98 protein-coding genes and 1 riboswitch (2 of these 99 cut by a window edge) are annotated in these 115,343 nt (G+C 44.7%); of the genes, 33 read left to right on the top strand and 65 right to left on the bottom strand.

All coding sequences use genetic code 11. The features are described from left to right. The 3 genes from GLW00_RS01055 to GLW00_RS01045 form a co-directional block, all read right to left on the bottom strand. Window positions 1-466, bottom strand: partial view of a carboxylate--amine ligase gene (locus GLW00_RS01055; protein WP_160910626.1) — the 5' portion only. The gene continues 725 nt to the left of window position 1, outside the view; the window shows 466 of its 1,191 coding nt (coding positions 1-466); it begins with the start codon at window positions 464-466; its stop codon lies beyond the left edge, outside the window. Window positions 467-898: 432 nt separating this feature from the next. Beyond that, window positions 899-1,063, bottom strand: a complete 165-nt coding sequence (locus GLW00_RS01050) for a hypothetical protein (protein ID WP_160910625.1) — start codon at window positions 1,061-1,063, stop codon at window positions 899-901. Between the two features lie 272 nt (window positions 1,064-1,335). Beyond that, a complete protein-coding gene (locus GLW00_RS01045; RefSeq protein WP_160910624.1) occupies window positions 1,336-2,130 on the bottom strand; it encodes an RDD family protein in 795 nt (264 codons plus the stop codon). Between the two features lie 92 nt (window positions 2,131-2,222). Here GLW00_RS01045 and GLW00_RS01040 point away from each other — a divergent pair, with 92 nt between their 5' ends. Then, on the top strand, window positions 2,223-3,197 hold the full coding sequence (locus GLW00_RS01040) for a stage II sporulation protein M (RefSeq protein ID WP_160910623.1): 975 nt from the start codon (window positions 2,223-2,225) through the stop codon (window positions 3,195-3,197). On the opposite strand, the gene GLW00_RS01035 is transcribed toward GLW00_RS01040, so the two are convergent. From GLW00_RS01035 to GLW00_RS01015, 5 genes are read right to left on the bottom strand one after another with little or no spacing between them, the layout of a single operon-like run. Continuing rightward, a complete protein-coding gene (locus GLW00_RS01035) occupies window positions 3,175-4,533 on the bottom strand; it encodes a DUF58 domain-containing protein (protein ID WP_160910622.1) in 1,359 nt (452 codons plus the stop codon). The two genes, GLW00_RS01040 and GLW00_RS01035, sit on opposite strands and share 23 nt — an antisense overlap. Then, on the bottom strand, window positions 4,484-5,410 hold the full coding sequence (locus GLW00_RS01030) for an AAA family ATPase (protein WP_160910621.1): 927 nt from the start codon (window positions 5,408-5,410) through the stop codon (window positions 4,484-4,486). The genes GLW00_RS01035 and GLW00_RS01030 overlap by 50 nt, the downstream gene beginning before the upstream one ends. Further along, entirely contained in the window at window positions 5,407-6,531 is a 1,125-nt protein-coding gene (locus GLW00_RS01025) for a DUF4350 domain-containing protein (protein ID WP_160910620.1), read from the bottom strand. The genes GLW00_RS01030 and GLW00_RS01025 overlap by 4 nt, the downstream gene beginning before the upstream one ends. Next, a complete protein-coding gene (locus GLW00_RS01020; RefSeq protein ID WP_160910619.1) occupies window positions 6,531-7,169 on the bottom strand; it encodes a hypothetical protein in 639 nt (212 codons plus the stop codon). The genes GLW00_RS01025 and GLW00_RS01020 overlap by 1 nt, the downstream gene beginning before the upstream one ends. Window positions 7,170-7,184: 15 nt before the next feature. Then, complete coding sequence (locus GLW00_RS01015; protein ID WP_160910618.1) at window positions 7,185-8,111, bottom strand: M48 family metalloprotease; 927 nt, start codon at window positions 8,109-8,111, stop codon at window positions 7,185-7,187. A 108-nt stretch (window positions 8,112-8,219) separates the two neighbouring features. Here GLW00_RS01015 and GLW00_RS01010 point away from each other — a divergent pair, with 108 nt between their 5' ends. Then, window positions 8,220-8,855: a GrpB family protein gene (locus GLW00_RS01010; protein WP_160910617.1), complete on the top strand. Its 636-nt coding sequence runs from the start codon at window positions 8,220-8,222 to the stop codon at window positions 8,853-8,855. 23 nt (window positions 8,856-8,878) lie between these two features. Here GLW00_RS01010 and GLW00_RS01005 read toward each other — a convergent pair whose 3' ends face one another. From GLW00_RS01005 to gltB, 4 genes are all read right to left on the bottom strand, one after another. Then, the gene (locus GLW00_RS01005; RefSeq protein ID WP_160910616.1) at window positions 8,879-10,228 is read right to left on the bottom strand and encodes a dipeptidase; all 1,350 of its coding nucleotides are present in this window, start codon (window positions 10,226-10,228) and stop codon (window positions 8,879-8,881) included. 954 nt (window positions 10,229-11,182) lie between these two features. After that, a complete protein-coding gene (locus GLW00_RS01000; RefSeq protein WP_160910615.1) occupies window positions 11,183-13,219 on the bottom strand; it encodes a catalase in 2,037 nt (678 codons plus the stop codon). 271 nt (window positions 13,220-13,490) lie between these two features. Further along, the gene (locus GLW00_RS00995) at window positions 13,491-14,978 is read right to left on the bottom strand and encodes a glutamate synthase subunit beta (protein WP_160910614.1); all 1,488 of its coding nucleotides are present in this window, start codon (window positions 14,976-14,978) and stop codon (window positions 13,491-13,493) included. Window positions 14,979-14,997: 19 nt separating this feature from the next. Continuing rightward, entirely contained in the window at window positions 14,998-19,578 is a 4,581-nt protein-coding gene (gene gltB, locus GLW00_RS00990) for a glutamate synthase large subunit (RefSeq protein WP_160910613.1), read from the bottom strand. A gap of 365 nt (window positions 19,579-19,943) precedes the next feature. Here gltB and GLW00_RS00985 point away from each other — a divergent pair, with 365 nt between their 5' ends. Then, window positions 19,944-20,996: a DmpA family aminopeptidase gene (locus GLW00_RS00985; protein ID WP_160910612.1), complete on the top strand. Its 1,053-nt coding sequence runs from the start codon at window positions 19,944-19,946 to the stop codon at window positions 20,994-20,996. A gap of 78 nt (window positions 20,997-21,074) precedes the next feature. Here GLW00_RS00985 and GLW00_RS00980 read toward each other — a convergent pair whose 3' ends face one another. The 9 genes from GLW00_RS00980 to glgB all read right to left on the bottom strand — a co-directional run bounded on the left by GLW00_RS00980 (window position 21,075) and on the right by glgB (window position 34,734). Continuing rightward, a complete protein-coding gene (locus GLW00_RS00980) occupies window positions 21,075-21,899 on the bottom strand; it encodes a YihY/virulence factor BrkB family protein (protein ID WP_160910611.1) in 825 nt (274 codons plus the stop codon). 59 nt (window positions 21,900-21,958) lie between these two features. After that, a complete protein-coding gene (gene rpoN / locus GLW00_RS00975) occupies window positions 21,959-23,275 on the bottom strand; it encodes an RNA polymerase factor sigma-54 (protein WP_160910610.1) in 1,317 nt (438 codons plus the stop codon). Window positions 23,276-24,197: 922 nt separating this feature from the next. Further along, entirely contained in the window at window positions 24,198-24,572 is a 375-nt protein-coding gene (locus GLW00_RS00970; protein WP_160910609.1) for a PH domain-containing protein, read from the bottom strand. Between the two features lie 11 nt (window positions 24,573-24,583). Next, window positions 24,584-26,503, bottom strand: coding sequence for a glycoside hydrolase family 13 protein (locus GLW00_RS00965; protein WP_160910608.1), 1,920 nt, complete (start codon window positions 26,501-26,503; stop codon window positions 24,584-24,586). Window positions 26,504-26,527: 24 nt separating this feature from the next. Then, window positions 26,528-28,966, bottom strand: a complete 2,439-nt coding sequence (locus GLW00_RS00960) for a glycogen/starch/alpha-glucan phosphorylase (protein WP_160911795.1) — start codon at window positions 28,964-28,966, stop codon at window positions 26,528-26,530. A gap of 29 nt (window positions 28,967-28,995) precedes the next feature. Beyond that, window positions 28,996-30,426: a glycogen synthase GlgA gene (gene glgA / locus GLW00_RS00955; RefSeq protein WP_160910607.1), complete on the bottom strand. Its 1,431-nt coding sequence runs from the start codon at window positions 30,424-30,426 to the stop codon at window positions 28,996-28,998. A gap of 119 nt (window positions 30,427-30,545) precedes the next feature. Continuing rightward, window positions 30,546-31,652 carry a glucose-1-phosphate adenylyltransferase subunit GlgD gene (gene glgD, locus GLW00_RS00950; RefSeq protein WP_160910606.1) on the bottom strand — a complete coding sequence of 369 codons (1,107 nt, stop codon included), beginning with the start codon at window positions 31,650-31,652 and terminating at the stop codon, window positions 30,546-30,548. A 12-nt stretch (window positions 31,653-31,664) separates the two neighbouring features. Beyond that, window positions 31,665-32,825 (bottom strand): glucose-1-phosphate adenylyltransferase, encoded by a 1,161-nt coding sequence (locus GLW00_RS00945; RefSeq protein WP_160910605.1) that lies wholly within the window; start codon window positions 32,823-32,825, stop codon window positions 31,665-31,667. Continuing rightward, window positions 32,815-34,734 carry a 1,4-alpha-glucan branching protein GlgB gene (gene glgB, locus GLW00_RS00940; RefSeq protein ID WP_160910604.1) on the bottom strand — a complete coding sequence of 640 codons (1,920 nt, stop codon included), beginning with the start codon at window positions 34,732-34,734 and terminating at the stop codon, window positions 32,815-32,817. Before glgB ends, GLW00_RS00945 begins: the two co-directional genes overlap by 11 nt. Window positions 34,735-35,468: 734 nt before the next feature. Here glgB and GLW00_RS00935 point away from each other — a divergent pair. The 4 genes from GLW00_RS00935 to GLW00_RS00925 are packed head-to-tail and all read left to right on the top strand — an operon-like array spanning window position 35,469 to window position 37,080. After that, the gene (locus GLW00_RS00935; protein WP_160910603.1) at window positions 35,469-35,882 is read left to right on the top strand and encodes a DUF948 domain-containing protein; all 414 of its coding nucleotides are present in this window, start codon (window positions 35,469-35,471) and stop codon (window positions 35,880-35,882) included. Between the two features lie 18 nt (window positions 35,883-35,900). After that, window positions 35,901-36,350, top strand: a complete 450-nt coding sequence (locus GLW00_RS00930) for a DUF948 domain-containing protein (protein WP_160910602.1) — start codon at window positions 35,901-35,903, stop codon at window positions 36,348-36,350. Next, on the top strand, window positions 36,347-36,571 hold the full coding sequence (locus GLW00_RS20595; RefSeq protein ID WP_237417389.1) for a hypothetical protein: 225 nt from the start codon (window positions 36,347-36,349) through the stop codon (window positions 36,569-36,571). Before GLW00_RS00930 ends, GLW00_RS20595 begins: the two co-directional genes overlap by 4 nt. After that, entirely contained in the window at window positions 36,571-37,080 is a 510-nt protein-coding gene (locus GLW00_RS00925; protein ID WP_237417388.1) for a hypothetical protein, read from the top strand. The genes GLW00_RS20595 and GLW00_RS00925 overlap by 1 nt, the downstream gene beginning before the upstream one ends. Before the next feature lie 94 nt (window positions 37,081-37,174). On the opposite strand, the gene GLW00_RS00920 is transcribed toward GLW00_RS00925, so the two are convergent. From GLW00_RS00920 to GLW00_RS00915, 3 genes are all read right to left on the bottom strand, one after another. Beyond that, the gene (locus GLW00_RS00920) at window positions 37,175-38,458 is read right to left on the bottom strand and encodes a globin-coupled sensor protein (protein ID WP_160910601.1); all 1,284 of its coding nucleotides are present in this window, start codon (window positions 38,456-38,458) and stop codon (window positions 37,175-37,177) included. 863 nt (window positions 38,459-39,321) lie between these two features. Next, complete coding sequence (locus tag GLW00_RS20430; protein ID WP_202412326.1) at window positions 39,322-39,489, bottom strand: hypothetical protein; 168 nt, start codon at window positions 39,487-39,489, stop codon at window positions 39,322-39,324. 61 nt (window positions 39,490-39,550) lie between these two features. Further along, window positions 39,551-40,969: an NAD(P)H-binding protein gene (locus GLW00_RS00915; protein ID WP_160910600.1), complete on the bottom strand. Its 1,419-nt coding sequence runs from the start codon at window positions 40,967-40,969 to the stop codon at window positions 39,551-39,553. A 355-nt stretch (window positions 40,970-41,324) separates the two neighbouring features. On the opposite strand from GLW00_RS00915, the gene GLW00_RS00910 reads away from it, so the two are divergent. The 3 genes from GLW00_RS00910 to GLW00_RS00900 all read left to right on the top strand — a co-directional run bounded on the left by GLW00_RS00910 (window position 41,325) and on the right by GLW00_RS00900 (window position 45,872). Beyond that, entirely contained in the window at window positions 41,325-42,539 is a 1,215-nt protein-coding gene (locus tag GLW00_RS00910) for a dicarboxylate/amino acid:cation symporter (RefSeq protein ID WP_160910599.1), read from the top strand. A gap of 380 nt (window positions 42,540-42,919) precedes the next feature. Beyond that, window positions 42,920-44,314, top strand: a complete 1,395-nt coding sequence (locus GLW00_RS00905; RefSeq protein WP_160910598.1) for a sodium/glutamate symporter — start codon at window positions 42,920-42,922, stop codon at window positions 44,312-44,314. Window positions 44,315-44,477: 163 nt separating this feature from the next. After that, on the top strand, window positions 44,478-45,872 hold the full coding sequence (locus tag GLW00_RS00900) for a DHA2 family efflux MFS transporter permease subunit (protein WP_160910597.1): 1,395 nt from the start codon (window positions 44,478-44,480) through the stop codon (window positions 45,870-45,872). A gap of 64 nt (window positions 45,873-45,936) precedes the next feature. Here GLW00_RS00900 and GLW00_RS00895 read toward each other — a convergent pair whose 3' ends face one another. Continuing rightward, entirely contained in the window at window positions 45,937-46,287 is a 351-nt protein-coding gene (locus tag GLW00_RS00895) for a YidH family protein (protein ID WP_160910596.1), read from the bottom strand. A gap of 199 nt (window positions 46,288-46,486) precedes the next feature. On the opposite strand from GLW00_RS00895, the gene GLW00_RS00890 reads away from it, so the two are divergent. Further along, on the top strand, window positions 46,487-48,136 hold the full coding sequence (locus GLW00_RS00890) for an FAD-dependent oxidoreductase (protein WP_160910595.1): 1,650 nt from the start codon (window positions 46,487-46,489) through the stop codon (window positions 48,134-48,136). 120 nt (window positions 48,137-48,256) lie between these two features. Here GLW00_RS00890 and GLW00_RS00885 read toward each other — a convergent pair whose 3' ends face one another. The 3 genes from GLW00_RS00885 to GLW00_RS00875 all read right to left on the bottom strand — a co-directional run bounded on the left by GLW00_RS00885 (window position 48,257) and on the right by GLW00_RS00875 (window position 52,223). Continuing rightward, window positions 48,257-49,564, bottom strand: coding sequence for a PucR family transcriptional regulator (locus GLW00_RS00885; RefSeq protein WP_160910594.1), 1,308 nt, complete (start codon window positions 49,562-49,564; stop codon window positions 48,257-48,259). Between the two features lie 161 nt (window positions 49,565-49,725). Then, window positions 49,726-51,273, bottom strand: coding sequence for an L-glutamate gamma-semialdehyde dehydrogenase (gene pruA, locus GLW00_RS00880; protein ID WP_160910593.1), 1,548 nt, complete (start codon window positions 51,271-51,273; stop codon window positions 49,726-49,728). Window positions 51,274-51,305: 32 nt separating this feature from the next. Further along, window positions 51,306-52,223, bottom strand: coding sequence for a proline dehydrogenase family protein (locus GLW00_RS00875; protein ID WP_160910592.1), 918 nt, complete (start codon window positions 52,221-52,223; stop codon window positions 51,306-51,308). Window positions 52,224-52,564: 341 nt separating this feature from the next. On the opposite strand from GLW00_RS00875, the gene GLW00_RS00870 reads away from it, so the two are divergent. Continuing rightward, a complete protein-coding gene (locus GLW00_RS00870; protein WP_160910591.1) occupies window positions 52,565-53,263 on the top strand; it encodes a bacteriorhodopsin in 699 nt (232 codons plus the stop codon). Window positions 53,264-53,398: 135 nt separating this feature from the next. On the opposite strand, the gene GLW00_RS00865 is transcribed toward GLW00_RS00870, so the two are convergent. Then, the gene (locus GLW00_RS00865; RefSeq protein ID WP_160910590.1) at window positions 53,399-53,833 is read right to left on the bottom strand and encodes a universal stress protein; all 435 of its coding nucleotides are present in this window, start codon (window positions 53,831-53,833) and stop codon (window positions 53,399-53,401) included. Window positions 53,834-54,087: 254 nt separating this feature from the next. Between GLW00_RS00865 and desA the strand changes: the two genes are divergently transcribed. The 3 genes from desA to GLW00_RS00850 all read left to right on the top strand — a co-directional run bounded on the left by desA (window position 54,088) and on the right by GLW00_RS00850 (window position 56,949). After that, window positions 54,088-55,137, top strand: a complete 1,050-nt coding sequence (gene desA / locus GLW00_RS00860; RefSeq protein WP_160910589.1) for a Delta(5) desaturase DesA — start codon at window positions 54,088-54,090, stop codon at window positions 55,135-55,137. A 67-nt stretch (window positions 55,138-55,204) separates the two neighbouring features. Then, window positions 55,205-56,335: a sensor histidine kinase gene (locus GLW00_RS00855; RefSeq protein ID WP_160910588.1), complete on the top strand. Its 1,131-nt coding sequence runs from the start codon at window positions 55,205-55,207 to the stop codon at window positions 56,333-56,335. Window positions 56,336-56,337: 2 nt separating this feature from the next. Next, the gene (locus GLW00_RS00850) at window positions 56,338-56,949 is read left to right on the top strand and encodes a response regulator transcription factor (protein ID WP_160910587.1); all 612 of its coding nucleotides are present in this window, start codon (window positions 56,338-56,340) and stop codon (window positions 56,947-56,949) included. Between the two features lie 285 nt (window positions 56,950-57,234). On the opposite strand, the gene GLW00_RS00845 is transcribed toward GLW00_RS00850, so the two are convergent. Both GLW00_RS00845 and GLW00_RS00840 read right to left on the bottom strand, forming a co-directional pair. Continuing rightward, window positions 57,235-58,494 carry an MFS transporter gene (locus GLW00_RS00845; protein WP_160910586.1) on the bottom strand — a complete coding sequence of 420 codons (1,260 nt, stop codon included), beginning with the start codon at window positions 58,492-58,494 and terminating at the stop codon, window positions 57,235-57,237. A 154-nt stretch (window positions 58,495-58,648) separates the two neighbouring features. Beyond that, on the bottom strand, window positions 58,649-59,056 hold the full coding sequence (locus GLW00_RS00840) for a hypothetical protein (RefSeq protein WP_160910585.1): 408 nt from the start codon (window positions 59,054-59,056) through the stop codon (window positions 58,649-58,651). Window positions 59,057-59,741: 685 nt separating this feature from the next. Next, a riboswitch (Lysine riboswitch) is annotated at window positions 59,742-59,920 on the top strand. Between the two features lie 120 nt (window positions 59,921-60,040). Here GLW00_RS00840 and dapA point away from each other — a divergent pair. Continuing rightward, window positions 60,041-60,937 (top strand): 4-hydroxy-tetrahydrodipicolinate synthase, encoded by an 897-nt coding sequence (dapA, locus tag GLW00_RS00830; RefSeq protein ID WP_160910583.1) that lies wholly within the window; start codon window positions 60,041-60,043, stop codon window positions 60,935-60,937. Window positions 60,938-60,965: 28 nt separating this feature from the next. On the opposite strand, the gene clpP is transcribed toward dapA, so the two are convergent. Together clpP and GLW00_RS00820 are read right to left on the bottom strand one after the other, a co-directional pair. Then, the gene (gene clpP / locus GLW00_RS00825) at window positions 60,966-61,547 is read right to left on the bottom strand and encodes an ATP-dependent Clp endopeptidase proteolytic subunit ClpP (RefSeq protein WP_160910582.1); all 582 of its coding nucleotides are present in this window, start codon (window positions 61,545-61,547) and stop codon (window positions 60,966-60,968) included. Between the two features lie 15 nt (window positions 61,548-61,562). Beyond that, window positions 61,563-62,219: a sigma factor-like helix-turn-helix DNA-binding protein gene (locus tag GLW00_RS00820; protein WP_160910581.1), complete on the bottom strand. Its 657-nt coding sequence runs from the start codon at window positions 62,217-62,219 to the stop codon at window positions 61,563-61,565. Between the two features lie 161 nt (window positions 62,220-62,380). Between GLW00_RS00820 and GLW00_RS00815 the strand changes: the two genes are divergently transcribed. Next, window positions 62,381-62,566 (top strand): hypothetical protein, encoded by a 186-nt coding sequence (locus GLW00_RS00815; RefSeq protein ID WP_160910580.1) that lies wholly within the window; start codon window positions 62,381-62,383, stop codon window positions 62,564-62,566. Between the two features lie 37 nt (window positions 62,567-62,603). Here the strand turns inward: GLW00_RS00815 and GLW00_RS00810 are convergent, their stop codons facing one another. Beyond that, window positions 62,604-63,671 carry a branched-chain amino acid aminotransferase gene (locus tag GLW00_RS00810; protein WP_439108880.1) on the bottom strand — a complete coding sequence of 356 codons (1,068 nt, stop codon included), beginning with the start codon at window positions 63,669-63,671 and terminating at the stop codon, window positions 62,604-62,606. 190 nt (window positions 63,672-63,861) lie between these two features. Here GLW00_RS00810 and GLW00_RS00805 point away from each other — a divergent pair, with 190 nt between their 5' ends. From GLW00_RS00805 to GLW00_RS00785, 5 genes are all read left to right on the top strand, one after another. Further along, on the top strand, window positions 63,862-64,545 hold the full coding sequence (locus GLW00_RS00805; RefSeq protein WP_160910578.1) for a response regulator transcription factor: 684 nt from the start codon (window positions 63,862-63,864) through the stop codon (window positions 64,543-64,545). Next, window positions 64,542-65,546 (top strand): sensor histidine kinase, encoded by a 1,005-nt coding sequence (locus GLW00_RS00800; protein WP_160910577.1) that lies wholly within the window; start codon window positions 64,542-64,544, stop codon window positions 65,544-65,546. Before GLW00_RS00805 ends, GLW00_RS00800 begins: the two co-directional genes overlap by 4 nt. Window positions 65,547-65,645: 99 nt before the next feature. Then, a complete protein-coding gene (locus tag GLW00_RS00795; protein ID WP_160910576.1) occupies window positions 65,646-66,407 on the top strand; it encodes an ABC transporter ATP-binding protein in 762 nt (253 codons plus the stop codon). After that, the gene (locus GLW00_RS00790; RefSeq protein ID WP_160910575.1) at window positions 66,397-68,340 is read left to right on the top strand and encodes an ABC transporter permease; all 1,944 of its coding nucleotides are present in this window, start codon (window positions 66,397-66,399) and stop codon (window positions 68,338-68,340) included. Before GLW00_RS00795 ends, GLW00_RS00790 begins: the two co-directional genes overlap by 11 nt. A gap of 61 nt (window positions 68,341-68,401) precedes the next feature. After that, the gene (locus GLW00_RS00785) at window positions 68,402-69,022 is read left to right on the top strand and encodes an NUDIX hydrolase (protein WP_160910574.1); all 621 of its coding nucleotides are present in this window, start codon (window positions 68,402-68,404) and stop codon (window positions 69,020-69,022) included. 73 nt (window positions 69,023-69,095) lie between these two features. On the opposite strand, the gene GLW00_RS00780 is transcribed toward GLW00_RS00785, so the two are convergent. Then, the gene (locus GLW00_RS00780; protein ID WP_160910573.1) at window positions 69,096-70,004 is read right to left on the bottom strand and encodes a hypothetical protein; all 909 of its coding nucleotides are present in this window, start codon (window positions 70,002-70,004) and stop codon (window positions 69,096-69,098) included. 313 nt (window positions 70,005-70,317) lie between these two features. Between GLW00_RS00780 and GLW00_RS00775 the strand changes: the two genes are divergently transcribed. Continuing rightward, entirely contained in the window at window positions 70,318-71,778 is a 1,461-nt protein-coding gene (locus GLW00_RS00775; protein ID WP_160910572.1) for a DASH family cryptochrome, read from the top strand. 17 nt (window positions 71,779-71,795) lie between these two features. Here the strand turns inward: GLW00_RS00775 and GLW00_RS00770 are convergent, their stop codons facing one another. Beyond that, window positions 71,796-72,488, bottom strand: coding sequence for an LppM family (lipo)protein (locus GLW00_RS00770; RefSeq protein WP_160910571.1), 693 nt, complete (start codon window positions 72,486-72,488; stop codon window positions 71,796-71,798). Window positions 72,489-72,727: 239 nt separating this feature from the next. Here GLW00_RS00770 and ymzB point away from each other — a divergent pair, with 239 nt between their 5' ends. Beyond that, entirely contained in the window at window positions 72,728-73,069 is a 342-nt protein-coding gene (ymzB, locus tag GLW00_RS00765; RefSeq protein ID WP_160910570.1) for a protein YmzB, read from the top strand. Window positions 73,070-73,123: 54 nt separating this feature from the next. On the opposite strand, the gene GLW00_RS00760 is transcribed toward ymzB, so the two are convergent. Next, window positions 73,124-73,492 carry a hypothetical protein gene (locus GLW00_RS00760; RefSeq protein ID WP_160910569.1) on the bottom strand — a complete coding sequence of 123 codons (369 nt, stop codon included), beginning with the start codon at window positions 73,490-73,492 and terminating at the stop codon, window positions 73,124-73,126. Window positions 73,493-73,688: 196 nt separating this feature from the next. Between GLW00_RS00760 and GLW00_RS00755 the strand changes: the two genes are divergently transcribed. Further along, on the top strand, window positions 73,689-75,188 hold the full coding sequence (locus tag GLW00_RS00755) for an esterase/lipase family protein (RefSeq protein ID WP_160910568.1): 1,500 nt from the start codon (window positions 73,689-73,691) through the stop codon (window positions 75,186-75,188). A 77-nt stretch (window positions 75,189-75,265) separates the two neighbouring features. Here the strand turns inward: GLW00_RS00755 and GLW00_RS00750 are convergent, their stop codons facing one another. From GLW00_RS00750 to GLW00_RS00730, 5 genes are all read right to left on the bottom strand, one after another. After that, window positions 75,266-76,717, bottom strand: coding sequence for a glycoside hydrolase family 32 protein (locus GLW00_RS00750; RefSeq protein WP_160910567.1), 1,452 nt, complete (start codon window positions 76,715-76,717; stop codon window positions 75,266-75,268). A 3-nt stretch (window positions 76,718-76,720) separates the two neighbouring features. Further along, window positions 76,721-77,677, bottom strand: coding sequence for a carbohydrate kinase family protein (locus GLW00_RS00745; RefSeq protein WP_160910566.1), 957 nt, complete (start codon window positions 77,675-77,677; stop codon window positions 76,721-76,723). Between the two features lie 101 nt (window positions 77,678-77,778). Then, window positions 77,779-79,152, bottom strand: a complete 1,374-nt coding sequence (locus tag GLW00_RS00740) for a sucrose-specific PTS transporter subunit IIBC (protein ID WP_160910565.1) — start codon at window positions 79,150-79,152, stop codon at window positions 77,779-77,781. A gap of 205 nt (window positions 79,153-79,357) precedes the next feature. Next, on the bottom strand, window positions 79,358-80,188 hold the full coding sequence (locus GLW00_RS00735) for a PRD domain-containing protein (protein ID WP_160910564.1): 831 nt from the start codon (window positions 80,186-80,188) through the stop codon (window positions 79,358-79,360). 86 nt (window positions 80,189-80,274) lie between these two features. Further along, window positions 80,275-81,018 (bottom strand): hypothetical protein, encoded by a 744-nt coding sequence (locus GLW00_RS00730; RefSeq protein WP_160910563.1) that lies wholly within the window; start codon window positions 81,016-81,018, stop codon window positions 80,275-80,277. A gap of 387 nt (window positions 81,019-81,405) precedes the next feature. Here GLW00_RS00730 and ahpC point away from each other — a divergent pair, with 387 nt between their 5' ends. The 3 genes from ahpC (at window position 81,406) to GLW00_RS00715 (ending at window position 85,668) form a co-directional block, all read left to right on the top strand. Beyond that, complete coding sequence (gene ahpC / locus GLW00_RS00725; protein WP_146814671.1) at window positions 81,406-81,969, top strand: alkyl hydroperoxide reductase subunit C; 564 nt, start codon at window positions 81,406-81,408, stop codon at window positions 81,967-81,969. A gap of 14 nt (window positions 81,970-81,983) precedes the next feature. Next, entirely contained in the window at window positions 81,984-83,519 is a 1,536-nt protein-coding gene (gene ahpF, locus GLW00_RS00720; RefSeq protein WP_160910562.1) for an alkyl hydroperoxide reductase subunit F, read from the top strand. Between the two features lie 271 nt (window positions 83,520-83,790). Further along, window positions 83,791-85,668 (top strand): LTA synthase family protein, encoded by a 1,878-nt coding sequence (locus GLW00_RS00715; RefSeq protein ID WP_160910561.1) that lies wholly within the window; start codon window positions 83,791-83,793, stop codon window positions 85,666-85,668. Between the two features lie 200 nt (window positions 85,669-85,868). On the opposite strand, the gene GLW00_RS00710 is transcribed toward GLW00_RS00715, so the two are convergent. The 8 genes from GLW00_RS00710 to GLW00_RS00675 form a co-directional block, all read right to left on the bottom strand. Further along, entirely contained in the window at window positions 85,869-87,866 is a 1,998-nt protein-coding gene (locus tag GLW00_RS00710) for an acyltransferase family protein (RefSeq protein WP_160910560.1), read from the bottom strand. Between the two features lie 198 nt (window positions 87,867-88,064). Beyond that, on the bottom strand, window positions 88,065-89,903 hold the full coding sequence (locus GLW00_RS00705) for a cell wall-binding repeat-containing protein (protein WP_160910559.1): 1,839 nt from the start codon (window positions 89,901-89,903) through the stop codon (window positions 88,065-88,067). Window positions 89,904-90,272: 369 nt separating this feature from the next. Then, window positions 90,273-91,259 (bottom strand): aldo/keto reductase, encoded by a 987-nt coding sequence (locus GLW00_RS00700; protein ID WP_160910558.1) that lies wholly within the window; start codon window positions 91,257-91,259, stop codon window positions 90,273-90,275. A 101-nt stretch (window positions 91,260-91,360) separates the two neighbouring features. After that, complete coding sequence (locus GLW00_RS00695; RefSeq protein WP_160910557.1) at window positions 91,361-91,984, bottom strand: TetR/AcrR family transcriptional regulator; 624 nt, start codon at window positions 91,982-91,984, stop codon at window positions 91,361-91,363. After that, entirely contained in the window at window positions 91,938-93,206 is a 1,269-nt protein-coding gene (locus GLW00_RS00690; RefSeq protein ID WP_160910556.1) for an MFS transporter, read from the bottom strand. Before GLW00_RS00690 ends, GLW00_RS00695 begins: the two co-directional genes overlap by 47 nt. A 161-nt stretch (window positions 93,207-93,367) precedes the next feature. Beyond that, window positions 93,368-93,571 carry a hypothetical protein gene (locus GLW00_RS00685; RefSeq protein ID WP_160910555.1) on the bottom strand — a complete coding sequence of 68 codons (204 nt, stop codon included), beginning with the start codon at window positions 93,569-93,571 and terminating at the stop codon, window positions 93,368-93,370. A gap of 130 nt (window positions 93,572-93,701) precedes the next feature. Then, a complete protein-coding gene (locus GLW00_RS00680) occupies window positions 93,702-94,106 on the bottom strand; it encodes a VOC family protein (RefSeq protein WP_160910554.1) in 405 nt (134 codons plus the stop codon). 212 nt (window positions 94,107-94,318) lie between these two features. Then, window positions 94,319-95,830, bottom strand: coding sequence for a malate:quinone oxidoreductase (locus GLW00_RS00675; protein ID WP_160910553.1), 1,512 nt, complete (start codon window positions 95,828-95,830; stop codon window positions 94,319-94,321). A gap of 308 nt (window positions 95,831-96,138) precedes the next feature. On the opposite strand from GLW00_RS00675, the gene GLW00_RS00670 reads away from it, so the two are divergent. Continuing rightward, window positions 96,139-97,212, top strand: a complete 1,074-nt coding sequence (locus tag GLW00_RS00670) for a serine hydrolase (protein ID WP_160910552.1) — start codon at window positions 96,139-96,141, stop codon at window positions 97,210-97,212. 85 nt (window positions 97,213-97,297) lie between these two features. Next, window positions 97,298-97,777 carry a hypothetical protein gene (locus GLW00_RS00665; protein WP_335808422.1) on the top strand — a complete coding sequence of 160 codons (480 nt, stop codon included), beginning with the start codon at window positions 97,298-97,300 and terminating at the stop codon, window positions 97,775-97,777. Between the two features lie 41 nt (window positions 97,778-97,818). Here GLW00_RS00665 and GLW00_RS00660 read toward each other — a convergent pair whose 3' ends face one another. Together GLW00_RS00660 and GLW00_RS00655 are read right to left on the bottom strand one after the other, a co-directional pair. Next, on the bottom strand, window positions 97,819-98,508 hold the full coding sequence (locus tag GLW00_RS00660) for an LrgB family protein (protein WP_160910551.1): 690 nt from the start codon (window positions 98,506-98,508) through the stop codon (window positions 97,819-97,821). Continuing rightward, window positions 98,501-98,872, bottom strand: coding sequence for a CidA/LrgA family protein (locus GLW00_RS00655; RefSeq protein WP_160910550.1), 372 nt, complete (start codon window positions 98,870-98,872; stop codon window positions 98,501-98,503). Before GLW00_RS00655 ends, GLW00_RS00660 begins: the two co-directional genes overlap by 8 nt. Window positions 98,873-99,235: 363 nt before the next feature. Between GLW00_RS00655 and GLW00_RS00650 the strand changes: the two genes are divergently transcribed. Further along, the gene (locus GLW00_RS00650; RefSeq protein ID WP_160910549.1) at window positions 99,236-100,309 is read left to right on the top strand and encodes a hypothetical protein; all 1,074 of its coding nucleotides are present in this window, start codon (window positions 99,236-99,238) and stop codon (window positions 100,307-100,309) included. A gap of 39 nt (window positions 100,310-100,348) precedes the next feature. On the opposite strand, the gene GLW00_RS00645 is transcribed toward GLW00_RS00650, so the two are convergent. Both GLW00_RS00645 and GLW00_RS00640 read right to left on the bottom strand, forming a co-directional pair. Further along, on the bottom strand, window positions 100,349-101,617 hold the full coding sequence (locus GLW00_RS00645; protein ID WP_160910548.1) for a COG3650 family protein: 1,269 nt from the start codon (window positions 101,615-101,617) through the stop codon (window positions 100,349-100,351). Between the two features lie 216 nt (window positions 101,618-101,833). Next, on the bottom strand, window positions 101,834-102,775 hold the full coding sequence (locus GLW00_RS00640) for an aldo/keto reductase (protein ID WP_202412325.1): 942 nt from the start codon (window positions 102,773-102,775) through the stop codon (window positions 101,834-101,836). 200 nt (window positions 102,776-102,975) lie between these two features. On the opposite strand from GLW00_RS00640, the gene GLW00_RS00635 reads away from it, so the two are divergent. Further along, a complete protein-coding gene (locus GLW00_RS00635) occupies window positions 102,976-103,881 on the top strand; it encodes a Gfo/Idh/MocA family protein (protein WP_160910546.1) in 906 nt (301 codons plus the stop codon). 210 nt (window positions 103,882-104,091) lie between these two features. Here GLW00_RS00635 and rlmH read toward each other — a convergent pair whose 3' ends face one another. Next, complete coding sequence (rlmH, locus tag GLW00_RS00630; protein WP_160910545.1) at window positions 104,092-104,571, bottom strand: 23S rRNA (pseudouridine(1915)-N(3))-methyltransferase RlmH; 480 nt, start codon at window positions 104,569-104,571, stop codon at window positions 104,092-104,094. Between the two features lie 164 nt (window positions 104,572-104,735). On the opposite strand from rlmH, the gene GLW00_RS00625 reads away from it, so the two are divergent. Continuing rightward, on the top strand, window positions 104,736-105,041 hold the full coding sequence (locus GLW00_RS00625; RefSeq protein ID WP_160910544.1) for a hypothetical protein: 306 nt from the start codon (window positions 104,736-104,738) through the stop codon (window positions 105,039-105,041). Window positions 105,042-105,166: 125 nt separating this feature from the next. Here GLW00_RS00625 and GLW00_RS00620 read toward each other — a convergent pair whose 3' ends face one another. The 10 genes from GLW00_RS00620 to GLW00_RS00575 form a co-directional block, all read right to left on the bottom strand. After that, window positions 105,167-106,390, bottom strand: coding sequence for a M28 family metallopeptidase (locus tag GLW00_RS00620; RefSeq protein ID WP_160910543.1), 1,224 nt, complete (start codon window positions 106,388-106,390; stop codon window positions 105,167-105,169). Between the two features lie 148 nt (window positions 106,391-106,538). Continuing rightward, window positions 106,539-107,822, bottom strand: a complete 1,284-nt coding sequence (locus tag GLW00_RS00615) for a GntP family permease (protein ID WP_160910542.1) — start codon at window positions 107,820-107,822, stop codon at window positions 106,539-106,541. An 18-nt stretch (window positions 107,823-107,840) separates the two neighbouring features. Next, window positions 107,841-109,019 carry a thiolase family protein gene (locus tag GLW00_RS00610; protein WP_160910541.1) on the bottom strand — a complete coding sequence of 393 codons (1,179 nt, stop codon included), beginning with the start codon at window positions 109,017-109,019 and terminating at the stop codon, window positions 107,841-107,843. Window positions 109,020-109,037: 18 nt separating this feature from the next. Beyond that, complete coding sequence (locus GLW00_RS00605; RefSeq protein ID WP_160910540.1) at window positions 109,038-109,814, bottom strand: 3-hydroxybutyrate dehydrogenase; 777 nt, start codon at window positions 109,812-109,814, stop codon at window positions 109,038-109,040. Window positions 109,815-109,826: 12 nt separating this feature from the next. Continuing rightward, window positions 109,827-110,507 (bottom strand): 3-oxoacid CoA-transferase subunit B, encoded by a 681-nt coding sequence (locus GLW00_RS00600; protein WP_160910539.1) that lies wholly within the window; start codon window positions 110,505-110,507, stop codon window positions 109,827-109,829. Window positions 110,508-110,525: 18 nt separating this feature from the next. Next, window positions 110,526-111,221, bottom strand: a complete 696-nt coding sequence (locus tag GLW00_RS00595; protein WP_115823022.1) for a CoA transferase subunit A — start codon at window positions 111,219-111,221, stop codon at window positions 110,526-110,528. Window positions 111,222-111,425: 204 nt separating this feature from the next. Beyond that, window positions 111,426-112,790 carry a sigma-54 interaction domain-containing protein gene (locus GLW00_RS00590; RefSeq protein ID WP_202412324.1) on the bottom strand — a complete coding sequence of 455 codons (1,365 nt, stop codon included), beginning with the start codon at window positions 112,788-112,790 and terminating at the stop codon, window positions 111,426-111,428. A gap of 164 nt (window positions 112,791-112,954) precedes the next feature. Next, entirely contained in the window at window positions 112,955-114,229 is a 1,275-nt protein-coding gene (locus tag GLW00_RS00585) for a M48 family metallopeptidase (RefSeq protein WP_326315705.1), read from the bottom strand. A 65-nt stretch (window positions 114,230-114,294) separates the two neighbouring features. Continuing rightward, entirely contained in the window at window positions 114,295-114,762 is a 468-nt protein-coding gene (locus GLW00_RS00580; RefSeq protein WP_160910537.1) for an NUDIX hydrolase, read from the bottom strand. 173 nt (window positions 114,763-114,935) lie between these two features. Then, on the bottom strand, window positions 114,936-115,343 hold the end of the coding sequence (locus GLW00_RS00575) for an endonuclease (RefSeq protein ID WP_160911791.1). 696 nt of this gene lie beyond the right edge of the window; 408 of the gene's 1,104 nt are visible here — the last part of the coding sequence; the start codon falls outside the window, past its right edge; the stop codon is at window positions 114,936-114,938.

Raw genomic sequence — 115,343 nt, 5'->3', positions numbered from 1 at the left:
GGCAAGGGTATTGGATTTCCTCTTCCACTCTTTGCACAAGATTCTCATCATCTACTTGAACCGTTTCCGGAACAGCCACTCCATGCTGCGAAGCCAGTGTGTGAAGAGTGCCTTTGTCCATTATTTTAGTATATAACCCTTGTTCCGTTTGAGGAATAAGGAAATATTCCCTTAATTCCGGCAGATATTCATCCACGAATTCCACATATGGATCGGCTGTCGGAATCAGCACAGGGGCAGCATCCTGCTTTTTGGCATATTCGATCAAGAAAGTCTTCAAACCTTCCGGATCTTGCTTATAGTGGGGCCCGATCAATGCTTCTGAACAATATTTGGACTCAAGCCCATAGGCACCTTCCCAGTCATAGTCCACTGCTGCAACATGGACATCATGAATACCCAAACATCTAATCGTACTCAGCCCAATATAATAGTTCGCTCCTAGAACAACCGCTTTATTCGCCATGAGATATCCCCTTTTCCATCTGTTGAATTGTACTGAAAAATATATAGAAAACGTATTTGTTTTAGTTGGTAGCTTTCTTTATGTAAACATATCTATTTTACCACAAACAGGTACCTAACAAAACGTAAACCCCTCTACCAAAGACAACCCTTGCCTCAGCAACACTTTAAGTTGATAAAGTATATGGCAGGATTGTGGAAGACTCAGTTTCGAGATGTTTTCAGGGTCGTTGCCCGGTTAAGAGTCAGGGATGGCTGGGAAGCTACTCGCTCTCCCGCGGAAAGCGAGCTATTCCCCGCAGCCCCCATCCCCAGCAAAAGTCTCGAAACTGAGCTTTCAACTAAAGAGAGCTTATCTGTCATGTGGTTTTAGTTCTGTCCAAAAAAGAAAGTGGCTCCTTTTTATCCAGGGGGCCACTTTTTGTTAAAGCACTTATTTGAATGTCTGGTGGCTGAAATCAACATCAGCTGGAACTTGATCTTGCTGGATTGTAGGGTTCTGGATTTTCTTAAAGCGCCGGGCAACTTTATCGATAGCATATAATATAAGGAACGTAAGCAGAACGGTTAGAGACAACACATAAAGAGATGTAAGCATAAGCTGTAATCCCCTTTCCCTTTTATATTTTCAGGTAGGAACAAACATAACCTCCCATATGGTTCAGCCCGTTTATTCGCCTTTATTTTATTAAATCCTAGTATATAATACCAAATTCTACACTGAAGTAAATATATATTTAGTAATCCTTGTATATTCCCTTAAATACTTACAAATACAAACGCATACATACAGGCGAGCAACGAATAATCTTTTTTTTACATACAAAAACACAGCCGCACCCTGCCCGGAAAGTCGGCTGTGTTTTACAGTTATAAATGAAATTCCCATTCTTCTCTTAGCTCTATATAAGCAGCATAAAGTCGAGTAGCTAACTCATCTTCACTTTTCGTTTCATCCTCTAACTCGAGTTTGGGAAGAAGAATCTCAGCAACCTCCCTGGTCATGTTGTTTTTTTCTTCAGGTTTCAAAGTCGGATAACGATAAACATAAGTTTTCAATAAGTCCCAATCTTTTTTCGTAACGTTTTGTTTCTCCCAGTCTCCAATGACTAGTTGACCCGATTCCAGATCACGTTTTTCGATTTCTTTTTCCACGAGGGTCTGTTTCTTTTTCAAACGTTGTTTTTTCCGTTCGTGGATAACGATCGTCCCGCCGACAAGATCGCCAAGTCTTTTATGCTGGGGATGGAAGAAAACCATTACCATTCCGATCAGATAATAAAAAGGAAGCATATCTATGATTCGTAACAAATTTCGAATGAATATGGATAAGACGGTTGCTTTTCCTCCATCCTCTTTGACGACTCGGAGGCCGAGCATCATTTTACCAAGGGTTTTCCCACCGCTGAACCATTCGAATAAGAAGAAATAGCCCCATTGGATGCCAAATAAGACAAGGATAACAAAAGCAATCACCCACCCGCGGCCTTCCAACATGAAGTCCATTTGGTTTTCTGTGAAAACGAGCAGCGCAATCATTCCGCTATATAATAAGGCTAAAAGAATAGAGTCGACGATTTGAGCCGCTCCCCTGCTTCCTAAACCCGCCAACTGGAAATTCAAAGTCACATGTTCGGGGGTTTTCACCTTCCATCTTTCCTCCATTTTCTTCCTCCCTCCTTATGGGTTCCCATATGTCTCTTGTTTTTCTATAATAGAAATAGAATGTTAAAAATTACCGTATTGCAGGTGAAGCCATGAATTATCGATCTTTTGTCCAACTCCATCGTAAAGAGTGGAAGCGTTTAGAAGAATTGATTCAGTTGTTACATAAGAACAAACGTCATTGGGCCCCTAAACATATAGAAGAGTTTCAGCGCCTGTACCAAAAAGTCACGCAGCACCTTGCCTACAGTCAAACATACTTTGCAGAAGAAGAAACAACCGATTACTTAAATGACCTCGTAACAAAGGCCCATAATATGCTTTACCAGGAAAGCACGTCGAATTGGAAACAAGTGAAGCGCATGTTCGGAAGTTCATTCATTACACTCATCAGCGAACAATGGAAGTTTGTTGTCATCAGCATGTTCTTGTTCCTTTTAGGTGGTTTGGCTGCTTTTTTGGCTGTCTACCAGGATCCGATGAGCCTTTACACGATTTTGCCTGATTCCATCGCACAAGCGGTAGATCCAAGCCGGCTGGGAAGCGAAGATGGCGGGGTGAATTCTCCTGTCATGTCAGCAGAAATTATGACCAATAATATTCAAGTTGCTTTTCTAGCTTTTGCCGGGGGCGTCACCTTTGGGTTACTGACGGTTTATCTCCTCATCTACAACGGAATCATCGTCGGTGCCTTGGCCGCTTTGTTCATGGTCCATGGCAGAGCCTATGACTTTTGGGCCTATATCGTCCCCCATGGAATTATCGAGCTTACAGCCATTTTCATCGCAGGCGGTGCGGGTCTTTTAATGGGCTACAAGCTATGGGTTCCCGGCAAACGAACACGGAGCTATCAATTAAAAACCTATGCCTACCAATCCGTTCTGCTGCTGATTGGAACACTTCCGCTTTTCATCATCGCAGGAATTGTAGAAGGCTACATCACGCCATCCAGCTTATCCCTTGAAGCGAAGTACGCATTTGCATTCATTACTCTCCTTGGGCTTTTGGCATACGTCATCATTGGAAAGATCCATGCTGGAAGAACTAGAGAAGTCCGCGGTTCATAATGTTGATATAGTGGGAAACGGCTGCTGTCGCCAGTTCTTCTTCCGGCGCCTCAATCATTTGGAGACCCTGTCGCTCCCACTTTTTCAACTCCTGCTTTTTATCCAACACATGCTTTTGGGCCATCGTCTTCACTAATGTGGTTTGTACATCCTCAGGCTTTCTTCTTATCTGGGAATCGATGACTCTATCTTCAATTCCAATCATTAAGAACAAATGCGAACGCCGCAACCGTTGTAAATAATGCAACGCAGCTTCTTCGTATAGAAAAGTGCTCACATCACTAAACAACAACAGAAGACTCCTTCTGTTTTGTACTTTCTGCAAGTGTTGGAAGACAGCTGTATAGTTCGATTCGTATCCTTCAACTTTCAAATGATAAATTTCTTTCAGAATGGTTTGCATATGCGCCATCCCTTTCACTGGAGGAACATACACATGAACGTGTTTTGAAAAAGCGAGAACCGCCACGTAATCGCCACGCTTTAAAGCAGCGGTCGCCACAGTCACCGCAGCCTCGAGCGACTTCTCCAATCGGTTATTCTCCTCAAGCTCCACGCCCATCATCCGCCCACAGTCAATCAATAAGGTAATAAACTTTCCATGCTCTGGTTCATATTCGTTGGTCATCAGATTTTGAACTTTAGCGGTTTGTCTCCAATTGATTTTCCTAATATCATCTCCCACGACATACGATCGGATTTTACTGAACTCTCCGGTGCCCACCTGACGCTTCTTCAATCGTGTCCCTTCGTAAAGCAGGAACCGTTGCGCATCCTCCAGGAAGTTTCTGCTCTCGGTAAGATCCGGAATGACCCGCACGTTTTTGATTTGATCCACCCTCATCTGCTTTTCCCATAAACCAATACGAGAACGATAGCGGATATGAAGGTGAGGAAGCGTGTAGTCTCCGCGTTGAGCGGCTTGAAAAGTATAGGTGATCCGTGCCTCTTCATGTCCAAGGATCTCTTTCTTCAAAGGAAAAGGCTGGCTGAACGATTGAGGAAAGTGGTCGATAACTCTTATTTTCACCCCTTTTTCAGAAGCATTTCTAATCACCAGTGAGGCTTCATTTTCAATCCCCCGCTCCATCTCTTCATCCATCACTCGGTGAACTTGAAGCTCTTTTCGTTTAGGTGAAAAAGTAAGGTCAACCAAACTTAATAATAAAATGGCCCCATTCGTCGCAATGATTAATGGCCAGGAAAGCCCTGTCCATGTTAGTAAAATCATTACGCAAGATAAGGCGAGTATAAGTACAAGCAGGCGCTTGGTTGGAACAATCCCTTTATCGCGGAACAGGAACTGATCCCACAAGTTCTTGAATGATTTGGTCATGGGTCACTCCCTCCAGTTCCATATGCGGTGCTAAAATCACCCGGTGTCTCAAGGAGGCGACCGCCACCTTTTTGACATCGTCCGGCGTGACATAGTCCCGCGATTCCAGATAAGCCCATGCTTTCGCTGCCTTTGCAATCGCGATGCCTGCCCGCGTACTTGCTCCATGGCGAATCGCTTCTGTTTCACGCGTCTTCCGAACGACCGACATGATATATCCGTACATTTCGTCGGTCATCGTAATGGATGATATTTCCTGACTGATTCTTTTGAACTCTTCCACCGTCAATAGTGAGTGAATAGATTCTTCTTGTTGTGGTCGTATCACCTGCTTAAGTACAGCTACTTCTTCTTCCATGGACGGAAAATCGATATGTAATTTGAACAAGAAGCGATCCTGCTGCGCTTCAGGTAGTGGGTATGTCCCTTCAAACTCCACCGGGTTCTGAGTAGCAACAACGAAAAAAGGAGCCGGAAGTGTGTACGTCTCCCCCTGAATGGTCATTTGTTTTTCTTCCATCGCTTCGAGCAGGGCCGCTTGTGTTTTCGCCGGGGTCCGGTTAATCTCATCAGCAAGCAGAACGTTTGTAAAGACAGGTCCTTTCATCGTCTCAAACTCACCGGTTTTCATGTTATAGATCATGCTTCCTGTTATATCGCTCGGTAAGAGGTCCGGCGTAAACTGAATCCGCTTGAAGTCGCCTCCAAGAAGGTTCGCTAATGTTCGGACCATTTTTGTTTTGCCGGTACCAGGAACACCTTCCAATAACACATGTCCACCAACCAGAATGGATGCGATCATCAAGCGAACATTTTCCGACTGCCCATAAACCCTTTGTTCATAGGCCTGTATCAACTCTATTAATTTTTCATTCATGACCCTTGCACCTCTTTCCTCATTTGATCGAACGTATGCGACCAATCTACAAATGTCTTTTTATCTACGTCGGTCACGTTTTCCAATGGCTCCACGGTTCTCGTCCATTTATCCCAATCCTGATAATCCTCGTCACTCAGCCGATACGATAGCGTGCGACGAATATCCTGCCAGGATGCCTGGGAGGATACGCCAAACCGCTCCTGCAGCAGCTGTCGTATATAAGATTCCTGAACAGCTAATGACTCTCTATAAAACTCCCCTTTTCGGTACCAGGCAGCCAATGCCCGCAGGCGTTCATCCCCGAACCGCACGACCGCTTCTCTCGGCATGAAGGACGGCCCGAATCTTTTCCCCTGCATCCATAACAAGAAAAGCACGAACAAAGCAAGTTGAAGAACAAAGACCACCAGCCATTTCGGGTAGACGTCCACCCCGGAAAGAAAACCGTCCTGTCCATGGATATATTCATCAAACCAAATACTGCTGTATCCGGATCCTGATTCTAATATGGAAGTGATCACTTCATAATGTTCATGGTCTGTCATCCACCCATTTGTGAACCAATCCGGATTCATGCCAACAATTAACGCACCCTCTCCATAAGAGCGCTTAAAAGCCAGCACACCTTGATCATCGCTCAGGAGGACTTCATCCGACTCCTTCGTCTTGAGCCGGTGCTCCTGTTGAATCTCAACGGTGTATGTACGACCATTCTCATCCTCCACCGTCGTTTCCCCTGCAGGTAACACCCCATAGTCTACCTGGGTATCAAAATAACCGACAGGATTGTTTTTCATCAGCCAGATCCTGTTCCCCTTTTCCATCCAATCTTGATATTGACGCATCTCAGCTCCACTGACGGTGGAAAATGGCTCAATCATCAAAAGGAGTTTATTTCTATTTTCTTCCGGCAGCCGCTCCGGCTCACTATCCCAGCGAAGTGGCTCCCCACCTTGTTCATCAAGAAGGGTATAAAAAGCCTTAACTCCCGTCTGCGAAGGGGATTCAGATAAATAAGGAGGGTACGGTTCTGGACGTCCATGGGAGAGCCAATAAAGAATGACCGCAAGAAGAGCAAAGATGACAGTGATCCAAACCCACGTTTTCTTCGTAGCCATCACGCTTCTCTCCTCCCCTCTTCACCCATCCACTGTAACGCCCGTAAGCGGAATTCATCATACTCTTCTTTCTGTAGGATCCGCTTTCCATAGGTGATTTGATCAAAAGTCTTCGCAAGTAATGAGAAGTCAGCGACAAGTCTATGATCTGAGTCGAGCAGTTCCTTTTCATAATCACCGTTTGTCTTCCATGTTTTCGCTTCAACAAGACCTCTTTTATCAAAATCGAGCAGCATGCCCAGGAACACATGACGTGCCGCTTCAGAAAATTGACCCTCTGTAGCTCGGGCGTCCGCTTCCTGCACATGTTTTTGTGATGACCATGCCAAGTCTGAAGTCATGCTGAACGTACGTTTTTCCGACAGCTTTTTCTCACCGGAGAGCCTTGTCACAAGCTTAATGACAAGAAATAAAAGAAGGCCCATACCGATGAAACCAAAAAAATAGATCCAGCCATTGATGGCAGAATCAGAGACTTGGAAATTAGGAAACCAAGTCTCAAGCAAATCTTTCACCCATTCGGTGATGACATCTAAAAGGCGTTGACTCGCGGTCTGAGATTCCTGCTCATATGCTTGGTATTCCTGACGCTCGAGTATTTCCTTCAGTTGTTCTTTTCCTTCATTTGATTGGCTCACATGACTCACCTACGTTCATGATTCTTTGTAAGAAGCAATCATATCTTTTAAATCATCCGCTTCGTTCCTTGTTTTCAAGTCAAAAAACAAAACCGTATAACCGACCATCATAAACAGTGTCGTAATAATGGAGGCAAGGTCTGTCAGTATTCGGCCAAAAAGACTGCCACCTAAAAGAAGAGCAGAAACCCCCTCCATTATGGAAGTTAGCAGCATGGTGATGATGAAAAAAACGATGAATAACCCGAATGTTGACCAGAAGCGACCTTTCGTCAGCTTCCAGCTTTTTGAAAAACCCGGGGCGACCTTTTGGAATACGATAGCTCCGAAAAACATACTCAGTTTGGTCATAAAAAAAGCGATGGCTCCCAAAAATACGAGACCGAGGATCATCGACATGATGAAACCGACTCCAAACCCATCCCTCGCAAAGCTGACGCCTCCTAAAACACCAAAAAGGAGAAAACCGGTAAAGATGGCGGCTCCGAATATGACTCCTACCAAAGCTGTACTTGCGACGAGCGGCCAAAACCTCGAGAACGCTCCTTTAATCGCCTGTCCTTTCGACCAGGCTTCATCCTTAAGTGCTTTACTTGTCGCAACAATGACCGATGCCTGGGCTATCGGATAAATAATAATGGCTAGAACAGTAGAAACAAGCAAGTAAAGTATTTCCATACCAATCCCTAGATTATTGGCTACAAGCTCCTGGGTAGCCGCTGCCGTATCGAGATTGTTTAGGACCCCTTCTGCGAATCCTCCCCCTGACGACTCACGAAACAGACTGATTCCGCTCAAAACCATGAATAAGTAATCAAATATGTAGAGCGGGGCAAATATAATGAGTAACGTCAGAAATAAAGGTCCGAAGTTTTTCTTTGATATACTGAATGTATAGTCTAATATTTCACCAAACGTTTTCGGCTTCTGTAGTTGTTCCATCATCATCCTCCTAACTAGTATCTTTCTACTATTCTAACATTTTACCGTTTCGTTTTGACAAAAAAAGACAGACTTATCCAAAATATAAGAGGAAGGGGAGTGACCCTCATGCACGAAAAAGTCGGCACGTGTGCGGCTTGCGGTACAACGATCTATTGTGAAAATGGGTTCTTGAATGGCGTCTTGTCTGAAAACAAAACACTAAAATGCTTTACCTGTGATAAACCGAAGCACCAAGAACATGTACAACTTTCTTCATATCAACCGAACTGGCCGGTAACTTTCGCTGGAGAGAGAAGCTTCATCCTTCAACAACTTGATGACCCGGACATTCCCATCGAGCACATCGGAAGCACCTCTGTGCCGAACCTTTCTGCAAAGCCCATTATTGATATTCTATTAGGGATAGAAAACCTTGATGAGTTCTCCTATTACATTGGTCCCCTTGCACAAGCAGGGTATGAATATGTTCCTAAGCCTGAATTAAGGACCCGGCGCTTTTTCAAAAAAGAAACCGATACGAACGACACCTTCCACCTGCATATCTGTGAATGGAAAGGCACCGAATGGGAAGAGAAAATGACATTTCGTGACTACTTACGTGCCAACTCAGAATCTGCCCAAGCCTATGAATTTCTAAAAACACAGTTAGCTGAAGCCTATAAAGAAGAGAGATCAGTCTACACAGAGAAAAAAGGGCCCTTCATTCAATCCATTCTTGCTCTTGCATATAAAAAAGGCTGAGAACTGCATTCTCAGCCTTTCCTTTATAACTCTTCAAGATATCTACAGACCGTTTCCAGCCCTTTCGTAAAATTCTCCAGATGAAAATGTTCATTCGGTGCATGCAGATTTTCCGTCGGAAGTCCAAAGCCCATTAAAACGACCGGCGCATCTAACACTCGACCGAAAACTTCAACAATTGGAATGGACCCGCCCTCTTTCGGAAAGTGAGGGCGTACATCATACACACTTTTAAATGCATCTGCCGCTTTTTGAATATAAGGATTACTTGAATCAATCGCCACTGGGTCAGCTTTAATGTACTGATGAAGGTCAACCTTCGCACCCGCCGGCCGGTTGTCAGCTACATGACGTTGGATCGCCTCAAAAACCGCCTGGGGATCCTGCTCACCAACGAGACGACAGCTGATTTTTGCACTCGCCTCTTTAGGGACAATCGTTTTCAACCCTTCGCCTTGAAATCCTCCTGTGATCCCGTTGATTTCAAGTGTAGGTCGAATACCGACGCGTTCTTGGAAAGTGAACCCTTCCTCTCCGAAAAGGTCATCAAGCTCAAGTTCCTGCTTTGTACGCTCTTCATTGAATGGGACTTCCGCTACTTCGTCTCTTAAAGCAGCTGTAGGATCCGGAACGCCTTCATAAAAACCTTCAACGGCTATACGGCCACTTTCTTCATGCAGCGAATCCAACAATTGGACGAGGGCATGAATTGAATTTGGTACGCCCCCGCCATAGGTACCTGAATGTAAATCTGAATTAGCAGTTTTAACAGTCATCTCCAAAGCTAAAGCCCCACGCAGAGATGTACAAATGGCCGGCTGTCCTTTCTCACTAAAGGACGTATCGCTAATGATTACTGCATCACATGCCAGCTTTTCCTCGTTTTCCTGAATGAAAGGAACAAGGTTCGGACTTGCAATTTCCTCTTCACCTTCAATGACAAACTTCATATTAACCGGAAGTTCTCCGTTTTCTTTCATAAGAAGATGGACAGCTTTGATGTGGATATAAAGTTGACCTTTATCATCCGTCGCTCCTCGGGCGAAAATTTTCCCGTCTCTGATCACCGGTTCAAATGGCGGTGTCTCCCATAAATCGAGGGGGTCTTCCGGCTGTACGTCATAGTGGCCGTACACAAGAACCGTAGGCTTTCCTTCTGCATGAAGCCAATCCGCATAAACAATCGGATGCCCCTCTGTGGGGATGACCTCCACATTCTCCATGCCGGCTTTTTCCAAAGCCCCGGCTGTCCAATCCGCCGCCTCTTTAACGTCTTCTTTATGTTTAGACAAGGAAGAAATACTCGGTATGCTTAAATACTGTTTTAATTCTTCAATAAACTGGTCTTTATGTAACTCAACGGCTTCCTTCATCTTTTGGGCCTCCTTTTATCCTTTTGCTCTCATTATACCGAAATTCCCTCAACGACTGAAACATAGACAATCCTTCTATTCCATAAAAGCTCCCTTATCTTGAAGACTTGGTTTCGAGACTTTTGTTGGGTATATAGGGACTTCGGGGAATAGCTCGCTTTCCGCGGGAGCGCGGTGAGCCTCCTCGGACTGCGTCCTGTGGGTCTCAACAAGCACTTTTTTCCCGCAGGAGTCTCGCCATTCCCCTCCGCCCCTTTGCCATATAACTATCTTCGAAACCACTTCCAGGAGTGAAGCAACATGAATTCTCCAACCGCATTTTGAATGATAAGGCCTGTTATAGTGCGCTTTATCACTATAGATTCAGGATTTGTGAAAGACACTCATATAAGGCAAAGGGGTTCGTTTTTCCCTTACATCGAAAGGGGTGGTTGGGAAGCTGCGAGACTCCCGTGGGAGAAAGGAGATGGGCGAGATCCCGCAGGGCGGTTGCCCGAGGAAGCTCGGCACCCTGCCATATACTTTAATAACTTCTGAACAGAAGAAAATTCCAAGTCTATGGAAATTTAAAAATAAAAAGTGGCCAGTTATGGATTACCGGCCACTTTGGTTTGGTCTTAGGAAGATAAAAATTATAGCAGAGAAATGATGAAACTAATCACTACGATTAAACCGATGATCATTAAGATTGTACGAATCATGGAATCACCTCTTCGTCTTTTGTATTTATTCATGTTTTCCCTTATCCTCACGAGATTTAAACAAACTATACAAAAAATCGTACCTTTTTCCCTTTCGGGGCAGGAACTAACTTCACGAATCAATGGCTTTTGGTCTATGGTCCACTTAATATTTTATAAATGCTTTCGTGTAAGCTGAACAACCAGCACCTATAAGAGTAAAATAAAACCCCCACCAAACCTTGGAATTATCCAAGGCCGGCAGGGGTTGTTGTTATATTAATTGACGATCCCAGTGGCGGTGAGCAGCGACTGCCTGGACAAAATCTTCTGTGAAGCCTTTGACATCATCAGCAGCTACGACACCGCTGTGGTCGGCGAGTTTGTTATCGCTCAGCCACTGCACAGCATTGTGGGTAGCACCCAACGGTTTGTAGTGAGAGAATGCTTCGTTAAGGAAATGAGAGGCATGCTTCTTGAACGCTTCTTCCTCATCGCTTCCACCAACCGCGTACAGCGCATCATACAGAACAGAATCAGTAGTAAGGAAGGTGTGATCGACTTTCATTTCTGAACCGTCGTCTCCTTTGACCATTCCCTGCTTATCACTAATGATTTCAGTCATGATTCCTTCTGATGAGAGCTCCTTCAATGCTTGAGTGACCTCCTTCCCATTGAATCCGCCAGCTAAAATGACGCCAACTTTACGAGTAGACGGCTTGTGAACCGTATTTGCCTGACTGAGAGCAGGAGAAGATTTCTTCACATCTGATCCCCCGCTCTGTGGAGGAGTAACTCCAATATTTTTAGCAAATCCTTGGGCAAGCTCAAGGCTTACGTTAGCGAACATTTTCACTGCTTCTTCACGAACGGATTCGCTTTCCACTTTTCCGAGTTCAAAGCTGAACGCATTGATGAGATGCTCTTTTTCATGGTCACTCATGCTGTTCCAAAACAAGGTAGCCTGAGAGAAGTGATCTTTAAAGCTATCGCTGCGAGCACGGATCTTGTGACCTTCCACTTTTTCCTGGTAGTGGGAATAGCCACCTTCTTCTTCACTTGCCGGGGTTGGTGTATTGTTTGCAAGTGAGTTCTTATGATAACTGACCTGCCCTTTATTGATTGTTTGACGGCCATAGCCATCACGATGGTTATTAAAGAAAGGACAGACAGGGCGGTTGATTGGGAGTTCATGGAAGTTCGGTCCACCCAGCCTGATCAACTGCGTATCCGTGTAGGAGAACAAACGCCCCTGCAATAACGGGTCATTTGTAAAGTCGATCCCTGGTACGACGTTTCCTGGATGGTATGCCACCTGTTCGTTTTCAGCAAATACATTATCTACATTACGATTCAACGTCATTTTACCGACGATTTGAACGGGAACGTCTTCTTCCGGCCAAAGTTTCGTTGGATCAAGGACATCAAAATCGAACTTAAATTCATCTTCTTCAGGTATGACTTGGATTCCAAGCTCATACTCAGGATAATCACCGTTTTCTATGGAGTTATAAAGATCCCCTCGGTGGAAGTCAGGGTCTTTACCATTAATCTTTTGTGCTTCATCCCATACAAGAGAGTGTGTGCCAAGGAGAGGCTTCCAGTGGAACTTAACGAAATGAGCCTTTCCTTCATTATTGACTAAACGGAACGTGTGAACCCCGAAGCCTTCCATCATACGCAGACTTCTAGGAATGGCACGGTCAGACATCGTCCACATGACCATATGAGCAGACTCCTGGTTTTGTCCCACGAAGTCCCAGAACGTATCATGGGCGGATGCTGCCTGCGGCATAGCGTTATGTGGTTCAGGTTTGACTGCATGGACAAGGTCAGGGAATTTAATTGCGTCCTGGATAAAGAAGACTGGTATGTTATTTCCGACTAGATCATAGTTTCCTTCTTCTGTGTAAAATTTCGTTGCGAATCCCCGTGCATCACGCACCGTTTCTGCAGAACCCTTGGAACCAGCAACCGTGGAAAACCTTACAAACGTCGGTGTAGTTTTTGATGTATCATTTAAAAAGTCAGCTTTCGTATATTTCTCAAGCGATTCATATAATTGAAATTCGCCATGTGCTGAGAACCCTCTCGCGTGAACAATACGCTCAGGGATACGCTCATGGTCAAAGTGGGTCATTTTTTCACGAAAATGAAAATCTTCCAGCAGGGTAGGACCACGTACACCAGCTTTTAATGAAAATTCATCCTCTGAAACTTTGACTCCGTGGTTCGTCGTCATATGTTTGCCGGAGTCATCCACCCGGAACTGATCCAACTGCTCATCTTTACTTGATCTTTTCTTACTCATTGAGCTCCTCCTTAAGAAACCACTTCTTAGAATGGTAAGTAATAAATAAACATTACAATCTACGTACCCGGCGATTCGACAGAATAAACCCACAATTACTTTCCTGAAAAAGTAGTTTGTCGGAAGATGTTCGTAAATAACGAAGGAAATCTAAATATAATGGTCTATTAAATAGATAGGGGGCAACTTCTCATACATCCAACCTATCTCAAAAAGCGTAAACACAAAAAGCCACCTCTGTTTCAGAGGTGGCTAAAAGGGTTAACTATATTTAAGGCAGCTGGGATGCTCCCATCATGTATCGATCGCATTCACGTGCGACTTCGCGACCTTCGTTGATAGCCCAAACAATCAGACTTTGCCCGCGTCGCATGTCTCCGGCAGCAAATACACCTTCAACGTTCGTCGTGTACTTCCCGTATTGGGCAGCGACATTGGAACGTACGGTCGTTTCGATGCCAAGCTTTTCAATAAGATCCTGCTCGGGGCCGCTGAAACCGATCGCAAGCAGTACGAGGTCTGCTTCCCATACTTTTTCGGTTCCTGGAATTTCAGTACGGACTTTATTTCCTTTTTCATCGTAAGAAAGAGCAACGTCAATCGTGTGTACTTCTTTGATACGATTGTTTTCATCCCCAACGAATCTCTTCGTCATAACCGCATAGGCGCGTGGATCTTTATTAAACTTCGCCTCTGATTCCTTTTGGCCGTACTCCACGCGGTGGATGACCGGGTACTGCGGCCATGGGTTCACCTCATTGTCACGGGTAGAACCTTTTTTATCATAAATATCAAACTGAGTCAGGCTCTTACAGCCGTGACGCATGGATGTAGCCATACAGTCAGTTCCTGTGTCCCCGCCACCGATCACGATGACATTTTTGTCTGTCGCACTGATGTAGTTTCCATCTTCATGCTCAGAATCAAGAAGGCTCTTTGTGTTGGAGTGCAGGAAGTCCATTGCATAGTGGATGCCTTTCAAGTTGCGTCCATCTACTTCCAGGTTCCTTGGTGTTGTGGCACCTCCACAAAGGATGACCGTGTCATACTCCTCATTCAGACGAGAGACGGGATAATCACGACCAACTTCTGTGTTCGTCATAAACTGTATGCCTTCTTCTTTCAAAATGTTCACGCGTCGTTCAACGACGGAATAAGGCAGCTTCATTTCAGGAATTCCATAGGTGAGCAATCCACCTACACGATCGTTACGCTCATATACTGTCACCCAGTGGCCCGCTTTGTTCAGCTGTGCGGCCGCGGCCAGACCAGCAGGGCCTGATCCGACGACTGCTACTTTTTTACCTGTACGATAGGCAGGAGGTTCAGGAGTGACCCACCCTTCGTCAAATCCCTTTTCAATAATAGACCTCTCTACACTACGAATAGCTACAGGTGGTTCGTTGATTCCAAGAACACAAGCCCCTTCACACGGAGCAGGACAGGCAAAACCTGTGAACTCCGGGAAGTTGTTCATTTCGTGTTCTTTGGCAAGGGCTTCTTTCCATTTCCCCTGATATACCAGATCGTTCCATTCAGGTATGAGGTGGTAAACAGGACAACCGCTCGTGATGCCGTTGATTTCCATTCCGGAATGGCAAGTAGGAACGCCGCAATCCATGCAGCGTGCCCCTTGCTTTTGTGCTTCTTCATCTGAAAGGGGAAGCTTGTAATCTTCCCAATCTTCTATTCTTGTTTCAGGATCGCGCTCAGGTGTGGATTGGCGTGTGTATTCCATGAATCCAGTAGACTTACCCATCAGATCTCCCCCTTCTTCGTTATTTGACTGTTGCTACCGGTTTATTGCGTTCTTCAAAAGCGGTCATTTCCGCGTCAAATTTCTCAAGACCACTTTCTCTTAAATTCTTAATTCGTTCCTGCATCGCCAAGTAATCTCTCGGAATCACTTTGACGAATTTGGATACATAGTCGCTCCAATTAGCAAGGATTCTTTCACCTCGTGGGCTGTTTGTATAAGAAACATGCTTTTCGATCATGTCATAAAGTTCTTGAATTTCATTAGCATCTGCTAACTGCTGCAGGTGAACTAATTCTTTGTTGCACTTTGTATCAAAAGGCAGTTCAGACTCATCCAGCACGTAAGCGACGCCTCCGGACATTCCTGCCGCAAAGTTACGCCCTGTGCCCCCAAGGACGACGACTTTCCCGCCTGTCATATATTCACATCCATGGTCTCCGACACCTTCGACAACCACTTCCGCTCCACTATTACGGACACAGAAGCGTTCACCAGCAAGACCATTGATGTAAGCTTCTCCTGCTGAAGCACCATAGAAGGATACGTTTCCGATAATCGTGTTTTCTTCCGGTACGAAAGATGACCGTGGTGATGGGTGAACGATGATTTTACCACCGGACAGACCTTTTCCTACGTAATCATTGGAATCCCCGATAAGGCGCAGGGTGACTCCTTTAGGAATGAAGGCACCGAAACTTTGACCTGCGGAACCTTTGAAGGTCAATTTGATCGTGTCTTCCGGAAGTCCTTCTGCTCCATAACGACGTGTGATTTCACTACCAAGGATCGTACCTGTTACACGGTGGATGTTACGGATGGATCCTGTGCCTTCCACCGGCTCCCCTGTTTCAATGGCTTTCTTGCAAAGCGGGATCAACTCTTCCATATCCAGCGTCTTCTCAAGGCCATGATCCTGCTTTCTAACTGCAAAGCGACCATAGTCGGCAGGGACATCAGGCTGGTAAAGCAAGGCTGACAAGTCAACGCCTTTGGCTTTCCAGTGGTCGATCGCTTCGTTCGTCTGTAAAACATCAGTACGACCGATCATTTCGTTGATGGTACGGAAGCCAAGCTCTGCCATGAGTTCACGCGCTTCCTGTGCAATGAAACGCATGAAGTTCTCAAGGTGATCCGCTTCCCCTGTGAATTTCTTACGAAGTTCAGGGTCCTGGGTCGCAACACCGACCGGACATGTGTTCAAGTGGCAGACACGCATCATGACACAACCGAGGACGACGAGAGGTGCGGTCGAGAATCCATATTCTTCCGCTCCTAACAAGGAGGCAACGACAACGTCACGTCCTGTCATCATTTTCCCGTCTGTTTCAACAACGATCCGATCACGCAGACGGTCAAGAACCAGCGTCTGGTGCGTTTCCGCAAGACCGATTTCCCAAGGAAGGCCGGTATGCTTAATACTTGTTCTTGGTGCCGCACCGGTTCCTCCATCATAGCCACTGATTAGGACAAGATCAGCACGTCCCTTTGCTACCCCTGCAGCAATTGTTCCAACGCCAACAGCGGAAACAAGCTTCACGCTGACACGAGCTTTTGGATTGGCATTTTTCAAGTTATAAATCAGCTCAGCCAAGTCTTCAATGGAGTAAATGTCGTGGTGCGGTGGTGGTGATATCAATTCAACACCAGGCGTGGAACCACGGACTTCTGCTACCCATGGATATACTTTTTTGCCTGGAAGGTGACCTCCTTCTCCCGGCTTCGCTCCCTGAGCGACCTTGATTTGGATTTCATCCGCATTGACGAGGTAATGGCTGTTTACTCCGAAACGGCCAGAAGCTACCTGTTTAATCGCACTACGTTTCAAGTCACCATTTTCTTCAGGAGTGAATCGTTTCGGATTTTCTCCACCTTCACCGGAATTACTTCTGCCTCCGATACGGTTCATCGCAATGGCTAAGGCTTCGTGAGCCTCTTCACTGATAGATCCGAATGACATCGCTCCCGTTTTGAACCGTCTGCAAATATCCTCGACAGACTCTACTTCCTCAACCGGAATGGATGGGCGATCCTTGAAGGAAAGCAATCCACGGAGAGACTGCAGGTTGTTCTTTTCATCGGTCAGCATCTTGGAATATTGCTTGAAAAGGTCATAGTCGTTCGAACGGCAGGCGTGCTGCAATGTTGCAATCGTCTGCGGATTGTACTGGTGATCTTCCCCGTTCTGGCGGTACTGATATTCGTCACCAGCTTCCAGTGTGCGGTTTGATCCACGCGTTTCCCCGTAAGCCACTTCATGACGCATAAGCACTTCTTTTTCGATGATATCAAGACCGATACCCCCGAGTCTGGAAGCTGTACGAGTGAAATACTGGTCGATCACATCTTTATGGATACCAACTGCTTCGAAAATTTGTGCACCACGGTAACTTTGAATAGTTGAAATCCCCATTTTAGAAAGGACTTTAATGATCCCATCCGTTGCAGAATGGATATACGTCTGCACAGCCGTTTCATGAGACTCTGCTTCAAGCAGGTCGCGCTCCATCAAATCCCTCAAAGATTCATAGGCAAGATAAGGGTTGATTCCCTCCGCTCCATAACCAAGTAGTGTAGCAAAATGGTGCACTTCACGCGCCTCTCCAGATTCAATGATCAGGCTCACTTTCGTACGCGTCCCTTTACGGATCAGGTGATGGTGCAGACCGGATACGGCAAGGAGAGAAGGAATGGCTGCATACTCTTCACTGATTCCACGATCAGATAGGACAATCAGCGTCGTACCATCTTCTACTGCTGCATCCGCTTCTTCACATAAACGATCAAGTGCAGGCTTCAAACCGCCTTCTTTGGCATCGAAAAGAATGGAAAGCGTACGTGCTGCGAATCCTTCTACATCCTGCTGACGAATCTGTTCAAGTTCACGGTTTGTCAAAATAGGCGTCTGCAGTCGGATCTGGCGACAGCTTTCTGGTTTTGGATCGACCAGGTTCCCCTCTGCTCCAATTGTCGTTTCCACCATTGTAATCAACTTTTCACGAATGGCATCAATGGGCGGGTTCGTCACCTGGGCGAACAACTGCTTAAAATAGCTGTAAAGCAATTGTGGTTTTTTAGAAAGCACAGCAAGCGGTGAATCATATCCCATCGAACCGACGGGGTCTTTTTTATCGTTGACCATCGGCAGAAGGATTTTGTTTAATTCTTCTGTTGTATAACCGAAAGCAAGCTGCTGGTCGATCAAGTTTTCAACCGGACGGTGTTCGGTCAATGGTTCAGGAAGGTCTTCTAAATCAAATTTGTTCTCTTCAATCCATTCTTTATATGGTTTCTCACGAGCAATTTGCAATTTGATTTCATCATCAGGGATGATTTTCCCTTCTTCAAGATCAACAAGGAGCATCTTTCCTGGTGCGAGACGATCTTTATACAAAATATCGTCAGCGAAAATATCAAGAGCACCCACTTCAGAACCAAGGACAATCATTCCGTCTTTTGTCACGTAATAGCGTGCAGGACGCAAACCGTTACGGTCGAGGCAGGCACCGATTTGTTTCCCATTCGTGTAAGCAAGGGCAGCCGGCCCGTCCCATGGCTCCATTAAGCAGCTATGGTATTCATAGAAATTCTTCTTGTCTTCCTGAATCGTTTCGTCATTTGACCAAGGCTCGGGCACCATCATCATAGCGGTGTGAGCGAGTGAACGACCGGACAAGTATAAGAATTCAAAGGCATTATCAAACATGGAAGAGTCACTACCGTTGGAATCGATGACAGGAAGAAGTTTCTGTAAGTCTTCTTCACTGAAATATTCCGAGTTACAAAGCTCCTGGCGTGCTCTCATCCAGTTCACATTGCCTCGTAATGTATTAAACTCTCCATTATGAATGGTGAATCGGTTCGGGTGCGAACGTTTCCAGCTCGGGAAGGTGTTCGTACTAAAGCGGGAGTGTACTAAAGCGAGGGCCGTTTTGAAATCCGGGTGGTTCAGATCGATATAAAAGGAATCCAGCTGTTCCGGAATCAACATCCCTTTATAGACAATCGTATTCGATGACAAACTGCTGATATAAAAGTCATCATACCCCTCTTTTCCAGCAATCTCGATTTCCGCTCGCTTACGAATGATGTACAGGCGGCGCTCCAGGTCCATTTGTGTTTGAATATTTCCAGATGGAGCAACGAAAGCCTGACGAATAAATGGTTTGGTCTTCTTCGCATCTTCCCCAACGAACGAATCATTTACCGGAACCGTACGCCAGCCTAAAAATTCTTGTCCTTCTTCTGCGACAATACGCTCAAAAGTCTGCATACATTCTGTTCTTGTCTCATGATTTTCCGGAAAGAAAATCATGCCGATTCCGTATTTACCGGATTCAGGCAAATATATATCTTCCTTCTCACATTGTGCTTCAAAAAAATGATGAGGGATCTGCGTCAGTATTCCGGCCCCATCTCCTGTACTGACATCAGCAGATTGTCCACCACGGTGCTCTAAGTTACATAGAATAGTGATGGCATTCTCTACGATACTGTGACTCTTCGTTCCATCGATGTTGGCGATCACTCCGATACCACAAGCTTCATGCTCATTTTCCGGATGATACAGCCCCTGCGGAACAGGATATCCGTGTTTTTGCATATTTTTTCCCCCTAGCGGACATATTCTTGTAGGTTACAGGCAAAAATTAAAAAATTCTGTCTTTTCAGTTTCTTACTAGTATAGCATGAAAAACCTTGAGAATCACGCTCTTAAAGCGGACAAGCGCTGAATTTTCAAGATAATGCGACAATTCAAATTCAATAGAAACCCGAATATTAAAAGGATGTAAGCGCAAACAAAAAACTTAAAAAAAATGAAGAATTTTTTTCTCTTATACTCGTTTTATACAAAAATAAATCTACTTATCTATCTTAATGTGCATATAAAATCCTTTGCTTGTATGAACATACACCAGGAAGGAAATTACATGCTTTATTGCGAATAGAGCATGTGGAGGTGTAACAATGAATAAAACAACCCGAGAGAACGACATCATCATAGGATCTATGCCTGTAGGTGATCGAAATCAAATTACCGACGTACCCGGAGTGACGGTCGGCCATTATACATTAGACAGGGATGATGTACAGACAGGAGTTACTGCCATTCTTCCGCACCAGGGCAACCTTTTTCAAAATAAAACAGTAGCTTCGGCTCATGTCATCAATGGGTTTGGCAAGACGGCGGGAACCATTCAACTTGAAGAACTGGGAACATTGGAAACCCCCATTCTATTAACCAACACGTTCGGTGTAGGAGCGGCGTATGATGCACTCGTTGCTTACACTCTTGAGCGAAACCAGGAGGTCGGTCGGACCACAGGGACAGTCAACCCTGTCATTGGGGAATGCAACGATATGTATATCAATGATATTAGGAAGCAAGCCGTTACGAAGGAGCATGTTTTTCAAGCCATTGAAGATGCCAAAGACCACTTCACAGAAGGGTGTGTCGGAGCAGGTCGCGGGATGCTGTGTTATTCATTGAAAGGTGGAATCGGTTCTTCTTCCCGGAAGGTGGAGCTTGCACACGGTTCTTATACAATAGGTGTTCTGACCCTTACAAACTTCGGTAAACTGAGCGATCTCAGGATTGATGGTCAACCGGTTGGGCAACAATTGAAGAACTATATTCAATCTGAAAAAGAAAAAGATCGAGGGTCGATTATGATTGTGGTCGCTACAGACCTTCCCGTGTCAGAACGGCAATTGAAAAGAATATGTAAACGAACGGTGACTGGATTATCAAAGACCGGGTCAATGGTTGGAAATGGAAGTGGTGATGTTGTTCTCGGATTCTCGACCGCTACAACCATCCCCCACGGAAAACCCGAGGGTCCGTTATCTTTTTCATCTATCCATGAAGAAGATATAGATGAAGCTTTCCGTGCTGTTGGAGAAGCCACCGAAGAATCCATTCTTGAATCTCTATTTCAAGCAACACCGGTGAGGGGGAGAAACAGCCATCAAATACCTACATTAACGGAACTGCTTGAAAGCCACCCCATCCAATTTTAGTCTATGAGGGGAAGTCAAATTGAAGAAGGTTCCGCCCTCCTCCTCTGAGGCGCGGAACCTTCTTTTCTAACAAAAAAGTTAAGCTGCTTTCTTTTCACCTCCGCCATGGCGACGGTGGTAGATGACATTAATCTCCGCTCCTACCATTAAAATGATCCCTGTAAGGAAAAACCATAACATTAAAATGATAATTCCTCCCAGGCTTCCATAGGTGGCAGAATAATTGCCGAAATTACTAACATAGAAAGAGAAAGCAAGAGAAATTAACTGCCAGAGAATAGCCGTGATTACTGCACCCGGAAGGATATGTTTAAAGGGAATATTCTTATTTGGCGCGAAGTGATAAAGCGCCATGAGAACGGCACCAATAACCACGATACTCAGCGTCCAGCGCAACACTTGCAATAGTACGGCTGTTTGAGAAGGCAGGTTGATCATATCAATCAAGACCTGGCCGAATACAGGAAGAACAAGGGCGACGATAATCGCTAAGATCATCCCGATGGTCAATACAATGGAAAGTAGACGCACCTTAATGAACGACCTTGTCTCTTCCACGTTGTAAGCCATGTTCGAGGACTGGATGAACGCATTGATACCATTGGAAGCAGACCAAAGCGTTCCTAAAATACCTACAGTCAAAAGCCCACCGCTTGGCTGCTCCACTACAGCGACAATGTTCTCCCGGAACACCTGGGCTGTATCGCTGGGTATGACATTGCTCATCGCCTGAATAGCTGTTTCAGCGTCTATATTCAAATAGGGGAGAATGGATAATACCAGAATTAAAAGGGGAACGATGGCTAATAAGTAATAGTATGCCTGCGCTGCACCAAGCAGGGGGATGTTGTCTTTTTGAAATTCAGAAATCACATCTTTCACATAGGATATCAAATTTTTCACAAGGGAAGCCTCCTCATCCATCTTCTACTAGACTATCCCCCTTTTTTCAGGGAATTAACCTAGGAATGTAGAAGAATAGGAGAATCTCCTTCACGTGCCGATGCTCTTCGTTTAGAAGAGGATGGGAGATTGAGAGACTCGCGGTATTTGGCAACGGTTCGGCGCGACACTTTCACGTTATGCTTTTCCTTTAACTCTGCTGCCATCTTCTGATCAGACAAAGCCTTCAGTGGATCTTCTTTTTGAATCATCTCTCTTATTAAATCTTTAATGTGTTGAGAAGAGACTTCTTCTCCATCTGAAGATTGATAACCCGTCACAAAGAAGCTCTTTAATTCGTATAATCCTTTGGGGGTCTGCAAGACTTTGTTAGACACGGTCCGGCTGACCGTTGACTCATGGACACCCAGTTTTTTTGCCACCTTTTTTAAAGTGAGCGGCCTCAATGAACCACCATTCAAAAAAGTGCTCTGATGCTTGATAATCACTTCCGCCACTTTCAAAATCGTGTTCTGCCGCTGCTCTATGCTTTGCAGAAGCCAGCGCGCTTTTTTATAACAGTCGTCCAAATACTCATGGGCTTCTTTTCCTTCTTTGTACATACGTACCAGCTGCTCATCCCACTGGATTTGACCGCTGACAGAAAAAGGATCACGCAACACAAATCCCCCGTCTTTTTCTTCCAGTATCAAATCAGGCATCGGCGGTATATTGTTCGGTCCATAATTCGGAAGCAGCGGACGTGGTTCTAAAGATTGGATAACTTCCAAAGCTTCGACAACACACGATTCCTCTATGTCCAGTTCACAAGCTACCCTTTTAAAGTTCTGATTGGCTAGGTCTTCTAAATGATTTTCAATCAAAACAGCTAAAACGGAAGAATCGGGATGCTTCTTTTCTACTTGGAAGAGTAAAAACTCTTTAAAATCCAAACAACCGACTCCCATCGGTTCAAACTGTAATAACAGGCGTCTTGCCCGCTTAGTCGTGTTCAGTGATTGACCGGTTTGAAGTGACGCTTCTTCTTCAGATATTGTACAAAACCCGCGTTCATCTAAACTATCAATTAAAAAAAGGAGCGTCTCTTTTAATGACTGGTCCACTTTCAACCATCCAGCTTGTTCCACCAGTCCATCACGCCAGTTTTTTTCATCGGGTACGATTTGGTCGATTGGGTCATGATAGGCCTCTCGATGATGACGATGGGAAGGAATCATACTTGGGGTTTCTAACGTTAAAATGGGGTTCTCATGGATTTCCTGCTGGAGATGTTCCCACATTTCAGCAGAGGTCCATTGAAGCATCGTGATTGCTTGACGCATTTGTGTTGTCATTACCAATCCTGTCGTTTGCTTATGAGTCAATTCAAGCTTCATTTCCACACCTCGTTTTGATAACGCTTTCATTGTTGTTTAACAGTATATATCTATTACTTATGATGGGCTAATCAGACCAAAAATTCAAATATATATGGAATTTTCAGATTCCTAGTGTAATTTTATCACTATCGCTCCCTTTAGTTGAAGACTCGGTTTCGAGATGTTCGTGTAATTCTAGGGGCTCCGGGAAAAGGTTCGCTTTCCACGGGGCGGGCGGTGAGCCTCCTCAGGCTACGCCTTCCGGGGTCTCACCTGTCCCACACGTCCCATAGGAGTCTCACCGTTTCCCTCCGCCCCTTTACCTTATAAGTGTCTCAAAACCACTTATAAAAGGGTTAGTTTGAATGGTTGAGGGAAGTGGATGATTAGAACAACTGTATTCATAAGTAAAGTTCCAATTCTTCTCCCTAAGCGGGCATATAGTGTGTTGCATCAAGCATTTGCGTTTGCTAAACGTCTATGAGGTAGAGTTTATATCATTCACTTCCGAATAACTATACGAGCTGATTTTTTAAGTAGTGGTTTCGAGTGTTTTCTTTGGTTAGTGGGCGGAGGGGAATGGCGAGACTCCTAACTTAAGTGTGCAGGTGCCTCGATCAGCGGCGTATGGACTGGACTGAGCTGGCGGAGATAAAGGAAACACGGAGAACGGAGTGATTCGATGTTGACTTATCGTACAGAAGCGAGGGAAGTCTCACTAGCCGCTAGGCGCCGAAACTGGACCCCACAGGACGCAGTCCGAGGAGGCTCACCGCGCTCCCGCGGAAAGCGAGCTATTCCCCGCAGCCCACATCCACTCAACAAAAGTCTCGAAAGTGAGTCTTCAAGAAACCTGCCATATAGTTGAACAATAAGCATAAAAAATAAGCCCGGATGCTTAATTCCGGGCTTATTTTCAGAATTGTTTCACGTGAAACATTTATAATACGAAGGTAGCGAGGGTTTGCTGGACTTCTTCAATTGGGCTGTCTTTTTTGAAGAGTTTCCCAATCGGTTCACTCGTTCCAGAGAGCCAGATTTTCAATTCAGAATCGAGGTCAAAGCTGCCTGCTGTCTCAACACTGAAGTGAGTGATACTTTTATAAGGAATGGAGTGGTACTCGACCTTCTTCCCTGTCATGCCCTGCTTATCGATAAGCAGTAAGCGGCGGTCTGTAAAAATGAATGAATCTCTCAGAACTTTGTAACCGCTTTGAACGTTTTCCCCTTCAATAAGAATGCCCTCAAGCTCTCTTTCAATTTTATCGACATCCACCTGACTGGCATTACCCATCAGACCATCTAAAAAACCCATCGGTATCCCTCCTATTTCATTAAACGTAATAACATAGCTTCACATGGTTCGAGTTCTATGGTTAATACATTGTTCTTTGAACTGAAAATCCGCTTTTTGTTTTCCTGACTCTGCCACTTCCCTTTTTGTATTGGCAAATTGATCTCTATTTTCTTTCTTGTATTCCGGTTGAATATATAAAGCATTCGCTCATCACTTGTTTTTTCATTAAAATGGTCCACACCGTTTTCTGTCCAGCGTTCGAAACCGATCACATCTTTGTCCAGGGTGAAAGACTTCCAATGACCGGTCCGGAGAGCGGTATGCTCTTTCCTCCACTCTCCGATTTTTTTATACCAATCCAGCAGTTCTCCATTCTCTCGACCCCAAGGATATGGTTTGCGGTTATCAGGGTCAGCTCCGCCCGTCACTCCCGCTTCATCTCCATAGTACAAAGAAGGCACGCCCGGAAAAGCATAGAGCCATAGACTGAGAGATTTGATTTGCTTGATGATGAGTTTCTCTGCTTCCTCTTGACTAAAATCATCTGGAAGATAGTCTTCCAACATCGTTTGGATTCTCTCTACATCGTGACTGGAAAGCATATTCATGACGGCATAGAAATACTCTTTCGGATAATGTTCGCTTAACGTCATGAGTCGGCGATGGACAGTATATGCATCCATTTCACCCTTCATGAAGTCCAGCATCAATCGGCGCATGGGGTAGTTCATCACGGAATCAAGAACGCCACCCAAGAAGTAGTCCCGTCGTTTTCCGTAAGCTGTTTTGTTAGAAGCATCCTCCCAAACTTCCCCAAGAAGGACACTCGATTCATCTTTCTTCTTCAACTGACTATAGATTTGGCTGATCAAATCATCAGTCAGTTCATCAGCTACATCCAAGCGCCAGTTTTTCATACCTGATTGCTGCCATGTCTTAATGACACTCTCTTCATCATGGATGAGGAAATCCTGATAGTCCTCATTTTCTTTATTCAATGTCGGAAGCGTTCCGACGCCCCACCAGGCATCATATTCATCCGGATAATGGTGGAAGGTGTACCAGCTGTAGTACGGGGAATTTTTAGATTGATACGCGCCGAGAGAATCATACTTACCTTCTCGATTAAAATAAATACTGTTGCTTCCAGTATGACTGAAAACCCCGTCCAGCATGATTTCAATACCTCTATCAGCCGCTTCCTTGATCAACGTTTCCAAGTCATCTTTCGTACCAAGGAGAAGATCGACTTTGTGGTAATCACCTGTATCATAGCGGTGGTTGCTTTCCGCTTCGAATATCGGATTCAAATAAATAACCGATACCCCTAAACCTTCAATATAATCAAGTTTTTCAGTGATTCCTTTTAAGTTTCCGCCGAAAAAGTCCCAACGAATGACTTCTCCCCGTTCATTTCGAATGTAGACCGGATCGTTTTCCCAATGGGCGTGGACGAGGCTCGTCTCCGGTGCTTTCTCCATTTCGAGCTCTCCCGCCGTATAGAACCGGTCTGGGAAGATTTGATACATCGTCGCGTTTTTCCACCAATCCGGGGTCTTATACGAAGGATCGTACACCGTAATCTGCCACGAAGGAGGGATATGATCGTACACCTTCCCCTCCCCGCTCTCATAACTTTTTTCCCGTCCATAATAAAGGGTCTGTTCCTCTAGGATGATTTCGAAAAAATACCAGATGAGCTGCGGCCTTTCAGGCATCCGGATGGTAGCTTCATAAGATACCTGTTGATGTTCCTGACTGCAAAGGTCCATCTCCTTCGTCTTCTCATCGTCTGTACGGTCTAAGATGTAGTGAAGGATAACGTGGGAAACCCTGTACCGGTCATTGATGTCGATTTTGAGCGTAACAGGAGAACCCTTCGGCGCTGCACCGAAAGGCTCTCGATAAGATTCTTCAAAACTATTATGATACATATCCTTTTGTCTCACACATCCGTCCCCCTAAATAGTACCTCACTTCAACGCCTTCACACGTTGAATGTCCCATATATCGCGGGCATATTCCTGAATGGTCCGGTCACTTGAGAAAACTCCGGATTGAGAGATATTGACAAGACTCTTTAAGTTCCACTGACGTTTGCGTTGGTAATCCTGACTCACCTTTTTCTGAGCTAATACGTAGCTGGCAAAATCCTTAAGCACAAAGTATTCATCGTTATAAGTTAATAAGGCATCATAGATCTCTTGAAAATCGGTCTCTCCTTTGGAGAACGGGCTGTAATGAATGAGTTCATCCATAATGTGGCGGACACGCTCATCATTATCATAAACGTTTCGTGAAGAATAGGAACCGTTTCGATAATAGTCCCACACTTCATCAGACGTTAAACCGAAAATGTATATGTTATCATCTCCGACAAGATCATGAATTTCCACATTCGCCCCATCCATGGTGCCAAGGGTCAATGCTCCGTTCATCATGAACTTCATGTTACCTGTGCCTGAAGCTTCCTTTGTAGCCATTGAAATTTGTTCACTGACATTGCTCGCTGGTATAATTCTCTCTGCGATGGAAACCGAGTAGTTTGGTATGAAGACGACTTTTATATAATCCTTCACATCAGGGTCGTTATTGACCACAGATGCGATGCGGTTGATAAGTTGAATTACTTTCTTTGCAAAGTGATAGCTTGGCGCTGCTTTTGCTCCGAAGAAGAAGGTTCTCGGAACAATATCAAGCGTCGGATCTGATTTCAATTCATTATATAAATGCATAATATGAAGGGCATTGAGCAATTGACGTTTATACCCGTGCAGTCGCTTGATATGAACATCAAAGATGGAGTTTGGATCGACGGTGATCCCTTGCGTGTTTTTCACCCAGTTCGCGAAGTTGACTTTGTTCTCCTGCTTGATTTCATGGAGCTTGTCAAGAAAAGCCAGGTCATCTTTATGGTCAAGCAAGCGGCTCAGTTGCTTCGGCTCTTTCATCCACTCCTCACCAATAGCCTCCGTGATGACCGAGCTCAACGGACCGTTTGCGTGCATCAGCCAGCGACGGTGGGTGATTCCATTCGTTTTATTATTAAAACGCTCAGGAAATGTGTTATAAAAGCGCTTCATTTCACGTTCCTTCAGTATATCCGTGTGGAGTTTCGCGACTCCATTGATACTGTGACTCCCGACAATGCTCAAATGGGCCATTTTCACCTGGCCATCCGCCACAATGGCTAAATCCGCGATTCGATCGAATTCTCCAGGATAGGTTTTCCATAAACCCTGACAAAACCTTTCATTGATTTCATCGATAATCATGAAAATCCGAGGCAGCAATGAACGTACGAGCCCCACCGGCCAAGATTCGAGAGCCTCGCTTAATGTTGTGTGATTCGTATAGGAAACAGAAGACTGTGTAATCTCCCATGCTTCCTCCCAGCCAATCCCCTTTTCATCCATAAGGATCCTCATCAGTTCAGGAATAACGAGCGCCGGGTGTGTGTCGTTGATATGAAGCGCTACCTTATCAGGGAACGAGGACCATGGAAGTCCCAGTCTTTCAAACGATCGCACAACCGATTGCACTCCAGAGGACACTAAGAAGTATTCCTGCTTCAAACGCAGGCTCTTTCCTTCCTCTGTAGAGTCATCGGGGTAAAGGAAGTCCGAGATGGATTCGAGGGATCGTTTATGATCTAGGAAGTGCCCAAATACCCCTTCCTTTTCCGCTTTTGTCATCGTATCCTCCACCGTGGGTTCAGCGGACCAGAGCCTTAAGGTATTCACCGTATCGTTATGGTAACCGACAACAGGTACATCGTAAGGGACGGCCTGGATGGGTTCATAGTTTTCATATTTGAAATGGAGTTTTCCATCTTTATCTCTTGTCGATGACACATTTCCACCAAAGCGAACTTCAATCGCATCTTCCGGTCGACGGACCTCCCAGATGAATTCTTTTGAAAGCCAATAATCCGGGAATTCCACCTGTTTTCCATCAATGATATGCTGATCGAACATTCCATATCGGTACCGGAGACCATAGCCATGCCCAGCCAATTCTAAAGAAGCAAGGGAATCGAGAAAACAAGCAGCTAATCGTCCTAAGCCGCCATTACCAAGACCAGCATCACTTTCCTTTTTTTCGAGTTCCGATAAAGACAGCCCGAGATCCGCTAATCCTTCTTCAACAAGCGAAAGTACGTCTAAATTCAATAAATTATTGCCGAGCAGACGTCCCATTAGAAATTCCATGGAAAAGTAATACACCTGCTTGGTTTTATTTGTTTTGTACTCCCGGTTCGTCTTCAACCAATCTTTATTGATTTTCTCACGGATCAACGCCCCAAGCGCCCGGTACGTATCGAATTCGGATGCTGTGTCTATGGTCTTACCAAACTTACTCTCCAACTGTGCTTTGAACTCTGACTTGAATTCTTCTTTGTCACTGAACATCACCATGAAGGTTCCTCCTATCACCCCTGCTAACGAAACATGGATTGATAAAGATCCATATATTGATCAGCAGAGTTTTTCCATGTGAACTTACTCTTGCAAATGTTCTTCACAAGATTCTGCCAAGCAGCAGGTTCCTGATAGAATTCCAGAGCTCTGCGAATGGTGTACAGCATGTCATGGGCGTTGTAGTTGGTAAACGTAAATCCGTTCCCTTCTCCCGTCTCTTCATTATATGGCTGAACGGTGTCTGCGAGTCCTCCCGTTTCCCTTACAATTGGAGCAGCCAAATATCGTAAAGCTATCAACTGGCCGATGCCACATGGTTCAAAACGGGACGGCATGAGAAATAGATCGCTCGCCGCATAAATCTGTCTGGAAAAAGGTTCTGAAAAACGAATATTCGTAGACATCTTTTCTGGGTGTCGGTGCTGGGCCCACTGGAGCATTTGTTCATATTGGTATTCTCCTGTACCAAGTAAGACGATCTGAACGTCATCATCATGTAATAACTCATCGATGACCCGACCGATCAAATCGAATCCTTTTTGCTCCACCAGCCTGGAAACGATGCCAATCATTGGAACATCTTTTCTGACTGGCAAACCAAGCTCCGCCTGCAGCCACATTTTGTTTTGGGCTTTCTTGATTAAAGAACTGCGATAAGGAAACGCCAGGGCATCATCTTTCATAGGGTTATAGTTTTGATCATCGATGCCGTTGACGATCCCGATCAATTCATCAGTACGTTTTCGTAACACTCCATCTAGGTTTTCCCCATAATAAGGCGTTTGAATCTCTTTTGCGTAAGTTTCACTGACCGTTGTAATGAAGTCCGCGTAATTCAAGGCCCCTTTCATGAAATTGATGTCCCCGAAAAATTCAAACGCATCTTCTGTCATCATATTCTCATCAAAGTCCATCAAATCATGAAGCACGGATTGGGCAAATACGCCTTGATACTTCAAATTATGGATAGTAAAAACGGTTTTCATACCTTGAAGTTTTTCAACTTCCTTATAGTGGGTATGTAAGTAAACCGGAATCAACCCTGTCTGCCAGTCGTGGCAATGTAAAACATCAGGCGTCCAGTCCATCTCACAGACCCAATCCATCACGGCACGATTGAAGAATACGAATCGCTCCGCTTCATCATCATATCCGTATAGATTAGAACGCTTGAAATAATACTCGTTATCTATGAAATAGACAGGAATGCCTTCATATTTGATATATTCGATTCCAGCATATTGACTGCGCCAGCCAAGCTGTACATTCATTTCACCCAGATGTTCCAGCTGTTCTTTCCAGTGATCATCCATGTTTTCATATTTCGGCAGGACGACCCTGACATCCGCGCCCTGATTTTTTAAGGCATGAGGTAGAGAACCTAAAACATCAGCCAGACCACCTGTTTTAATAAAAGGGGTACACTCAGAACCAATCATCAAAACATTCACGTTTTACCCACTCCTTTAATTTTATACGTTCAAAAACATGTTCAAAACATCACGAATGAGCTGATTACATGAAAAGGACTGTCAGAGTGATGAAATCCGGACAGTCCCTTCACGGGGTATTACATTGTTCTTCTTTTTGCTACGACATACGGCTTCTCTGGCGCACCGATTAATGTCTTTCCGTTTGAAATGCTGCAATCTTTATCGAGAATGACGTTTTCTAAAACGGCATTGCTATCAATTTCACAACGTTGCATAATGATTGAGTTTTTGATGACGGCTCCTTCAGCGACTTTCACACCACGGAAGAGAATGCTGTCTTCGACATGACCTTCAATGACACATCCATTTGCGACCATCGTATTGGAAACGTTGGAAGTAACGGTATAGTTGGAAGGTGCTTCATTTTTAATTTTAGTGAAGACGGGAGCATCATCTTTGAACAACTCATCATGATCTTCGGGATTCAACAGCTTCGCACTGTTGCGGTAGTAGCTTTCAACAGAGTTCACCAGGGCATGACCACCATGGTATTCATAAGCATGAATGTTGATTTCAGGCAATTTCGACTTAATCCCGTCTAAGAAAAAGTGGGAGCAGCCGTGGGCGATACATTTTTCGATTAGGGTGTATAAGAGATCTTTCTCAATGATGTACATATCCATGTACACATTCTTATTGCTATGATCATTGTGGATCGCTGTCACCCGGTTTTCTTCATCAACGTCAAGCTTGTGAGCTCGTTGGTGCTCGGGATAAAGTTCATCCACTTTTTTGTAGATAACCGTAACATCTGCACCAGAACTTTTATGTTCTTGCAGCACATCCTGATAATTGATGTTGCAGATATGCTGTGAACCTGAGACAACAATATAGTTGGCTAACGTTCGATTGATGAAATCGATATTGTTGTGGAAATGCTGCAAATCGCCACGTGAAATGTCTGTTGGATCATTCCAGTCTGGAGGAAGGATGAACAGCCCGCCACGCTTGCGATCCAAGTCCCACGCTTTCCCTTGCTCCAAATGATCCATGAGGGAGCGGTATTTTCTGCGCGCGAATACGGCTACGGATTCAATTCGGGAATTCGTCATATTTGAAATGGCAAAGTCGATCATCCGGTAACGTCCCGCAAATGGTACGGCGGCGCCACAACGGAAATAGGTCAACTCATCCAACATGTCTTGTTCGTGATCTAAGTTTATGATTCCTGCTATACGATCCATAAAATCCTCCCTTTAACTATTGGTAGCATAACTTGTGGCAAGGACACTGCCTTCATCTGCCACGAGTGTAATTTCACTTTCTGGTGACGGGTCGCCGATGACTGCCCCATCCTCAATGACGCTTCCTTTTGAAATGATGGCCCTGTGAATCTTCACATTTTTACCGATTTTCACATCAGGCATGATGACACTGTCTTTGACGACCGAAGATTCATCCACGTGAACACCATAGAAAATGATCGATGTATCTACAGATCCCTTAATGCGGCAGCCTTCATTGATCAATGCATTTCTCACATGAGCCGTCGGCGCGATATATTGGGGCGGCTGATTCGGGTTCTTCGAGTAAATGCGCCACTTTGAATCGTTCAAATCCAGTTCAGGCTCCCTCTTCAGAAGATCCATGTTCGCTTCCCAAAGGCTGTCAATCGTACCGACATCCTTCCAGTAACCTTCGAATGTGTAAGCCATTAACTTTTTATAATCGTAAAGAAGAGCGGGAATGATGTCTTTCCCAAAGTCATGGGAGGAATTTTCTTTTTCTGCATCTTCAATCAGGTACTGTTTCAACACATCCCAACGGAAAATGTAGACACCCATAGACGCCAGATTACTCTTCGGATTCGCAGGTTTTTCATCAAACTCAGTAATTCTTCCATCTCCATCCGTGTTCATAATGCCAAAACGGTTCGCATCTTCCCACGGTACTTCGATAACTGAAATGGTTGCATCAGCGCCGGATCCTTTATGATAATCAAGCATTGCGCCGTAATCCATCTTATAAATGTGGTCTCCGGACAGCACAAGAACGTGTTCTGGTTCATATTGATTCAAAAACTTCAAGTTACGGTAAATAGCGTTGGCTGTACCTGTGTACCAGCCGCCTCCTTCTGCCTGCATGAATGGGGGCAGAACGGAAACACCACCGTATTTTCGGTCAAGATCCCAGGTGTCCCCAATGCCAATATAGTCATTCAAAATTAAGGGCTCATACTGGGTAAGGACACCGACTGTGTCGATTCCTGAATTCGTACAATTGCTTAATGGAAAGTCGATGATTCTATATTTTCCGCCAAAGTAAACAGCAGGCTTTGCAATTTGTTTGGTTAATGACTTCAGTCTGGTTCCTTGGCCGCCAGCCAGAAGCATTGCTACACACTCTTTATTTTTCATGATTTTCCTCCTTGGATACTGAAGTTCTTTTCAAGAAGCTCACACCGAGCGGGGGAATCGTCATGGTAATATGCTGATCCTGTCCTTGCCATGGGGAAGGTACGCTGTCTAAAGGCAGGCCGTTCGTCTGCCCAGAACCTCCGAAATGTTCCGCATCGCTCGAGAAGATCTCTTTGTATGAGCCGTGTTTCGGTACTCCTACTCTATAATCATGATAGACTTCTGGAGTAAAGTTGCAGACGACCACTAGTTGGTCATTCGATGTACGGCTGTTGCGGACAAATGAGATGATGCTCTGCTCATAGTTGTTGGCATCGATCCACATGAAGCCCTCTTCCTTATGGTCGAGTTCCCATAAGGCTGGCATATCCTGATACAATTGGTGCAACTGTTTCGTATAATCCAATATGGAGGCGTGGGAATCATAATCCAACAGCTCCCAATCCAAATCCTCTAAATCTTTCCACTCATCGAACTGTCCGAATTCACCTCCCATGAACATGAGTTTCTTCCCTGGGTGGGCATACATGTAGGCGAGAAAAGCCCGCAGGTTCGCAAATTTCTGCCAGTAATCACCCGGCATTTTATTTAACAACGATTTCTTACCATGAACGACTTCATCATGAGAAATCGGTAATACAAAATTCTCGGAAAAAGCATAGAACAAAGAGAAAGTAATCAAGTTATGGTGGTATTTCCTATGAATAGGATCCATTTCCATATACTTGAGCATGTCATTCATCCAACCCATGTTCCATTTATAATTGAAGCCAAGCCCCCCGATATAGGTGGGTGCACTAACGAGTGGCCATGATGTGGACTCTTCGGCCATCATCAATACATCTGGAGTTTCCTCAAAAATGGCTTCGTTCATTTTTTTAATAAACGATACGGCTTCCAAGTTTTCACGGCCGCCGTACTCATTCAGTTCCCATTCGCCATCTTCCTTGCCGAAGTCCAAATAAAGCATGCTAGCCACGGCATCGACCCGCAGGCCATCGAGATGGTATTCTTTCAGCCAGTAGATCGCGTTCGAAATCAGGAAGCTCTGAACTTCGTTTCTAGCAAAATCGAACGTAAGCGTACCCCACTGCGTTTTCTCCGCTTTACTAGGGTTTGCATATTCATAGAGAGCTTCTCCATCAAAACGGCGTAACCCGTGGGCGTCCTTACAAAAATGACCAGGCACCCAATCCAATATGACACCGATCCCATATTTATGACACTGGTCGACAAAATATTTAAAGTCATCCGGGGTTCCATAGCGGGAGGTGACAGAAAAGTACCCGGTCGCCTGATAGCCCCATGAACGATCAAAGGGATGCTCCGTTAGTGGAAGGAGTTCAATATGGGTGTATCCTAAATCTTTGACGTAGGGAATCACCATCTCAGCGTAATCCCTGTAATTGTAGAAGACCTCAGGTTCGATGTTTTTCCATGAACCTAGATGAAGCTCGTAGATGGACATCGGAGATTCATAGGGGTTCTTCGCTTTTCTCTGTTTCATCCATTCGCCATCGCTCCAGGAGTAATTGTCCAAGGGGTAGACGACAGATGCCGTATCAGGTCGAAGTTCACTGGAGATTGCATATGGATCCGCTTTCAGCTGAAGATGCCCGTGAGCCGTTAATATTTCATACTTATATATCGTGCCTTTTTCAAGACCCGGAATGAAGGCGATCCAAATTCCGTTATCATTGATTTTTTCCATCGGATTCTTCCGGCCGTCCCAATCGTTGAACATCCCGACGACACTCATCTGAACCGCATGGGGAGCCCAGACGGTGAAACGAATGCCTTTCTCTCCGTTTCTCGTATCCGGATGCGCACCGAGCAGCCTGTGACTGTAACGGAGGTTTCCTTCATGGAATAAATAGATATCATGCTCTAGAGTTGTATCTTGGACCACACCATCACTCCTCTTTAAATTAGTAGATTTTTAGTTTCTGTTGATGAACAATGCAAAAAATTTACGTGTTTTGTTTTTGCCTATATTCATCATAAAATCAGGAAACCTCTTTTACAATTGCTATTAATAAAAATTTTCTGAAAAGTTTTGTCGAATCGTGACGAATTTTTATACATCTTCATTATTTCCGCTTACTTTTATAACAACGTTTATAAGTAAGCGCTTGCATAAATATGTACTTCCCTCTTCCTTTTATGGAAAAACCTTACTAAGAAAAAAGATTCCAAATATAGGACTTTTATAGTGATCATTCATTTTGTATTGTCGTTTAAAGGCAGGGCCTCTGTTTGTTCCTCTTCCTACATAGTAAAAGCGTTTTCCGCCTCTAAAGATGAAAAGTACACTCCGTACCTAGTGTAGATTCATTTTAATCAACGGGCGTGGGATGAAAAGGAAAGAATCAAGCAGTCACGGCGTAACGGATCAATTCTATCTATGTTTTTTCTACTTTCCCCATACAGAAAGAATACGCCCTTCCTTCCCTTTTAAGGAAAAGGAACGATCTTTTGAATTTACATAAACTTCTAAAGTGTATAGTGTTTCATTGAAATAGATTAGTGGTATAGCTTTAAAAGAATTAAAGGGTCAGCTGGAGGTAGAAACTCCATTGGCTTTTTCTCTATTGGCAAAAAGCAGGTAGAGAAATCCTTAAAACATAAAAGAGGTGAAGAGTCATGTCATTAGCGGGAATCAGTTTACTCATCATCGCGATCGCCTTTGCATTCATAGCCATTTTCGTTGTGAAAACACTGAAAGCTGCATCGAGTACGATGACGAGCGTTTCACAGACGTTAGAAAAAGTCGAAGGGCAAATGCAGGGCATCACTACAGAATCGGAAAGTTTACTTAAGAAAACGAATCACATCGCTTCAGATATTGAAACGAAAACGAAGACGCTTGATGGTCTGATGGATGCCCTCGGCAATGTCGGTACAACGGTGGGTCATGTGAACCAATCCATCCAGGGCGTTTCTGAGAGTGTGGCGCACGCTTCTCATGAAAGAGACGAAAAAGTAACAAAAGCACTCCGCTGGGGGGATGCAGCGATTGAACTGTATCTGAAATGGAAAAGAAAAAAAGTACAATAAAGAAGAGAGGTTTTTCAGATGGACTTTCTAGGAATCGGTGTTCTCATTATCGGAATCGCCTTTGCGATTGTTTCCATTTTCCTTATTAAAGCATTGAACAACTTGGCAGGGGTCCTTGGCGGCGTTAAAAAAACTGTCGATCAACTGCCGGAGCAACTGGATTCTGTCATGAAAGAGACGACAGGTGTCCTGCACCAAAGTAACGATACATTAGCAGACGTCAATGAAAAGATCCGGGCGCTCAGTCCTCTTTTCTATATCGTAGGGGATATCGGTGAGTCTTCCAGGAAGCTTACGTCCTCTCTTGTTGACATGACATACTCACTGAAGCAGACGACACATGAAGGTGAACAAAAGATTAACGAAGAAGGTTGGCGCGGCGTTTACGGAGCTCTTGCTTTGACCTATTACTTTTCACAGAAACGGAAGGCACTCAAGACCGCTCAAGTGGAGACGACCTCCTCATGAAGGCACTCGAATGGATGATCGGCATCGTCGCCGGGTTCGTCGGTGGAATAGCTTTGAGAATATGGAGGAAGGAACCATCCATTTCAAAGATGAAGTATGACCGCAAAAAAGAGGAGTTTTATAATACAGGTAGAAATCAATATGAAGACATTCAATCGACGAAAGAAAAACTACGCATGGAAGCTCAAAAAAATTTAAAAACCGAAAGGGGAATTTCCTAATGGAAAACCAAAATGTAAACCAGCAGCCACAAACACAAACAACTAAAAAAAGAGGCAATAAAAAACTGCCTGTTGCGATCTTAACAGGAGCATTAATTGGTGGGGCTTTTATTCTTATTAAAGACCCTAAAGAAAGAAAACGTCTGAAAGAGGGTACACGTTCAACAAAAGACGCAGTTTCTGATTATGCTTCGGAAGTGAAAGAAGATCCATCTGCGAAAAAAGATGACCTGGTCACACGCGTCCGCAATGTGGTGAACATTGTAAGTGAGGCAGCTGCAACTGTTCAAGATGTATTTAACAACCAAGGAAAAGAAATTGCTGATAAAGCGAAAGATATTAAAGAAGAGTCTGAAGAGATCATAAACACAGCCAAAGATGCAGGAGAAGATCTGCAGGAAGTTGGCGATAAAGCCAGAGAAGCGAAGGACGAGCTTAGAGAAGATTCCCAAGAGGAAAATGCTACGGTACCTCAAGAAAAAGTCGTAGAGGTCAATCCTCAACGCTAGTTCTATATTACATGAATGAAGCCCCGCGCAATGGCGCAGGGCTTCTCTTTTTTCACGAAAAATAAGGAGGAAGCACTGGTTCGCTTCTTCCGTTCTAATCTGTAAGTTCCGTCAACTGTTGAGAAGAGGCTGCCACTTTATAAACCGCGTCATTGATTTCCTCAATCACCTGAGCGAATTGTTCCAGCTCTGCTTCTATCCCTGCATTATACATCTTGTTTTGACCCATCGCAGATACGATTTCTGTGAAAAACTGATTGATTTGACCCATGCTGTCTGCACCTTCAGAAATCATGGTGTTGATGTTTCCAACATTACTTGAAACGTTATGAATCTGCCCACTGGTAGTGGAAATCAAATCTGAAACTTCTGCAACTGAGTTCTGCGTCTGCTCAGACAACTTCCGTACCTCATTCGCGACCACAGTAAATCCTGCACCATGCTCACCAGCTCGTGCAGCTTCAATCGAAGCATTCAATGAGAGTAAATTCGTCTGCTCTGCAATGGAAGAGACAATGGTTACGATCTTACTGATTTCTTCAGCGACGTGCTTTAATTTCTCCATGTCACCAGAAATTTCATTGATGTTTTCCTGAATCTGGTTCATTTGTTTTTGTTGAATTTCCAGGCGCTGCTTCCCATCCATCGACTGCTGTTCCACTTGTTGAGCGACTTGAGAACCTTTCTTCGAATCCCCCACAATTTTATCTGTCTGTTCCGTCAACTGTTCTGTTGAAGCACTCGCCTGCTGAGAGACAGCTGCCACCTCTTCAGACAATTGATCTACTCGACGGTACGCCTCTTCTCTTCTCTCCACTTCAATCTGCCGAAGTTCCTTAGCTTCTTCCTGGTACATTTCAAGTACGAGCTGCTGCTCAATATTTAAAATTTTGGTCGTTGCACGAGTGGCCTCCCCAAAATGCTCACGTGGAAGATCTTGTTCATAAATATCCATGAAAGATAATAAAAGGTCCTGAAAAGCAGACATGTACCATTTCGGTTCCAGCCCAATTTTCAAATGGACAGCTGCAATCCTTTTCCTTTTTTCAATAAAGGTGGTATCAATCGTACCGTTGAACATTTCCTTAATATGAACTTTCAGCGTTTGTTTTAAACGATCGACAGAACTGTGGTCATTGATAATCCGTTCTAACGATGGTTCATGTTCCAAGTTTTTATAAAATTGGGGTACGATTTGATCAATATGATTGCTGATTATTGGCTTTAGTGATTGCAGGATCGCTAAATCCTGTTCTTTAAGATGAACCATTTCGAATTGTGTATGTAGATCAGAGTCTTCTGGTATGTTAATGACTCCTGTATATCCTTCCCCGAGCGGTCTAACTACTTCTTTTTTCTTTGTCATGAATAAACCCATGTGCATCCCCCTTAAGTTGACTCTCTCTTCTAATAATATCGACTTAAACGACCGAACAGTTTAGCAAGATTCTACTTCTTCCACAAACGCCCCTTTAGTTGAAGACTCAGTTTCGAGATTTTTGTTGAGTGACGGGGGCTGCGGGGAATAGCTCGCTTTCCGCGGGAGCGCGGCGAGCCTCCTCGGACTGCGTCCTGTGGGGTCTCACCAAGCACTTTTTCCCTCCTAGATATCCGGTTCCGGCGCCTAGCGGCTAGTGAGACTTCCCTCGCTTCTGTACGATAAGTCAACATCGAATCACTTCGTTCTTCGTGTTTCCTTTATCTCCGCCAGCTCAGTCCAGTCCATACGCCGCTGACCAAGGCGCCTGCACACTTAAGATAGGAGTCTCGCCATTCCCCTCCGCCCCTTTGACATAGAAGTATCTCGAAACCACTTCCCGAATTATCAGCTATTCAGTTTGATGGAGTATCATTATAAACTCCCATCCAGAGACACTTGAACCCTGAAAGCTTGATACAGAGCGTTTTATGATTACAACAATCGAGGTAGCGGGATACCATCCTACTTGGTAAAGGGGTTCGTTACACTCATACATCCAAAGGGGTGGTTGGGAAGCTGCGAGACTCCCGTGGGAGAAAGGAGATCGGCGAGATCCCGCAGGGCGTAGCCCGAGGAAGCTCGCCACTCCCCCACAGGAAAGCGAGTAGCTTCCCAGCCATCCCCGACGCCCAATAAGGTAACGAAACCTGAAAACATCTCGAAACTGAGTCTTCCACAATCCTGCCATATAGTTGAAGTGCATGGGTTTCCAATAAGAAGAAAATCCCCCATACAGCATGAAAGCTGCATAGGGGATTTGGTTACGCGTCAGCGTTGTATCCCAAACGCTCACGGTCGATGTACTCATTCGGAACTTCTCCGAAATGTGTACTGTGGTTTTTGAATTGAGCTTTCCGGCCATTCCGGTGCTCGCCATGGCTCTTTCTTTCCTTGAACTGACGATCCGGCTTTTTTTCCTTGTTGCCCATCCTAATCACCTCGTGTAAAACATAATGTCTTACACGGATATTATGTTTCGAACTCTAAAATTTATTCATGAACTTGAAAAGAGGGTTCGTGTGTCCCCCACTTCTCTAAATGCCTGCGGAATAAGTCCATGATGATTAAATGAGCTTTAGCCTGGGTGTATTTGTATAAGAACCACGGCAATGAGGGCATATAGTCATGAATGGCTACAATGGCTTCATTTTTCCCAGGGATTTTCCTGAATTCAAGTCTTCCCCTTACGTTTTTTTCTTTGTTGGTCAACCGTCCACCAGATATATAATATAAGGCACGGTCCGTTGTACTTCTCTCTGCAGAGTATGTGAATTCAAGAAGCGGTATATCGTTAAAAATCACCCCTATTTGGCAACAATGGGTTTCATCTACGGTCGTTTTCACCCATGGGTTCAATACCTTTTCCAGCCACTTCACATAATACTTTCCAATCCAGTCTGCAGAATGGCCCTGAGGGATCGGAATACGCTGAACAGAGCGGACATCATCCTGCATAGCAGGAAGGTTAGGTCTTTTTGGTTTCCCTTTGGTTTGTTTTTCTTCCTCTTTAAGTGCCCACTCTGCCGCTTCCTCGAAGCGGATTTCCCCTTCACTGATTCCTGTCACTTTATTTTGGGAATGGGTAACCATTGGATGAATAAGGCTTTCAATGAGTGGGTAAACCATTTCTTTTGGTGCACCCGTCACGAGCCTTACCCATAATTTAGACAAATCAATAGTCAAAAAAGGGACATGGATCATAAAAGGTTTCCTTCCCATAACGCCCGCGACTTTTTCCATCATCTCTTCATAAGTCATTACATCCGGCCCTCCAACGTCTATCGAACGCCCTTTTAAGCTCTCATCACCGATGCTTTGATCAAGCGATCCAATTATATCCGGTAAGGCTATTGGCTGCGTTTTTGTTTTCGTCCATTGCGGGAGAACCATAAAAGGAAGACGCTTGACTAACTTCTTCAATATTGGGAAGGAAGAACCTCTCGGACCGACAATGAGTCCTGCCCGGATCGTTGTCACAGGCACTCCATAAGCCCCTAGAATCTGTTCTACTTCAAGACGGCTCTTCAAATGACGGGAAAGTCCTGGTTCGTCTTCAGGAATAATTCCACTCAAATAAACGATTTGCTTAACACCCCTTTTTTTAGCCGCCTGTGCGAAATTATCAGCAAGGATGACATCCATATCTTCAAAAGTTCCCTGAGTCAACTTAGCCGAGGGCATCATGGAGTGTACAAGATATACAGCGATATCTGCTCCATCCAGTCCTTTTTCCGCATCAGCCATTGAGTATAAATCGCACGATCGCCAGGTCACTTGGTCACTATTTTCCATTTCATCTCCATTTCGCGATAAAGCGATGATGTCAGAACGGTCTTTCAGCTTTTCCATCAAGTTTTGTCCTATATATCCACTCGCCCCGGCAAGAGCGACGACAGTTTTTTTCTTCACATCCGCCACTTCCTTTCGCTTTTTAAACCTAGTACCCTCAGCCTCTTCGTATGTAACACCTATCCTTTGAGTAATACTTTCCGATATGGCAGGATTGTAGAAGGCTCGATTTCAAGATAACTGAGTTCTTTGCTATAGAAGGCTGCCCTTCCATTCAAGGAAAGTGAGTAACTATCCCCCTTTACAATATGGAAGATAAATTAAGGGATTTGTGGAAGACTTTGATTAAGAGTGAGTAACTGGTAAGCAATACCGTTGACATCCTTGTCCACATGAATTATCTTACCTTAGTAAACCTCAGTAATCCAATCAGCATTATACTGTTTAAAATATGAAGGAAAAGGAGGGGTTCACCATGAGTAAGTTGTGGAGAATCTATACACAAACATCATTGATTAAAAAAATCACCCTAGCCTTGATACTCGGTGTATCCGTCGGTTTCCTCTTCGGAGAAGACGCAGCTGTCCTGGCCCCTTTTGGTGACCTATTGCTCCGTCTCTTGAAATTTATCATTGTCCCATTGATCCTGTTCACCCTAATTGTCGGAATTAATCAGACGAACATTGGTTCATTAGGACGCATGGGAGGAAAGGTCTTCCTCTATTATCTGGGTACTTCTGCTCTTGCCATTTTAGTAGGAGTATCCGTGGCTACTTTGTTTAATCCTGGTACAGGGATGAGTCTTGGTAATGAAACCGTTGAGGTTCCTGAAAACCCCGGCTTCACGAGCGTACTCTTAAACATCGTTCCTGAAAATATTCTTACAGCGTTAACAGAAATGAACTTGCTTGGGATCATTTTCACTGCGATAGTCTTTGGTTTAGCACTTTCTTACATGCGTTCTACCAACGCTTATCAAAGTTTGGGAGGCCACTTATACAAAGTCATAGATGGTTTGAATGAGGCGACGTTAATCGTTATGAAGGGGATCCTCCAATATGTCCCCGTCGGTATTTTTGCAATCATCGCTGAAGTGATCGGTACACAAGGAGCGAACACACTGCTGGAATTAGGCAGCTTCGTCGGCGTCCTTTATATAGGTTTACTTGTACAATTAGCTATTTATCTTGTTTTCCTATTTGTAAGTAAACGAAAGCCGACTGCTTTTTTCAAAGAGGCTCGAACCGCTATGCTAACAGCCTTTGTTACACAAAGCAGTTCTGGTACGCTTCCAGTCACATTAAATGCTGCGAAAAACCTGGGATTAAATAAAAGCTTGTATGGCTTCAGCCTTCCGCTAGGAGCAACGATCAATATGGATGGTGCAGCCATTCGTATTGCAGTATCTGCCGTCTTCGCTGCCAATATTATCGGGGATCCATTAAGCTTTGTATCCATCCTTCAGATCGTGCTTGTTGGAACACTAGCTTCTGTCGGAACAGCCGGAGTTCCAGGTGCCGGGATCATCATGATTGCGACTGTGTTCTCTCAAGTCGGACTGCCTATGGAAGCAGTGGCCCTTCTTGCATCTGTTGATGTTCTGATCGGTATGGGGGCCACAGCCCTAAACGTAACCGGCGATCTTGTCGGAACTTCACTCATTAACAAAACAGAAAAAAAACAATCCTAAACCCGAAACCCTCCGTCCTATACAGACGGAGGGTTTTTTTGCTATATGGCAGTATTGTGGAGGTCTTAGTTTCGAGACTTTTGTTGAGTGGATGGGGCTGCGGGGAATGACTCGCTTTCCGCGGGAGCGCGGTGAGCGAGTCATTCCCCGCAGCCCCATGGAAAGCGAACCTTTTCCCGCAGCCCCTAGAATCACACGAACATCTCGAAACTGAGTCTTTAAGTATAGGGAGCTTTAGTGGAAGAAATGAAAAATTTATTTATCGACAAAGTTTTTAGTGAAAATGTAGTTTCAAGAAAACAATGACAAGGGAAAGTGAGTAAATGCTAAAACTATACAAATGGGAAAAAAACATCCCCTTTTAAGAAAGAGGTGACCATATGACTCCGAATGAAATAGGTTTCGCCCTTCTTTACATCGGTGTCTTCCTTTTGATCGGTAAAATCATCCGTGTCAAATGGACGTTACTACAAAATTTATTCTTACCCTCATCCATTATCGGAGGGTTTATCGCACTCTTCCTTGGCCCTCAGGTACTCGGGAAATTCATGCCGGAAGACAGCTTCTTCTCCAACGGTATCATGCCGGAGTCCATTATAGAAGTATGGTCTGCCCTACCCGGACTCATGATCAATGTAGTATTTGCTGCTCTTTTCCTTGGAGCTGCCATTCCAAAGTTAAAAGATATTTGGTTTTACGCTGGACCGCAGCTGGCGCTAGGATGGTCGGTAGGCTGGGGGCAGTATGTGGTCGGAATCACCCTTGCCGTCCTCATTTTAGTCCCATTCTTTGATCTCCCTGCCATGTCAGGAGCCTTGATTGAAGTTGCTTTTGAAGGTGGTCACGGGACGGCAGCCGGTATGGCAAGTACTTTCGAGGAGCTCGGCTTTGCTGAAGCTTTCGATTTAGCGATCGGCCTTGCGACCATCGGTGTATTGTCCGGTGTTATTTTTGGGATCATCCTCATCAACTGGGGGGTTCGTAATAAGAAGACGAAAGTGATTGAAGATGTGGAAGACTTTTCTGATTTGAGAAAGCGTGGAGTGATGGAGTATCAAAACCGCGAACCAGCGGGTAAAATGACCTTACGTCCTGAATCAATCGAACCGTTATCTTTCCATATATCCATTGTATTTATCGCTATTTTACTCGGTTGGTTATTGTTGCAAGGGTTAATTGGTCTTGAATCTATCACCATCGGATCTGATTTTATGAGCTATATCCCACTATTCCCGCTTGCGATGATCGGCGGAATCGCTCTTCAAATCTTTTTCAGCAAAAAGGACAAGTACAATCTTGTTGACCGGAGAATGATTAACAGAATCCAGGGACTTGCACTTGATATCCTTATTTTGACGGCTATTTCTACAGTTTCGCTGGATGTCATCGGCGAATATCTCGTCCCCTTTGTCATTCTGGCGGCTGCAGGGATTGCCTGGAACTTATTCGGATTTCTCGTGCTTGCTCCCCGAATGATTCCACAGTACTGGTTTGAGCGTGGTATTGGAGACTTTGGTCAATCGATGGGTGTTACCGCAACAGGCTTACTGTTAATGCGCGTCGTCGATCCAGACAATGAGTCCCCCGCTTTTGAAGCCTTCGGGTACAAACAGCTCTTTTATGAACCCTTCCTAGGTGGAGGGTTTGTGACAGCCTTATCCGTTCCGTTCATTGCCCAATTCGGGCCATGGCCGACACTGATTGTAGCGGTCGCCATGACAGCAATCGGTATCTTTTTCGGGCTCTTTTACTTTGGGAAAAAGAAAGCAGCCTAAGCAACAACAACGTCTGCCCTTAGCAGGCGTTGTTTTTTTGCTGACTAAATCTTAGGTTCCTAATTTTCAATGAAGAATTATATGCTGAATACTGAACAAAAAACATTTCATATGGTATGATATTTAATTAGTTGCCTAAGTATTTTAGAAAGAAGGTTAAATCATGTCATCTCAAGAAATTAACCGTGTCCCTTTGATGATTGTGCTTATATCAGGCGCCTTTGTGGCCATATTAAATCAGACCCTATTAGCTACTGCCCTGCCTCACATCATGGCCGATTTGAATCTGGATGCGAATACAGCGCAATGGTTGCAGTCAATCTTTATGTTAGTAAATGGAATTATGATTCCTATTACAGCTTTTTTAATCGAACGTTTTTCTACAAGAGGACTGTTTATGACAGCGGTGGGATTATTCGCTTTTGGTACACTTATCTGCGGAATAGCCCCTAACTTTTCGATTCTTCTCACAGGAAGAGTCCTGCAGGCCTCTGGTGCCGGCATTATTCTGCCATTAATGCAGACGATTATGTTCCTCGTTTTCCCTATTGAAAAAAGAGGATCTGCGATGGGCATGTTCGGACTCGTCATTGCCTTCGCACCGGCCATCGGACCGACATTGTCCGGCTGGCTCGTCGAGCAGTTCCCGTGGAGAAGTCTGTTCTTCGTGATTCTGCCGATTGCAATTGCAGACTTGATCGTCGCTTACTTCATCTTGAAAAATGTAACGAAGCAAACGTTCCCTAAAGTCGACCCAATCTCCATCATCCTGTCTACGTTCGGCTTCGGAGGTATTTTATATGGGTTCAGTGTTGCCGGAAGTGCCAGCTTTTTAAGTAGCGAGGTCCTCCTTTCACTAGCTGTCGGAGCTGTCACGTTGACGCTCTTCATCACCCGACAAATGAAATTGGAAAAACCGATTTTGGAATTCCGTATTTTCAAATACAAAGTCTTCACTCTTACAACTGCCCTCGGCATGATTGTTTTTATCTCCATGATCGGCGGGGCGGTTATTTTACCGATTCTCATGCAGGACATGCTTGGATTCACAGCCTTTGAGTCAGGCTTAATGTTATTGCCTGGCGCATTGTTAATGGGAATCATGAACCCAATCACTGGTCGTCTCTTTGATAAATTCGGTGCACGCTGGCTTGCCATCATCGGTCTCGGACTGCTCTCGGTCTCTACATTTCTGTTTACAAACCTTGATCCATCAACAACGTTCCTATATTTGGCTCTCGTCAATTGTGTCCGTATGTTCGGGATTGCCATGGTGATGATGCCTGTCACAACAGCAGGACTTAACCAGCTGCCCCAGCATTTGATGCCGCACGGAACGGCCATGAACAATACCATGCGCCAAGTTTCCGGTGCCGTGGGTACAGCCATGCTCGTGTCTGTAATGACAAGCCAAACCATTCCTTCTGAAGGAGTGACAGGTCTGATTCATGGAGTGAACGTCTCCTTTATTGTTGCTGGGATTTTCGCCGTTGCCGGTTTCATCATGGCATTTTTCATTAAAAAATCCCGTCATGAAGGGGAATTCAGTAACGCTTGAAGAAATCCCCATATAAGAAAGCCTCGCTGACAGGACAGCGAGGCTTTCTCTTTAAAAGAAGGAATTATACAAAAAATAAATACGTAGTCACCAAAATAAATAGCAAAAAGGCCACCGACGTCATATAGACAATAATACGGTGGGATGATACAAAACGGTTTTCATTGATGTTCTTCCGCGTTTGATAATAATTCACGGTCGCACCAATAATGGTCATCACGCCAAGAAACAATGAGGAAATGCTGACGAGCATGGCCAGACTATTCGCCACATCCCCAGCCATCGGAAGCGCTGAAACATGGAGTGTCGTAGCTAAAAACCCGATTCCGACAAGGGCAATACTCGTCCGAATCCAAGCTAAATAGGTACGTTCATTAGCTAAATGCTGCTGAATAAGCTTTCTTTCATCGACCATCGAACACCATCTCCTTTTTCCACTATCTATATCTTACAACGTAAGTACTCCATCATGCACGAATCCTCTTTTTACTAGAAAAATTCCGTCACAAAATATACACATAGGGGTATATTGATTTCTTTAGAACCTGAGAGTAAACTGTAGATAAGACTTAATGTGAAATGTTTCACATCAAGAGATAAAGGGGAGGATTACGATGACTAAGAAGATTATCATTGTGGGTGGTGTGGCCGGGGGTGCAACTGCTGCAGCCAGGTTAAGACGCCTGAGTGAAGAAAATGAAATCATCATGATAGAAAAAGGGCCTTATATTTCATTCGCAAACTGTGGTTTGCCCTATTATATTGGAGAAGTGATTAAAGACCGGGACCGGCTCCTTGTTCAAACCGTTGAAGGCATGTCCAAGAAATTCAACCTCGATATTCGCAACCTTAGTGAAGCCACAGAGATTGATCGGGAAAGAAAAACGCTCACCATTCGAAAAGTGGATACTGGTGAAACCTATGAGGAAACATACGATACCCTCATCTTATCCCCTGGAGCGAAGCCAATTATTCCACCTTTTAAAGGCGTGGAAGAAGCTGAAAACTTGTTCACACTACGGACAGTTCCTGATACGGATAAAATTAAAGGATGGGTGGACGATCAAACACCAGAACATGCGGTCATTATTGGTGGCGGGTTTATTGGTCTGGAAATGGCAGAAAACCTCGTTCATCGTGGCGTAAAAGTGACGATTGTTGAACTTGGCAACCAAGTGATGGCCCCGCTTGATTACGAAATGGCAGCCATGGTGCATAAAGAGTTGAAAAAACACGGAGTGAACTTGATCTTTAATGACGGAGTAAAGTCATTTGAAGACCGGGGAAGAAAAATCCTTTTAGAGAGCGGCCGTTCCATTGCGAGCGATTTAACCATCTTGTCCATTGGTGTCCGACCTGAAAACGACCTTGCTAAAAAAGCGGACCTGGAAATCGGAGATCGTGGCGGCATCGTGGTAAATGAACATCTCCAAACGAAGGATGAGCACATTTACGCCATCGGAGATGCCATTGAAGTCAAAGATTATATCCAGCAAACCCCGGCGATGATTCCCCTTGCCTGGCCGGCCAACCGTCAAGGGCGCCTTGTTGCTGACCATATCCATGGCCAAACCGTGTCCTATTCAGGTTCATTGGGAACATCCGTAGCAAAAATTTTCGACCTCACCGTTGCGACTACCGGAAATAACGAAAAACTTTTGCAAGCTCTTCAAAAAGATTATGAGGCCATTCATATTCATCCGCTATCAAATGCATCCTATTATCCTGGCGGAAGCCCGGTATCCCTGAAGTTGCTGTTCAATCCGACCACTGGGAGAATACTGGGGGCCCAAGGTGTCGGTGTGAAAGGTGTAGAGAAAAGAATTGATGTAATTGCAACAGCCATTAAAGGGGATTTGAAGGCTGCTGACCTTGCAGATTTGGAGTTGGCGTATGCGCCTCCGTACTCATCAGCAAAAGACCCTGTGAACATGGCAGGTTACGTAGCTTCCAATGTGATCGATGGTGAAGTCTCCGTTTTTCACTACCATGAAGTATCGGACCTCCTTGCAGAAGGGGAAATCATTGTAGATGTCAGAGAGCAGAAGGAGAGGGAAAACGGAGTCATTGAAGGGTCCATCCATATTCCTTTAGGAGAGTTAAGAGACCGATTGAGTGAACTGCCTCATGACCGTCCTGTTTATGTACACTGCCAGGTTGGCTTAAGAGGCTATCTGGCTACCAGAATCCTTACCCATAACGGCTATCAAGCTAAGAACTTGAGCGGTGGTTACAAAACTTACGAAAGCGCCGTCCAAGCATAAGGAAAAGGAGGGGGCATATTCTATGCCCCCTCCTTTTATTTCAGCCATGATATTAGTAAATATCATTACAACGGATGCTCCAATGATTAAAACCGCCCCATACTATGACAGGTACCCACGTCATTTGTTTTGCACCGCTGCTTCGTATCGTTCATAATAGCTATCTACATTATTCAACAACAATAACTCAGTGTATAAATAGGCCTTCATATTAAAATCAGAGAAATCGATGTTCGTAAGCTCCTGGATTTGCTTAATTCGGTAATTCAACGTATTGGGATGGATGAACAGTTCATTTGCTGTCTGCTTTCCTTTCCCGTTGTTCGCAAGATAAGCTTCCAATGTGAAAAGGAGTTCCGTCTGCTTTGCTGTGTCATTTTTGATCAACGTCAGCAAATCTTCACTGTAGTAATCCTCCGAACTGTTTTTTTCGTACAATGCAGCTAAGTATCGGTATAAGCCAAGCTTGGAAAACTCGCGCGGCATCGTTTCAGGACGAGGGCCGATGAAGTTGGCGGTCTCAATGACTTCCAACGCTTCAAGAAAGCTTTTTCGCATATAATAAATCTTCGTGTATTCTTTTCCGACACCAATGAGGAAATGATAGAAATCATCCTCTCCTGTTTCCACTTTGACGACATCAATGAGGTCACGCGCGATATCTCTGGATGAAAAGCGGTCGGCTTCTCTTCCCTCAATAAACAGAATCAGCTGAAATTCGGTTTTCAAGTAATACAGGTGACGGTTCGTGCGGAAACGATTGACCGTGCTCTCCAAGTCATCCAGCATCGACTTGTATTGAGGAGCAGTCACAGAAAAGACGACGATCGAAAAGCGATCCGGGATTTTAAGTTGAGCGAGAGAAGCATCATGACGAAACTGGCTTTCGCTGGCATACTCATGGTGAAGCAGTTGCCAGAGAAGCTCTTCTTTACGACCCTCTTTGGCGTTCTCTTTCATAAATTGGTCATAAATTAGTTTCCCAAGATGGGCGTTAATTTCTTCTAAAAATTCCATTTCCTCCGTGTCCAATGCTTGCTCTGACTCCTGAACCCATACGTACCCCAGTGTATGGCCAAGATGTTTCGCGGCAATGACGACACGCTGTTGGAACCCAAGGTCTTCCATAGGATGGACGCGAATAGGATCTGACTGTTTTTCCAGCCGAGTGACGATGCCTTCTTTCTTTAAACGGTCGATAATGAAAATGGGACATTTTTTCGAAAGGATCGTTTTCTGCTGGGTCTGATCAAAATCATCAAACGTTGAACTATAGGCAATCAATTCGAAATTTTTATTTTCAATAATGACAGGCTTCTTCAACTTCGAACTGATCAGCTCTGTCGCTTTATGAATATCTTCTGCCTGAAGGATCAATTCTTTGACTTCCATAGGAATCCTGACCTTTCCGAGTAGGTTGAATGTCATGTATCGTTACCCTCCATTATATCGGTTGTGGCTGGAAAGAAAAAGAAATATATCTAAGGCATTGTGAATAACTCTCATCCTGTTCCTTTCTTTAGTTAAAAGAAAACGGTGTTCGTCTAAGAAAAAAAGCTCCCCCAAGTTTGGGAGAGCCTCAGGCTTTTTTAAAACATTTCAGAGATCGTCTTCGCTTGCATGTGTAGAGCAAGGTAGTCAGGTCCTCCGGCTTTGGAGTCTGTACCACTCATCTTGAATCCGCCGAATGGCTGATAACCGACGATGGCGCCTGTACAGTTACGGTTGAAATACAAGTTCCCAACGTGGAAGTCATATTTCGCTTTTTCCAGGTGGTCACGGTTATCAGAGATGACCGCCCCTGTCAGGCCGTATTCTGTATTGTTGGCAATGTCGATGGCTTCATCGAAGTTTTTCGCTTTAGTAAAGCAGACGACCGGTCCGAAAATTTCTTCCTGCTGCATGCGGGAGTCTGGAGCAAGATCTGCAAAGACCGTCGGCTCGATGAAGTATCCTTTCGAGTCGTCCCCTTTACCACCTGTGACAAGGCGTCCTTCTTCTTTGCCGATTTCCATGTAGCTCATGATCTTATCATAAGCGCCCTGGTCAACGACTGGCCCCATATAGACATTCTCTTCCGATGCATTTCCAACAGTCAGCTTCTCGGCACGTTCTTTTACTTTTTCCAACACTTCGTCATACACATCTTCGTGAACGACGGCGCGGGAACCGGAAGAACATTTTTGACCGGAGAATCCGAAGGCAGAGACGATGATGGCATCGACCGCTGTCTCGATATTGGCTTCCTTATCGACGACGACTGTGTCTTTACCACCCATTTCAGCAATGACTTGCTTCAGGTGATTCTGCCCTTCTTGAATTTCTGCCGCACGCTTGATGATGCGTGTTCCGACATCACGGGAACCTGTAAAGGAAATCAAGGCCGTTTTCGGGTGATCGACAAGATAGTCACCGACTTCGCCACCGCTTCCTGGTACGAAGTTCAAGACACCTTTCGGTAGACCTGCTTCTTCCAGTACTTCTACGAATTTCGCGGCAATGACCGGGCTGTTACTTGCCGGCTTCATGACGACTGTGCTTCCTGTAACCAGTGGAGCGACCGTTGTACCTGCCATGATGGCGAATGCAAGGTTCCAAGGCGGGATAACAACGGCAACACCTGTAGAAGTATAGATGTAGCGGTTTTGCTCACCAGGACGGCTCTCAACTGGCTTTCCTTCCTTCAGTTCGATCATCTGACGTCCATAATACTCAAGGAAATCAATCGCTTCTGCTGTATCAGCATCGGCTTCTTTCCATGGCTTTCCTACTTCGTACACGAGATAAGCGGAAAATTCATGCTTACGACGACGGATAATGTGAGCGGCACGGAACAATAGCTCAGCGCGAGCACGCGGATCCCACTTTCTCCAGTCTTCAAAAGCTGTCGCTGCTGACTGGACGGCTTTTTCGGCTAAATCCTGGTTCGCTTTCGAGACGGTACCTACGACCTGCTTCGTGTCCGCTGGGTTTGTAGAAGTAATCGTATTGTCTGTGCGAATGCGATCGCCATCGATAAGAAGATCATGATGCTGCCCTAATTCTTCTTTCACTTGCTTCAATGCTTCCTCGAAAGCTTTCTTGTTTTCTTCAATTGTAAAGTCTGTGAATGGTTCGTGTTTATAAGGCTGGACCATGATAAAATTCCCCTTTCTAATGTGTAGAAGTTTTATTTACTGAAAACACCTTTTAAAGCAAAGGCGATGTTCGCTGGCCTTTCGGCGAGCCTTCTCATGAAGTACCCGTACCAATCTTCTCCATAAGGAAGATACACTCTCACTTTGTAACCTTCTTTGAGAAGATCTTTCTGCATTTGATTTCTCATTCCATAAAGCATTTGAAATTCAAAGCGGTCTTTCGGAATGTTGTGTTCTTCCACAAGCTTCTTCGTATAATCGACAATCGCATCGTCGTGGCTTGCGATGGCTGTGTAGTTGCCGTTCAACAAGTTCTTCTTGATCAGATGCTTCAAATTATCGTCGACGAGGTGCTTCTCAGGAAAAGCGACTTTGCCAGACTCCTTATAGGCCCCTTTTACAAGACGTAAGTAAGGTTGGCACTCATTCAGTCGATCAAGATCCTCATCGGTTCGATATAGATAAGACTGCACGACCGTACCCAGGTTCGGGTAGTCCTTTTTCAATTCCTGGTAAATATCCAGGGTAGCCCCGCAACGTGACGAGTCTTCCATATCAATGGTGACCGTTATGTCATGCTTCTGGGCTTCCTTCAAAATAAGTTCCATATTTTCCATAACCAACTCGCGACTGATGTCCAGTCCAAGCGATGTTAGTTTAAGAGATACCTCCGACTGCAGCTGGTTGCTCGCAATCTGTTGAATACAACGGATGCATTCACCCGCGCGGTCTCTGGATTCTTCCTCACAGTCTACAAACTCTCCTAAATGGTCAACCGTAACGACCAAACCCTCATGGTTCAATTGCTGTATTAATGGAATTGCCTGGGAGAACGTTTCTCCCCCTACTATCTTGTCAGCCCCAAATTTACTGCCAAAGCGCTTAGCAAAGCGATCTAACAACTTATTGTTGGAAAGGTATAAGAAAAAGTTCTTACTGATGGCTTCCAAGATCACCACACCCTTTCATCATTCTCCTATTGATTCACCAAGTGGGCTCGTTAGGTGGAATGGAAGTAATAATGTTTGAACTGTTAAGAAAATTGTAACGAATAGCGCTTACATTCAGCAACGTGTAGCAAACACAAAGATAAGGCCCCAGTTTTATAGTTTAAACACAAAAGCGGCCAAGCTTCGTTTATGAAAGACCGCCGGCGGGAACACACCTTTCTTTCAATTTGGTTTTTATGGGTATTTATGTAAGACCTGGTACACCAGAATTTGTAAATGTCTAGCTATCTGTTCTTTTGACTAGAATGAGAGGGAATGAGATTGAAGGTTGAGGTGACACGATGAGTGATTATATTGTTTCTCTGCATTGGATCTATACGTTCGTAATGTTGGCAGGTGCTTTGACATTTCTATATTTAAGCAGGAATCCACGCGGTGTACCGAAATATGAGTACGTAATAGCGATCATTATTCCATCATGGTCGGGGGCCGCTTACTTATCGATTGCTTTAGGACAAGGATTGCTTGAACAGCCGGATAAAACTGTTTACTTTGCCCGTTACCTGGACTGGGTGGTAACAACGCCGCTCCTTCTGCTTGCACTTGCTTTGACCGCCATGTTTTATGAAAAGAAGAAAGACAAAGCCTTGATTGCAGCTTTGATAGCGGCTGATGTATTTATGATTCTGACGGGCTTGATCGCCGACTTCTCCTCTGAGACCATTAAATACATTTGGTATGTTCTCGGTGTAGTCGCCCTAGTCATTATCCTTTATATTATCTGGTATCCGTTAAGGAAGATTGCCATTAAAGGTGGAGTGGAGCTCAAGAAACATTACCAGCGGACCGCCGCTTACTTGACTGCATTTTGGGTTTGTTATCCGACAGCCTGGATCATAGGCCCCTCTGGAGTCGGATGGACACAGCAGGCCACAGAAATTACGGCATTCATCATCCTTCCCATCTTATCCAAAGTGGGATTCAGTCTTCTCGACGTGGGAGGGCTCAGGCGTCTCAACCTTCCTGGCGTGGATGAGTGATTCATACATGGATTTAATGGAAAAATTTGTATGACCTGGTCACCCAGATTATGGAGGAACTCGCGATACCATCCAAAAATACTACGACCATAAAAAAAGAAAGCCCGAAGGAACTCCTTCGGGCTTTCTTTTTTTCTATTTCATGACTAATACAGGGCAGGTGGCATGCTGTACGACGTTATTGCTCACGCTTCCCAATAACATTTTTTTCACTTTCCCAAGTCCACGGTTACCGACAATGATCAAGTCTACCGCTTTCTCATCCGCATATTTACAGATACTAATTCCCGGGTTTTCTTGTACCTCACTAATGATGACCTCTGTAACAACACCCACTTCAGATGTAGCCATTTCTTCCTTCAAGGCATCCATCTCTGAAGCAAAATTCTCTGCCATTTCGTCTCCGATACTATGAGAGACTGCAGCGTTTGTTGCTGGTCCTGTAGGTTTCACAACAGCTACGATATGAATTTCCCTATTGGGAGTTTCACACGCCTGGTTCCTTGCTTCCCACACCGCTTCTCTACTCATGTCACTCCCATCGTACGCAACGAGAATTCGTTTGGTCATAGGGTAACCCTCCAATGATAGAGTATCAATGTTCACTTCCATTATATCACATTGTAAGCGGTATCTTAACGGTGATATCAGCAATTGATGAGCAGGGACCAACAAAATTATTCATACCCTCAACCACTCACCTCCTAAGAAAAGACAAACACCCATGACAAGTGTCATATAAATGTCCTGACGTTTATGTCTTATAAAATGAAGAGGTTTTTCCTATCATAAGTAACATGAAGAAATATGAAGGAGTCGTTATTATGAACAAGGATAAACAACGAGAGCTGAAGAAAAGCGTTTCAGCCTTTGCGAAACCTGATACAAAAGCAGGCATCCGCCAGTTGATCAATACAGTCATCCCATTCGTTTTATTGTGGGTATTGGCCTATGCAAGCCTGTCCGTCTCTGTATGGCTTGCCGTTCCTGTCGCTATGATTGCTGGTGGATTTGTCATTCGTCTTTTCATCATCTTCCACGACTGTACGCATCAGTCGTTCTTGAAAAGCCAAAAGGCCAACCGCATCATAGGAACGATCACAGGCATTCTTACGTTGTTTCCTTTTGATAAGTGGAAACGAAGCCATTCGATTCACCATGCAACAAGCGGGAACTTAGATAAACGCGGCACGGGTGACATCTGGGTCATGACCGTGGACGAGTATATTAAAGCATCGTGGAAAGAAAGACTCGCCTACCGCCTTTACCGTAACCCCATTGTCATGTTTGGTATTGGACCACTATACTTGTTCCTTGTCTCCAATCGTTTCAATCGAAAAGGCGCCAAAAAGAAAGAACGCATGAATACGTATGTGACCAACGCTGCTGTAGTCGCCCTGTACAGCATGATTATTTTTGCGATTGGCTGGGAAGCTTTCTTAATCATTCAAATCCCGGTCCTTTATGTTTCAGGCGTACTGGGCATCTGGTTGTTTTATGTACAGCACCAATTCGAAGATTCTTACTTCGAAGACGAGTCAGAATGGGATTTTGTAAAAGCAGCCGTCGATGGCAGCTCCTATTACAAGCTTCCTAAAGTGCTTCAGTGGGTATCCGGCAATATCGGCTTCCACCACGTGCACCATCTAGCTCCGAGGGTCCCGAACTATGCATTGGAAGAAGCACACGAAAAGACACCTCCTTTAAAACATGCAACAACGATAACGCTGGCTACCAGCTTTGAATCCATCCGATTCCGACTATATGACACAGAAAATAAAACATTCGTATCCTTCAAGGAAGTGAAACCACTCCTAAAAAAGAAGCGCCTAGCCATGCTAGACCAAAGGCAGCCAAGCTTACAGGATGAATAAAGAAGTTGAAAGTCCATTCCCTCGAATGGGCTTTTCCTTTATGCTAAGAAAAAGGAGGTGCACCCGCATGCAGAACTGGTATCAAATTATCCCGAAAAATACAGGGCTGAGCATATACGTCTGGATTATTTTTTGTCTCCTGCCCTTTTTCTTTATTTTCCGTTCTTCATCCATGTACGAAATGCTTTTCGGCATTCTGATGACGCTGATCTTCTTCCTTGCCTACCGGTTGTCATTCATATCCAACAGCCGATTCGTCTATTTATGGGTAAGTGTGGAGATGGCCATCAGTATCGTCATGACGGCTCTGTTCGGGTACATCTATTTCGCTCTCTTCATCGCCTATTTCATTGGAAACATCAAACATCTGGGCGGTTTTTTATCTTTATATATCGTCCATTTGACGTCTACATTGATTGCGATTACAACGACATTCATTTACCAAATTGATTCTCTTTTCCCGAACCTTCCTTTCATTATCGTGACCGTGATCGGGGTTATTCTCCTTCCATTTACTGTCCGATACCGGAACCAGCAACAAAAACTCGAAGGGGAATTGGAAGATGCAAATGAACGAATTTCGCAACTCATGGTCATTGAAGAGCGCGAAAGAATTGCGAGAGACCTCCATGACACACTTGGACAAAAGCTTTCGATGATTGGATTGAAAAGTGACCTCGCCCGCAAGTTAATGACGGCCCAACCGGAAAAGGCTAATAAAGAAGTGGAAGATATCCGCAACACAGCCAGGACAGCTTTGAAGGAAGTCAGGGAGATGGTATCGAATATGAAAGGGACGAAGCTCGAAGATGAAATCGTCCGCGTCCAGCAGATTATCGAAGCGGCAGAAATGCACTTTCAGTTTGAAGGAGACCCAAACGTCACCAACACTCCCCTGCTCGTGGAAAATGTACTCAGCATGTGCTTGAAGGAAGCTGCGACAAATATTGTAAAACACAGCAAAGCAACGACCTGCCTTGTCACTATAGAACAGTCACCAACTGAAATACTCATCAGTATTGAAGATAATGGAAAAGGCCTCCCCGCCTCGCTGGAGCCCTTTCGTGGCAATGGATTACAAGGCATGCGCGAACGCCTCGAATTTGTGAACGGAAAGCTTGAAATTGAATCGAGAAATGGAACGAAACTACAGTTCCACGTTCCTAACGTCATCAAAAACAAAGAAAAGGAGGGATAAGCATGATCCAGATTGTGATTGCCGAAGACCAGCGCATGCTTCTTGGGGCCCTTGGAGCACTTCTTGATTTAGAAGACGGCATGGAGGTTGTGGGTCAGGCTCAAAACGGTGAAGAAGCCTGTGAGCTAGTAAGAAAATTAAAACCGGATGTGTGCATTATGGATATTGAAATGCCGGTGAAGGATGGACTGGATGCTGCTGAAGAATTATATGAAGAGCCGTGCAAAGTGATCATTTTAACAACATTCGCCCGCCCTGGCTACTTCGACCGCGCTCGTCGCGCCGGTGTCAGTGGATACTTGCTAAAAGACAGCCCTAGTGAAGAGCTTGCCACAGCCATTCGTAAAATTACCAATGGACAACGTATCTTTGATCCAGAACTCGTCGACCTGGCGTTTACCCAGCAAAATCCCTTAACAGAACGTGAGCGTGAAGTCATCCAACTGATGGCAGATGGAAAAAACACTAAAGACATCTCACAGGAGTTGTTCATCACCCCTGGAACCGTGCGTAACTACGTTTCTGTCATTTTGGAGAAATTAGAAGTCAGCAACCGTATCGAAGCTATATCAAGGTTTAAAGAAAAAGGCTGGTACAAAAAATCCCGCCGTTGATTGTTTCAGGAACTCTCTCTAGAAGGTGATACCTTGGAGGACAACTCCCTCCCCTTAGACTGTTCGTTCCAAGAAACTTACCCACACGCACACACTAACACGTCCACCTGCCTACAATTGCATTCCATAGGAACGTGAAAAAACCTCGCCGCTTAGGTGAGGTTTCTATATTTGAAGCTTGAAACGGCGGACTTGTTCGTTTAATAGGTCAGCAAAGTTTTATAGGTCTTCAGCCGGTTCTTCTCTCGAAAGAGGATCCTGAAACCTTCTTTAGCTCCTGGTTTTTTATTGGATGTCTCTCAGCTCTTTATACTTAAAGAAAATAAACACAGAATACAAAGTTACTAAGAATGCCCCGACCGCCATAATATGATGGATGGAGACGCCGAAAGCTAAAACCCCTGATGTTATGGCATAACTGACAGGGATGAGTCCCATAGAAGCAAGCGAAATGAGCCCCATTACCCTCCCAAGCATCTTCTCTTCAATTAAACTCTGAATCGCAGCAACGAATGGAATATTTGAACCCGATAAGGCGAACCCGAAGATTCCGAGACAAAGAATACTCATCCAAAGTTCCGTTGTGAAGCTGAGTCCTGTAAACGCCGTTCCCGCTATGACTAGAGACAAAATACCAATTTTCCCTCGGTTCTTTTTCACATTCAAAACACCCACCACGATCGAACCAAGCAGCATCCCCACAGCCAAACCTGCTTCAAGAAAGCTGAAATCCATGGCTGTCCCTTCTAAAATGGTCTTCACAAATAACGGAAGCCCCATTGTCAAAGGACCGACTAAGAAGAGATTCATAAAAATTGTCGTCAGAACGACAAGTGAAATAACACGGGAATTTTTCACGTATAGCAAACCTTCCTTAAAGTCATCCCAAAACCTTTTTTGTTCCTCCGACTCTCCTTTCAGTCTTGGTACACGCATAAAGAAAATAAGAGCACTCGCCACGATGAGCATGACCGCTGTTGTCGCAAACACAATTTCATAGTTTCCAAAGGCAATGATGACTCCGGCAAGCATAGGAGCAAGGATGAAGGAGGTCTGGTTGGTCATTTGAATAATGGAATTGCCTCTCGTCAAGTTATCTTTATGAATGATCGAAGGAATGACAGCACTTTCTGCTGCCCAGAAGAAAGCATCCAGAATGCCGAAGAAAAAGGCGAACGTCACAAACGTCCATAACGTAATCCCTCCAAACATAAACCAGACGACAAGACCAATCAGGAGCAGACCACGGATGAAATCTGACAAAAACATGATTTTCGTCTTATCAAAGCGATCCGCCACCGTTCCACTGATAATCATAAATACTACCCGTGGAATACTGACAGCAATATATAGAATGCCAAGCGAAGCCTCTAAACCTAATACGTTTACGACATACCAGCTCTGCGAAAAAAGGAAAAAGGAAATACCGAAGCTTGATAAAAGTGCCGCTCCCCAGAGCAGCAAAAAGTTTCGATTCTTAAATATGGATGGAATCTCTTTCGATTCTGTTTCTGATTGTTGCATCGCCATTTCATGAACTGTCATTTGAATCACACCTTCGTTTGTTATTGGTTGATTTTATTGTATAAAAGGTTCATAGCTTCAGCGATGTGCCCGGGAATGAGTCTTCATCCGCCTCGAGGCTGAAATTCTCCCCGTCTATGTAAAAAGAGGTTTGCGTTTGCAAACCTCTTGGATATCAGCCGCCCAGGTATTGACTACGGCAGCGATTAATACAATTAAAATACGCTTGGTCATTGGATCCAAACTGTGCGGCACAATTGTTGATGCATGTTCGGTACAGATCGTGCTGGCTTTGGCCTGATGGTGGAAACGCTCCTCCCCACGAACCTCCGTTGTATCCAGGAGGCAGACCACCAGGACCTACCCACTGCCCAGGAGAAGACGGCTGCGGTTGCCAGCCTCCACCGCCTGAACCTCCCCACGGAAAAGGCTGCTGCCACTGTCCGCCCGTTCCACCACCCCACATGCCTGGGGGAAGCATTCCTCCAAAACCTCCTCCAGCACCCGGGTTAAACATCCCACCCCCACCGAACACGACCCGGTTCTGATCTCCGAAACTATAATTACTTGGATATTGATTCATTTGATCCGCCCCTTCTAAAAAAATCATACACCCTATATTAAGAACCCAACCCACAAACCGTGCCTATCCTCATCATTTCTCCTTAATGAAGAAACGCTCCCTTTAGTTGAAGACTCAGCTTCGAGACTTTTTTTGGGTAGATAGGGGCTTCGGGGAATAGCTCGCTTTCCGCGTGAGTCACGCCATTCCCCTCCGCCCCTTTGCCATATAAGTATCTCGAAACCACTTCCAGGAAAGTGAAGCAACATGGATTCTCCAAGCGCATCTATAATGATAAAGCCTGTTACAGAGCGCTTTATTATTATAGATTCAGGATTTGTGAAAGACACTCATACCAGGCAAGGGGGGCCGTTTCTCACCCTTATTGTATGGGGTGGTTGGGAAGCTGCGAGACTCCCATGGGAGAAAGGAGATCGGCGAGATCCCGCAGGGCGTAGCCCGAGGAAGCTCGCCACTCCCCCACAGGAAGCGAGTAGCTTCCCAGCCACCCCTGACGCTCAACCCGGGCAACGAACCCTAGAAAGTCTCGAAACTGAGTCTTCCACAATCCTGCTATATAGATTAGGATAAGAACTTCAAAGATTTTGTCGAATCGTTTGTTCCCTTGTCTAACCACTTGTAAGATGGATACTTTTTTGATAGTCTTTTAACTAACTAAATATTTTCTTATTTCAAATGATTTTGAAGTAAGGATAGAGGTGCAATGACATGAGTACACTTGTCGGAGGAGAATGAGCTCCTGTGATGAAGGTGGAAAGGGGAAATTGCCGAAGCGAAAGGGATCTCATATCCCTGATGCTGGTTCTGCTGCTGAACAAGTACAGAACTGTCATATAGGAAACTATATGGAGGGCTATCTTACGCAGGAACGGTTAAAAGTTTCTACGGCAGCAGCGAAGCCCTCGTTGCTGCCGTTTTTATTTTGACTGCCCTAGCCCTCACAACCTCGAACGTATTCAAAATTCTAAACAAAGGTGTGAGGTTATGAATTTCGGCCAGGTATTAACAGCAATGGTGACCCCATTTGACAGAGAAGAGAACATTGATTTTGATGCAACCCGGACGTTAGTCAACCACTTGATCGAAAATGGTTCGGACGGCCTTGTCATTGCAGGTACAACCGGTGAATCACCGACATTAACGACAGAAGAGAAAGTGAGTCTCTTCAAGTTCGTTGTCGAAGTGGTTGACGGAAGAGTTCCTGTCATTGCAGGGACCGGATCCAATAACACGAGAGCGTCTATCCATTTAACTGAAAAAGCCGAGGAAATCGGCGTCGACGCTGTCATGCTCGTGACCCCTTATTACAACAAGCCAACTCAGGAAGGTCTTTACCAGCACTTCTCTACAATTGCAAGATCCACATCACTTCCGGTGATGCTCTACAACATACCAGGAAGAAGCGTCATCAATATGGAGCCAGATACCGTCATTCGCTTATCTCAAATCAAAAATATTGTGGCGATTAAGGAAGCTAGCGGTGACCTTGATGCAGCAACGGCAATTATTCGTGAAACATCCGATGATTTTGCCGTTTACAGTGGAGAGGACTCCAATACACTTCCATTCATCTCTATCGGAGGTACAGGAATCGTATCCGTCTCCTCCCATGTGATTGGAAATGAAATGCAGCAGATGATCCAAAGTTTTCGTGAAGGTGACTTTGCTTATGCCGCCCGCCTTCACCAAAAGCTTGTACCTGTCATGCATGCCATCTTTTCTGCACCAAGCCCGTCCCCTGTGAAAGCAGCGCTGAATGCTAAAGGTGTAGAGGTCGGCGGGGTCCGTCTTCCGCTCCTGCCGCTTACAGAAGAAGAACAAAAGCATGTACTCGGTGAACTTGAAAAAGTACAACCAAAAGAAGCGGTAAAGGCTTCATAAGAAAAACCGCCCATCATGGGCGGTTTTTTCATTTTTTGTGCACAATCTCATCGATGATCCCGTATTCCTTCGCTTCTTCCGCACTCATAAAATAATCACGATCGGTATCTTCTGCCACCTTTTCTACAGGCTGCCCCGTGCGTTCGGCGATGATTTCATTGATATGCTGCCTTAATTTAATGATTCTTTTCGCGGAAATCTCTATATCAGCTGCCTGGCCGCGTGCTCCTCCAAGCGGCTGGTGAATCATGATTTCACTATTCGGCAGAGCATACCGCTTTCCTTTTGTCCCTGCCACCAAAAGCATCGCCCCAAAAGAAGCCGCTATTCCGGTACAGATCGTTCGTACATTCGGCTGGATATACTGCATCGTATCCAGGATAGAAAACCCTGCAGTCGTCGACCCACCGGGGCTGTTGATATACAAGGAAATATCTTTTTCCGGGTCATCCGCTGCCAGGTATAAAAGCTGGGCGACGATGCTGTTGGCCATGTGGTCATTGATTTCTTCACTTACCATAACGATTCGGTCTTTCAAAAGCCGGGAGTAGATGTCGTAGGACCTCTCTCCTCTGCTCGTCTGTTCAATGACATAAGGAATCGTATTCATCAGATTTTCCTCCTTTTATGCTGCTAAGGAGAGATCGTTTAAAGGTGATGCTGGAAGCTGATTTCTGGAAGCTGGTTTAAGGAGGATGGGGATCTTTTCAATCAATACAGTTGGATCCTGTATGGTTAGCGTTCTAACCAAGGTTTGGTAAAGAAGATCGTCCTCTGAGCGGGTACGCATGATTTGTAGCCTTTCCACCTCTGCACACCTGTTAAGATTGTCACGCGAGCGCTTCAATAATGCCTTCACCCCTGTTTCTTTCATTTGGAGCAGTTCTGCTATTTCAGAAATCTTATAATGAAAAGCTACCTTCAAAATAAAGGTAAGCATCTGCTTCACCGTTAATTTCTCTAACAGAAGCTGAACCAATGTTTCATCGACAGTTTCTTCTTTTATTACACAATCAGCCGATGCGCTTTTCACCAAGGGTACCATTTTTTCCTTGCGCTTTTGATCTACCCAGACATGGTAGGCGATTTTCTTAAGAAGGGCTGGTTGTATATCATCCGCATCATAATGCTCATACGCCCTTGCCACCGACTCCTGGGCAAGATCTTTTCCGTCCCATCCATCGCCCGTTAAGAAATGACAATAGCGTAATAATTTCTCATAGTTCTCCTCGATATCCTCAAGCCAGAGCTTCCAATTGAGTTGACTCGTATCCAGTTCCACCTTTCACACTCCTTTCGACCTCTCACAGCTATAACGGAAAAATCCATGAAAAAGATATGGGTACTTCTATTTTTATTCTACTGTGCTCATCTAAACACCTTTGGTTAAAAAAGGTTAAGGTTATCCATTTTGGGTTAAAGGTTGGAAAAAGGAGGGATAATGTGTCCACTCGGAAGAATCAGAAAAAAGACATGGCCCGCTTCCTTTTTCTTCTCGCTGTCATCATGCTTAGTCCTTTTCTACATGAAGCATTCGGTTGGTTTGTGAGCCTTGCGATCGTTTTCCTTCTCTACTTCATCTTAATGTCCCTGATCACTTTCCTGAATCAAGAGACAAATGACCATTAAAAAAGCCTCAGGTATTAACAAACCTGAGGCTTCCCTTTTATACTTCCACTGTCCAATCATAACGATCTTCTTTTCTTCCCCGCTGAATCCCTGTGATGGTATCATAAAGCTCCTGCGAGAGGGCACCGATTTCATGGTTGTTGATGACCATCTTCTTACCGAGCCAATTCAACTCCCCGACCGGCGAAATGACGGCTGCGGTACCTGTTCCGAATGCTTCCTCAAGTTTCCCATCTTCATAGGCCTGATACAGTTCATCAATGGAAATCCTGCGTTCGGTTACAGGAATTTCCCATTTTCGTAAAAGCTCAAGAATTGACGTACGCGTAATTCCCTGAAGAATGCTTCCACTCAATGCTGGAGTCACGATTTCTCCATCAATTTTGAAAAAGATATTCATACTTCCGACTTCTTCGATGTAGCGTTTTTCCACCCCATCAAGCCAAAGGACATCGTTGTTTCCTTCCTCTACGGCTTTCGCTTGAGCCTGATAGCCGGAAGAATAGTTGCCGGCAGTTTTCGCCATACCGGTACCGCCTTTGACCGCACGTGTGAATTTGTCTTCCACGTTGATCGTTACCGGTTTGATGCCACCTGAGAAATACGGCCCGACCGGTGATAAGATCACCATCAGTTTATATGATTTGGACGGAGCCACGGCAAGGCTTGGTTCTGTCGCAATAATAAATGGTCGTATGTACAACGACGTTCCTTCAAAAGAAGGGACCCAGTCTTTTTCGAGCTGAACCAATTCTTTCAAGTAACCGAGCACTTCTTCTTCATCGACCGGTGGGATGCTCAAACGGTCACTGGACAAATTCAAGCGCTCAAAGTTTTTTTCAGGCCGGAAAAGAAGCACGCGGTTATCATCCGTGCGGTAGGCTTTTAATCCTTCAAAAACGGTCTGTCCATAATGGAAGATCATCGCCGCAGGGTCGAGCGTTAGCGGTTCATAAGGAACGATTCGTGGTTCATGCCATCCTTTATCCTCTTCATAATCCATCACAAACATATGATCCGTGAAGGTTCGTCCAAAAGGAATCTTTTCACTTTCTGGTTTGGTTTTTTTATGGGTTGCTTCGACGATGTTCAATGACATTTTCATGACTCCTTTTCTATGGTGGTCTTCGAATATTAGTATCCATTCTACGCCCATCCTCTTCTTTTTTAAAGGGCCTTTGACGGAATGATCAAAAAATTTTCACCACACTGCCGCTTTCTTGTAGTAAAATGCGCGGACCACTCATCTTTTGCTATACTATGAAAAGGTAAAATACGGAAAGGTGGTGTCCCTATTGTTCAAATTGCTGTTAATTGAAGATGACCATACGCTTTTTCATGAAATGGTCGAGCGTTTGTCTCAGTGGTCCTATGATGTTCATGGTATCCCTGATTTCAGCCGGGTGATGGATGTATTTACGCATGTGGATCCCCATCTTGTCATCATTGACATTCAGCTGCCGAAGTTTGACGGTTTCCACTGGTGCCGGATGATCCGGGAACATTCCAACGTCCCCATCATATTCCTTTCTTCAAGGGATCACCCGACAGACATGGTGATGTCGATGAACCTGGGTGCGGACGACTTCATACAAAAACCGTTCCACTTTGATGTGCTGGTCGCAAAAATACAGGCGATTCTACGTCGGGTTTATAACTACAACACCGATCAGAATGAATTGAAAACGTGGCTTGGTGCCACCATAGATTATGAACGGAACCGCATCTCGAATGATGGCGGCACGGTTGACCTCACAAAAAATGAAATGCTCATCTTAAAACAGCTGGTTGAGAAAAAAAGCAAAATTGTCAGCCGTGAAGAAATCATCCAGCGTTTGTGGGAAGACGAACGATTTGTCAGTGACAACACGCTCACGGTCAACGTCAATCGCCTGCGTAAAAAGCTTGCAGATCTCGGTCTGGGTGATGCCATTGAGACCAAGGTCGGCCAAGGGTATGTGGCGAGGGATGATTCATGATACGAAAATTCCTGATCGAACGAATCAGCTGGATTCTTCTCATCGTCACCCTTCAGCTTCTCGCCCTGTTCGTTGCGTTCGTTGATCAGACCGTTCCGCTTTCTTCCATGCTCTACTACATATTGTTATCAGGGCTTCTAGTCGTTCTTTTCCTTTTCATCCGCTATCGCAAAGAAACTCGATTTTATACCGAACTCGAGAATCGGGACAATGACCTCGATTTGACGACATTCCCTGAAGCTGATAGTCCTTTCGAAGCGGTCATCGAGACAAATGTACGTGATCAAATGGAACAGTTGAAGCAGGAATCATCCCGTAACCAGAGTTTACTCGAACAGGAAAAGGACGAGCTTTTATCATGGATCCATGAAGTGAAAACACCGATGACGGCGATGCGGTTGATCATCGATCGCATCGACGATTTCAAACTGAAGTCCCAGCTGACTTTTGAATGGATGCGTATCCACCTGCTCCTTGATCAGCAGCTGCATCAGAAACGGATCCCTTTCATCGAAAACGACCTTTATATTGAAGAAGTGGAGCTTGAACCACTGTTGTTTAATGAAATTAAATCGCTCCGGTCATGGTGCATGCAAAAAGGGATCGGCTTTGAAATTGATCTTCAAGCGGAAACGGTGCTGACGGATGCGAAATGGCTCGCATTCATATGCAGACAATTGATGACGAATGCGATTAAATACAGCGAGGAATCGGAAATTACCATCTCAAGTACAGAAGAAGCCGGGCGCGTGAAGCTTATCATTCAGGATGAGGGGCGCGGTATCGATCCGAGGGATCTCTCACGCATCTTTGAAAAAGGGTTCACTTCAACGACAGCCCACCAGGATCAAGCGGCGACTGGTATGGGGCTCTATCTGACGGACCAGATCAGGAAAGCGTTGAAGATCGACATTGATGTGCAATCCGAACTCGGAAGAGGAACAACATTCATCCTCCTGTTCCCGGAACCGAATGAATTTACGAAGCTCAGAAGCATGTGACAAAACTGTCACATGCTTCCGTCATTTTGTTAGATGAATCGAAGGAAAAAAATTTCGAGTGGTTCTACAATAAAGTCATAGCATGAAGGGGGTAACGAAATGAGTTTACTAGTCGCACGAAAGATTCATAAAAGTTACGGAAACAAGTTTATGAAACAACATGTCTTGGAGGGTATTGATCTTTCCATCCAACGCGGGGAGTTCGTCACGATCATGGGCGCATCGGGATCAGGGAAAACAACGCTCCTTAACGTTTTATCCTCCATTGACCGCGTCAGTCACGGAACAATTTCCATAGATGGACAGGAGATCACAGGGCAAAAGGATAAGAAACTCGCTGAATTCCGAAAACATCATCTCGGCTTTATTTTTCAGGAGTACAATCTGTTGGATACTCTTACGGTCAAAGAGAACATCCTTCTGCCTCTATCGATTTCCAAAGTGTCCAAAAAGGAGGCGCAGGCGAAATTTGAGGCGGTAGCGAAGGAACTGGGCATTGAAGACATCCAAAATAAATACCCGAATGAAATCTCAGGCGGACAGAAGCAGCGAACCTCCGCTGCACGGGCCTTCATCCACGAACCAAGCATCATCTTCGCTGACGAGCCGACGGGAGCGCTCGATTCCAAATCGGCCTCCGACCTTTTAGATAAACTGAGTGAAATGAATGGGAAGCGTCAAGCAACGATCGCGATGGTCACCCACGACCCTGTCGCCGCCAGCTACAGCAGCCGTGTCATTTTTATCAGAGACGGACAGATCTATACGCAGCTCAATAAAGGCGACCAGACGAGACAGACGTTCCTGAAGGACATTATGAAGACCCAGGGCGTCCTCGGCGGTGTTCAATATGACCATTAATCAACTGATTTTCCGCAACTTGAAAAAGAACCTGAAAAACTATTACCTCTATGTATTTGCACTCATATTCAGTGTCGCGTTGTACTTTTCATTCGTCACCTTACAGTATGATCCCTCCATGAGTCAGGATGGATCGGTCAAAGGCGAAGCGGCAGTCAGAGTCGCCTCTATTCTGCTGATTGCGATCGTGGCTATCTTTCTACTGTATGCCAATGCGTTGTTCATTAAACGAAGAAGTCAGGAAATCGGCTTGTTCCAGCTGATCGGCATGACGAAAAACCGCATCGCCCGTATTTTAGGCATCGAGAACTTGATCATATATTTCGGATCGCTGGCCGTCGGGATTTTTATCGGTTTTGCCATATCCAAATTGATCCTGATGAGTTTCTTTCGTGTCGTCGGTGTGAATGAAATTGCTGAGCTCAATTTTTCCACCCAGGCCTTTTTCCAGACGCTGATCGTTTTTGCGGGAATCTATCTCGTCATCATGGCGACAAACTATCTGTTCATTCACAGACAATCGATCCTTTCTCTTTTCCGTGTAACTTCAAGCGCACAAGGAAAAGTGAAAAAGCTGTCGGTCTGGGAACATCTGATGGGTATACTCGGCATCGGGTTGATTGCATCCGGGTATTATCTATCCTCCCAGCTGTTCGAAGGAAGCATTACGACGATTAACGGATTTTACCTGGCGATGCTTTATATTCTAGGGTCCGTCATCATAGGAACGTATTTTTTGTATAAAGGATCGGTCCGCTTCGTCTCTAATTTGATACGAAAAAATAAAAACGGCTATTTGAATATTAACGAAGTCCTGTCCTTGTCGTCCGTCATGTTCCGGATGAAGTCAAACGCCTTTTTGCTCACAGTAATTACGACGGTGTCCGCACTAGCAATCAGCTTACTTTCGCTGATGTATATCTCCTACTATTCGGCAGAGAAACTGGCTGAGACGACCGTCCCGGATGATTTTTCCATCATTGAACCTGAAAAGGCAGATGCCTTTATGGACCGTCTGGAAGGAGAAGGGATTGGCTACACAGAAATACCAATTCCCGTATACGAAGCAGAATTCAACGTCAAAGACATCCTCGACGCAAATTTGGAAGAGTTGAACTTCAACACTGAACAGACGACCTTTTCCGTCATCAGTGAAGTCCATACAGACGGAATCGAACTCGATGAAGGGGAAATGAAACTCACCGGTTATACGGATTTGATGCAGTCTTTTATTTCTCTTCATGATGAAGGGAATGTCCAAATCTTATTGGACGGAAACTGGCGCGAACTGGAATATCGAGGGCTCGAAGAAGAATACTTGCTCTCTTCCTATTACGTTGCAGGCGGCCTTCCAATCGGAGTCGTTGATGAGGCATTATTTGAAGAGCTGAGTCAGAACTACAACCCTGAAATCCAGACAAAATCCACGCTCTATACTGGAGTGAACCTCGAAGATTCCAGTAAACAAGAAGAGGCTTACGAAATATTTGCTGATATGGGGCTGGATGAAGGAAGAGAAAACGGCTCTCAATGGCATAGTGCGATGTCACAGAAACAAAACATGGGACTCGTCATGTTCATCGTCGGCTTCCTCGGTCTCACCTTCCTGATTACATCCGGTTGTGTGCTTTACTTCAAACAGATGGATGAAGGCGAAGACGAAAAGGGCAGCTATACGATTTTAAGAAAGCTCGGGTTTACCCGTGGCGACCTTTTACGAGGAATTCAAGGGAAACAGTTATTTAACTTCGGTATCCCGTTATTGATTGGACTCTTGCACAGCTACTTTGCCGTCAAGTCGGGCTGGTTCTTTTTCGGGACCGAATTATGGACACCGATGCTGATCGTCATGGGGCTTTACACCGCTTTCTATTCAATTTTCGGAATGCTGTCTGTGCTTTATTACAAAAAAATCATTAAAGAGGCGCTCTGATGAGTGCCTCTTTTCTATTCCGAAGAATGTTCTGGTATAGTAAAAAGACGAGGTGAAAACTATGGACGCAAAAACCATTTTTGAGACAGTGAAAAAACACAAGCCCTCTGTTCTTGGACACGAACAGTTCCGTAAGTTCGCTGTCCTTTTACCAATTATCGAAAAAAACAATGAGCTTCATGTCGTTTTCGAAGTGCGTTCCCATCAGCTGAGAAGACAACCGGGGGAGATTTGTTTTCCAGGTGGAAAAATTGACCCCGAGGACCCTTCTGCAGAAGAAGCGGCAATCCGTGAAACGGAAGAAGAATTAGGCGTGAAATCAGGGCAGTTCACAGAAGTCCATCCGCTCGACTACCTGATTTCACCTTTCGGTATGATCGTCTACACATTTGCAGGATATTTGAATGTGAGCGAAGGTGACCTTGTCCGTAACCCTGATGAAGTCCGTGAAGTGTTTACCGTGCCGCTTTCCTTTTTCATGGAAAATGGGCCGCGCATTCACTACGTCCACTTCGAAGCACAGCCGGAAGCGAATTTCCCATTCGATTTGATTCCCGGCGGAGAAGAATACAACTGGCGGACGCGTCAGCTTGAGGAATACTTTTATATATACGGTGATAAAGTGATTTGGGGGATGACAGCAAGAATCCTTTCCCATTTCGTGGATATTCTGAAAAAATAAATCCTTCAGCCTGTTTATCTACAGAAAAACAGGCAGTAAAAAAAGCTCTGCGTCATGACGCAGAGCTTTTTCATTACCGGAAATCTTCATCATTCATTTTAATGAAACCTATAACCGTTCCCATGGTCTTCCCTTTGAAGTTGTCAGGTACCGACTCCCCTTTAGGGTTCGCATAATACAGCGCGTCTTTCTCCTCACTATAGCCAAAGCCTAAAGCGGTCAGGGATGTTTCCAATTCCTGAGGGATCTCCTCCATGCCTGTCTGATTTTTATAATAATCTGTCGGATAAATCCAAACATCTACATCATCTGCTCCTGTATGGACGACAAACAAATCATGCTCATAACGGGAAATCCACTGGTTTTTCGAGAAAAGAGCAACTCCTGTACCTTCAAGTCCCGATATGCCCGATAAATTAATTCCAAAAATGGCATTAATCATCGTGCGCATCTCCTCGCCGGCCATTCTCCCATCATAGGTCTCCCAGTATAAGTCCATCACCTCTACCTTTGCCATATCAATGATCGCTTCGTCACTGACTTCCTCGGAGAGCGCTTTTCTCACTCTTTGAAACACGTCATCAGAGTAGGTGCCCGTCTGTTTTCCAACACCAAGTTCAGAAACCGCTTCAAGGTCAATGCCGAACACACCATCGACGATAGCACGGATTTCACTCGGTCTCACTTTTTTGTTGTTACCATCTAAGTATAAATCCATAGCCTCGACTTTACTCAATGATTGAATTTTAACTAAAGCATCAGAAAAAGGAAGCGGTCCTTCTGCCTCTTTACGAAGCTGTTTATAAAGGCCCTCTGTCACCTCTTCTGAATACTTCAAATCCTCCGCCTGCTTCAGCTCGTGCTTCCAGCTTTTCGCCTCTACCCCTCCTGGTCCAACAGTACAAGCCCCTAAGATGAAAAGAGACAATACTGTCATCATGGTCATCGATTTCTTCTTCTTTTTCTTCAACCACTTGAACATTGTGTACCCTCCATGACTGTTTTGCTGCGGGTTCTCAATGTAGACGCCGGGGATGTGACAGGATTCTGGAAAAGCTTCGTCTACGCTGCTCTTATCTATTTTTACTATAATGTTCTTGTCGAATAAAGGAAAGCGATAACTTAATCTTTTACAAACTTTTCAAAATTCTCAATGAGAAAGGGACCACTAAGGGAAGGTGTCACACTATGTTATTCGTTTCCACATGGCGTACATTTGGCGGTTGTTGGAGCCGATTATAAGTTTATCGCTCCATCACAGAGGGGGTACACTAGACAAAAAAGGAGGCGATTGAATGGAATCCTGCGTCATCGTCTGGTTCCGTAACGATTTACGCGTGCACGACCACCGCCCATTGTTACGCGCCTCTGCCCAAGGGCTTCCGGTTCTCGCTGTTTACGTATTTGATCAAACCTTATACCGAAAGCTTCCCTATGGATTTCCGAAAACCGGTAGACACCGCGCTCAATTCATCAGGGAAAGTGTGGCAGACTTGCGGCGGAACTTAATTCAATTAGGTGTGCCCCTCCTCGTGAGGCATGGCGCTCCTGAAGAAGTTTTCACATCCATATCAAAGAGTTTCAATATACAACAGGTGTTCTTCCATGAAGAGATCGGCAGTGAAGAAATTTCCGTTGAACGAGAAGTCCGTGAACGACTTCCGCATACCACCTTTACCGTTGACCACGGCCATAACCTCTATCCACCAAAAGACCTGCCCTTTAACACCAGCGAACTCCCAGACACCTTTTCACAATTTCGTAAAGTTTTGGAAAAAAGTGGCGTACCAGGTCTTACAGAAATATCCATACCGGCATCTGTGCGTGGTGTAAATTTGCCTTCGGATTTTCCTGAAGGGGGGATTCCTACTATGCGGGAGCTTGGTTTAGGGGAGTTGGACCGGCCTCCTCGTTACCCTGGAGGATCGTCTAAAGCCAAAGAACGTCTGCTTCATTATATTTTCAGTGCCGACCGGCTGAGGGTCTACAAGAAGACGAGGAATGGGATGCTGAGGGAAGATGACTCCTCTAAATTTTCCCCCTACCTTGCGAACGGATGTTTGTCCCCAAAGGTCGTCCTTGACCAGATTCGCACCTATGAAAAGAAATACGGAAAAAATGAGTCCACGTACATGCTTTACTTTGAACTGTTATGGCGTGATTACTTTCATCTGGTGCACCGTAAATATGGCGATCAAATTTTCCATGCTGCGGGGATTAAAAAAGCACGTATTCCCTGGCATGACGACCAAGAGCTTCTGGTCCGCTGGATGGATGGCACGACTGGGTACCCACTCGTCGACGCCGCTATGAGAGAACTGAAGAAAACAGGATTTATGTCCAACCGCGCAAGGCAGAACGCCGCCAGCTTTTTCACAAAAAATCTCGGATTGGATTGGCGCATCGGGGCGGCGTGGTTTGAATCGCAACTGGTGGATTATGATGTTGCCAGCAACTACGGAAACTGGCTTTATATCGCAGGAGTAGGAAATGATGCTGTGCCTTTCCGAGCGTTCAATGTAGAAAAGCAGTCCCTCGACTACGATCCAGATGGTTCCTATTTGCGCCACTGGGTGCCTGAATTAAGGGAGCTTCCAGCACCATGGATCCATCAGCCTAGAGAGATGGGGATGATTGAACAGGAACAGTACGGAGTTATTCTGGGAGAAGACTATCCGCTGCCCGTTGTAGATTTGTACGAATCCATGAAAAAAAGAAAACAAGAATTTGCCCAAGCACAAAAAAACTCCCGTTAATATCCGGGAGTTTTTTTCTATTTGCGGCGTTGTTTTCGAATGAGAAAGAAGACCAGACCTAAGACGATGATTGCTGCAACCGCTGCAATGATGATATTTTTCACATTCGGCACAACCATCTCCACCATCATGTTCGTTTCTCCGTCTGCCCGGATGTCCCATTGCAAAACGTCGCCATCCACACGATCCGCATTATGTGACTTCGGTTTTATAGGAAGGTCAAGGGTGAACGTAAGATCCAACTGATCGGCCACGAGTGACTGCATGCCTCCGATGACACCTGAATTGGACAGGTCAAGCGCTGCCTCTACTTTATAGGTCGTAGTGAAAATCCCGCCTTCTGTCGTCATTTCAACAGGAACATCGCCAATCGCAGGCGAAACACCTGCTTCTGTCATACCAGTGGACACAGGCAGTACTTCCATCTCCTGTACATCCTCAAAGTGCTTTTTGGCCCGAAAACCAGTGAAGCCATTCTTCTTATAGGATTCCACTTCGTAACCTTTTGACTCAAGCTCCTCAGTAACGGAATCCATCATATTTTCAGCACGGTCTCCGAAGCGACTCAACGTTTCTTCTTCGACGCCTGCCGTAATCGTATGTTCGCCGCTTCCATCTTTATCGATCTTCAATTTCAGATCCCCTTCCACGCACGCCGTTAGAAAAGTGAGCAAAAGGATCACGGCTAAAACTTGTCCTGTTTTCCTCAAGGTGGACGCCTCCTTCATCTGAATGATATGTATGCAAACGTTCTTTCATTGGTAAATTCCAAATGCAGCTATACGTTCCTGCCTTTTATTGATATATTCTCTGTTGAATGGAGATATCCTCAAAATGGGGGAATATCTGAACTGGTATGACTGATCTGCCTTCATTTTACCATGATATAGAAAGTATCACCTGCATGTTTACAACCCTGGTGGAAAAGATAAACGCAGGAGGGATCATCATGAACGATTTAACTATTGAGGAATTCAATCAGCGCTTGCAACAATGGCAGGGAGAAGACATACGCATTCAGAAACATGAACTACGTGATGAAGATACCATCACCATGAACCTTGATCATATCTCATATGAGACCCACACACGCAGGCTGGACGATTACACCCCCATGCATGCCCTATACTTACATGGCCAAGGTCAAACAGAAACCGATGCACAAAGCGCCCAGCCGCTGCCATCCGCCTATTATGAAATTCCCCTGGAGGATTCGACTCGATACCAGTATTTGAACGACCGCTTCACTTTGGAAACCTCACGAGGGACTTACACCATTGAAAAAGAATAAAGCAAAAGGACGTCTTTTAGTAGAGGCGTCCTTTTTTAGGTCGTTCTTTGTATTCTAAAATTTAAACCCGATCACCACTAAGTCAACGGCATCTACACCCGAGCCGTTTTCTGCTTCCGCTTTAATTCCAAGGCCGATCCCCGGAACATTATAGGTACGGTTGAACCTTTCTCCCGGATAAACCGTAATCTGATCGAGGGTCAAAAAACTGACCTGATTGACTTTCATAAGTAACTTGAACGTGACGGCTCCCTCTGAGACCACCCGGTTTCCTCCAGCCACCCGGATCGTATAAAAAGGGCTGACATCGATGCCCGCCGGATATTCTTCCGTCAAATCGACCGTTTGTCCTTCCTCGACGACCTGCCCGCCTGGTTCTGTGACGAAAAGAAGACGGTTTCCTGAAGTGATTCTGTGGGACATCCTCATTCCTCCCCCATTTACTCATGGTATATCCTATGTGAGCCAACTAGAAAGCGGAAGGTCTAAGAAACATATTTCAACAAAACTTCCCATTTTCCAAATGGAGGAAATGAACTTCCAGCACCGAATGGTATAAAAGGAGACACCTCACAGATCACGTTCACGACTCCCAAAAACTTTTTAAAGGAGACAATCAATGCTTAATTTTAAGAAGTGGTTCATCGTTTTCACAGCCTTTTTTCTCTCCGTACCATCTGTCAGTTTAGCTGGGTCGATTAAGGATGGTACCTCGGGTAACCCAGGTGAATGGTATGTCGGAGAAACACCCTCTACAATCGCTGCTAACTCACACCCCATTCTTTTTGTACACGGATTGAACAGCTCCTCAGACACTTGGTATGTGAACAATAATATGTACACAACCGCCTACCAAAGCGGGTACGAAACAGCTTTCATCGACCTTAATGCTGGCAAGAGCATGTGGGATAACGGCGCCCTTTTAGCAGAAAAGGTCAAGGAGATTTATAATTACTTCGGTGAAAAAGTTGTCGTCGTCGCCCATAGTAAAGGCGGGGTGGATACCCAATCTGCCCTCGTCCATTACGGTGCCGATCCGTATATCGAACGTGTCATTACATTATCTTCCCCTCACCGGGGCTCACAACTTGCAGACCTTGCTTACAGCAGCTGGGCGGGGTGGCTTGCCGGCATCATAGGAAGTAAAAATGATGGGACCTACTCGCTCCAAACCGGCTATATGGATTATTACCGCTCCGTTACCGATAATCAGGCCAATGTGTACAACACCCCTTTTTACACATTCGGTGGAACGAAGTGGGGCAGTTTTGGAAGCGCTCTCTACTGGGGTGGTCTTTATTTAAGCTCCTATGGAAGCAATGACGGCGCTGTCACTGTCCAAAGCTCCCGCCTTCCTTATGCTACTGAAATTAGTGTAGGAAGATGGGATCACACGACCATCAAAGAAGGGTCGTCCACCTTTAACCTCTTTAAAGATTATCTTAATGAAAGTATGACCTATTCGCCTTCTATAGCAAGCTTCGAGACAGCTGCCGCCACGGAAGAAATGGAGGCCTCTGCCGGGCATTACGTTACCGGCGGGGAATATGTGGGGACACACAAGGAAAGGGTAGCGGTTGAAAAAGGAGTGTCATCGGTCACTTTCGACTGGATCAGTGACCATAAAAACACCTCCTTAATACTCCAATCACCGAGTAATAAAACGTATGCCGACTTCGATGTAACGGCAGATGATACGGAATTTTTCGACGGGGCGTATCACCATAGCATCACCCTTAAAAATCCGGAATCCGGGAAATGGACACTCGAAACAAAAGCCGACCAAAAAGAAAGCTACCTCCTGAACACAGCCTTCGAAAGTCCCGTTGATGCCATGCTAAGTAGTGAAGTGGAAGGAAACCAAATGAAGGTGAAAGCAAACAAAAAGCTGAACGTCAACACCGATATGACCATCGAGTACTATGATAAAAATGGGAAGTTGAAAGAGAAGAAGATGCAGGCCAAGAAGAATGGGAAAGACTTTAAGATTCCAAGTCTTGGGGAAGGGGTCTATAACATGACCATTGACGTGAAAGGAACCTACGATGGTACTCCTCTCGAACGCACCATCATCCAGTCCGTTTATATCGACGACAAAGGAAAACTGTACACCCCATAACCAAAAAAGACGGCCCACATATCGCGGGCCGCCTTTTTTACATTTATTGGTGTACCAGGTCATACAGATAATGGAAGTTAAAACACTTTCCCTAAATCCCATTTTTTGAGGTTGAGGGATGTTTTGCCTGATGCAGTGAATTGGATCCTGTCGTTGTTGGGTGCTGGGTAGAAGCGGGCGGTAAAGACCTGGGCGCCTCCGTTAACAAACACTTCTACAGATGATGTATCGATAAAGACGTGCATGTCCTTCAAGTCAGCAACTTCTGTCTGTCGCTTCTCAACGACACCATTGACGTAACTTTCTCGTTCCAATGTGAAAATTCTTTGCTCACGGGAATAAACGAGACGTGCAGCACCTCCGGCTTCAAGGGCGAACCAACCTTCAGAAACATCGATATCTTCAAGTTTAAGCTCTACGGCTTTACCTTTGACACCGTCCACCTCAAGCGTCTCCTGGTGAATCTGAACTTCTCGTTTTACCACACCACCATTACGCAATTCCTCAAGTTCCGCTACCGGTGTTTGATAGACTCGTCCATCCACGAGCTTCATCTCACGCGGAAGGGTCATATTATGGAGCCACTGATGCTTTATGGTTGGGTGCTCCTGTTCATCCTGGTCCGGCACGCTCATCCAGCCGAACATCATCCGGCGGCCGTGTTCATCTTCCGTCGTCTGCGGTGCATAAAAGTCAAAACCGTGATCCAGCTCATAAAAATCACCATGCTCATAAGCTCCATTCTGAGACTCAAACGTTCCGACCACATATCCTGCCTGATAGACGTTCTGATATTTCATCCCTTCAGGTTCCAGCCCTTGAGGTGAAAAAACAAGGACATCCCCTCCGTCCAGCTCAAACAAATCCGGGCATTCGAACATATAGCCGAACTGGGCAAGACGTCCTTCTCCCCCGCCGGCTAAGACACCCATATGGGTCCACTCACGTAAATCCTCACTTCGAAGCAGGGCAACTGCCCCTTTTAAATCTTCCGTCTGAGCGCCGACGACCATAAAGTAAGAACCATCCTGCTCCCACACTTTCGGGTCACGGAAATGTGCCGTGTATCCTTCCGGCAGGTGTACAACCGGCCCTTTTTTATCAAAATGAATGCCGTCCTTGGACACAGCAAGGCATTGATACGACTCGCGATTGCCTGCTTCATCCTTCACGTTCCCTGTGTAAAAAGCATAAAGCTCGCCATTATGCTCAATCGCAGATCCTGAATAACAGCCATTTTTCTCAAACCATTCAGAGGGCGTAAGAGCAATATCTTCATGTTTCCAGTTGATGAGATCCTCGGACGAATAATGACCCCAGAACTTTGCCCCATGACCGGTTTTGAAAGGCATCCACTGATAAAACAAATGATAGGTCCCGTTCCACTGAATCCAGCCGTTTGGATCATTCAACAAACCGACAGGTGGCATGATGTGATAGTGCAGACGATAAGGGTCCGATTCCACAAGGTTCTGGTACTTTTCCACTTCTTCAAAGGCGGACCGGCGCAATTCCTGATCTTTACTCATCACTTACTCGCCTGCCTCTTCAAGGTGTTTCATCACTTCTTCCTTTGTCGGAAGGGCCGTCATCGCACCTTTCGTCGATGCCGCAAGCGCCCCGGATACGCTTGCGAATCTCGCCATCTTCACTGCTTCCGGTAGCGTGATGGCAGCGATATCGCCTTCATACTCATTCAAGGAGTACAACATACCCGAAACAAACGCATCGCCAGCGCCTGTCGTATCGACCGCTTTCACTTTCATTGCAGGGACATGCTGTATTCCATCAGATGTGCACACATAGTTGCCTTCTCCACCCATCGTAATCAGGATCAAAGGAATGTCGTAACACGCAAGCTTTTCAAGCCCACGCTCAATGTCCGTTTCGCCTGTGATGAATTCCAGTTCTTCCTCCGATATTTTCAAAAGGTCTGCTTCTGAAAGCATCGACTGAATCGTCTCTCTCGCTTGTTCCTCTGAGTCCCAAAGAGGGAGGCGTAAGTTCGGATCATAGGAGACGACCATCCCTTTTCCTTTCGCCAAGGAAACCGCATGGCGCGTCGCCTCTTTGACCGTCTCACCAATCATGGAGATCGAACCGAAGTGAAGCACTTTATGGGTATCGAAATCTGAAACGTCGATCTCCCCCGCTTCCAGGAACTGATCGGCACTCGGATGGATGTAAAAGTCAAAGCTTCGTTCCCCGTCCTCGGCATTCGTTACAAAAACAACGCCAGTCCTGACCTCCGGCGTCAGAAACATACGGTGGGTCTGCACCCCATAGTCTGTCAGCGTTTTTTTCATAAATCGACCGAGCACGTCATCGCCGACTTTCCCTAAGAATGTAGACGTCGCCCCAAGTCTCGCGACACCGACAGAAACGTTCGCCGGCGCTCCTCCTGGACTCTTTTGATAGTTCGTATTGTCTTGATCTAACGGGATAAAATCGATCAATGCTTCCCCGAGCGAAATGACACCTTTTTTCATCATTCATCCTCCTCAAAAATATTCTCTAGCTATATTATCTTTCATTCACCAATGCAAAACAAATCCTTACCAGCCGTAAGACTAGTAAGGATCCGCTGCTATTATTTCGTATCTTCATTCCATCCGAGCAGAAGCGTCGCAATGATGGATCCACCGATTGCAATTAAACAGCCGATTCCATAATTAATTGGGTCCTGGGCAATCGCGAACATCGGTAAACCAGTCAGACCGATTCCGTTCGCCATCACTTTTGTGAACACAACATAAGCGCCACCCAGCGCACCACCAATGGCCGCTCCGATGAACGGACGACGGTACTTCAAGTTCACACCGAAAATCGCAGGTTCCGTAATTCCAAGAAAAGCAGAGATACCTGCCGGAAGAGCAATCTCTTTCGTTTTCTTGCTTTTCGTCTTGAAGAAGACCGCAATCGTCGCTCCCCCTTGAGCTACGTTCGCCATCGCCCAAATCGGAAGCAGGTAGTTTCCGCCAACATTCAACAGTTCTGCTTCAATGGCGTGGAAACTGTGGTGCACCCCTGTCAGTACAATCGCGGAGTATAAACCACCGAAAATCAGTCCGGCAATCGGACCAGCCGTGTCATACACCACGCCGAGCACGGAAGTCAGGCCATTACCAAGCGTACGACCAAGTGGACCTACGACAAGCAAAGCAACAAAACCTGTGAAAATAACCGTTAAGAACGGTGTAAGCAATAGATCAATGGCATTCGGAACAACCTTACGGAAGGCTTGTTCCATTTTCGCCATCACATAAACCGTCAATAGAACAGGGATAACCGTCCCCTGATATCCAAGCATTTCTACACCAAAGCCTAGGAAATCCAGTGTTTCCGGCTGAGCATCAGAAAGTCCCCACGGATTCAAAAGGTTTGGGTGGGTCATAATTCCACCGATAACGGCACCTAAATACGTGTTCCCTCCAAATTCCTTCGCAGCACTAAAACCGATTAAGATCGGCAGAATGATGAAGGAGGCAGATGAGAACATATCAAGCATGACGAACATGCCGCTCTCTGGATCGACCCAGTTGTATGTGTTCATCAGGCCGAGCAGACCCATCAACATACCCGCAGCAACGATCGCCGGGATAATTGGAACGAAAATGTTCGAAAGCGTCCGGGCAAAACGCGCCAGTGGGTTCATTTTACTTTTCGCCGCATCCTTGTGAGAAACGGACTTATCATTTTCCTCTTCTTCCACTGAAGCCCCTACCATTGGACCGAAATGGGTGAATACTTTGTTGACGGTTCCTGTACCAAAAATGATTTGGAACTGACCGGAACTTGAAAACGCCCCTTTGACCCCATCGAGTTCTTCAATGGCTGCTTTATCGATTTGACTCTCATCGTCAATGACGAGCCGTAAACGTGTGGCACAGTGAGTGGCGCTGACTACATTATCCTTGCCACCGAGCAACGAAACTAATTGTTCAGCTACTTCTTTATGATTCATAATCCTTCCTCCTTGTCATTTTTCAGAAAATAAAAAAGACCTAAAACGCGCACAGTGTGGGTAGGTCATTCGCATACACGAGTCACCTAGCCAACTCTACACATTTTAGGTCTTGCCTGCTTTACCAGTAACAATCCTGCTTTATTCAACTTTGAACAACTTCATTCTAACCAATGAAAACGCTATCGTCAATCCCTTAATAAAATTAATTTACATTTAAAAGCCGTTGAATATGCAAAGCAATGTAGGCAATTTCAGAATTTGGAAAATCAACCCCATACTCTTCCTTTAAAAAGCCTGCCACCTTCTCTGATGTTTCATAAGCTTCCTTATATTTCGTTTGAATCAGCTCCAACATATCTTCATCAATCGGTTCGAAGTTGCTGCCCTCTTCCACACGATTCAACGCAAAGCGAAGATGGGTGATTAAACGTTGATAGTTGATGCTCGTCTCTTCGATGGTAAGTCCAGCAATCGCTTCGACCTGCTCAACAATATCACGCAAAATGGTCGCCGTCTGCAACGATTCACTCATCGACGGCGCATCCATTTTGGCGGTATGAACGTGAAGGGCAATGTGCGCGACCTCATCCATCGGAACTTCTACACCAAGCTCGCGCTTAATCTCTTCTTTCGCCCACATCCCGACCTCGAATTCTTTCTTATATAAAAACTTAATTTCATTTGTCAATTTGTTCTGGATCGGAAACCCTTGCTCCAGGCGTTCCAACGCAAACGACAAATGGTCGGTGAGCGCGATATGGATATGATCATTCAAAGGGGCTTCCAAGTATCCTTCCGCATGACTGATGATTCGCTCAGCCACTTCAATATGCTTTTCCGGTAACGTGGATAATAGTTGTTGGAACTTTTCTGAGGACTGGTCTCGTAAGAGGAAGATCTTCTCGATTTTATGTTTCGGTACAATATCATTCCGCTTCTTTTGAAAAGCGACACCCTTCCCCATGACGATCTTCTCCTGTGGACCATCATAAACAACGACCGCGTTGTTGTTCAGAATTCTGAAAATGCGCATAGTAAGCTCCTCCGCTCAAATGGTTACTCCTTCAATACTACCACGAAGAGAGTCTTCTATGACACAGGAATGGGTGATGAGTAAAATTAGGGGCTCTTAAGAGGAGAAGAAGGTGTGGTTTTTTCTAAAATCATACGTTCCATTTGTAAAGCAATGGAGAGGACATGGACGAATCCTTCAAGCACGGGCGATTCTACCAGCTCCTTTTTATAATGGTACATGAGCGGACGGGCTATTTCTTTACTCACTTCTGGGTCAAAACAATAGAAGCCGGTAACTGGAAAATAGAGAGCATCTCCCATTGGAATGAGCGTACCTACGGCGATGCTGCCTTGTTCAGGATCCTTCACCTTTCTATCGATAAGGACCACATCCACCGTTTCATCTGTCATCATATCCACAGCTGCAAAAGCATTGGCTCCGAACTTTTCTCCGATATAGTAGAGTTTAGGAGTCGCTTTCTCCCATTCTCCAAGCCATGATTTCATCAAAGGGTTTTGCTTTAAACCTTGCTTCCGTTCAACACAAAAATCTTCCACAAAGCTTACGCTCTCATTTTCAGAAACATCATAGAGGACCCTCCACCAAAATAAGTTCAACTCAAGCACGAGGCGTTTGTCTTCCGGGGGATCGTGATCCTCCACGAACTCCATCAATAACGGTCGGTACACTTCCCCCACCCTGTCCACTATAAATGAAACAAATTCATTGTATAGCTCAGGCAAAAATGCATCCACGACTTCTTCTGATAACGGTTGTCCATGACGAAAAGGAGCCGTCTGTTTGGAAGGCTGCGCAAAAGCCACTACATTTTTCTTATCCTCGGTCATTCTCATCCTCCTCTTTATTTAACTGCTTATATACGATTCGACACCACCTGCCAATCCCCTGTATTTTCCTTCCATCTTTTACATAACCCGAACAAAAGAAAAAAAGATGTATACATGAAATTATTTCCTCAATATGATTCTATATTAAATGAAAATCGGGAAGGCTAATTACTAAACCCTTTCTCTATTTCTTGTTACACTAGAAAACGTGAGAAATTTTTGTATAATCATTCTCATTCAGCTAGCTGATATTAAATTTCGACAGATTTTTGTCTTTGTTGACAAATACTCGATTTTATATAATAATAGCTACTGAATTAGAATTATTATAAAAAGCTGCAACATCACAGCAGCTAATCAAACATACTTTACAGGAGGAATTCTACTATGGCTCTAATCGGTAAAGAAGTACAACCATTCCAGGCGAAAGCATTCAAAAACGGTGATTTCGTTGACGTATCAGAACAAAACTTCAAAGGACAATGGAGCGTTGTCTGCTTCTACCCAGCTGACTTCTCTTTCGTTTGCCCAACAGAACTTGAAGATCTACAAAACAACTATGATGCACTAAAAGAACTAGGTGCTGAAGTTTACTCTGTTTCTACAGATACTCACTTCGTACACAAAGGCTGGCACGATGCTTCTGAAAAAATCAACAAAATCACTTACTCCATGATCGGTGACCCTTCTCAGCAGATCTCCCGTCAATTTGACGTTCTGAACGAAGAAGATGGACTAGCTGAGCGCGGTACATTCATCATCGATCCAGATGGCGTTATCCAAACAGTAGAGATAAATGCTGGCGGAATCGGCCGTGATGCAAGCAGCCTGATCGGCAAAATCAAAGCAGCTCAATATGTACGCAACAATCCTGGCGAAGTTTGCCCAGCAAAATGGGAAGAAGGCGAAGAAACACTAACACCAAGCCTTGACCTAGTCGGCAAAATTTAAGGAGTGGAAAATAAATGGTTCTCGATGCACAAATAAAAGCACAATTAGAAGAGTATCTAAAGCTTTTAGAAGGTGACATCGAACTGAAAGTCAGCGCGGGGGACGATAAGGTCTCCCGTGACATGCTGGCTCTCACGGATGAGCTTGCATCCATGTCACCGAAAATCACAGCACAAAACACAGAATTAAAACGTACACCAAGCTTCAGCGTGAACCGCCCTCAAGAAGAAACAGGCGTTACGTTTGCCGGTGTTCCGCTTGGTCATGAATTCACGTCCTTGGTTCTTGCTTTGCTGCAAGTGAGCGGTAGAGCTCCGAAAATCGATGATACGATGATCGACCAAATCACTAACATTTCCGGTGAGTTTCATTTCGAAACATATGTCAGCTTGAGCTGTCACAACTGCCCGGATGTTGTTCAGGCCCTGAATATCATGAGCGTGCTGAACCCGAACATTACGCACACGATGATTGATGGTGCGGCGTTTAAAGAAGAAGCAGAAGAGAAAAACATCATGGCTGTTCCTTCTGTACACCTTAACGGAGAATTCTTCAGTGGTGGACGCACGACGCTTGAAGAAATCGTTGCGAAAATCAGTGAAGGCCCATCTCCAGAGGAATTCTCTAACCGTGAGCCATATGAGGTTCTTGTCATCGGTGGTGGCCCTGCAGGCGCAAGTGCAGCGATCTACTCTGCACGAAAAGGCATCCGTACCGGAATCGTTGCTGAACGATTCGGCGGACAAGTCCTTGATACGATGACAATTGAAAACTTCATCAGTGTGAAAAGTACAGAAGGTCCGAAGTTCGCGGCAAGCCTTGAAGAACACGTGAAAGATTATGAGATCGATATCATGAACCTTCAACGTGCGAAAAGCTTGCAGAAGAACGACGACAACTTGTTTGAACTTGAGCTTGAAAATGGCGGGGTGCTGAAAAGTAAAACCGTCATCATCTCCACAGGTGCACGCTGGCGTCAACTAGGCGTACCTGGTGAGGACGAGTACAAGAACAAAGGTGTCGCCTACTGCCCACACTGTGACGGACCATTGTTTGAAGGCAAAGACGTTGCCGTCATCGGCGGAGGAAACTCTGGTGTCGAAGCAGCGATCGACCTTGCCGGTATCGTGCAAAACGTAACTGTGCTGGAATTCGCAGACTCACTAAAAGCAGATGAAGTCTTACAAGAACGCTTGAACAGTCTTCCAAATGCTGAAGTGAAAACAAATGCTCAAACCAAAGAAATCACCGGTGATGACAATGTGAACGGAATCACATACATCGACCGTGAATCTGGGGAAGAGCAGCACATCGACCTTCAAGGTGTCTTCGTTCAAATCGGACTTGTACCGAACACCGAATGGATGGACGAATCTGTTGAAAAGAACCGCATTGGTGAGATCATCACAAATAAAAACGGGGCTACAAATGTGCCTGGTTTGTTTGCTGCTGGTGACGTCACCGACAGCCCGTACAATCAAATCATCATCTCTATGGGTGATGGTGCAAACGCGGCGCTTGGAGCGTTTGATTACTTGATTCGTAATTAATATAAAAAAAGAGGTAGAGGGTTTCCCTCTACCTCTTTTTTTATATTAAAGAATTATAGATACGTTTGTATTCTCAATCTTCCCTAAGTATTTTCATTCAAAAAATAAAAGACAGATACAAAAGGAGGTGACCATCGGCCCTCCTTTTGTATCTGTCTTTTATTAAATCTCCCTTATCCCCTACACCTTTCCTCCTTTCGAAACGTTAAACTTTACAAAATATTTACATAAACTTAACATTTAGATAAACTAGTGTAGAGGTGTGTCTACTATGAAAGAATCATTTAAAAGATTTATAAAGAGTTACTTCTTCTTTTTTACAGTTGTCCTTACATTAAAGTTTATTCTTCTAAGGTACTGGCTCCTATACGACTTCAATCCTTTTGCAAGCTTATGGTTTGAAATGAGCCTGGTCCTGATCGTTATGTCTATATTTGAATTAATTTTCAAACGCGGAAAGCTTGTTCTGTATATATTCCTTGATTTCCTTTTATCCGCATTGTTTGTAGGTATGCTTATTTATGAAAGATACTTCAGTACCATCCCTACCTATTATGATCTATCCCAGTTGAACCAGGTAGGCAGTGTAAATGAGAGTATGTGGATGCTCTTTGACAAAACAGACCTTATTTTCTTTTCAGATTTCCTCCTTCTTGTTGTTTTATGGTTTTTCTCAAGAAAGTGGTCTTACCCATCAAATAAAACCTCAAAATTAGCAATGACCGGTGTCCTGGTGATGAGTTTAATTGTGACCATAGTGAATTTCCAGATGAATAAAAGTGAAATGGTTTTGGATAATGCTTTATTTGCTAAGGAAAATGGATTTTTCCAAACCCAATTCATTCAGTATTACCATGAGAATTCAAAAAGTGAAACGGCCCTTGCCTTTACTGGTGAAGAACAAAATGTAACACTCAAACGCATCCAGGAACTGAAAGGTAATGATTATGTACCAATGAAGGAACACGAACATTTTGGTATTGCCAAAGACCGTAATCTTATCGTGATTCAAATTGAATCTCTTCAGGATTTCGTGATTGGAAAATCCATTAATGGCCAGGAAATCACACCGACGATTAATCAATGGCTTGAGGAAAGTCTATATTTCACCGATGTGTATCAACAAATTGGTTCAGGAAACACATCCGATGCGGAATTCTTGATGAACACATCCCTGTATCCGCTTGGAAATCAAGCAACTACGGAGCAGGTAGGCGGCATGCAGCTTCCTTCCCTTCCGCGTATGCTGGGAAATCAAGGTTATCACTCTGTAACGATGCATGCAGATGATGTGACCTACTGGAATCGTGACGAACTGTACCCTGCTCTTGGGTTTGATGACTATTATGCAAAAGAATTTTATGGAGAAAAAGACACCGTTGGCTTTGGTCCTTCGGATGGTTTGTTTTACGAAAGATCTATGGATGCTATAAAAGAGATCTCTTCCAATCATAAGAATTTCTATGCTCATGTATTGAGTTTAACCAGCCATACTCCGTTCGAAATGCCAAAGGATAAAGAGGGGCTCGATCTTCCTGCCGCTTATGAAGGTACATTGACCGGAAACTACATGCAGTCGGTCCATTATGCAGATCAAGCCCTGGGTGATTTTTTCCAAGAACTCAAAGATTCAGGGTTATGGGATAATTCTGTCATAGCCCTTTATGGAGACCATTCTGGTTTACACGGAAAATTACTGAAAAGTGAAGATCAGGATTTACTGGAAGACTTTATCGGTGATCGCTATTCGTTATTAAATCGCTTCAATATCCCGTTCATCGTAGGTGTGCCAGGAAAAGAGGAAGTGTCAGGAGTTGTAGATCATATTGGCGGACAAATTGATATGATGCCGACACTCCTTAACCTTTTGGGAGTTGAGCCGAATACCCTTTACTTCGGGCATAACCTCTGGCATTATTCCGATAACCTTCTGGGGATGCGCTATTACGTACCTACAAGCTCGTTCTTTAATAAAGATACATTCTTTATCGCTAAGAATAGTCGTTTCGATGAACGCATACTTGATTTAACATCGAATGAGAGGATTGAAAATGAGTTTGAGAACCCATCCTCGCAATTTGAAAGTGAACGTAAAGATATTCTTAAACTCCTTCAGTGGTCTGACGCCTACTTTGAAAGTTTAAGATGATTTGTCCCGCTCCTCAATTAGAGGTGCGGGGTTATTTTTTTCACACGCATAAGTTCCTTCTATTTTAGAAGAGAACAAGACTTCTTGATATGAAGCGAATGTCCAAGACACTTGAAAGGTCATATATTATAAAACAAATGGAGTAACCGTGTTTTTTTATAAAAGAAGGCGGGTGAAATTCCACCCGCCTTGTCTAAGATTTATGATTTTTGGTCCACTTTTTCTAATACCTTTTGTAAGTGCTCCTCGACAGCTGGAGCGAGCGTTCTTGAATATATTGTACTCAGGTGGTGTTCGTCACGATAGACGATCACATTGCCTACGACTGGTTTACAAAGGTCTTCCCCGCAAAAGTATTCAGATAGATCAGCAAATGTTACATGATCCGGAATTCCATCGGTTTGCTCCCATGGAATCTCTTCCGATAGAGCTTCACTTCGTGGGACGGCACAGTCTTCGATATCATCTTTTTCATCCAAGCAAAGGGGCGCGTCTTTTTCCATCCGTGGATTATCACGAACGGCGAAGATTTCAGTTAATCCTTCAAGTTTTTCCCACTGTTTAATGTATCCTTCTGGAACATAAGGTTCACTATTAACTGTCGATGTTGTAAATACCACATCAGGAGGTTCCTCCATTAAGTCGTTTAAGACTTCTTCATTCCACTCCATACACGTTTCATTTAAAAGACCATCAAAATCATCCGCCGAGAAGCGGCAAGCATCTTTATTATATATATTGATTTGAAGATTCAAGTCATCCGATATTTCCTTTAGCGCTGGGAACCAGTGACCGGAATGTGAACCTCCAACAAGGGCAATCGTATAGTCGGGGTTTTCAGTTTCCCCCCTGGAACATGTCTTCATACCTTGTTCGCTCGTATAAGTGAAGCAATCGCGCGTGTCATAGAAGGCCGGCAATTCTTCCTGCACTTGGATCGTCGACGGGAATGGTTCTTTTCCAGCGGCCGGTTGAACATTATCAGATATCATACGCGCCCCAGGATAGTCCTCTACCTCATACGATTTACTTTGAACTTGACTGCTGTAAACCTCCCAGCCCAAATTGACAATAAGAACGGGAAACATAAACACCGTCAAAGCCATCCCAATCCGCTTCTTGGATGTTTTAACACTTAAGCTCCGTACGGGGGTTTCAATGAAACGAACAGATAAATAAGCGAGAACACAAGTAATCATAATAATGCTAAGTCCCGCCAGCGTCGTAATTGTATCGGTGTCAAAGTAAGTATAATAGAAGATAAGCAATGGCCAGTGCCATAAATAAAAGCCATAGGATATACCGCCAAATTTAAGCAGCAGTTTTGAGCCAAGCAATCGATCCACACCAAAACCGCCACTGTTCTCGGCCGAAATGATAATTAGAATAACACCGGTTGTTGGCAAAAGCGCTACATAACCAGGAAAAACACTCGAAACCGGTAACACGATTCCAGTGAACACAATAATCGCAAGCCCCAGCCAGCCCATCACCACAGAGACAGTCTTTTTAAAAGAGAGATAAGGAATCAAAAGCGCCAACATTCCGCCAAGACTAAACTCCCAAACTCTAGCAAAGGTATCAAAGTACGCCCAAGGCTGATTAACAGCGGTTTTGTATATGGAATACGTGAAAGAAAACATAAACATCACTACGAGTACCCCGAGTAACGTCTTACGGACAGGGGTTTTCAAAAGCTTCCGGGCTATGTAATAGGCAATCATAATCACCAATGGCCATGTGATATAAAACTGACCTTGGATAGACAAAGCCCAAAAGTGTTGAAAAGGACTGGCCTGATTATTTTGGGCTAAGTAATCGACAGAGCTGAAAGCCAGCTGCCAGTTTTGAAAATAGAAAGCAGATGAGAAACCTTCCGCAATAATCTGTTTCCACTGAGCTTCAGGCATAATCCAAATGGATCCAACCATAATGACTAAAATAACCGTAAACGCTACAGGGAAGAGTCTTCTCCCGAGTCCTAATAAATACTCTCCAATATGAATCCGTCCTTCTTTCACCATCTTCGATAACAAAGAAGTCGTAATCAAGTACCCGGAAACGATGAAAAAGACATCTACTCCGCCTGATACGGACCCTAGCCAAATATGATAAACCGCCACCAACAGTGCTGCAATTGCCCTTACTCCTTCGATTTCTGGACGAAATCTTTTTTCAGGTGCTCTTAAATCGTTCACTTGTACACTCTCCTTCTATCTTTCTATGGGACTGACTCAGACCCTGCGTTCTTTATGTACCTTGAACAATCTTAACATGGATTTACTAGATTCGTGCTTTTCCGACTAGTTTTTTAGAATGAATTTACATTTATTCCATATGGATTGTAAATCTTCTACTCAACAAAAAGAACCGGAGTCAGCTCCGGTTCTTTTTCATTACTGCATCATGTTTTCAGCTAATTCAGCCAATGGATCGGCCACGTCTACAACGTCAGACCCTCCAAGGAGGATATAGTTGTGAATCTGTCTCGTACTAATCGTCCTCTCCATTGCGGCAGGTATATTATTTTCTCTTACTAATAAAAGTGGTGCGTTTTTCTTTGCAGCAAGCACCGAACCAGTTAAAGCATCCGCATAGTTGTATCCCGTTGCCACAAGCGCCTGCTGATTACCAAGATCGAAGGTATCGATGATGTCAGCAGCCGTTTCAAAACGTGTAGGACCAGAAATCCGGTCCACCCTGCCATTAAATTCTTCAAGGACAGCATCACTGACCACATCATCCCCACCAATTACATATACTTGGGATTGGTCCTTAAGAGCATCCTTCGTTGCGGCAGGAGCAGATTGGGGACGGGTCAATAGTATTGGAAGACCTTGACGAGCAGCATATGGAGCAACCGCCAGGGCATCCGGATAATTCAGCCCTGTAGTCAACACGACTTCGCCTTTATCAGAGCCGAGATTATCTGCAATCATTTGTGCCGTTTCATAGCGATCTTTTCCACCAATTCGGGTCACGTCATCCAGATTCATTGCTGTTAATTCATCTTCTACGTCCTTGCTTACAGCTCCTACGCTGCCAAGAATAATTACTCGATCAGCATGAAGTCTTTCAATCTCTTCTTTTGTTGAAGGATTCAATGAACCGGTACGTGTCAAAAGGATAGGTGCATCATATTTATAGGCTAACGGAGCACCAGCCAGTGCGTCTGGAAAATCGAAGGCTTTGGCTAACACAACCGTATCGGCGCCGTTCTGCCATCCCTTCTCAGAAATATCGATAGCTGTTTCAATTCGTGTTTCCCCTTTTAAACGTGAAGTCACTGGCTCAATTGCACCCGAAGCGACAAAACCTTCACGTCCGTCTTCAAGCTTCACATGATAGCGAACCCAGTGACGTCCCGGTGATTGATCAGAAGTATCATAGTAAATGGTCGCATCTTTAATGTCTACGACTTCCCGTTGTTCAAGCTTCTCTCCGCCTTGCCCATTCTTTGTATCTCTCAGCATTGTTCCTTCAATCGTCAAAGCTTTATCTTCGGCTTTATACATCTGCCTTGAATCTGTTAAAGGAGCCGGCACTTGATAGAGCATTTTATTGAAGTTTAGAGTCGTATCTTTGTCATTCGGGTCGTATGTAAAGTCGTCTTTTTCTAAAGGGAGCGTCTTTAACTCCAGTCCATTATTATATTCCTCAATTACGCCAAATACTTTTTCCTGATAAGCGGACTCGTTTACTTCTCCATCCTCACGCTTAATCGGACTGTTCACTTCTTTCACTCCATTATATGCGAGAACGGCGAAGTACCAATGTTCAATAGTGTCCTTGGAGTTATCGTTGACTGTTGGAATTACACCACGGACACCAAGGTTCCATTTATCATTCAGGATATCAAGACCAACGTTGATGTTGTATTGAATATCGTTTTTCAATCTCCCTACATCATATCCACCGTCGGTTACCTGCATGATGCCAATACCACCATCGTCTTGGATATTCGGTTCCGTTTGATCCTCATCTACCCATTGCTTCCAAGTAGATTCCGCAAATGCAACAGCTTTGGCTACTTCCGGCGGGATGCCACGTTCTAAAGCGCCCTCTGTTAACATCTCATTAATATCACTGCATGTTACTTCAGCATCACTTTTCGCACATGGATAATTTTCATTGGACGCTAGCGTTACAGAGTCTCCAACCGCAGCAAACGCCTGGTAAGGAAATAAACTAAACGCAAGTGTTAGTGTTAGAAATAACCCGGTTATTTTTTTCATTAAAATCCTCCTTGAGCTAATATACGCATCTATTATACTACCATTTCTACTTAAAAATGGAAGGATAGGCCAGACATTTATACTATAAATACCCATAATATTACTCTCATTCGTGGATGAATATGTACAGAAAGAAACTATTATAGATGTGGTAGAGAATAAAGAAAAAGCATAGCCACCCCCTTACAAATAGGGGGACTATGCTTTGGATATGAGTGGGCACTTCTTTTAATTGTGCCTCCATCTTAAAAATTTAGCTCGTCACTCAAATATTCATTTGTAGAAGTTCCTTCTTCTCCAGAACTTGTAATTAAGTCCAAAGAAAGAGAGAAGATGCTAAGGCCTCCATTTTCCTTTAAATTATCTTAATTAGAAAGGCAAAGGTGCAAGCGTCGAAACAAACCCTCTCTCCACAAGTTCCTCCCAAAACGCTTTCGGAATATCCCGCTGAATCATCTCCAGATCTTCCTTAATCCGATCCGGTCGCGTCGACCCAGGAATAACAGATTTCACAGCTGGATGAGCAGTTGAAAATTGAAGCGCAGCTGCTTTTAAGGGCACATTGTACTTATCGCCAATCTCTTTCAATTGATTCACTCGTCCAATGATATCGGCCCCGGCTTTTTCATAGTTGTAGTGCTCTCCACCAAACAAGGCACCGGAATTATAAGGACTGCCCACTACAATGTCTACATCCTTCTCTTCAGCCATTGTCATCATGCGCTGCAGTGCACGGTCGTGCTGCAGAAGCGTATATTGTGTTGCGGATAAGCAGACATCCGGCCTTGTTTCCTCAAGTTCCATGGCAAGTTCAATCGGTTCTGTCGTGTTAACACCGAGGCCCCACGAGCGGATGACGCCTTCTTCGCGAAGACGTGACAATACACGGAATGCTCCTGTCCTTGCTTCTTCGAATTTGGCTACCCATTCGTCACCGTGGAAATCAGGAGAAACGTCATGTACGAAGACCATATCTAAACGATCGGTATTCAATCGTTCCAGGCTCTGTTCAATGGACCTCTTCGTTGCATCCTCAGTATAGTCGGTAATGACTTTATTGTTCCGCCCATGTTCAAAAAGCCCTTCGTTCTTTTCTGTTTCATCCGTCATATAACGGCCTACTTTTGTGCTTAACACATAGTCATCACGGTTGTACTTCGATAACACGTCACCGACACGCATTTCTGCTAAACCAGCTCCATAGAATGGGGCGGTGTCAAAATAGCGAACACCCTGATTCCAGGCGGTTTGGATCGTTTCACGTGCTTCTCCTTCCGGAACATCCCTGAACATATTCCCTAAAGGCGCTGTGCCGAGCCCTACTTTATGTTTCAATGCATTCTCCAGTGATTTCATATGTGATTCCTCCTTTGTGATTCCTCCTTTGGTCGAATCATATAGTTGTATATCCAACTATTCTGCAAATCAAACATGCATACAAATATAGAAAATCCCCCTCATCGTGAGGAGGATACATCCAATGCCATTTTCAAATATTCCACAAACATGGCCGACTGTTCTTTCAGCTTCACCTTCTCTTCCGGCAGCATCGCATGGTCGAGGGCAAGACCATCAACGAAAGTGATGATCGACCGAGCAATCAGATTACTTTCATAGCGGTCACTAAATTCACCGGAACGTTGTCCTGCTTTAATGAGTTCCTCATACATACGCAGTCCCATTTCATACCTCTTTTCCCCATAGGCACGCCTGCGTTCATCGTTCCGTCCCGTGATAAAAAACTCTAACTTACTTGGTGCGAGTGGATCCATTTCTGTATCGGGACTTCCGTCTTCTCCGAACAAAAGCTGCATAAGCAAAGCCCAGTAAGATTCTACTTTTCCCAGAGAATCCTCGGTCGCACCCGCTTCGTCCGTGAGTCCTTCTTCAAGCAAAGCTTCAAACAAGTCTTCTTTATTTGAAAAATATTGATAGAGACCACCGCGGCTGACGCCAGCAGCCTCCATGACGTGTTTCATCGTTGTGTGCTCGTAACCATGCTCAATGAAGACGTTTCTTGCTGCTTTCATGATGTCAGCTCGGCGTTGCTTCAGGTGTTCCTTGCTCACTCGCGGAGACATGTGCATTCCCTCTCTCTACTTTTCGTTTTGTTACAAACCCAATCACGGATACTACGACAAGGAGACTTGCAGTAATCGTAAACGTTGGAATGACGCCAATCATTGTCGCGATCCATCCTCCGACGAGGGGTCCGATGATGGTCGCAGTCGTCATGACACTATTGATAACCCCAAACACTCGGCCGGTCATATGAACAGGTGTATTCACCTGGACGGTCGCCTGGAACGGAACAAAAATCAGACTTGCCGAGAAACCCGCCGTGAACCCGAGTCCAGGTCCCCAAAGGATAGAATAGCCAAGGTCATAATAGGTAAGGATTCCCATGATCCCGAAGCTGGCCCCGATTCCACAGACCCCGATAAGCATAAGCGGATAAGCACGGTAATCCGTTTTCTTCGCTAGTAAAAAACCGGCTGCGAACATGCCAAGCCCTGAACCTGTTACAAGATAACCAAACAGGTCCGGAGAAGCATGCGTCAGCTCACGAATTAAGACGATCAACTGGGAATCAGCTGATTGAAGAATCAGTAGACTGAGCCCAACGAGGACCAAACCTGTAATCATGAAACGATTGGATTTGATAAAAGAAAAACCAAGTGCGAACTCTTTTTTGAATGAAGCGTCGTCTTTTTCTTTTTCTTTTTCCGTAGTGTCCAACTGGATCGCATTCGGAACAAACATAAGGATAACCGCGGACACAGCAAACGTGGCCGAGTCGATAATGAACACCTGCTGTGCCCCAAAAATCGCAACAAGCAACCCACTGACGAGAGGACCGAGGATTTTCGTAGAGGAATCAATCATCGAAGTAATCGACATGGCCCCCTTCATATCTTCTTCTGGCACTACTTCTTTTAGTTTCCCATTTTTCGCAGGTACGAAAACGGCAGAGAAAATCCCAATCGTCAGGAGGGTTGCATAGACCATCCAGAGCGATGTCGCAACCGTCAAAATTAAAATCAGGGCTGCCCTGACAACATCAGAGATAATCATAAGCGTTTTCCGGCTGAAGCGGTCAGCCACCATTCCAGCCATCGGCCCAAACAAGGCCATCGGCACAGCCAGACACAAGAAGATGAACGATACTTCAAGCGGGGATGCATCCCACTTCAATCCAACTAACGTGATAATCGCGACAATACTAAGCCAGTCGCCGATGCTCGAGATGGCTTGGGCGGACATCAAGGTCATGTATCCTTTGTTTTTCCATAAGCGTTCCATAGGTTGGGCCCCTCTCAATTAAACGACACTGATGTCGTTTTGTTAATTTCATTATATCGACACTGGTGTCGTTTTGCAACTGCTTTTTAAAAAAGAAGGAAATCGCCCAACAAAAAAGCATGAAGTGTTTCCACTTCCCTGCTTTATCCTTCCCATTTAAATTACGGAGTCTTTTTCTCAGTTGATTCTCCTTCTCTTTCACCTTTGACTAGTTGTTTATGTATGTCACTAATGAGATACAATCCCCTGAGTAAACAGCCTACAACAATACCAAAAGTGATTATTCCTCCTATTAATGGCCCAGTCATCATAATCAACCAACCTAATAACATGCAGGCGAGAACAATAAAAAATAACAAGCACACCCCTCCTTACAGATTTTCATTATTTCAAACCGATCCCTTGTAAAACAATCCATTTAAGCTAGAATTATCGGGCAGTAATAAAGAAAGAGGAAAGCATAGCGGTTTCTTCATCCTTGCTCTCATTCCCATTTTAAATCCCTAACGTATTCATCAAAACGACTCTCCAACCATCTGGATCCTCAATGGTTATCCCTTTTTCCTTCCAATAGGGATTTTCAGATTCTACTTCCTTGTACCCCATATCCTGTAGTCGTTCAGCTGTATTCAACACCTCATCACGATTTTCTATATAAAATACCAGCAAATTATCTTTCGTGGGCGCAGGGCAGGGGCTGCCCGCTTCATGTCTAGTAAACTCGAGATGATAGGGAAGACCAGGTAATCCATAAACCACTCCCTCGTATCCTCTGTGCCCTGAAAAGTCTGTCAGTCTCTCTAACCCCAGTCCAGACTCATAAAAATCGATCACTTTTTCGAATTGATCCGTTGGTCTCGCCATTCTTATTTGTGATGCTTCAAATCTTGTGAATTTCATTCATCTTCCTCCCATTATAACGAGCACTCCTTGATAGGAACTGGAAAGCCCTCTTTTACAACCAATCGTAACTGATTCAGAAGGAAAAGCTCATTAGCGGAAAGAATGAAGTCTGTGTACAACTTTGGACTGAAGAATGCTAGGACATTTACCAATAGATCATAAAAAAAGTGCCTTTCCATTTTGATGGAAAAAGGCACTTTTAACTCCCTTTAAATGTTCACAGGACTCTCTTCCTGTTCTTCCGTCAGCTCAAGCGTATCTTCAGTCGTCGCATGAATTTCACGGATTAATTCTGGATTTTCCACTAGTGGCTGCCCGTAAGAAGGAATCATCTCTTTGATTTTCGGTTCCCATTCCTTCAGCTGCTCTGGGAAACATCTCCCCATCAGCTCAAGCATGACTGAAACAGCTGTCGATGCTCCTGGAGAGGCACCGAGGAGGGCAGCAATGGAGCCGTCTGCGGAACTGACAACTTCGGTTCCGAATTGAAGGGTTCCTTTTCCTCCACCTTCGGTATCCTTGATCACCTGCACACGTTGACCTGCGGTGACGAGATCCCAATCCTCTGCTTTCGCTGTAGGGATGAATTCACGCAGTTCTTCCAAACGTTTTTCCTTTGATTGGATGACCTGCTCAATTAGATATTTCGTCAAGGAAGCGTTCTTCACACCTGCTGCGACCATTGTCGCTAAATTATCCTTTTGGACAGATGTAATTAAATCAAGCAGTGATCCTGTTTTCAAAAACTTCGGCGAGAAGCCGGCAAAAGGTCCGAAAAGCAAGCTCTCCCTGCCATCTATGAAGCGTGTATCCAAGTGCGGCACGGACATCGGTGGGGCACCGACTTTCGCTTTACCATACACTTTCGCGCGGTGTTCGGCGATCACTTCCGGATTGTTGCACACCATGAACAAACCACTGACAGGGAATCCGCCGATCTGTTTGGATTCTGGAATGCCTGTTTTTTGAAGCAAGTGCAGACTTCCGCCCCCGCCACCGATAAAGACAAAATTGGACTTATGAAATTCAATCTTATCGTTTTGAAGATCGCGTACTTTCACTTCCCATGAACCGTCTTCCGCACGTTTGATATCTTCTACACTATGCTTATAGTTGATTTCAAGGTCTTCTTTTTCAAGATGATCAAACATCTTCCGCGTCAACGAACCGAAGTTCACATCTGTTCCCGCATCAATCTTTGTGGCGGCAATGGGTTCAGTAATCGTGCGGTTCTTCATAATTAGCGGAATCCATTCTTCCAGTTTATCGGGATCATCAGAAAATTCCATGTCCTTGAACAACGGGTTCTGAGACATCGTGTTAAAGCGCTTTCTCAGGAAGTCCACATTTTTCTCTCCCTGAACGAAACTCATGTGAGGCAATGGCATAATGAAATCATTCGGGTTACTGATTCGGTTGTTTTTTACGAGATAAGACCAAAATTGCTTGGAGACTTGAAACTGTTCATTTACTTTAATGGCTTTTGTCATATCAATCGATCCGTCAGGCTTTTCGTTCGTGTAATTCAGCTCACAAAGGGCAGCATGGCCTGTACCTGCATTGTTCCATACATTCGAACTTTCTTCCCCAGCACTTCCGAGCCTTTCAAAAACACGAATATTCCAGTCCGGCACTAACTCTTTAAGCAAAGATCCCAATGTCGCACTCATGATCCCTGCACCAATTAAAATCACGTCTGTCTTCGAGTATTTTTTGCTCATTTCCCTTTCATTCTCCCTATTATCAGATATTTTTATCTATGTTCAGTGTATCATTATTGTTGAAAAATTAAAATATTTGGAAGCCCTTCCGAAGTGAAGTTTCAGGAGACGTTTTGAAAAACATTGCACCACCAGCCTATTCAAAGGGACTCCGTGACGTTCATGATCGAAGGCATGGTAGCAGGATATGAGCTGGACTTAACTCCCCTGCTGAAAGGTGGAAAAATGAAACAAATCTCAAAAGCACACGTAAACATATAACAGATTACATATACGAACTGAAAAACTACATTAGAGGGGGGATTTCGGTGAACGACTTATTCGTTCCAGCAGGAGTAGCCATTGGACTGACTGCCATTGTTCTTTGGAAAATTTTTTATAACAACATGGAAGTTGTCATGAATTATGTAGAGAAAAGGAAAGAAAAAGAAGACGTTTCACTAATCATCAAACGTAACGATAAACCAATCGTTTCTATCAATCCACACAGTGTTTTACCGTTAGCAAGTACCGTGAAAGTTATCATCGCTATTGCATTTGCAAAACAAGTGAGTGATAACACAATTGATGAAAAAGCAACAATTGCTAAAGAGGAGCTCTTAAAGTTCTATGTGGAAGGGACAGATGGTGGTGCCCACATGAAGTGGGTTCGGGACTTTGCCGACAAAGACCAGTACACCTTAAAAGAAGTGGCCATTGGGATGATTGCATACAGCTCAAACGCCAACACAGAATTCCTAATCCATTACCTTGGTTTGGATGCCATCAACCAAATACCTGCATCTCTTCAGTTGAACAGTCATACCCCCATTTTCCCTGTAGTCTCCTCTCTGTATATTCCGTCCTTTATCGAAACCAGCGAGAAGCTCACAGATAAAACGGTCCTTTTAAAAAGACTTGAAAGCATGTCGAGAGAGGAATATTTGGATTGCGCTTTAGAAATTCATGATCATATAACCGCGAACGAACAAAGAAGATACATGAATGAATTGAAATTGGATATAGATTTTCAGAAAATATGGTCCGACCGGCTACCCTCAGCATCAGCCCATGACTATTTGACCCTTATGCAGATCATCAATCAAAGGAAAACGTTTGATAAACGGATGCAAGATTGCATTGAAGAGATTCTGGGTTATGGTTTGTACATACACAAGGCAAACAGAAACTGGATCGACCAAGGGGGTTTAAAAGGAGGCTCGACCTTATTTGTTTTCACACATGCTTCCTATACAACTGATAAAGAAGGGAATCAGACAGAAGTCGTCTTCTTAGCCAATAACCTGAACATCCTAATTTCCAGAAGACTGCAAAGAAATTTCAATTCCTTTCTGCTAAACGTTTTAACAAGTCAAAAGTTTAGAGAGAAGATTAGTGCTTAAAAAAGTACATTAAACATATCTGGGAGGAAAACCATTGGACATAATTACCTGGATGATTGTTGCATGTGAAATCGGCTTTTAGGTTGTGATTGTCGCCGGACTGACGACTCGTTACATTCTCAAAAAGAAAAAAACAGGACTATTCTTACTCGCACTAACCCCACTCATTGATTTGATTTTACTTGTAACAACAAGTGTACACCTATGGAACGGCGCTGAGGCTAAAATCGCCCATGCGGTTGCCGCCGTCTATATTGGTGTATCGGTCGCCTTCGGTAAAAGCATGATTGAATGGGCGGATGTTCGATTCCGATATTACATCACAAAAAAAGGGCCGGCCCCAGAGAAACTTTCCGGCATCCCCCATGCGAAGCACTACTTTAAAAGTTGGCTACAACATGTTTTTGCCTATATAATCGGAGCCATTTTTCTAGTAATCATGATCTTTCTTATTGGCGATGCTTCACGCACAGAAGCACTCTCCCTTGCACTGAAGCTTTGGACGGTTGTCCTCGGTGTCGACTTTCTCATTGCAGTCAGCCATTTCATTTGGCCGAAAAAATAAATAAAGTGTCTGCGCTCCGAACATTAGAGGCAGACACTTTTTCACATGAGCAGTAAAGTTAAACCCGGAGCGAGGACCGAAACGATGACAGCACTCAACACCATCGCAATCGTACTAACAGAGCCTTCAAGCGGATCCCGCTCCATGGAAGTTGCCGTTCCAATCGCATGAGACGCGCTGCCCATCCCTACCCCTTTTCCAAGAGGATGGGTCAAACGGGCGTAGTGCATCACCACAGGATGGATCAGTACCCCGCCGATGCCTGCAATCATGACAAAGACAGCCGCGAGCGGCATGACACCACCGCTTGATTCTGCAATTGACATCGCCACAGGTGTCGTAACCGATTTCGGAACGATTGAATGGATAATCAACTCACTGAACCCCGCCCATTTGCTGAGTAGCAGGCCGGAGGTTACACCAATAAAAGCACCTACGGAAGTCCCTACTAAAATCGGCAGGAGCATCCTTTTCAAAAGGTCACGGTACTGATAAAGCGGGAAAGCAAGCGCAACGACTGCCGGTCCAAGCAAGTAATCGATCCACTTACCGCCAAGCATATAGGTATCATAAGAAAAACCGAACAACAGCAATAGAACGATGATGGTCACCGTCGATAAGATAATCGGTGCCGTGTAGATGCGGCGAAACTTTCGATAAACGAACAATGCCCCTTGATAAATTAAAATCGTCAGGAAGATGATAACCACAGCCGGAAGAAGACTATTCATGAGCAGCCTCCCTCCTTCTCGCCATCCATTGAGCAACGAAACCTGAGATGCCCATCACCATCGCCGTACTCAAGAGACCAATGAGTATTAAGAGAACCCCTTTCCCTTCAAAAACATACGCATAGCTCATCACTCCCACCGTTGCCGGAATGAAAAAGAACGGGAGATGTTTGATCATAAAACCAACGCCCTGATTAACCCAATGTTCGGGTACTATTTTTAATGATAAAAGGGCGAAAAGGAAAACCAGGCCGATGACACTGCCTGGAATGAACAGGTTAAACGTCTTTTGTATGAATGTACCGAAAAGATAAATGATATATAAGCCTGTGATTTGCAGAATAATAGTGACTGCTTTTGACACGTGTGATCCTTCTTTCTAGTTGTGAGTTGGACGTTTACTTTCTTTATTATATAGGAATATGAAAAGCATACAAAAATCCTGCTCCCTGGCTGTTACGTGATCAGGGAGCGACTGCTGCTATAAAATATTGCCCTGTCTGTCACGTACTGACTCATTTTATCATTTTGGACAAACTTTAAAACCATACCCTCTATCTTAATCACTCGACTTCATCTCAATGCTCAACCAAAATGCAAGAATCTTTTTTTATATTTCTTTTTCATTCTCATGACATGTGTCTTAGATCATGAACTATATGTTAGTATTCTTCTATATTGTACCTTTAAAACCAATCTTTTCTGTATAAAGGAAGTGGAGAACACCATGAAAACATTCACACAACTGCTGCTTGCAGCCCTTCTTATTGTTCTTCTTGGAGCCTGTGCCGAACAGACTTCAGAAGAGGCAGAAGAAGCTCCTAAAAAAGAAGCAACACCCGAACAAAAGAAGGCCCCGGAGCCTCCTTATCAACCATTAAACCCATCTGAAGATGCCGTCCCACTCAAGGAAAGCTTATCCAAAGAAGGACTAAAAAATATGCCGGAGGAAGAAGCAATTCTCGGGGGCGATCCATCCCGTTCTGTACCTGCAGGTGAAACGCTCGCCAAGGGGGCGGTGGATAAGTCTGAGGGACCATTGAAAGACCACAGACTCGTCACGTATTATGGAACTCCTCAATCCGAAAATATGGGGATTCTCGGTACGATGGAGCCGGAGGAACTCATGAAGCAGCTCAAGGAACAGGCTCAAGCCTATTCGAATGCTGATCCTGCACGGCCGGCCATCCCAACCATTGAACTGATTACGACAATGGCTCAACGTGATCCAGGTCCAGAGGGTACATATGTAAGTAAGCTCCCCGATGAAAAGATCGAGGAGTATGTAAACCTCGCAAAGAAACATGATGCACTCGTCATTCTCGATATCCAGCTTGGTACCGATACAGTGATGAATCAGGTTAAGAGCATCGAGAAGTGGCTCAAGCACCCGAATGTTCACCTGGCGATCGACACAGAATTTCAAGTCGCTGAAGGGGAAGTACCAGGAGAGGATCTCGGACAGGTGGATGGAACAGAGATCCAAAAAGCTGTGGAATACCTTTCGAATCTGACGGAGAAAAATCATCTCCCTGATAAATTTGTCCTTGTCCACCAGTTCACGGAACATGTACTCACGAATAAAGATGCCATTCAGCCCACTGACAATGTAGAAGTGGCGCTTAATTTTGACGGCTGGGGAGCATCCATTGATAAAATGGCGCTGTATAAAAAATATGTGCGCGACAAGCCTTCCCAGTATGGTGGTTTTAAAATTTTCTATGATAAAGATAAGCCGGTATTGACACCAGAAGAAGTGGTGAAGCTCGACCCAAGTCCAGCGGTTGTGAATTATCAATAAAAAAAGTGCCTGTTCGCTTAATGACGAGCAGGCACTTTTTTATGTTTCATTGATCTGGATCCCTTTGCTCTTCGCCAAATCGTCTGCCACAATGGCCTCCCCTTCCACTTTCGTTCCAGAAGCGACTCTCGGCTGGACCGAGGGGTTCAGAGGATAGGTTTGACCGTCGAACTTGATGTGAGCGAAGAAGTCTTCGATTCCTCCTCCAGCCACATACATGATCAAATCCCGGTACCCATTGGTTGTCGTATTGGACACAATGACAGGGTTTCTTACGAGGGAGAAGCGAGACAATACTTGATATTCATCTTCCATTTCTTTGAAAATCACAGCACTGCATCCACCCGTTCCACAGACAAATGAACCAACTAAAAATACAAAAACCTCTTTGTTCCCCTCGTTATTCAAGTCGATTCTATTATAATAATACCTGATGTTTTCTTTAGATATTTTTACATTATATTCCTTTTCAACCGCTGCTTCTAATTTAAGGTCTCTTTCTGTTTGTGAACAAACATAAGTGAGCGAAGAAAAATCAATTCCCTTTTGATTGGAGAACGGTTCAACATCACAAAGATCTCTTCTTAAATTTAATAATTTATCTCTGGATGGGTAAGGATATTCAAAATCTAAAGCATGAGTAATAGACTTGTAAGCTTCCCGTTTACGACCTGTTTTTATTTGTGCATCCGCTATATAATACCAATAAGTAGAAGAATTATATTCTCTTAAAAGTGAGCTGTAATAGCGTTCCACCTTTTTAAAATAAGCGGGGTAATCGTCTTCCGCCCTCTCAAACCCATCATGCCCCCAACGAAAAACCTCTACAGTATAGGCCAAGCCGGTATCGTGTTTCCACAAAGCGACCTCGTAGAGTCCATCCCTTCCTTGTTTGCCCTCCATGTCTTCCACATCGATCATACTGAAGTATTGATTGCCCTCAATTAAATCTGTGACTCCATCATTTCCCCATTCATAAACGCTGAGGTCCGACCAAATCGACCCTACTTGCCAACCTACAAGGATGTTGTATTCGTTTCTGTTTTTTAATGGAACCGCCCCTAAGTACTTGACCCCATACCCTTTACCTTTTTTAGTATCAGCGATATACCACCCTCCTGGCCCCTGCTTCAGGATCATCAGGTAGTTTTCTCCTCGCCAGTAGTAAATGCCTGCGATTTCTGTAACACCATCCCCTTCAAGGTCGGTAATTATTAAGGCATACTTAGATTCAGGTGTTGCAAAATGTACCATGGTGGCTGTGGGAGGCAGGAAGCGTTTGAAGATACTCACCATGTCTTTTCTCATAAGGTATCACCTCTTATTACTCAATATATGTGAGTATGGAGGTTGCATGTAAAAGCCTTTCTCTCACTTTTATAGACGGTAAAAATCGAACGGAGGGTAAAGGGTATCATTCAAAGGCTGGATGGGCTAAATCTATATAGTAAATGGCAGAAAAGAAAAAGCTGTGGTGTTGCAAAGACAAGCGAATGCATGGCAACACAGCAGAACGCCAACCTTCTACCACCCCACCTGTGATTTCTCTATATCTTTCACAAATAAATTTTCCAACTGTTCTTTGACCTTTTGCGATAACATAGCTTCTGATGCTGTAATATTTTGTTTTAACTGTTGAGAATCCTTAGCCCCAGGTATTACGGTAGATACTCCTGGATAAGAAAGAATAAATTGCAGGGCTATTTTCACCATCGATGCATCATTTCCAATAATACGACGTACCTGTTCCACTAACCTTCCACGTCTTTCAATTTGGTCTGCACTCCATCTGCTTCTAATTCCGGTAAATCTACTATTGGCATCATATTTCCCGGTGAGCCAACCCGAATCTAATGGAACCTTCGTAATCACCCCAACACCTTGGTTATACGCCTCTTGTATCCCATTGGTGGGTTCTTGGTGAAAGATATTGAACATGACCTCAATGACCTGGCTGTTCGTATTGTTTAGTAGTTCCTCCATCTCTTTTCCTGTATCGACAGAAGCCCCATACGCTCTGATCTTGCCCTGTTGTTTTAGTTTTTCGAGCATTTGAAATTGAGGACTGTCCCCGTGAAGGCTTATGAAAGGAGGATTGTGAAGAAGGAGACTATCCAAATAATCCGTATTCAACCTTCGTAAACTCTCTTCCACTGACTGCATCAATCTATCAGGTTCAAAGTCTTGTTCTCCAAAAGGGTGATGCCCGCATTTACTGCTAATGACCACCTGATCTCGTTTTCCCTTAAGAGCTTTGCCAAGGATTTCTTCGCTCTTTCCGTCACCATAGTTAGGAGCGGTATCAAAGAAATTACAACCGTAATCCAACGCTTCGCTTACTAATTGAAGCGCTTTCTTGTCGGTCATCTCTCCCCAATCTTTTTCATTACCTAACTGCCATGCCCCGAATCCCACATCTGACACTTGTATGCCTGTATTACCTAAGTCGCGTTTTCTCACTTTCATTTCCCCCTTTGACTACATTTATATATCATCGGACATGAAGCGTAAGAGAGTCCACGTATAGCCCCACCTTGCTTCAAGTATTTTCTTTCAATTTCCCTACGTAGCAGAATCGCAGCCAGTCAACACGACAAAAGCAAAAGACAAGAGCTAATTGCCATTCCATGTTACGCTGAAAACAATTACTATCAGGGGTGATAACTATGAAAATAGGGATTGTTGGTTTAGGAGACATCGCGAAGAAAGCCTACCTGCCTGTTCTTTCGAAAAAAGAAGGCGTGGAACTTGTGCTCTGCACACGAAATAAAGAAACGCTGGACAAGCTGTCCGCTAAATATCGGATTTCTGAAAAAGTCCAGACCGTCGAGGAGCTGATAGAGAAGGATATCGATGGCGCTATTGTCAGTGCGGCGACTGAGGCACATTTCGAAATAGCAGAAAAGCTGCTGTCGCATGGCATTAACACCTACATAGACAAGCCGATTTCGATGCATTTTGATGAAACCCAAAGAATCGTCCAGCTCGCAGAAGAAAACAAGGCCATAGCGATGGTAGGTTTCAACCGGCGTTTCATTCCTCCAGTGAAAGCCTTGAAAGAAAAAGGCAAACCGAGTCTGGTCCTCATGCAGAAAAACCGGTTCCGGCTGCCTGATTATGTCCAGCGTTTTGTCGTAGAGGATTTCATCCATGTGGTAGATACGCTCCGCTTTTTGATGGATACCGAAGTGAAGGATGTAAATGTGCAGGCACTCAAAAACGGCGATATGATGGACCACCTGATCATCCAGTTGATCGGGGAAGGGTGCACAGCGATGGGCGTCATGAACAGGAATGGCGGTGTTACAGAAGAAATCATTGAATATTCCGCTGGAGAGCACAAATATGTCATCAAAGACCTGGTGGAAACAATCCACTATCACGACAAAGAAATGAATATCTCTCAATTCGGCGGTTGGGACCCGACATTATATAAACGTGGCTTTTACCAGATTACCGACCATTTCATCGACTGTATCGCCAACACCCGTACGCCTGATCCGTCGATTCAAGACTCGCTTACCACCCATGAGATCTGTGAACAGATTGTAGAAAAGATAGAATCGACATAAGCAACACAAAAACGGACGCGCTTCAGGCATCCGTTTTTGTTCTCTTGTATAGTAGGGGGCATGTTAACCGCAATTGCAATATCATTAGAGTAACCAAACCGACGAGCCGCCCTGACCTTTCAACTGTATACTCTGGTAACCTACATGGCTGTAAAGATTGATCTAAAAGTATGGCTCCCTCGCTCTATTGTGCGAATGTAGAAAAATCATTTACTTGTGATACGGTTCGTTTCGTATAATCTTAAAAGCGCGATATACCTGCTCTACAAGCATCAACCGCATCAACTGATGAGGGAACGTCATATTCGAAAACGACAACCCAAAATCACTCCGCTTCAGCACCTCATCACTTAAGCCAAGCGAACCACCGATCACAAACGCCACTTTACTCTTCCCGTAGGTAGCAAGTTCGTCCATTTTTTTCGCAAGCTTTTCAGAGGTCAGCTGCTTGCCTTCGATTTCCAGTGTGATGACGTATGTATCTTGTGAGATCTTCGAAAGGATTCGTTCCCCTTCTTTTTGCTTCACTTCAACCATTTGTGCTTCACTCAAGTTTTCCGGCGCTTTTTCGTCCGGAACCTCGACAACATCTACTTTCGCGTAAGGGCCGAGTCGTTTCACATATTCCGCAATCCCCTGCTTTAAATATTTCTCTTTCAATTTCCCAACACTGACAATCGTAATTTTCATGCTGTATTCCCCCGTATCGCTTCATTTGTATCTAGTGTACCACGAAGTGGATTTCCATCATTAGGTGTACCAGGTCATACATAATATGGAATTTACTCATAAGCCTCCCTTTACCACATAGACATGAAAGGTAAGCCATTAATTCCTAAAGAGGAGATGAAAGCATGAGTGACTTCAAAAAGAACAACGACTCTAGGGAAGATGAGCAGGCTCAGAAGAAAGATGATGGATTTGTAAAAGGGGTATCTAAAGAAGCCAATGACTTCATTCATAATACGGTCGACGCTTCCGGTAAAATCATTAAATCAATTACGGGTGAAGGCGGTTTGATCGGAAAGACAGTGGATTCTTCCGGTAATATTGTTAAGAAAGCCTCTGAAAAAGGCTCAGATGTCATTGGCAAAACGGTGGACAATTCTTCAAAAGCGTTTAAATCGATCAAAGACAAGACGTTCAACAGAAAGAAATAGAAAACCTAATCCAAACCCTCTAAAAGGAATCGATTCGTTTAGGTTTGAATACAGATGAAGGTGCAACAAGAGTGAAAGACCAAATTCTTAAGAATTTGGTCTTTCTTGTTTGTCTATACTTCAAATTATAAAGAAGCTTGTTTTTTCCTTGTCCAAACGTTTGATTTCTCTTGAAGACCTTCTATTATTTCTAAAGCAAATACACGAACCTCATTTAATTTACATTCGTTCATCCATTGAATGGTATCGTCTTTGGTATGTATTAAGTCACGAACACCATTGCTGCTAAATGGAATACTTGGCACACCATTCGAGAAAAATGTATAATGATTGCTTTCATACCACGGAAGGGTCCATTGTACCGCAGGGAACTCCCTTTTTATATTCCTTAAATAAATCTCCAGTTCATCCGAACCGGCCATGAGCGTAATATTATTCGTTCCGAGAGTTTGTCCAACCCCATCGAAGTTCAAAGCAAGAATAGCATCTTCCAAACTTCCTTTATGTTCCCTTAAATAATATTCGTCCCCAAGACCAAGGTATTCTTCAGAGCTGAAAGCAATAAATTCAAAACCCACTTTCCAATCTTTTCTCCTTGAAATTTCTTCCACCAGGGAAAGTAAAATAGCAATCCCTGAAGCATTGTCGTAGGCCCCATTCGTTTCAAATACGGTATCATAGTGAGCGGCAAGAATGATCTTCTCTTTTCCTTGTCCCTGCTTTCTCCCAATAATATTTTTCGTCCATCCCTTATTTCTTTTACTATGGATCTTACAAGTAGCTGATGAGCGTTGATAGTCATTCATTATTTTCAATCCGACCTCTGGTGATATCGTTAAAGACGGGATAGAAAAGTCCCAGTCGTTAATAATGGGCAGGTTTTTACCCTTTTCCATGCGTACGAAAATAATCGCTGAAGGGTTTTTCTCTTCAAGGAGTTTCAGAGTCTTCTGATGATGATCAGGGTTATATATAGTAAAGCCTTTGGGAACATAATTTTCTTTCGATAACTCTCCATATAAAAAAGCAATGTTCCCCCCCAAATAGGATGAAGACTCAAGCTCTTCAAGCGTACAAAAAGGCACAATCTCTCCACTAACCTCACAGGCTTCTGAAAAATTATTCCCCTGGGACTCAAGCGTTTCACCATTAAACTCAAGATTTGTTTCATGCAGATGCCAAGCCGGCACCTCAAATTCCTGTTTTTCTACTACCAACCCTGCATTACGGAATGTTTCCTCAATGTAATCAGCTGCTGCATGGTTCGCTTTTGACCCTACAGGGCGACACCCAATCTTCTCGGATAGCAAAATAAAGTGATCCATAACTCCTTCTTGAAAAGTTGACATGAAATCCTCCTTAAATAAGCAATTCTATTACTATTACATCTTTATAGAGGAAATCCCTCTATATTTCTAACATTAAATGACAACTAAACGTATAGTTAAACAAAACAGGACACCCATCATAGGATGTCCTGCTGTTTGATTTGTTTTATTATAGAATGCCAATCGTGTTCAACAAGATGACAAAAGCCACAGAAATTACCGGAATCAATACAGCAACAACAAAGATATCCTTATAGCTGTCTTTGTGTGTCATTCCTGTAATCGCAAACAACGTTAAAACCGCTCCGTTGTGAGGAAGTGCATCGAGACCTCCGGAGGATAAGGAAGCAACGCGGTGGAAGGCTTCCGGGCTGATCCCCGTATTCATCGCGATTTCATAGTATTTGGATCCTAACGCTTCCAAGGCGATTCCCATACCGCCGGACGCGGAACCGGTTGCACCAGCGAGCACGTTAACCGCAATTGCTTCAGAGATCAGTGGATTTCCTTTGATGCCCATAAGCAGTTGTGTCAGGTTGGCGAAGCCGGGGACTTCGCGTACGACTGTACCGAATCCGACCGCGGCACTCGTGTTAATGATGGCAATAACCGATCCACCCGCTCCACTGTTCATGGAAGGGATGAACTTCTTGTACATCGTCACATTCAAAAGCATGATGAGCACAATTCCTGAAATCAAAGCCGTGACAACGTCCCATTCTAATAGATTCAATGTAAGAAGAACCGTTAATAAGGGCAAAAGGGACAGGAAGAAATTCGGCGTTTGATCGGGTCCTTCCACTTCTTTCTTTTCTTTCGGTTCGGTGAATACCTCTCCTTGAGCGACGAGTTTCTTCTCACGCCATCTCAGGTAAAAATAACCTCCACCACCCATGATGATGGCAGCAATGATCCCCATGACAGGTGCTGCCATGGCATCCGTCTGGAAATATTCCATAGGGATCAGGTTTTGGATTTGAGGGGAACCCGGCAGGGCTGTCATCGTGAATGTAAACGCACCTAAAGCGACCGTAGCGGGAATCAGTTTACGACTGATATTCGCTTCACGGAACAGCGATAGGGCCAATGGATAAACAGCGAAAACAACAACGAACAGGCTGACCCCGCCATACGTCAGAACAGCAGCGGATACGAGTACCCCTAAAATCGCACGCTGGGTACCAATCAATTTTGTCAGAGCAACCGCAACAGAACGAGCCATCCCTGTGTCTTCCATCAGTTTTCCGAAGATAGCTCCGAGCATGAAGACCGGGAACCAGTCTTTCGCGAAGGCGACGAATCCGCCCATGTATGTATCTTTATAAGCTTCGAGTAGATCGAGACCGCCGGTGAGGGCGACGACACCAGCTGCGATGGGCGCCACCCAGATGATTGACCAGCCTAAATAGGCGAGGGCCATCAATACGGCAAGTCCGAGAAAAATTCCGAGCATGGTTTTTCCTCCTTAGGTTTATTGAGTCTCGACGACCATGGCAATGCCTTGACCGCCGCCGATGCATAACGATGCGACGCCGTAACGTCCACCTCTTCGTTTAAGTTCCTTGATCATCGTGTATAGGACCCTTGTACCGCTTACGCCGATCGGATGACCGAGGGCAATGGCTCCTCCGTTGACATTCACTTTGTCACGGTTAAGACCTAGTTCCTTTTCAACAGCAAGGTATTGTGAGGCGAACGCTTCGTTCACTTCAAAAAGGTCCATCTCATCAAGCGAGAGCTGCGCCTTTTCCAAAGCTTGGCGAATCGCTGGTGCAGGACCGATGCCCATATATTCAGGTTCAACGCCTGCAACGGACCAGGAAAGGATCTTGGCTATCGGCTGAACATTATGATCGCTCACGTAATTTTCGCTTGCTAGCACCACAGCACCAGCACCGTCATTAATACCACTTGCATTTCCGCCTGTCACCGTGCCGTCCTTTTTAAAGGCAGGCTTCAGCTTGGATAAAGATTCAGGGTTCGTATCTTCACGGATATGCTCATCTTGGTCGACTACTTTAGTACCTTTACGTGTCTTAATCTCCACAGGAACGATTTCATCTGCAAATTTCCCTGTTGAACGGGCTTCTGCAGCAAGCTTGTGACTGCGTGTGGCATACTCATCCTGCTGTTCTCGTGAAATTTCATATTTCTCGGCAAGGTTTTCACCGGTCACACCCATACCGGCTCCGATGTATTCATCCGTCAATGCAGCCCATAGCATGTCATCAACTTTTGGTGTACCGAGCTTCGTTCCAAAACGACTGCCTCGCATGGCATGTGGGGCAAGACTCATGCTTTCCACACCACCAGCTAGAGCCGTTTCCCCTTCGCCAAGCTGAATCGACTGTGCAGCCGAGATGACGGATTGCATACCGGATCCACACAAACGGTTGACTGCAAGAGCCGGGCTTGTATGTGGTACGCCTGTTTTCAAGGAAATGTGGCGCGCTAAGTAAGGCGCGTTTTGAGAAGAGTGGATGACATTTCCCATGATGGTTAGATCAATATGTTCAGCGGAAATGCCGCTTCTTTTCAAGGCTTCTTTACTTGCCGTGACACCTAAATCGGTCGGATCGACGTCTTTCAGGGAACCACCGAACGTGCCGAACGGAGTGCGTGCCCCTTCTAAGATATAGACTGGTTTCATGTGAAAATCCCCTTTCGTTTATTGAGCCGTATAACCGCCATCGATGACGACTGCCTGCCCTGTGACCCCTTTGGCCTTGTCGCTTGCAAGAAACAATGTGTAATCTGCAATTTCCTGAACAGACAATAGACGTTTTTGAGGAACAAGCGGGTAAATAACTTCTTCCAGCGCTTTTTCTAGAGTAACCCCACGGTTTTCAGCAAGGTCCTCCAGTTGATTTCGAACCAGCGGTGTGTCTACATAACCTGGGCAGACAGCATTCACCGTGATTCCGTCTTCGGCACCTTCAAGAGCTGTCACCTTCGTAAGACCGATGACGCCATGTTTCGCACTATTGTAGGCGGACTTTCCGGCAAATCCGATTAATCCATTAATGGACGCCATGTTGATGATGCGGCCGAAACCTTGCTTTTTCATAATCGGGAAAGCGTGTTTGGTTGCCATGAACGGGGCAACTAACATAATTTTAGTAATCAATTCGAATTTTTCTGTTGGGAAGTCTTCAATCGATGCGACGTGCTGCAACCCGGCATTGTTAACGAGCACATCAAGACGACCGAATTTTTCTACCGTTTCGTCCATCGCACTTTGGATCTGTTCTTCCTTCGTCACGTCACAGACAAGTCCAATTGCCTGCAGACCCTCTTGATTGAGACGATCTGCTGCTTCTTTCACTTTTTCTTCGTTAATATCGCTGAGTGCTACTTTTGCACCGTTACGGGCGAATTCGGTGCCGATTTCATAGCCGATCCCGCTCGCTGCACCTGTAATGAATACCACTTTATTCTCAACCATGGGTGTTCCTCCTTATTTGCTGGATGGCATTTTTAAAAGTTCATCACTGATGATGAGATTCGCTTCTGTCTGATCTTTGATTTCGTCCACGGTCCATCCTTCAGCAATTTCCACGAGCATCAATCCTTTGTCCGTCACGTCCATAACCGCACGGTCCGTGATGATACGATCGACGACGCCTTTTCCTGTCAGGGGCAGTTTACATTCTTTTAAAATCTTCGGATCGCCATGTTTATTGACATGGTCCATGATGATGACGACCTTTTTCGATCCGTGTACGATATCCATCGCACCACCCATGCCTTTAATCATTTTTCCTGGAATCATCCAGTTGGCGAGGTCACCATTTTCTGCAACTTCCATACCACCTAAAATGGCTAAATCGAGGTGCTCACCACGGATCATGGCAAACGATTCTGCACTATCGCAGTATGCGGCACCCACAGACGCCGTTACCGTTTCTTTTCCGGCATTAATTAAATCCGGGTCAACTTCATGCTCATAAGGCGAGCGGCCGATGCCCAGGAGCCCGTTTTCTGACTGAAGCACGACTTCTTTATCCGGCTGGATGTAGTTCGCGACCATTGTCGGCATGCCGATCCCCAGGTTTACGTAGTAACCGCTTTCAATTTCCTGCTCTGCTCGTCTGGCAATCATTTCGCGGATTGCCGCTTTGTCTTTTTGTACTGCCATTGTTCATCTACCTCCTATTTATGCTTCTGCCTTTACTGTATAACGTTCAATGCGCTTCTCCTGCTGGCCTTCGATCAGCCCTTGCACATAAATACCCGGCGTATGAATCGCATCAGCTTCCAGTTCACCCGGCTCGACGAGTTCTTCGACTTCTGCAATCGTCACAGCACCAGCTGCCGCCATCATCGGGTTGAAGTTGCGAGCCGTTTTGTTGTACACGAGATTTCCGTGACGGTCTCCTCTGAATGCACGGACAAGACTGAAATCTGCCGTCAATCCTTCTTGTAAAAGGTATTCCTTACCATTGAATGTGCGTACCTCTTTGCCTTCCGCAATCGGAGTACCGACTCCTGCTGGTGTGTAAAAGGCTGGGATACCAGCTCCACCTGCACGGATTTTCTCAGCTAACGTTCCTTGAGGCGTAAGTTCGACTTCAAGCTCTCCTGCGAGAACCTGACGCTCAAATTCCTTGTTTTCCCCGACGTACGATCCTATCATTTTATCAATCTGTTTATTTTTCAAAAGTAGTCCGAGTCCCCAATCATCGACACCACAGTTGTTGGAGATGACCGTTAAATGCTTCACGTTGGATTCGACGAGGGCAAGAATCAAGTTCTCCGGTATTCCGACGAGACCGAATCCTCCTACCATAATTGTTGAATGATCCTTTATGTCTTTCACAGCTTCATGAAATGATGAATAAATTTGTTTCATGAGTCTTCACACTCCCTTCACCCTTTTACATGCAAGTTTCATGCCAACTTCACGGTATTGATGCACCAAGGATTTTGAATCTTTTGTGAACGATCTTTTCCGGATTTCCGGAATTCAAGGTCACTAAATAATGAAAGCCCTTACATAAACGCATAAAAAGAACCATTCCGGAATTTCGGAATAGATTCCCGAATTCTGGAATGGTTAGAGATTGTATTTTTTTACTTTGTCGTAAAGCGATGACTTTCCGATACCCAGACGCTTCGCAGCCAAGCCCTTATCACCATCGGCTTCTTTTAACACCTTTTGGATTGCATGCTTTTCAGTCTGCTCGACGATTTGTTTCAACGTTTCCGCTTCCTGAGCGGGAGCAGATTCTTTTTGAAGATGAGAAGGAAGGTCCTCATATTGAACAGTCTCCCCATCGGTCATGTGCACCGCTGATTCGATGACGTTTTCAAGCTCACGGACATTGCCCGGCCAATGGTATTTGTAAAAGACGTCTTCAACGGCTTTCGAAAACTCTTCCACACGTTTGCCCGTACGATCGGATATTTTCTGCAATAAATATTTAGAGAGGATTTTAATGTCGCCACGCCTCGTGCGAAGAGGAGGAATATCAATCTGGACGACATTGATCCGGTAAAAGAGGTCCTCACGAAAGCGCTGTTCCTGAATCATTTCCTCGAGCGACTGGTTGGTCGCAGCAATGATACGGACATCCACTTCCTGCGGATGAACGGCTCCTACCGCTTCAATTTCCCCTTCCTGGAGAGCGCGCAAAATTTTCACCTGCGCTCTTAGTGGCATATCCCCAATTTCATCAAGAAAAAGCGTCCCACCATGAGCGAGCTGGAATTTCCCGGGCTTTCCACCTTTTTTCGCCCCGGTAAACGCCCCATCCTGATAGCCAAACAGCTCCGCTTCGATGAGATCCTCAGGAATAGCCGCACAGTTCACCTTCACAAAAGGCTTTGTGCTCCGCTCGCTGAGGTGATGAATACTGTGAGCGAACAGTTCCTTCCCTGTCCCGCTTTCCCCTCGTAAAAGAACAGAAACATCGCTGTGAGCCGTTTTGCGTATTTTTTCCTTTAACCGCAGTACGTCCGGGGAGCTCGTAATGATGTCATGCAGGGAGTACTTGGCACCGTTTTGCTGCTGCATTTGATTACGGTACGTTTCAAGCTCAAGGAGGAGATCCTTAATGTGCGTATTCATGATTTTCCACTCATCCGTGTCACGGAATAGGACCATGCCGAGAGCACCAATCACCTCACCGTTTTCCCAGAGAGGAATGCGATGGGCAATCATGTAATCGCCACGGATCTGCTGAAGGTCGGCCATTTCTTCTTGCCCTGTAGCTGCCACAATGTGCATGCGCGTATTTTCAATGACGTCCGTCACATGCTTTCCCTTTACCGTCGTTTGATCCACATCAATGAACCGACAGTAGCTTTCATTCATGTAAGAAATGCAGCCCTCTCGATCGACGACGACAATACAATGTTCCACATTCCCAAACAACGTTTCAAGCACTTGATTCCGGTAATCCTCAAGCATAGAAAGCATCCCATACCCTCCTCTTTCTTCCTATTTAATATGATAACGTTTACAAACTCATTTACTAAAATTCTACCAGAATACCCCCGCACAAACTAGATACAACCTAAAAACTGCCACACCAGGTCATCCAGAATTCTGGATGACCTGGTGTGGCAGATATTGTAAGTCTGTTATTCTTCTTTCACATCAATCCCCTGATAGGATTCAAGCATATGGATGCGCTCCATCATGGTCGGGTGTCCGTACCGTAAATATTTAACGAGCGCAGGTGGATGAACATCACTCAACCCGTTCACGGTGAGCTCCTGGAACGAGCCGATTGCCGCACCCGGGTCCCGGGTCATTTCAATTGCGTACTTGTCGGCATCTGTTTCAGCGTTCCTTGATATGGCAAGCTCCACAGGACTGGATAGGAATGAAAGCATCGTCAAGATAAGGAAGAACATTGGCAAACTTGCAATGTCCGAAACCTTTGTGAATCCAAGACGCTCTCCCCACCTGCGCGTCGCGTACCGTAACAAATGATAGGTGAAGAAGAGTCCGAAAAACGTAGCGATAATGACACCCGCTAAATTCCAATACAAGTGGTTCATGACGTAATGGCCGATTTCGTGCGCCATAATAAACAGCACTTCATTTTCTTCAAGGCGGTTCAGCGTTGTATCCCATAGAACGATGCGCAAATTCGATCCGATGCCATTCACATAAGCATTCATGCTATTGGTCTTTTCAGACATATTCACTTCATACACCCGATCAGCCGGAACGTCTGCTTCATCCGCAAGTACAAGGATTTTCTCTTCCAGCTGTTTGTCTTGAAGCTCGGTGAAATCGTTGTAAAGCGGATCAATAACAACCGGCTGTAAGTACATCATAAAAAATAAAAACGGGATCATGAGCACCCAGGCGATTAACCACCAACGCTTTTCAAACTTTTTCATAAGAAGATAAAGGACCGTGATAAGCAGGGCCATGATAATGAATCCGATCCAAAACCCGATCAGCTCATCGCGCATCCAGCTTGAAAAGCTTTGAGTCGAAATGCCATATTCTACAGACAGCCATCGTCTCGCATAATCCAGCGGAAATAAAAGAATCGTCGTCAACGTTTGCAGCAGTAAAACGAAGATCGGTATTTGGATGATGCGAAAACGGGAGATCTGCTTTCCGAAATTCTTAAAAACGACGGTGGCACCAAAAATCATCACACCAAGATAGATCATCCACTCGAGCGGCTCTCCGAGAAAGGATAAGAAATTCTGATACCGCGAATACTCCTGACTCAACTCAAGCTCTTTTTCCGTCATGAAAGTCGCGGGATCTGCAGCCGTTCCTTCATAGGCTGGCGGCACACCGACATCTGTCCACTGGAAGAAATAAAGGCCTAATAAAAGACCATAGATGACATACAACGCGAGTGTCCAAGTGATGAACTTTTTCTTCACTTCCCCACCTCCGAAAAATAGGACTCGTACCATTGTACGAGCCTGTGTGAATGACTAGAACTCTCTTATCTTTTCACAACGAGATGCGATGTTTCACATGGAACATTGGTTAATGCTTTTCGGAGAAAAGGCGGTCGTACTTCAATTTTCTCCATATCTTCTAAAGGGATCCATTGATAGATCAGCTGCTCCCCTTCAAGTCCATGGAAAGGCCCTTCTCTGAAGTTCGGTAGTTCGGTGGTTAATAAGTAATAGAAAGCTACCTCATGCATATCATCACCGAGGTGTTCGAAAAACGTCTCCGCCATCCATACCGTCCGCTCCACTTCCACAACATAGCCAAGCTCCTCTTTCATCTCCCGCACAATCGTATCTTCAGAAGCTTCTCCCAGTTCAATGCCTCCGCCTGGAAGCGCCCAGTATGAATCATTCACCTGTTTATGTAAAAGCACATGACCATTCTCAATCATAATGCCCGCCGCCCGATAGTTGAACCTCTGCCCGTCCACCTTAAACCGAACATCCCTTGCCATCCAATCCCTCCTAAAAATCTCACATCCTATAAACTACTACACCCAAAAACCAAACTCCTGCACCGGTTCATAAAGATCCCAAATATTGTTGTACCAGGTCATACCGATAATGGTAATTTAAACCTTGTAAAAAAACCGGACCATAAGACGGTCCGGTTCGTTTCTTGCTTCTTTTACCATATCTGTTCAACGTATTCTGGGTGATCGATGAAAGGATTGCGATTTCCTTGATAATCATTAAAGATTACTTCATTTCGGTTGCGTTCAAAGTCATCGACAGGATCCTGTGCATGCCATTCCTTCAACACAGAAAGTTTTCCTAAGTACGGCCCGCTCGTTCCTACATAATCAGCAATCTCCAAATCCAATTCCCCCTGGCCCCCTTCATAACGGACGGCCATATAGTAAATCATTCGTGCGACGTCCCCTTTTACTGCGTCCCGGGGCTCCCATGAATCTCCGTCATAGTACGTGCCCGGCGCTTCATAAAAAGCGGATCCTCCTTCATCAAAATCCAGATTTCCACGAGCGGAATTGACGGTAACATCGGTCGGTCGGAGGTGGTGGATATCCGTACCCGC

The organism is Halobacillus litoralis (assembly GCF_009856445.1).
In the GTDB taxonomy this organism is placed as follows: Bacteria; Bacillota; Bacilli; order Bacillales; family Halobacillaceae; genus Halobacillus; species Halobacillus litoralis.
The sequence above is the reverse complement of the archived record's forward strand: the minus strand, read 5'-3'. Positions and strand labels throughout refer to the sequence as shown.

Bases quoted from the DNA above. Each gene is read 5' to 3' on its own strand.
- GLW00_RS01050 (WP_160910625.1), bottom strand. From the start codon at position 1,063: ATGCTTACATCTCTTTATGTGTTGTCTCTAACCGTTCTGCTTACGTTC.
- GLW00_RS01045 (WP_160910624.1), bottom strand. From the start codon at position 2,130: ATGGAGGAAAGATGGAAGGTGAAAACCCCCGAACATGTGACTTTGAAT.
- GLW00_RS01040 (WP_160910623.1), top strand. From the start codon at position 2,223: ATGAATTATCGATCTTTTGTCCAACTCCATCGTAAAGAGTGGAAGCGT.
- GLW00_RS01035 (WP_160910622.1), bottom strand. From the start codon at position 4,533: ATGACCAAATCATTCAAGAACTTGTGGGATCAGTTCCTGTTCCGCGAT.
- GLW00_RS01030 (WP_160910621.1), bottom strand. From the start codon at position 5,410: ATGAATGAAAAATTAATAGAGTTGATACAGGCCTATGAACAAAGGGTT.
- GLW00_RS01025 (WP_160910620.1), bottom strand. From the start codon at position 6,531: ATGGCTACGAAGAAAACGTGGGTTTGGATCACTGTCATCTTTGCTCTT.
- GLW00_RS01015 (WP_160910618.1), bottom strand. From the start codon at position 8,111: ATGGAACAACTACAGAAGCCGAAAACGTTTGGTGAAATATTAGACTAT.
- GLW00_RS01010 (WP_160910617.1), top strand. From the start codon at position 8,220: ATGCACGAAAAAGTCGGCACGTGTGCGGCTTGCGGTACAACGATCTAT.
- GLW00_RS01005 (WP_160910616.1), bottom strand. From the start codon at position 10,228: ATGAAGGAAGCCGTTGAGTTACATAAAGACCAGTTTATTGAAGAATTA.
- GLW00_RS01000 (WP_160910615.1), bottom strand. From the start codon at position 13,219: ATGAGTAAGAAAAGATCAAGTAAAGATGAGCAGTTGGATCAGTTCCGG.
- GLW00_RS00995 (WP_160910614.1), bottom strand. From the start codon at position 14,978: ATGGGTAAGTCTACTGGATTCATGGAATACACACGCCAATCCACACCT.
- gltB (WP_160910613.1), bottom strand. From the start codon at position 19,578: ATGCAAAAACACGGATATCCTGTTCCGCAGGGGCTGTATCATCCGGAA.
- GLW00_RS00985 (WP_160910612.1), top strand. From the start codon at position 19,944: ATGAATAAAACAACCCGAGAGAACGACATCATCATAGGATCTATGCCT.
- rpoN (WP_160910610.1), bottom strand. From the start codon at position 23,275: ATGAAGCTTGAATTGACTCATAAGCAAACGACAGGATTGGTAATGACA.
- GLW00_RS00970 (WP_160910609.1), bottom strand. From the start codon at position 24,572: ATGGGTTTTTTAGATGGTCTGATGGGTAATGCCAGTCAGGTGGATGTC.
- GLW00_RS00960 (WP_160911795.1), bottom strand. From the start codon at position 28,966: ATGTTCAGTGACAAAGAAGAATTCAAGTCAGAGTTCAAAGCACAGTTG.
- glgD (WP_160910606.1), bottom strand. From the start codon at position 31,652: ATGGATCGTATAGCAGGAATCATAAACTTAGATCACGAACAAGACATG.
- GLW00_RS00945 (WP_160910605.1), bottom strand. From the start codon at position 32,825: ATGAAAAATAAAGAGTGTGTAGCAATGCTTCTGGCTGGCGGCCAAGGA.
- GLW00_RS00935 (WP_160910603.1), top strand. From the start codon at position 35,469: ATGTCATTAGCGGGAATCAGTTTACTCATCATCGCGATCGCCTTTGCA.
- GLW00_RS00930 (WP_160910602.1), top strand. From the start codon at position 35,901: ATGGACTTTCTAGGAATCGGTGTTCTCATTATCGGAATCGCCTTTGCG.
- GLW00_RS20595 (WP_237417389.1), top strand. From the start codon at position 36,347: ATGAAGGCACTCGAATGGATGATCGGCATCGTCGCCGGGTTCGTCGGT.
- GLW00_RS00925 (WP_237417388.1), top strand. From the start codon at position 36,571: ATGGAAAACCAAAATGTAAACCAGCAGCCACAAACACAAACAACTAAA.
- GLW00_RS00920 (WP_160910601.1), bottom strand. From the start codon at position 38,458: ATGGGTTTATTCATGACAAAGAAAAAAGAAGTAGTTAGACCGCTCGGG.
- GLW00_RS20430 (WP_202412326.1), bottom strand. From the start codon at position 39,489: ATGGGCAACAAGGAAAAAAAGCCGGATCGTCAGTTCAAGGAAAGAAAG.
- GLW00_RS00910 (WP_160910599.1), top strand. From the start codon at position 41,325: ATGAGTAAGTTGTGGAGAATCTATACACAAACATCATTGATTAAAAAA.
- GLW00_RS00905 (WP_160910598.1), top strand. From the start codon at position 42,920: ATGACTCCGAATGAAATAGGTTTCGCCCTTCTTTACATCGGTGTCTTC.
- GLW00_RS00900 (WP_160910597.1), top strand. From the start codon at position 44,478: ATGTCATCTCAAGAAATTAACCGTGTCCCTTTGATGATTGTGCTTATA.
- GLW00_RS00895 (WP_160910596.1), bottom strand. From the start codon at position 46,287: ATGGTCGATGAAAGAAAGCTTATTCAGCAGCATTTAGCTAATGAACGT.
- GLW00_RS00890 (WP_160910595.1), top strand. From the start codon at position 46,487: ATGACTAAGAAGATTATCATTGTGGGTGGTGTGGCCGGGGGTGCAACT.
- GLW00_RS00885 (WP_160910594.1), bottom strand. From the start codon at position 49,564: ATGACATTCAACCTACTCGGAAAGGTCAGGATTCCTATGGAAGTCAAA.
- pruA (WP_160910593.1), bottom strand. From the start codon at position 51,273: ATGGTCCAGCCTTATAAACACGAACCATTCACAGACTTTACAATTGAA.
- GLW00_RS00870 (WP_160910591.1), top strand. From the start codon at position 52,565: ATGAGTGATTATATTGTTTCTCTGCATTGGATCTATACGTTCGTAATG.
- GLW00_RS00865 (WP_160910590.1), bottom strand. From the start codon at position 53,833: ATGACCAAACGAATTCTCGTTGCGTACGATGGGAGTGACATGAGTAGA.
- desA (WP_160910589.1), top strand. From the start codon at position 54,088: ATGAACAAGGATAAACAACGAGAGCTGAAGAAAAGCGTTTCAGCCTTT.
- GLW00_RS00855 (WP_160910588.1), top strand. From the start codon at position 55,205: ATGCAGAACTGGTATCAAATTATCCCGAAAAATACAGGGCTGAGCATA.
- GLW00_RS00850 (WP_160910587.1), top strand. From the start codon at position 56,338: ATGATCCAGATTGTGATTGCCGAAGACCAGCGCATGCTTCTTGGGGCC.
- GLW00_RS00845 (WP_160910586.1), bottom strand. From the start codon at position 58,494: ATGACAGTTCATGAAATGGCGATGCAACAATCAGAAACAGAATCGAAA.
- GLW00_RS00840 (WP_160910585.1), bottom strand. From the start codon at position 59,056: ATGAATCAATATCCAAGTAATTATAGTTTCGGAGATCAGAACCGGGTC.
- dapA (WP_160910583.1), top strand. From the start codon at position 60,041: ATGAATTTCGGCCAGGTATTAACAGCAATGGTGACCCCATTTGACAGA.
- clpP (WP_160910582.1), bottom strand. From the start codon at position 61,547: ATGAATACGATTCCTTATGTCATTGAACAGACGAGCAGAGGAGAGAGG.
- GLW00_RS00810 (WP_439108880.1), bottom strand. From the start codon at position 63,671: ATGAAAATGTCATTGAACATCGTCGAAGCAACCCATAAAAAAACCAAA.
- GLW00_RS00800 (WP_160910577.1), top strand. From the start codon at position 64,542: ATGATACGAAAATTCCTGATCGAACGAATCAGCTGGATTCTTCTCATC.
- GLW00_RS00795 (WP_160910576.1), top strand. From the start codon at position 65,646: ATGAGTTTACTAGTCGCACGAAAGATTCATAAAAGTTACGGAAACAAG.
- GLW00_RS00790 (WP_160910575.1), top strand. From the start codon at position 66,397: ATGACCATTAATCAACTGATTTTCCGCAACTTGAAAAAGAACCTGAAA.
- GLW00_RS00785 (WP_160910574.1), top strand. From the start codon at position 68,402: ATGGACGCAAAAACCATTTTTGAGACAGTGAAAAAACACAAGCCCTCT.
- GLW00_RS00780 (WP_160910573.1), bottom strand. From the start codon at position 70,004: ATGTTCAAGTGGTTGAAGAAAAAGAAGAAGAAATCGATGACCATGATG.
- GLW00_RS00775 (WP_160910572.1), top strand. From the start codon at position 70,318: ATGGAATCCTGCGTCATCGTCTGGTTCCGTAACGATTTACGCGTGCAC.
- ymzB (WP_160910570.1), top strand. From the start codon at position 72,728: ATGAACGATTTAACTATTGAGGAATTCAATCAGCGCTTGCAACAATGG.
- GLW00_RS00760 (WP_160910569.1), bottom strand. From the start codon at position 73,492: ATGTCCCACAGAATCACTTCAGGAAACCGTCTTCTTTTCGTCACAGAA.
- GLW00_RS00755 (WP_160910568.1), top strand. From the start codon at position 73,689: ATGCTTAATTTTAAGAAGTGGTTCATCGTTTTCACAGCCTTTTTTCTC.
- GLW00_RS00750 (WP_160910567.1), bottom strand. From the start codon at position 76,717: ATGAGTAAAGATCAGGAATTGCGCCGGTCCGCCTTTGAAGAAGTGGAA.
- GLW00_RS00745 (WP_160910566.1), bottom strand. From the start codon at position 77,677: ATGAAAAAAGGTGTCATTTCGCTCGGGGAAGCATTGATCGATTTTATC.
- GLW00_RS00740 (WP_160910565.1), bottom strand. From the start codon at position 79,152: ATGAATCATAAAGAAGTAGCTGAACAATTAGTTTCGTTGCTCGGTGGC.
- GLW00_RS00735 (WP_160910564.1), bottom strand. From the start codon at position 80,188: ATGCGCATTTTCAGAATTCTGAACAACAACGCGGTCGTTGTTTATGAT.
- GLW00_RS00730 (WP_160910563.1), bottom strand. From the start codon at position 81,018: ATGACCGAGGATAAGAAAAATGTAGTGGCTTTTGCGCAGCCTTCCAAA.
- ahpC (WP_146814671.1), top strand. From the start codon at position 81,406: ATGGCTCTAATCGGTAAAGAAGTACAACCATTCCAGGCGAAAGCATTC.
- ahpF (WP_160910562.1), top strand. From the start codon at position 81,984: ATGGTTCTCGATGCACAAATAAAAGCACAATTAGAAGAGTATCTAAAG.
- GLW00_RS00715 (WP_160910561.1), top strand. From the start codon at position 83,791: ATGAAAGAATCATTTAAAAGATTTATAAAGAGTTACTTCTTCTTTTTT.
- GLW00_RS00705 (WP_160910559.1), bottom strand. From the start codon at position 89,903: ATGAAAAAAATAACCGGGTTATTTCTAACACTAACACTTGCGTTTAGT.
- GLW00_RS00700 (WP_160910558.1), bottom strand. From the start codon at position 91,259: ATGAAATCACTGGAGAATGCATTGAAACATAAAGTAGGGCTCGGCACA.
- GLW00_RS00695 (WP_160910557.1), bottom strand. From the start codon at position 91,984: ATGTCTCCGCGAGTGAGCAAGGAACACCTGAAGCAACGCCGAGCTGAC.
- GLW00_RS00690 (WP_160910556.1), bottom strand. From the start codon at position 93,206: ATGGAACGCTTATGGAAAAACAAAGGATACATGACCTTGATGTCCGCC.
- GLW00_RS00680 (WP_160910554.1), bottom strand. From the start codon at position 94,106: ATGAAATTCACAAGATTTGAAGCATCACAAATAAGAATGGCGAGACCA.
- GLW00_RS00675 (WP_160910553.1), bottom strand. From the start codon at position 95,830: ATGAGCAAAAAATACTCGAAGACAGACGTGATTTTAATTGGTGCAGGG.
- GLW00_RS00660 (WP_160910551.1), bottom strand. From the start codon at position 98,508: ATGAATAGTCTTCTTCCGGCTGTGGTTATCATCTTCCTGACGATTTTA.
- GLW00_RS00650 (WP_160910549.1), top strand. From the start codon at position 99,236: ATGAAAACATTCACACAACTGCTGCTTGCAGCCCTTCTTATTGTTCTT.
- GLW00_RS00645 (WP_160910548.1), bottom strand. From the start codon at position 101,617: ATGAGAAAAGACATGGTGAGTATCTTCAAACGCTTCCTGCCTCCCACA.
- GLW00_RS00640 (WP_202412325.1), bottom strand. From the start codon at position 102,775: ATGAAAGTGAGAAAACGCGACTTAGGTAATACAGGCATACAAGTGTCA.
- GLW00_RS00635 (WP_160910546.1), top strand. From the start codon at position 102,976: ATGAAAATAGGGATTGTTGGTTTAGGAGACATCGCGAAGAAAGCCTAC.
- rlmH (WP_160910545.1), bottom strand. From the start codon at position 104,571: ATGAAAATTACGATTGTCAGTGTTGGGAAATTGAAAGAGAAATATTTA.
- GLW00_RS00625 (WP_160910544.1), top strand. From the start codon at position 104,736: ATGAGTGACTTCAAAAAGAACAACGACTCTAGGGAAGATGAGCAGGCT.
- GLW00_RS00620 (WP_160910543.1), bottom strand. From the start codon at position 106,390: ATGTCAACTTTTCAAGAAGGAGTTATGGATCACTTTATTTTGCTATCC.
- GLW00_RS00615 (WP_160910542.1), bottom strand. From the start codon at position 107,822: ATGCTCGGAATTTTTCTCGGACTTGCCGTATTGATGGCCCTCGCCTAT.
- GLW00_RS00610 (WP_160910541.1), bottom strand. From the start codon at position 109,019: ATGAAACCAGTCTATATCTTAGAAGGGGCACGCACTCCGTTCGGCACG.
- GLW00_RS00605 (WP_160910540.1), bottom strand. From the start codon at position 109,814: ATGGTTGAGAATAAAGTGGTATTCATTACAGGTGCAGCGAGCGGGATC.
- GLW00_RS00600 (WP_160910539.1), bottom strand. From the start codon at position 110,507: ATGGCAGTACAAAAAGACAAAGCGGCAATCCGCGAAATGATTGCCAGA.
- GLW00_RS00595 (WP_115823022.1), bottom strand. From the start codon at position 111,221: ATGAAACAAATTTATTCATCATTTCATGAAGCTGTGAAAGACATAAAG.
- GLW00_RS00590 (WP_202412324.1), bottom strand. From the start codon at position 112,790: ATGCTTTCTATGCTTGAGGATTACCGGAATCAAGTGCTTGAAACGTTG.
- GLW00_RS00580 (WP_160910537.1), bottom strand. From the start codon at position 114,762: ATGGCAAGGGATGTTCGGTTTAAGGTGGACGGGCAGAGGTTCAACTAT.